At 37.4% G+C, this 115,343-nt stretch carries 88 protein-coding genes, 1 tRNA gene and 7 pseudogenes (2 of these 96 cut by a window edge); 68 read left to right on the top strand and 28 right to left on the bottom strand.

The features are described 5' to 3' along the window. Window positions 1-1,107 carry the 3' portion of an EAL domain-containing protein gene (locus I6E70_RS01830; protein ID WP_231620025.1) on the top strand. Its footprint begins 576 nt before the window's first position, so the window shows 1,107 of its 1,683 coding nt (coding positions 577-1,683); its start codon lies beyond the left edge, outside the window; it ends in the stop codon at window positions 1,105-1,107. On the opposite strand, the gene I6E70_RS01825 is transcribed toward I6E70_RS01830, so the two are convergent. Next, complete coding sequence (locus tag I6E70_RS01825) at window positions 1,104-2,012, bottom strand: 1-aminocyclopropane-1-carboxylate deaminase/D-cysteine desulfhydrase (RefSeq protein ID WP_197187906.1); 909 nt, start codon at window positions 2,010-2,012, stop codon at window positions 1,104-1,106. The two genes, I6E70_RS01830 and I6E70_RS01825, sit on opposite strands and share 4 nt — an antisense overlap. A gap of 77 nt (window positions 2,013-2,089) precedes the next feature. Between I6E70_RS01825 and I6E70_RS01820 the strand changes: the two genes are divergently transcribed. The 25 genes from I6E70_RS01820 (at window position 2,090) to tldD (ending at window position 31,316) form a co-directional block, all read left to right on the top strand. Then, complete coding sequence (locus I6E70_RS01820) at window positions 2,090-3,013, top strand: MSHA biogenesis protein MshI (protein ID WP_197187905.1); 924 nt, start codon at window positions 2,090-2,092, stop codon at window positions 3,011-3,013. Beyond that, on the top strand, window positions 3,010-3,609 hold the full coding sequence (locus tag I6E70_RS01815) for a PilN domain-containing protein (protein ID WP_225913160.1): 600 nt from the start codon (window positions 3,010-3,012) through the stop codon (window positions 3,607-3,609). The genes I6E70_RS01820 and I6E70_RS01815 overlap by 4 nt, the downstream gene beginning before the upstream one ends. Then, a complete protein-coding gene (locus I6E70_RS01810) occupies window positions 3,606-4,283 on the top strand; it encodes an agglutinin biogenesis protein MshJ (protein ID WP_197187904.1) in 678 nt (225 codons plus the stop codon). The genes I6E70_RS01815 and I6E70_RS01810 overlap by 4 nt, the downstream gene beginning before the upstream one ends. Continuing rightward, complete coding sequence (locus tag I6E70_RS01805) at window positions 4,261-4,587, top strand: agglutinin biogenesis protein MshK (RefSeq protein WP_197187903.1); 327 nt, start codon at window positions 4,261-4,263, stop codon at window positions 4,585-4,587. Before I6E70_RS01810 ends, I6E70_RS01805 begins: the two co-directional genes overlap by 23 nt. After that, window positions 4,571-6,229: a pilus (MSHA type) biogenesis protein MshL gene (gene mshL, locus I6E70_RS01800; RefSeq protein WP_197187955.1), complete on the top strand. Its 1,659-nt coding sequence runs from the start codon at window positions 4,571-4,573 to the stop codon at window positions 6,227-6,229. The genes I6E70_RS01805 and mshL overlap by 17 nt, the downstream gene beginning before the upstream one ends. A gap of 2 nt (window positions 6,230-6,231) precedes the next feature. Beyond that, window positions 6,232-7,134, top strand: coding sequence for an ExeA family protein (locus tag I6E70_RS01795; protein ID WP_007586321.1), 903 nt, complete (start codon window positions 6,232-6,234; stop codon window positions 7,132-7,134). Next, window positions 7,131-8,273 (top strand): tetratricopeptide repeat protein, encoded by a 1,143-nt coding sequence (locus I6E70_RS01790; protein WP_197187902.1) that lies wholly within the window; start codon window positions 7,131-7,133, stop codon window positions 8,271-8,273. The genes I6E70_RS01795 and I6E70_RS01790 overlap by 4 nt, the downstream gene beginning before the upstream one ends. Further along, a complete protein-coding gene (locus tag I6E70_RS01785) occupies window positions 8,270-9,997 on the top strand; it encodes a GspE/PulE family protein (RefSeq protein ID WP_197187901.1) in 1,728 nt (575 codons plus the stop codon). The genes I6E70_RS01790 and I6E70_RS01785 overlap by 4 nt, the downstream gene beginning before the upstream one ends. Next, the gene (locus I6E70_RS01780; protein ID WP_101217855.1) at window positions 9,984-11,204 is read left to right on the top strand and encodes a type II secretion system F family protein; all 1,221 of its coding nucleotides are present in this window, start codon (window positions 9,984-9,986) and stop codon (window positions 11,202-11,204) included. Before I6E70_RS01785 ends, I6E70_RS01780 begins: the two co-directional genes overlap by 14 nt. A 1-nt stretch (window position 11,205) precedes the next feature. Further along, entirely contained in the window at window positions 11,206-11,790 is a 585-nt protein-coding gene (locus I6E70_RS01775; protein ID WP_165724851.1) for a pilus assembly FimT family protein, read from the top strand. Window positions 11,791-11,812: 22 nt separating this feature from the next. After that, window positions 11,813-12,385: a prepilin-type N-terminal cleavage/methylation domain-containing protein gene (locus I6E70_RS01770; RefSeq protein WP_197187900.1), complete on the top strand. Its 573-nt coding sequence runs from the start codon at window positions 11,813-11,815 to the stop codon at window positions 12,383-12,385. Between the two features lie 9 nt (window positions 12,386-12,394). After that, window positions 12,395-12,886: a type II secretion system protein gene (locus tag I6E70_RS01765; RefSeq protein ID WP_197187899.1), complete on the top strand. Its 492-nt coding sequence runs from the start codon at window positions 12,395-12,397 to the stop codon at window positions 12,884-12,886. Further along, window positions 12,873-13,424, top strand: coding sequence for a prepilin-type N-terminal cleavage/methylation domain-containing protein (locus I6E70_RS01760; RefSeq protein WP_197187898.1), 552 nt, complete (start codon window positions 12,873-12,875; stop codon window positions 13,422-13,424). The genes I6E70_RS01765 and I6E70_RS01760 overlap by 14 nt, the downstream gene beginning before the upstream one ends. Next, the gene (locus tag I6E70_RS01755) at window positions 13,424-14,263 is read left to right on the top strand and encodes a PulJ/GspJ family protein (RefSeq protein ID WP_197187897.1); all 840 of its coding nucleotides are present in this window, start codon (window positions 13,424-13,426) and stop codon (window positions 14,261-14,263) included. The genes I6E70_RS01760 and I6E70_RS01755 overlap by 1 nt, the downstream gene beginning before the upstream one ends. After that, complete coding sequence (locus I6E70_RS01750) at window positions 14,253-14,744, top strand: agglutinin biogenesis protein MshP (protein ID WP_197187896.1); 492 nt, start codon at window positions 14,253-14,255, stop codon at window positions 14,742-14,744. Before I6E70_RS01755 ends, I6E70_RS01750 begins: the two co-directional genes overlap by 11 nt. Further along, window positions 14,741-18,481: an H-type lectin domain-containing protein gene (locus I6E70_RS01745; RefSeq protein WP_197187895.1), complete on the top strand. Its 3,741-nt coding sequence runs from the start codon at window positions 14,741-14,743 to the stop codon at window positions 18,479-18,481. The genes I6E70_RS01750 and I6E70_RS01745 overlap by 4 nt, the downstream gene beginning before the upstream one ends. 121 nt (window positions 18,482-18,602) lie before the next feature. Next, window positions 18,603-20,651: an SUMF1/EgtB/PvdO family nonheme iron enzyme gene (locus I6E70_RS01740; RefSeq protein ID WP_007586336.1), complete on the top strand. Its 2,049-nt coding sequence runs from the start codon at window positions 18,603-18,605 to the stop codon at window positions 20,649-20,651. A 135-nt stretch (window positions 20,652-20,786) separates the two neighbouring features. Beyond that, complete coding sequence (locus tag I6E70_RS01735) at window positions 20,787-21,830, top strand: rod shape-determining protein (protein ID WP_007586338.1); 1,044 nt, start codon at window positions 20,787-20,789, stop codon at window positions 21,828-21,830. Then, complete coding sequence (gene mreC, locus I6E70_RS01730) at window positions 21,830-22,672, top strand: rod shape-determining protein MreC (RefSeq protein WP_197111979.1); 843 nt, start codon at window positions 21,830-21,832, stop codon at window positions 22,670-22,672. The genes I6E70_RS01735 and mreC overlap by 1 nt, the downstream gene beginning before the upstream one ends. Beyond that, a complete protein-coding gene (gene mreD / locus I6E70_RS01725; RefSeq protein ID WP_007586341.1) occupies window positions 22,665-23,144 on the top strand; it encodes a rod shape-determining protein MreD in 480 nt (159 codons plus the stop codon). Before mreC ends, mreD begins: the two co-directional genes overlap by 8 nt. Next, complete coding sequence (locus I6E70_RS01720) at window positions 23,144-23,713, top strand: Maf family protein (protein ID WP_007586343.1); 570 nt, start codon at window positions 23,144-23,146, stop codon at window positions 23,711-23,713. The genes mreD and I6E70_RS01720 overlap by 1 nt, the downstream gene beginning before the upstream one ends. A 1-nt stretch (window position 23,714) precedes the next feature. Then, on the top strand, window positions 23,715-25,187 hold the full coding sequence (gene rng, locus I6E70_RS01715; protein WP_007586345.1) for a ribonuclease G: 1,473 nt from the start codon (window positions 23,715-23,717) through the stop codon (window positions 25,185-25,187). Further along, on the top strand, window positions 25,187-29,044 hold the full coding sequence (locus I6E70_RS01710) for a YhdP family protein (RefSeq protein WP_197187894.1): 3,858 nt from the start codon (window positions 25,187-25,189) through the stop codon (window positions 29,042-29,044). The genes rng and I6E70_RS01710 overlap by 1 nt, the downstream gene beginning before the upstream one ends. Beyond that, entirely contained in the window at window positions 29,041-29,880 is an 840-nt protein-coding gene (locus tag I6E70_RS01705; protein WP_197187893.1) for a carbon-nitrogen hydrolase family protein, read from the top strand. Before I6E70_RS01710 ends, I6E70_RS01705 begins: the two co-directional genes overlap by 4 nt. Continuing rightward, window positions 29,877-31,316: a metalloprotease TldD gene (gene tldD / locus I6E70_RS01700; protein WP_101163214.1), complete on the top strand. Its 1,440-nt coding sequence runs from the start codon at window positions 29,877-29,879 to the stop codon at window positions 31,314-31,316. The genes I6E70_RS01705 and tldD overlap by 4 nt, the downstream gene beginning before the upstream one ends. A gap of 54 nt (window positions 31,317-31,370) precedes the next feature. On the opposite strand, the gene I6E70_RS01695 is transcribed toward tldD, so the two are convergent. The 3 genes from I6E70_RS01695 to gorA all read right to left on the bottom strand — a co-directional run bounded on the left by I6E70_RS01695 (window position 31,371) and on the right by gorA (window position 34,573). Next, window positions 31,371-32,207, bottom strand: a complete 837-nt coding sequence (locus tag I6E70_RS01695) for a mechanosensitive ion channel family protein (protein ID WP_197173088.1) — start codon at window positions 32,205-32,207, stop codon at window positions 31,371-31,373. Between the two features lie 107 nt (window positions 32,208-32,314). Next, the gene (locus I6E70_RS01690) at window positions 32,315-32,947 is read right to left on the bottom strand and encodes a hypothetical protein (protein ID WP_197187892.1); all 633 of its coding nucleotides are present in this window, start codon (window positions 32,945-32,947) and stop codon (window positions 32,315-32,317) included. Window positions 32,948-33,211: 264 nt separating this feature from the next. Next, window positions 33,212-34,573 carry a glutathione-disulfide reductase gene (gene gorA, locus I6E70_RS01685; protein WP_007586359.1) on the bottom strand — a complete coding sequence of 454 codons (1,362 nt, stop codon included), beginning with the start codon at window positions 34,571-34,573 and terminating at the stop codon, window positions 33,212-33,214. 78 nt (window positions 34,574-34,651) lie between these two features. Here gorA and I6E70_RS01680 point away from each other — a divergent pair, with 78 nt between their 5' ends. From I6E70_RS01680 to I6E70_RS01620, 13 genes are all read left to right on the top strand, one after another. Next, window positions 34,652-35,326 carry a DUF2461 domain-containing protein gene (locus I6E70_RS01680; protein ID WP_007586365.1) on the top strand — a complete coding sequence of 225 codons (675 nt, stop codon included), beginning with the start codon at window positions 34,652-34,654 and terminating at the stop codon, window positions 35,324-35,326. Between the two features lie 86 nt (window positions 35,327-35,412). Then, the gene (gene prlC / locus I6E70_RS01675) at window positions 35,413-37,452 is read left to right on the top strand and encodes an oligopeptidase A (RefSeq protein WP_197187891.1); all 2,040 of its coding nucleotides are present in this window, start codon (window positions 35,413-35,415) and stop codon (window positions 37,450-37,452) included. Window positions 37,453-37,591: 139 nt separating this feature from the next. Beyond that, a complete protein-coding gene (locus tag I6E70_RS01670) occupies window positions 37,592-38,770 on the top strand; it encodes a response regulator transcription factor (protein ID WP_197187890.1) in 1,179 nt (392 codons plus the stop codon). A gap of 57 nt (window positions 38,771-38,827) precedes the next feature. Further along, window positions 38,828-39,583, top strand: coding sequence for a class I SAM-dependent methyltransferase (locus I6E70_RS01665; RefSeq protein ID WP_010554084.1), 756 nt, complete (start codon window positions 38,828-38,830; stop codon window positions 39,581-39,583). A gap of 157 nt (window positions 39,584-39,740) precedes the next feature. After that, window positions 39,741-40,466 carry a tRNA (cytosine(32)/uridine(32)-2'-O)-methyltransferase TrmJ gene (gene trmJ / locus I6E70_RS01660; RefSeq protein WP_024589846.1) on the top strand — a complete coding sequence of 242 codons (726 nt, stop codon included), beginning with the start codon at window positions 39,741-39,743 and terminating at the stop codon, window positions 40,464-40,466. A gap of 236 nt (window positions 40,467-40,702) precedes the next feature. After that, a complete protein-coding gene (gene iscR / locus I6E70_RS01655) occupies window positions 40,703-41,194 on the top strand; it encodes a Fe-S cluster assembly transcriptional regulator IscR (protein WP_007586371.1) in 492 nt (163 codons plus the stop codon). Window positions 41,195-41,218: 24 nt separating this feature from the next. Further along, complete coding sequence (locus I6E70_RS01650) at window positions 41,219-42,436, top strand: IscS subfamily cysteine desulfurase (protein ID WP_197152073.1); 1,218 nt, start codon at window positions 41,219-41,221, stop codon at window positions 42,434-42,436. Between the two features lie 41 nt (window positions 42,437-42,477). Beyond that, a complete protein-coding gene (gene iscU / locus I6E70_RS01645) occupies window positions 42,478-42,861 on the top strand; it encodes a Fe-S cluster assembly scaffold IscU (RefSeq protein WP_007377675.1) in 384 nt (127 codons plus the stop codon). Between the two features lie 12 nt (window positions 42,862-42,873). Continuing rightward, complete coding sequence (iscA, locus tag I6E70_RS01640; protein ID WP_007377674.1) at window positions 42,874-43,197, top strand: iron-sulfur cluster assembly protein IscA; 324 nt, start codon at window positions 42,874-42,876, stop codon at window positions 43,195-43,197. A gap of 82 nt (window positions 43,198-43,279) precedes the next feature. Further along, complete coding sequence (gene hscB / locus I6E70_RS01635) at window positions 43,280-43,807, top strand: co-chaperone HscB (protein ID WP_197187889.1); 528 nt, start codon at window positions 43,280-43,282, stop codon at window positions 43,805-43,807. Window positions 43,808-43,848: 41 nt separating this feature from the next. After that, window positions 43,849-45,711 carry a Fe-S protein assembly chaperone HscA gene (hscA, locus tag I6E70_RS01630; RefSeq protein ID WP_197187888.1) on the top strand — a complete coding sequence of 621 codons (1,863 nt, stop codon included), beginning with the start codon at window positions 43,849-43,851 and terminating at the stop codon, window positions 45,709-45,711. An 11-nt stretch (window positions 45,712-45,722) separates the two neighbouring features. After that, window positions 45,723-46,061, top strand: coding sequence for an ISC system 2Fe-2S type ferredoxin (gene fdx / locus I6E70_RS01625; protein ID WP_165735300.1), 339 nt, complete (start codon window positions 45,723-45,725; stop codon window positions 46,059-46,061). A gap of 248 nt (window positions 46,062-46,309) precedes the next feature. Further along, window positions 46,310-47,737 (top strand): NAD-dependent succinate-semialdehyde dehydrogenase, encoded by a 1,428-nt coding sequence (locus I6E70_RS01620; RefSeq protein WP_197187887.1) that lies wholly within the window; start codon window positions 46,310-46,312, stop codon window positions 47,735-47,737. 290 nt (window positions 47,738-48,027) lie between these two features. On the opposite strand, the gene I6E70_RS01615 is transcribed toward I6E70_RS01620, so the two are convergent. The 7 genes from I6E70_RS01615 to I6E70_RS01585 all read right to left on the bottom strand — a co-directional run bounded on the left by I6E70_RS01615 (window position 48,028) and on the right by I6E70_RS01585 (window position 61,930). Beyond that, a complete protein-coding gene (locus tag I6E70_RS01615; protein WP_197187886.1) occupies window positions 48,028-49,689 on the bottom strand; it encodes an HD-GYP domain-containing protein in 1,662 nt (553 codons plus the stop codon). Next, window positions 49,661-51,880, bottom strand: a complete 2,220-nt coding sequence (locus I6E70_RS20840) for a CHASE2 domain-containing protein (RefSeq protein ID WP_442960291.1) — start codon at window positions 51,878-51,880, stop codon at window positions 49,661-49,663. Before I6E70_RS20840 ends, I6E70_RS01615 begins: the two co-directional genes overlap by 29 nt. 20 nt (window positions 51,881-51,900) lie before the next feature. After that, window positions 51,901-52,734 (bottom strand): MBL fold metallo-hydrolase, encoded by an 834-nt coding sequence (locus I6E70_RS01605; protein ID WP_197187885.1) that lies wholly within the window; start codon window positions 52,732-52,734, stop codon window positions 51,901-51,903. Between the two features lie 9 nt (window positions 52,735-52,743). Then, window positions 52,744-58,872 (bottom strand): Ig-like domain-containing protein, encoded by a 6,129-nt coding sequence (locus tag I6E70_RS01600; RefSeq protein ID WP_197187884.1) that lies wholly within the window; start codon window positions 58,870-58,872, stop codon window positions 52,744-52,746. Between the two features lie 39 nt (window positions 58,873-58,911). Beyond that, entirely contained in the window at window positions 58,912-60,033 is a 1,122-nt protein-coding gene (locus I6E70_RS01595; protein ID WP_007582324.1) for a FecR family protein, read from the bottom strand. Between the two features lie 12 nt (window positions 60,034-60,045). Next, window positions 60,046-61,371, bottom strand: a complete 1,326-nt coding sequence (locus tag I6E70_RS01590) for a surface lipoprotein assembly modifier (RefSeq protein ID WP_197187883.1) — start codon at window positions 61,369-61,371, stop codon at window positions 60,046-60,048. Window positions 61,372-61,854: 483 nt separating this feature from the next. Beyond that, window positions 61,855-61,930 (bottom strand) — tRNA-His (locus tag I6E70_RS01585). A gap of 283 nt (window positions 61,931-62,213) precedes the next feature. On the opposite strand from I6E70_RS01585, the gene I6E70_RS01580 reads away from it, so the two are divergent. The 25 genes and pseudogenes from I6E70_RS01580 (at window position 62,214) to glmM (ending at window position 85,956) form a co-directional block, all read left to right on the top strand. Further along, window positions 62,214-63,032: a mechanosensitive ion channel family protein gene (locus I6E70_RS01580; protein WP_007582322.1), complete on the top strand. Its 819-nt coding sequence runs from the start codon at window positions 62,214-62,216 to the stop codon at window positions 63,030-63,032. 185 nt (window positions 63,033-63,217) lie between these two features. Continuing rightward, window positions 63,218-64,000, top strand: coding sequence for a DUF481 domain-containing protein (locus I6E70_RS01575; RefSeq protein ID WP_007582317.1), 783 nt, complete (start codon window positions 63,218-63,220; stop codon window positions 63,998-64,000). A 122-nt stretch (window positions 64,001-64,122) separates the two neighbouring features. Continuing rightward, window positions 64,123-65,553: pseudogene (locus tag I6E70_RS01570) on the top strand (SLBB domain-containing protein); the annotation flags it as partial. Window positions 65,554-65,597: 44 nt separating this feature from the next. Continuing rightward, window positions 65,598-66,581, top strand: coding sequence for a Wzz/FepE/Etk N-terminal domain-containing protein (locus tag I6E70_RS01565; protein ID WP_231612764.1), 984 nt, complete (start codon window positions 65,598-65,600; stop codon window positions 66,579-66,581). Between the two features lie 10 nt (window positions 66,582-66,591). Next, on the top strand, window positions 66,592-67,521 hold the full coding sequence (locus tag I6E70_RS01560) for an exopolysaccharide biosynthesis polyprenyl glycosylphosphotransferase (RefSeq protein WP_197173096.1): 930 nt from the start codon (window positions 66,592-66,594) through the stop codon (window positions 67,519-67,521). Continuing rightward, a complete protein-coding gene (locus I6E70_RS01555; RefSeq protein WP_197187882.1) occupies window positions 67,522-68,169 on the top strand; it encodes a glycosyltransferase family 2 protein in 648 nt (215 codons plus the stop codon). Continuing rightward, window positions 68,123-69,025: pseudogene (locus I6E70_RS01550) on the top strand (SLBB domain-containing protein); the annotation flags it as partial. The gene I6E70_RS01555 and the pseudogene I6E70_RS01550, both read left to right, overlap by 47 nt. 90 nt (window positions 69,026-69,115) lie before the next feature. Continuing rightward, entirely contained in the window at window positions 69,116-70,099 is a 984-nt protein-coding gene (locus I6E70_RS01545; RefSeq protein WP_231612764.1) for a Wzz/FepE/Etk N-terminal domain-containing protein, read from the top strand. Window positions 70,100-70,109: 10 nt separating this feature from the next. Continuing rightward, window positions 70,110-70,943 (top strand): annotated as a pseudogene (locus tag I6E70_RS01540) (sugar transferase); the annotation flags it as partial. A 143-nt stretch (window positions 70,944-71,086) separates the two neighbouring features. After that, window positions 71,087-71,281, top strand: a pseudogene (locus I6E70_RS20885) (SLBB domain-containing protein); the annotation flags it as partial. Between the two features lie 71 nt (window positions 71,282-71,352). Then, window positions 71,353-71,751, top strand: a pseudogene (locus I6E70_RS01530) (polysaccharide biosynthesis protein); the annotation flags it as partial. 96 nt (window positions 71,752-71,847) lie between these two features. Then, window positions 71,848-72,177 carry a glycosyltransferase family 2 protein gene (locus tag I6E70_RS20595; RefSeq protein ID WP_231620023.1) on the top strand — a complete coding sequence of 110 codons (330 nt, stop codon included), beginning with the start codon at window positions 71,848-71,850 and terminating at the stop codon, window positions 72,175-72,177. A gap of 132 nt (window positions 72,178-72,309) precedes the next feature. Further along, complete coding sequence (locus I6E70_RS01515; RefSeq protein ID WP_197187879.1) at window positions 72,310-72,774, top strand: adenylyltransferase/cytidyltransferase family protein; 465 nt, start codon at window positions 72,310-72,312, stop codon at window positions 72,772-72,774. 159 nt (window positions 72,775-72,933) lie between these two features. Beyond that, complete coding sequence (locus tag I6E70_RS01510; protein WP_197187878.1) at window positions 72,934-74,163, top strand: oligosaccharide flippase family protein; 1,230 nt, start codon at window positions 72,934-72,936, stop codon at window positions 74,161-74,163. A 116-nt stretch (window positions 74,164-74,279) separates the two neighbouring features. Beyond that, complete coding sequence (locus tag I6E70_RS01505; protein WP_197187877.1) at window positions 74,280-75,368, top strand: CDP-glycerol glycerophosphotransferase family protein; 1,089 nt, start codon at window positions 74,280-74,282, stop codon at window positions 75,366-75,368. Between the two features lie 29 nt (window positions 75,369-75,397). Next, window positions 75,398-76,630, top strand: a complete 1,233-nt coding sequence (locus I6E70_RS01500; protein WP_197187876.1) for an O-antigen polymerase — start codon at window positions 75,398-75,400, stop codon at window positions 76,628-76,630. Then, a complete protein-coding gene (locus I6E70_RS01495; protein WP_197187875.1) occupies window positions 76,627-77,472 on the top strand; it encodes a glycosyltransferase in 846 nt (281 codons plus the stop codon). Before I6E70_RS01500 ends, I6E70_RS01495 begins: the two co-directional genes overlap by 4 nt. Further along, window positions 77,469-78,455, top strand: a complete 987-nt coding sequence (locus I6E70_RS01490) for a glycosyltransferase (protein WP_197187874.1) — start codon at window positions 77,469-77,471, stop codon at window positions 78,453-78,455. The genes I6E70_RS01495 and I6E70_RS01490 overlap by 4 nt, the downstream gene beginning before the upstream one ends. Before the next feature lie 11 nt (window positions 78,456-78,466). Beyond that, window positions 78,467-79,504, top strand: coding sequence for a polysaccharide biosynthesis protein (locus tag I6E70_RS01485; RefSeq protein ID WP_197187873.1), 1,038 nt, complete (start codon window positions 78,467-78,469; stop codon window positions 79,502-79,504). A 2-nt stretch (window positions 79,505-79,506) separates the two neighbouring features. Beyond that, window positions 79,507-80,379 carry a dTDP-4-dehydrorhamnose reductase family protein gene (locus I6E70_RS01480; protein ID WP_197187872.1) on the top strand — a complete coding sequence of 291 codons (873 nt, stop codon included), beginning with the start codon at window positions 79,507-79,509 and terminating at the stop codon, window positions 80,377-80,379. Then, window positions 80,376-81,506 (top strand): non-hydrolyzing UDP-N-acetylglucosamine 2-epimerase, encoded by a 1,131-nt coding sequence (gene wecB, locus I6E70_RS01475; protein ID WP_197187871.1) that lies wholly within the window; start codon window positions 80,376-80,378, stop codon window positions 81,504-81,506. The genes I6E70_RS01480 and wecB overlap by 4 nt, the downstream gene beginning before the upstream one ends. Then, window positions 81,506-82,708, top strand: a complete 1,203-nt coding sequence (locus tag I6E70_RS01470; protein ID WP_197187870.1) for a glycosyltransferase family 4 protein — start codon at window positions 81,506-81,508, stop codon at window positions 82,706-82,708. Before wecB ends, I6E70_RS01470 begins: the two co-directional genes overlap by 1 nt. Beyond that, the gene (locus I6E70_RS01465; RefSeq protein ID WP_197187869.1) at window positions 82,708-83,115 is read left to right on the top strand and encodes a WbuC family cupin fold metalloprotein; all 408 of its coding nucleotides are present in this window, start codon (window positions 82,708-82,710) and stop codon (window positions 83,113-83,115) included. Before I6E70_RS01470 ends, I6E70_RS01465 begins: the two co-directional genes overlap by 1 nt. Before the next feature lie 121 nt (window positions 83,116-83,236). Next, entirely contained in the window at window positions 83,237-84,310 is a 1,074-nt protein-coding gene (gene wecA / locus I6E70_RS01460) for a UDP-N-acetylglucosamine--undecaprenyl-phosphate N-acetylglucosaminephosphotransferase (RefSeq protein WP_197187868.1), read from the top strand. 290 nt (window positions 84,311-84,600) lie between these two features. After that, the gene (glmM, locus tag I6E70_RS01455; protein WP_197187867.1) at window positions 84,601-85,956 is read left to right on the top strand and encodes a phosphoglucosamine mutase; all 1,356 of its coding nucleotides are present in this window, start codon (window positions 84,601-84,603) and stop codon (window positions 85,954-85,956) included. Window positions 85,957-86,121: 165 nt separating this feature from the next. Here glmM and I6E70_RS01450 read toward each other — a convergent pair whose 3' ends face one another. From I6E70_RS01450 to I6E70_RS01420, 7 genes are all read right to left on the bottom strand, one after another. After that, window positions 86,122-87,276, bottom strand: coding sequence for an Arm DNA-binding domain-containing protein (locus tag I6E70_RS01450; protein WP_197187866.1), 1,155 nt, complete (start codon window positions 87,274-87,276; stop codon window positions 86,122-86,124). 446 nt (window positions 87,277-87,722) lie between these two features. Then, entirely contained in the window at window positions 87,723-89,021 is a 1,299-nt protein-coding gene (locus tag I6E70_RS01445) for a hypothetical protein (RefSeq protein ID WP_197187865.1), read from the bottom strand. Continuing rightward, window positions 89,018-91,813: a site-specific integrase gene (locus I6E70_RS01440; RefSeq protein ID WP_197187864.1), complete on the bottom strand. Its 2,796-nt coding sequence runs from the start codon at window positions 91,811-91,813 to the stop codon at window positions 89,018-89,020. Before I6E70_RS01440 ends, I6E70_RS01445 begins: the two co-directional genes overlap by 4 nt. Continuing rightward, window positions 91,806-93,383, bottom strand: a complete 1,578-nt coding sequence (locus I6E70_RS01435; protein WP_197187863.1) for a hypothetical protein — start codon at window positions 93,381-93,383, stop codon at window positions 91,806-91,808. The genes I6E70_RS01440 and I6E70_RS01435 overlap by 8 nt, the downstream gene beginning before the upstream one ends. Window positions 93,384-93,396: 13 nt before the next feature. After that, window positions 93,397-93,870 carry a hypothetical protein gene (locus tag I6E70_RS01430; protein WP_182752375.1) on the bottom strand — a complete coding sequence of 158 codons (474 nt, stop codon included), beginning with the start codon at window positions 93,868-93,870 and terminating at the stop codon, window positions 93,397-93,399. Between the two features lie 1,898 nt (window positions 93,871-95,768). Then, window positions 95,769-96,194, bottom strand: a complete 426-nt coding sequence (locus I6E70_RS01425) for a hypothetical protein (protein WP_197187862.1) — start codon at window positions 96,192-96,194, stop codon at window positions 95,769-95,771. Window positions 96,195-96,525: 331 nt separating this feature from the next. Continuing rightward, window positions 96,526-96,744, bottom strand: a complete 219-nt coding sequence (locus I6E70_RS01420) for a hypothetical protein (RefSeq protein ID WP_197187861.1) — start codon at window positions 96,742-96,744, stop codon at window positions 96,526-96,528. A 192-nt stretch (window positions 96,745-96,936) separates the two neighbouring features. Here I6E70_RS01420 and I6E70_RS01415 point away from each other — a divergent pair, with 192 nt between their 5' ends. After that, window positions 96,937-97,434, top strand: a complete 498-nt coding sequence (locus I6E70_RS01415) for a hypothetical protein (RefSeq protein WP_165743724.1) — start codon at window positions 96,937-96,939, stop codon at window positions 97,432-97,434. Between the two features lie 172 nt (window positions 97,435-97,606). Here the strand turns inward: I6E70_RS01415 and I6E70_RS01410 are convergent. Then, window positions 97,607-98,529: pseudogene (locus tag I6E70_RS01410) on the bottom strand (IS256 family transposase). 433 nt (window positions 98,530-98,962) lie between these two features. On the opposite strand from I6E70_RS01410, the gene I6E70_RS01405 reads away from it, so the two are divergent. Beyond that, on the top strand, window positions 98,963-100,285 hold the full coding sequence (locus tag I6E70_RS01405; RefSeq protein ID WP_197187860.1) for a Fic family protein: 1,323 nt from the start codon (window positions 98,963-98,965) through the stop codon (window positions 100,283-100,285). A gap of 180 nt (window positions 100,286-100,465) precedes the next feature. Here the strand turns inward: I6E70_RS01405 and I6E70_RS01400 are convergent, their stop codons facing one another. The 9 genes and pseudogenes from I6E70_RS01400 to I6E70_RS01360 form a co-directional block, all read right to left on the bottom strand. Further along, the gene (locus I6E70_RS01400) at window positions 100,466-100,777 is read right to left on the bottom strand and encodes a helix-turn-helix domain-containing protein (RefSeq protein ID WP_166421682.1); all 312 of its coding nucleotides are present in this window, start codon (window positions 100,775-100,777) and stop codon (window positions 100,466-100,468) included. A gap of 72 nt (window positions 100,778-100,849) precedes the next feature. After that, entirely contained in the window at window positions 100,850-101,185 is a 336-nt protein-coding gene (locus I6E70_RS01395) for a type II toxin-antitoxin system RelE/ParE family toxin (RefSeq protein ID WP_166421681.1), read from the bottom strand. A gap of 441 nt (window positions 101,186-101,626) precedes the next feature. Further along, window positions 101,627-102,070 (bottom strand): antitoxin Xre/MbcA/ParS toxin-binding domain-containing protein, encoded by a 444-nt coding sequence (locus tag I6E70_RS01390; protein ID WP_197187859.1) that lies wholly within the window; start codon window positions 102,068-102,070, stop codon window positions 101,627-101,629. 540 nt (window positions 102,071-102,610) lie between these two features. Next, entirely contained in the window at window positions 102,611-104,761 is a 2,151-nt protein-coding gene (locus tag I6E70_RS01385; protein WP_182752378.1) for a hypothetical protein, read from the bottom strand. Window positions 104,762-105,309: 548 nt separating this feature from the next. Next, on the bottom strand, window positions 105,310-106,923 hold the full coding sequence (locus tag I6E70_RS01380; RefSeq protein ID WP_331459182.1) for a sensor domain-containing diguanylate cyclase: 1,614 nt from the start codon (window positions 106,921-106,923) through the stop codon (window positions 105,310-105,312). 379 nt (window positions 106,924-107,302) lie between these two features. Continuing rightward, window positions 107,303-108,433, bottom strand: a complete 1,131-nt coding sequence (locus tag I6E70_RS01375) for a hypothetical protein (protein ID WP_197187857.1) — start codon at window positions 108,431-108,433, stop codon at window positions 107,303-107,305. A 424-nt stretch (window positions 108,434-108,857) separates the two neighbouring features. Beyond that, window positions 108,858-109,193: pseudogene (locus I6E70_RS01370) on the bottom strand (MFS transporter); the annotation flags it as partial. Between the two features lie 39 nt (window positions 109,194-109,232). Further along, window positions 109,233-109,784 carry a hypothetical protein gene (locus I6E70_RS01365; RefSeq protein ID WP_121955392.1) on the bottom strand — a complete coding sequence of 184 codons (552 nt, stop codon included), beginning with the start codon at window positions 109,782-109,784 and terminating at the stop codon, window positions 109,233-109,235. Then, the gene (locus I6E70_RS01360; protein ID WP_121955393.1) at window positions 109,784-113,614 is read right to left on the bottom strand and encodes an AAA family ATPase; all 3,831 of its coding nucleotides are present in this window, start codon (window positions 113,612-113,614) and stop codon (window positions 109,784-109,786) included. Before I6E70_RS01360 ends, I6E70_RS01365 begins: the two co-directional genes overlap by 1 nt. Before the next feature lie 555 nt (window positions 113,615-114,169). Between I6E70_RS01360 and I6E70_RS01355 the strand changes: the two genes are divergently transcribed. Continuing rightward, on the top strand, window positions 114,170-115,273 hold the full coding sequence (locus tag I6E70_RS01355; protein ID WP_121953644.1) for a hypothetical protein: 1,104 nt from the start codon (window positions 114,170-114,172) through the stop codon (window positions 115,271-115,273). Further along, window positions 115,273-115,343 carry the start of a hypothetical protein gene (locus I6E70_RS01350; RefSeq protein WP_197173129.1) on the top strand. 1,342 nt of this gene lie beyond the right edge of the window, so only the first 71 of its 1,413 coding nucleotides appear in the window; its start codon is at window positions 115,273-115,275; the stop codon falls past the right edge of the window. The genes I6E70_RS01355 and I6E70_RS01350 overlap by 1 nt, the downstream gene beginning before the upstream one ends.

The raw sequence follows: 115,343 nt of genomic DNA, 5'->3' as shown, positions 1-115,343 counted from the left end.
GAATGTGACTTTGGTAAGAAAACCGATAAAGAAGCTATTTTTAAAGTGTTAATCACTAGAAAATTGACTGAATTTAAAGATGTGTCGGTAAAAATATTAAATTCCAGTTACTTAGCCGTCACCTTGCCACATATACCTACTCCCGAGTTAGACAGCTACGTTGAAAAGCTTCATCAGAGCGTGTTTTTACTATGCCAAAATTATCAAAAAAGTATGACTCATAAAAACATTAAAATAGGTGCGTGCGACTATCGATTAGGCGCAGATAAAATTGCGGTTTATCAGTTAGCAAAATCAGCACTTATGCTATCGCAAAACAGCTTAGTGCAGCATTCTCACCGCTTAGCGTTAAATTACTGTCAAGAAAAACCACTTTCTAGTAAGCAAGTTATCGAAAATATTAAAAAGAATAAATTTATATTATTCTTCCAGCCTTTATTTGAGCTCTCTAGCGGGGAAATTTTAGAACATGAAGCGCTTATCAGAGTTAGGCATAGCCAACTTGGATTACTAGCTGCTCGTTATTTTATTAATCAGGTTTATAGTAATCAAGACGCTTTAATATTAGATAAAGCTGTAATAACACAAGTTAAAAAGCTAATGCTGAGTGAATCTTCGGCCTTAACAGTTAGTGTAAATCTACACCCTAAAAATTGGTTTAATAATGTATTTTGGGAATGGTTACCTAGTCAAATAGCAGAGCTTAAATTAAGTGCTAAATTACAATTTGAAATAAGTGAGACCGAATTTTTTACTCATAGAGAATCGATAACTAATGCACTTAATATAATTAAAAAAAGCCGTTCACAAGTTGTGATTGATAATGTAAAAAGTAGTGAGAAAGTAGCGGTATTAGCTGATTATAACCAAGTATGCGGGCTTAAATTATCATACGAACTAATTCATTTATTAAATGAAAAAACTCAAAATCAAAGGCAAATAAAAAAGATAGTCGAAGCCGCAAACCTCTTAAATTTACCTGTGTATGCCGTTGGCGTAGAGACTCAAAAAGAGTTGTTTACGCTTGCCAAATTGGGAGTGGTGGGAGCTCAAGGGTTTTACTTTTCAGAGCCACTTCAAGAGTTTACGCAAGCGGTATTTAATTAAATTAACCCTCTATATTTAAGTCCATTTAGCCCCTGAAGCCCGCCAGTATGAACCGCAATAATTTTACTCCCAGATGGGAAATAATCTTGCTCTATAAGTTGCCACAATGCATACATCATTTTTCCGCTATAAATAGGCTCAAGCGGTAGGTTGTGTTTGCGGCTCATATCTTGGCAAAACTGCCATAACTCAGGTGAAAACTTACCATAGCCACCACCATGAAACTCTGTGAGTAACTGCCAGTTAGTTTGATTATTGGCTTTAGCGCTCAGCTTTTTTATTTCTTCATTTAAATAATTAGCTTGTTTTAATACTGCTACACCAATCACTTGTGTTGTTGAAGCACTGCCCTCTATTAATCCAGCAAGCGTGCCACCACTACCGGTAGGGCACACTAAGTAGTTATGCTCAGGTAAGCTTTGTACTAACTCTTTACATCCTAATAAGGCGTGCTCGTTTGTACCACCTTCAGGAATAATATAAGCATTTGGAAAGCGCTCTTGCAGAGCATTAAGGTAATCGGTGTCGTGGCGTTTTCGATACTCTATATGATTGACTACATGTAGGTTCATACCACAATGTTTTGCAAATTGGATTGTTGGGTTGTTGTTATCAAGTTCTGGTCCGCGAATAATTGCATGTGTTTTAATGCTAAATTCTTTTCCTGCTGCTGCGCAGGCGTGAATATGATTTGAGAACGCGCCACCAAAAGTCAGAAGTTCTATTTTATTTATCTTTTGCATATGCGCTAAATTGTATTTTAATTTACGCCATTTGTTACCACTTATTAGCGGATGTAGTAAATCGTCACGCTTTACACCTAAATAAATATTTCTCTTTTTTAGAAACGTTGTATCTATTTGTTGAATATGGTTATTTTCGTTTATTTTGAATGATTGATGCATTTTTATTAGTTTTCAACTTGGCAAAGTAATTAAAGTGTACGACACTTGGTTAATACACAATTAACAATAGTAGCTATATGAAAGAAAAGCTGTTTTCTTGGTTAAATCGTAGTTTAGATCCTAATACAGCTATTGGTGTTGCAACGTATGCAGATACTGTCAACGCAGTATGTTTAAAAAAACAACGCGACCAATGGATGGTTCACAGTTCACACAGTGTAAATGTGTCTGAGCAAACCGATTATACCGCTGCAATTGTTGCTTGTACAAATGAGGTTTCTACTGATATTTGTGCAGTTAATTTAGTCATACCGCACTACTTTTATCAAATAGTGCAAATGGATAAACCAAACCTTAGTGATGAAGAAATTATTCAGTCACTCCCTTGGACTACAAAAGACTTAGTTGATATAGCACCTGAAAACATAGTTGCTGACTTTATTGATTACCCAATAACTTTACCAATGCAAAGCAGCAAAATGAATGTATTTATTACGAATAAGCTGCAACTACTTCCGTTTATAGATAGTTTTGAGCAAACCAAGCCTGTTTTACGTGCAATGACTTCCGAAGAGATGATTTTAGTTACCTTGTTTGGCACGTATAAAGAAGCGCATATGCTGATTGTGCAACATGTTAATCATGAGCCTCGAATCTTAATTATTCGTAATGGACAATTAGTATTAGCTAGACGATTAAACGGTTTTTTAGGTATTTCTGATAAAGATCAAAATCAAGAGTTAGTAGAAGCGTTAGGATTAGAAATTCAGCGTTCTATGGACTTTTTTGAAAGCCAGCTCAAGCAACCGCCAATTCGCAGCATTCAGCTACAGTGCGACGATTTATCGTCATTGACTCTTAGAGCTGGGCTTGCAGAGTTTTTACAAGTAAAGGTTGTAGATTTTGCGCCCAATATAGAATTAGCGAAGCAATTAGAACCTAACTTTTATTATGCACTTGGTGCTGCCTATCAATTAACTGATCCGGAGTCTGTGCTATGAAAACCCGGATTAATTTTTACCAAAAAATCTTACGCGTTCGGCGAGATCCAGTCCCTTTGTCTGGAATGATTACGTTGTGGTTAGGTGCGCTATTAATTATTGCAATCACGTGGGCTTTTTACAGTTATAAAGCCTATTCAAGTGAACTTGATTTAGAACAAAATAGGCAATACCTCAAACAAGGAAAAGCTCAGTTAGAAGTTGTAAAACAGCAGTTAGCAGAGAAGCAAAATAAAACAATTTTTATTAATGAGCTAAAAACACTTCAGCAAGAGGTTTTGCATAAGCAGCAAATATTTAGTTATTTAGAGCAAAGCTCAGATCAATCCGCAACCGACTATGCGCAGGTTATGCAAGATTTAGCCAAGTATCACGAGCCTAATATCTGGCTTACTCATATTAAATTTGTAGGGCAAAGTGTCACGTTTCAAGGTCAAACATCGCAGTCAAAATTTTTACCTATGTGGTTTAATAATTTAAAGCAGTCACTTTTTTTTATTGATAAAGAATTTTCAGTTTTAGAACTGTCAACAAAAGATGGTCTGAGTGAATTTAATGTGGCGACCGACCTTGCTGATAAAGGCGCTAAACCATGAACAACAAGAAAGACAAAGGTTGGCCTATTTGGGCAAAGTATCGGGCTCAATTTGCATCGCTGCAAAAGCGTGAGAAGTATTCCACTGTATTTGTAGGCTTATTCATGGTGATTTACCTCGGTCTGTGGTTTGTTATTTTTCCACAGCAAGATGAAGTTGCTCATATTCGCTCTGAACAAAATGTAACATTGCAAGAGTTACAGCAGATAAATGCGCAACTCTCCATGTTAAATCAAGCACTAAACTACGACTACACTAAGGTTTTACGCAGTCAAATTGCACAAACCAGAGATGAATTAGCTGAAATAAATAATCAACTTAATAGTTTTAGCCAAGGCTTTGTAGCGGCTAAAAATGTACCTGCCGTTTTAAAAGATTTGCTCGTAGATAGTAGCGACGTAAAAGTGAGTAGCTTTAATGTAAAACCAGCACAGGCTATCGATGTAGAAAAACTAGGTGAACATGATACGCAAACATTATTTTTTGAGCATCAGATGGTCGTTACTTTAGAAGGTAGCTACTTTAGCTTACAAAAATATTTAGCCGCATTAAAAAATAATCAAGATAAGTTATTAATACAGGAGTTTAGTTATCAGGTACTAGAGTACCCTCAAGCTGAATTAACTTTACAAATTGCTACAGTGAGCGCTAATGAAAAATTTATCGCATTATAATTTATGTTTTTTATTATTTTTATTCACTTTCGCACACAGTGCATTAGCGCAATTACGCGATCCTACTCAACCAAATATGTATGTAAATAACAACAAGAGTGTAGCTCAAAGAACAGAACTTAAATTGCAATCTATTATTAAAAACAGTACCGCATTTAAGGCTATTATTTCTGGCCATATTTATCGAGTGGGTGATGCTATAGACGATTTTCGGGTGCTAAGCATAAACTCAAAACAGGTCGTGCTAGCAAATGACGATAAACAAATAAAATTAGAATTATATGACTATGAAATTAAAAAATAATTTATCTTACCCGTGGCTTGTTCTCCTATTATTGCCTACATTTTTAACGGCTTGCCATAGCTTTAAGCCTGGTAAAGAGGTTAAAAATCATATAGAGCAAGAGTTATCTGAAAGACCTACAGAGCCTAAAGTAATTGTGCCTTTACAAATGCCAAGCGAACTTACACAAAGCTTATTGTCATCTATAAATAATGAGCAAACTATAAGTGATGATTTATCTATAAAGCGTTTTGATGTCGCAGCAAATGATGTTGAAATAGGCGCTTTTTTTGCAGGCTTAACAGACGATACCCCTTTTAGTGTTGCTGTGCATCCTGAGGTAAATGGCACAATTAATTTAAATCTTAAAAGCGTTACGTTTAATGAAGTCATTAATGTTATTAAGCGTATGTATCCTTTAGATATTGTTAATGAAGGACGAATTGTACAAGTACTACCAGCCAAAATGCGCACAGAAACAATACCTGTAAATTATTTAATGATGCAACGCCATGGTCAGTCTACAGTGAGTGTTGTTGCTGGTGGGGTGAGTCAATTTGCACAAAGTGGCAGTGGTTCGAGTGGTTCAAGTTCAGGTAGTAGTAACCAGCAAAATAGTGAATTTGGCGGCGATAATCAAAGCTTAGATTTGAATGGTTCTCGAATCCAAACAATTAATAAAAACGATTTTTGGAAGGAATTAGAAGTTGCCCTTAAGTCTTTAATTGGCGCAAGCGATGGGCGCTATGTTGTTGCAAGCCCACAAGCTAGTTTGGTAACCGTAAATGCATTACCAAGCGAAATTAGTCAGCTAAAAGAGTTTTTACGTCAAAGCCAAGAAAACCTGCAACGCCAAGTTATTCTAGAAGCAAAAATAATAGAAGTAACCTTAAAAGATGAATACCAACAAGGGGTCAACTGGGAGCGCATAGCCAGTGGTTTAGAAGGCGGTATTTCGTTTGCTACAACAGCGGGTTCTACAATTAGTAATAGTATTTCGGCTGCCATTGGCGGAGCGTCATCGCTGACAATTCAAAAGGGTGACTTTAACGGGGTTATTAATTTGCTAGAAACCCAAGGTGATGTGCAAATGTTATCTAACCCTCGTGTTACGGCTACAAACAACCAAAAAGCAGTTATAAAAGTAGGACAAGACGAATATTTTGTTACTAATGTATCAAGTACGACGGTAACGGGTACTGCAACAACTACCTCGCCTGAGATTGATTTAACGCCGTTCTTTTCTGGTATTGCGCTTGATGTAACGCCGCAAATTGACAAGTACGGCTCAGTCATTTTGCATGTTCACCCTTCAGTAACTGAAACAGAAGAGCAGCTAAAAGTAATTACTTTAGATGACCAACGTTTTGAGTTACCTCTAGCGCAAAGCAACATTCGAGAATCAGATACCGTTATTCGCGCTCAAAGTGGCGAAATAGTGGTTATTGGTGGTTTGATGCAAACGTCAACACAGGATGAAGAATCAAAAACACCCGTGCTGGGTGATATCCCCATATTTGGCAACTTATTCAAAAGTATTCGTAAACGCCAAGAGAAAAAAGAACTAATTATTTTAATCAAACCAACTGTTGTTATGCCAGATACTTGGAAAAAACAACAAGGTGAAAGCCGTCAGCTTTTAAAAACATGGTATGAAAACTAACCATGTATTTAAGCTTTTTCAATTTAAGTGAAATGCCTTTCACGTTAACCCCTAACACACAATTTTTTTGTGCACTTGAACCGCACCACGAAGCGATGCAAGTGCTAACAACAGCCATTGAAATGGGTGAGGGGTTTATTAAAGTTACCGGTGAAGTTGGCACAGGTAAAACGTTGCTTTGTAGAAAGCTATTAAACCAACTTGAGCCAGATTACATTGTGGCTTATTTGCCTAATTCCTATTTAAGCCCAGAAGAGCTTAGATGGGCGATTGCAATTGAACTGGGTATGGATGTAGATAAAGCATTGGACCAACAAGCATTAGGGCAGCTTATAAATCATCACCTACTCGACTTACAAGAAGATAATGAGCGTGTAGTGCTTTTGATAGATGAGGCGCAATGCTTGAGTTGGGAGACTCTAGAAGCGTTGAGATTATTTACAAACTTAGAAACAGAAAGCGAAAAACTAATTCAAGTTGTGTTATTTGGGCAACCTGAACTTGATGAAAAACTGGCAAATAATAAAGTAAGGCAGTTACGCCAACGTATCAGTTTTTCGTATAAGTTACGGGCGATGACTGGCGCTGAGGTTGTTTATTATATTAATCACCGTTTACAAGTTGCAGGATTTAATAGGCCTCCTTTATTTAATAATAGTATGGGGCTTAAGATTGCCAGAGCAAGCCGTGGAATTCCTAGATTAGTTAATATTTTATGCCACAAAGCACTATTACAAGCTTACGGTGAAGGGTTAAATACAATAACAAATCGCCATATTCAGCTTGCCATAAAAGATACCGAAGACTGCGCAAAATATCGAACCGGTCAATATTGGAGCTACAGCGCGTTAATGTTTAGTGTTTTAGCTATTGCTGCCATATGGGTATGGAGGCAGTGGTTATGAGCGTTATAAATAATATGCTTAAAAATATTGAGCAACGTGAAGCTAAACAAGTGAATATTCAAGAAGGTATAAGCGTAAAGCCAATATATGATGTAAAAAACATTGTATTTAAAGCCGCAATTTTACTTATTATGCTAGGTGTTATTTTTTTAGCATACCTGTATTTACCGACCGCCGACGAAAAAGAAACTCAACATGAGTCTGTTTTACCACAGCAAAAAATGATCGCGGTTTTGAGCTCTAATTTATCTGATTCTCAAGATGAAAAAAGCACTGTAGAGCCTTTAGTTGAGCAAGAAGTTGTGAAGAAGGTTGTGCAAGTTGAGCAAATAAAGCCAGAAGTGAATGATTTAGCTGAATCCAAGTTGAGTGAAGTAACATTACTGGTTTCTCAACCAACGGCTGAGCCAGTTGTAATTGCTGAGGTTAAACAAAGGCCTGCACTAGCTAAAGATAATGTGTTGGTGGCTAGCGAAGTTATTGTCAGCAAGCCAAAAATTACTTCAGTGACTAAAACTAAGCCACAAAATACTATGATCAAAAGTGCAGCAGAAACTAAGTCACCACAGGCTTTATTAGTCGAGCAATTAGCAGCAGCTAAACAGGCAATACAGTTTGGCTTATACAACGAAGCCATTAGTGATTTAAACATTATTTTAGCGCAATCGCCTTTACATGTTGAAGCTCGAAACTTACTGGCTGCAACTTACTTTAAACAACAAGATATAAATTCGGCGCAACAGGTTTTGCAAGCGGGTATTCGCCAAAATCCTACCGTACTTGAATGGCGTGTAATGCTAAGCAAAATACTCATTATGCAACAACAGTATGAAGGAGTATTACTGCTTTTAAGTGATGAATTTGAATCCCAGGCGAATCTTGATTTTTGGGTGCTGCAAGGTACTGCTGCGCAAAGTGCGAGTAAGCACCACAAAGCACTTGAAAGCTTTAAACATCTTACACAGCTCCAGCCTAGTCAAGCTAAGTGGTGGCTTGCACTTGCAACCTCAAAAGATGCACTGGGAGAGTACCTCGATGCTAAACAGCTTTATAAAGTAGCTCTAGATTTAGGTGGGTTAAATACCGCTATGACCCAGCATGCATTACAGCGTTTAGTTGCACTAAAGGAGGCCGTATGAGACCTAGTTTAAAAATGCGCTTAGGCGATTTACTTGTCCACGAACACATGATCACCGAAGCGCAACTAAGTGAAGCATTAAATGTTCAAGCGGCGACTGGTCGTAAATTAGGTTCCACACTTATTACCCTTGAGTTTATTAGTGAACCACAATTATTACGCTTTTTAGCGCAGCAATTACAGGTACCTTTTTTAGATATATCACAGCGAAAAATATCACACGATGTATCTAAGCTTTTATCTGAGGTATATGCGCGTCGTTACAGAGCACTAGTAATTGAAGACAATGGTGACTCTGTTTTGGTCGGGATGAGCGATCCTGCTGATTTAAGGGGGCTTGATCAACTTGCGACTATGCTTGCTCCTAAACGAATAGATTTAGCTGTTGTACAAGAAAGCCAAATCATGGCTGCATTTGATAACGTATATCGTCGTACAGATGAAATTACCAACTTTGCAGCACAACTCCATGAAGAATACCAAGACGTAGAAGAGTTTGATTTAAACTCTTTAGGTGATGAGACATCTGATGCAACCGTCGTAAAGTTACTGCAATCAATATTTGAGGATGCTGTTCAAGTTCGCGCATCTGATATTCATATTGAGCCAGATGAAGGTTTGCTTCGCATTCGTCAACGTGTAGATGGAATATTACAAGAGCACACTCTTAACCAAGTAAAAATAGCATCGGCACTAGTGCTACGTTTAAAGCTTATGTCGGGATTAGATATATCTGAAAAACGCCTCCCTCAAGATGGCCGGTTTAATATAAAAGTGCGCAGTCATAGTATTGATGTACGCCTATCTACCATGCCGGTTCAGCATGGTGAATCAGTTGTAATGCGTTTGCTTGATCAATCTGCAGGATTATTATCGTTAGATGAAACAGGCATGCCGGCACACATATTAAAACGTGTGCGCAGCATTATAAAACGTCCACATGGCATGGTTTTAGTTACTGGGCCAACAGGCTCGGGTAAAACAACCACACTTTATGGTGCATTAAGTGAGTTAAACCAACAAGAAAGTAAAATTATTACCGTAGAGGATCCCGTTGAGTATCGTATTGGCCGTATTAACCAGGTACAAATAAATAATAAAATAGGGCTAAGTTTTGCCAGTATTTTACGGACCGCTCTAAGGCAAGATCCTGACATTATAATGGTTGGCGAAATGCGTGACCAAGAAACCGTAGATATTGGATTAAGGGCCGCTTTAACAGGCCACCTCGTACTATCAACGTTACATACCAATGATGCAATTACCAGCGCTATGCGCTTAATCGACATGGGTGCACCGGCTTACTTAGTCGCAAGTTCACTGCGAGCGATTATTGCTCAACGATTAGTAAGGCGAGTATGTAATGACTGTAGAGTACCGTACTTGCCAGATCGCCAAGAAATAAGTTGGTTAAAATATTTAGGCGAAGAGATTGCAGATGCTCAATTTTCTAAAGGGCAAGGTTGCACAGCATGTAATCACACTGGTTATAAAGGACGTGTAGGTATTTTTGAGTTGCTCGAAATGGATGATGCAATGATGGAGGCTTTACGAGTGAACGACACACAAGGTTTTGCGAAAGCCGCTAAAAATAGCGCAAACTTTTCGCCGCTCTCGGCTATGGCATTAAATTACGCTAAGAAAGGTATTACCTCTTTAGATGAAGTATTTAAAGTGGCTGAATATATCCCAGAAATAGTAGGGGATATTGATGCAACTATATAGCTATAAAGCGAAAGACAGCAAAGGTGTTTTGGTAAAAGGCCAATTAGAAGCGAGTAACCAAGCTGGCGTAGCTGATAGTTTAATGAAGCGTCAATTTATACCCATATCAATTTCTTTAGTTGAAACAAAAAATAATATTAAAATTTTTGATAATTTATTTGTCGAAAAAATAACGCTAGACGACATGATTATGTTTTCTAGACAAATGTATTCGCTACTAAAAGCGGGTATTCCAATTATACGAGCAATGATTGGATTGGCAGATACAACACAAAATAAAGAATTTAAAAATGTATTGATGGAAGTTACCAGGCAACTTGAGCAAGGCCGGGACTTATCCAGTGCAATGGCAATTCATAACGAGGTATTTAGCCGTTTAACCGTGTCAATGGTAATGGTTGGTGAAGGCTCTGGCCGGTTAGAGGATGCTTTTTACCAGCTCGCTATTTACTTTGAAAAAGAACAGGAAACTCGCAAACGGATAAAAGCAGCGATGCGCTACCCTACTTTTGTTATTTTGGCTCTTGTAGCAGCTATGGTTATTTTAAATATTTTTGTAATTCCTACCTTTGCTAGCATGTTTGCCAAATTCGATGCCGAATTGCCGTTAATGACTCAAATATTAATTGGTACTAGCAGCTTTTTTGTTAATTACTGGTGGTTATTGTTGGTAATGGGTATTGGAGCGGTATTTGCGTGGAAGCGTTATTTAAATACAGAACCTGGACGTTTTAAGTGGGATCAATATAAATTAAAAATTCCATTTATTGGAGATATTTTAAAACGCACATTGCTTGCGCGCTACAGCCAAAGTCTAGCTATGGTATTGCGATCTGGCGTACCTATGACCACGGGGTTATCGCTAACAGCGCATGCCGTAGATAATAGCTATATGGAAAAAGCGATTATTACTATGCGCCAAGATATAGAAAAAGGCGATAGCTTACTTAGAGCCTCAAAAAGTTCTGAGCTGTTTTCTCAGCTTGTATTACAGATGGTCGCCGTAGGTGAAGAAACAGGCCGGGTTGATGAGTTACTTCAAGAAGCAGCTGATTATTATGAGCGTGAAGTTGATTACGACCTACGTAGTTTAACCGCCAAAATAGAACCTATTTTAACTGTGTTTGTTGCCATTATGGTGCTGATTTTAGCATTGGGTATTTTTATGCCGATGTGGAACATGATGTCGGCAATTAAAGGGAATTAAGGTGAACACAACAATAGCTTACTCAAAAGGTTTCTCATTATTTGAGTTAGTTATTGTTGTTATTTTACTGGCAGTAATTTTGAGTTTTGCTATACCTCAATATATAGGTATTAAAAATCAAGCGCATAATGCAAGCGTAGATGCTATTGCGGGGAGTTTTTCATCGGCTGTTGGCATGGTTAGAGGTCAATGGGAATTAGAGGGAAGGCCAAATAGTAAGTCAAACAAAACATTTGTTAATTATGGAGGTGTAATAGTTGGTGTCGATGGAGTGTTAGGTACACCAACAAGCGATGAAACAGAAAAAAAAGATACTCGGGTAAAAGCTCTAAATGCTAATAAATGTCGCCAAGTATTAAATGTAATTTTACAAGATGCACCCAGTAGTACGTTAAGTAATGAAATATCAAGAATAAAAAGTGTAAGTTTTTTAGTTAGGTACAATGCAGAAAGTTCGCAATGCGTCTATTATTTAACTCATACCATTGATATTAAAAGTATACCTAGCAATACGGGTAAAATATTAGGGTTAACAGGTTTTTCATATTTTGCTAAAACAGGCAAAGTAAAAATATTTAAAAATTAAGTAATTAAAAAGAGGCTTACTTATGAAAACGCAATCGTTAAAAAGTTTACCAATGAATAAACAAGCAGGTTTTACACTTGTTGAATTGATCATCGTAATTGTTATTTTGGGCATTTTAGCTGTTACTGCAGCACCTCGTTTTTTAAACTTGCAAGGTGATGCAAATGCTTCAACACTTGAAGGCTTACAAGGCTCTATTCGCAGTGGTATGAATATTGTGAATGGTAAGGCTATTATTGCTAGCACGCAAAAGGAAGACACAGAAATTGTTGCAGTTGATACAGGAAATGTTGCTATTGTGTATGGCTATCCAGCTGCAACAGAGGCTGCATTTGAAGCATTTTTGGATGTGGATTTCGATGGTACTGGAGCTGATTTGGCAGACTTTAACCTTGTAGTAACGGCTAATGGTACTAATGGTACTACTGATGCTGGTGCCGTACCAAAAGTTACTATTTACCCAAACAGCTATACTGCAACAGGGGATTCAACTGCAGATGATGAATGCCGTATTGAGTACACTGAAGCAACGGCGACTACTGGACCAGTGAAAATAACACCACCTAAGGTTGAACTTTTCACGGACGGTTGTTAATTTATATAAATGAAAAGCAGTAGTAAGCAACGATTGCGTGGCTTCACACTTATTGAGTTAATTATTACTCTAGTAATATTGGGTATACTGTCGGTAACGGCAGTTCCCAAATTTCTGGGCAGCTCAACAGAAGATGCATACTCATATCGAGACCGTACATTAAATGCACTTAGGACAGTGCAGTTACGTGCAATGCAAAATACAGCGACAACAAGTTGCCATACTCTTTATATAACCTCCACACTTATTGCTCCCCCCACACCTGATACATGTATCGGTGGCGCTGATACCAACAACACCGATCATTTAGTAGTACAAATAAACACACAAAGAAGTGATATAACATTTAGCGCTTTAGATAGTAACTCGAATATATTTACCCAAATTAGTTTTGATCCTTTAGGTAAATCAAATCAAACCTGCACTTCGCAGTGTCGAATAGACGTTGGATTAGCTGGCGTATGCATAAGTGGTGAAGGGCTTATATATGCGTGCCCTTAAAGTAAAAGGTTTCACTTTAATTGAGCTTATTATTGGCATAGTGATGTTTGCTATTGCATTAAGCATTATTACCGCTTTAATTGCCCCGCAAGCAAAAAGAAGTGCAGAGCCAATTGTGGCTTTAAGAGCCTCTGAATTTGGTCAATCACTAATGAACGAAATTCAAAGTAAATCGTTTGATGAGCACAGCGATAGAAGCGCACCTTTTAGACGTTGCGGCGAAACAACCTTGGGTGCTGAACCTTGTACCGCAGAGGGCGATTTAGGCGTCGATAGCTTAGGGGCAGGCCTAGAAACCCGAACCAGTTATAATGATGTAGATGACTATATTGCATTGTCTAACCAGCCTATCACCAATAGCTTAGGTGAGGTGTTAAGCCAATACAGTGACTTTAACTTAGTTGTTACTGTTGAGTACGATAGCGACTTTAACGAATTGACCATCAACGATGGCACAACCTTTAAGCGTATTACTATTGAAGTAACATCACCCTTAGGCGAAGTATACGGCTTTAGTGCATATAAAGGGAATTACTAATGCAAAGAGCTAAATACCAAAATGCATTTACCCTTATAGAGCTATTACTTGTCATGGTTATTATTGGTATTTTAGCCGTAAGTGCATTTTCGTTTATTGGTGCTGGGGTCAGTATTTACTCACAAGGGGTTGAACGCCAAGAAGCAGTAGCCCAGGCCCGTTTTTTAATAACGCGACTTAGTAAAGAATTGCGCCACGCTACGCCAAACTCTTTAAGGCTCTCTTGCGATAACAGTACTAGCGGAGCGTGTAGTGCTCAGCAGTGCTTAGAATATACGCCATTTTTATCGGCAACCCACTATACAAATTACCTACCTACCGCAGCACCTTTTAATGTTAGCGCTGTTGATTTTGAACTTAATAATTTAACGCAGCCGCAAGCTGGAGATTGGGCAACGATATACCCATTAAGCAGTGCTGATATATATGATGAAAATAATAATAAGCGCTTAAAAGTATCTGCATTTAATAGTTCAGTTAGTGCAATTGATGAGTGGCAATTTAGTAAAGCATTTACCCAAGAGTCGCCGAGTAAACGCCTTTATTTACTTTCAGAACCTGTAAGTTTTTGCGTTGAAGGGCAGTATTTATATAGATATACCAATTACGGTTTTACTGTTAATCAATTAGATGCCGTGAGCTTACAAATAAGCAGTGGTGTTAAACGTGATTTATTAGGTATTTACATTGCTAACAATTTAGCGAGCGATTTATTTTTTACTCTTGATTCACTCTCTCTACAAAGAAACGCTGTGCTTAATGTGAATGCGCAAATGCAATTTAACGATACTGAAGTAATGAACTTTAACCATGAGGTACATATTCCTAATGTACCTTAAAAAAAATCCTCACGGAAAAGCCTTACCCAGTAAACAAAAAGGGAACTTACTAATTGTTTCTTTGGTAATTATTGTTGCTTTATTAGCACTAGGATTAGCATTAGTTAAAGTGCTTTCTGGTGCATCTCAACAAAATATAATTGAGTACTATGGGGCTCGCGCTTTTATGGCAGCACAAAGCGGCCTAGAAAGTGGTTTAACGCAACTATTTCCAATAAATAGCTCAGTTCAAAGCTGTACATCAGTTACTACTGATTTAGCCTTCCAAGCTGCATATTTAGCTAACTGTAAAGTAGTGGTGAGTTGCGATGAATATATAGACTTACCTGATAGCAGTACAACCAACGGGCTTGTGAATATATATTACTTACAAAGCAGTGCAACGTGCGCCGCAATTGATTGCCCTGCAGGGAGTAGCTGCAGAAAAGATTATTGGCAAACACAAAGAACGCTCAGTCTGGAGGCTAAAACTTTACCATGATGAAAAATGCGTTGGTCATTATATTTTTTAGCTGCGTGTTACTTTGTAATTACGCAAATGCAGTGCCTCCAAAAATCGAGGGCCGTTATATAGAACTGCAAGATACATATACATCGCCTGTTTGGACAAAAGTTAATTTTCAACAGCAATATATAACGCCTCCTGCTGTTTTTATGCTCTCAACAAACCAAGGCGGAAACCCTGCAATAATAAGAATACGTAATATAACCACAACTAGCTTTGAGGCCTTACCGCTTGAACCTTCAGGAGAGGATGGTGGACATATTAGTATGGGGGCGCACTATTTAGCTGTTGAGTATGGTGTGCATCAATTTCCAGACGGCACAATTATGGAAGTAGGTAATACTGATCTATTGCTCGAATTACAGTATGGCTCTAAGTCTGGCTTTGCTCCACTAACACCTAAAGGCTATAAGCCTTTAACATTTGCTGAACCGTTTACTCAAAGGCCAAACTTTTTCCATTCGTTACAAACACTCAATAGCATAGACAGCAATCCACCAACGCAAGCATTAATACCATTTTTAACAGTTGCAGTAGAAAGTAATTCTCTATCTGCCAGCGGCGTTAATATTGCTTTAGAAGCATCTGAAACAGCACTTGGGCTTATAAAAACCGAAACTGTTGCCTATATGGCTGTGGAGCCCGGAAGTAACCGCACATTTTCTGACGATAATGGCGTTGAGGTATCGTGGGAAACTTTTTTCACAGGCTTTGAAGTTGACGGTTGGAGCAATGGCTGTAATTACTTTAGTTTTACTAATAATTTTAGTGTGGCTCCGTTAGTTGTAGCAAGTAAAAACTCACGCCAAGAAGATGATGGCGGGTGGCTACGCAGCTGTAACCTAAGGACCGACAGGTTAGGGCTTGTTGTTGACGAAGATCGTGATGGCGATAACGAGCGCCGTCACGTAAACGAGGAAGCATCAATACTCGCCATGACCAGTACCTTTGTATTTAATGGTGATATTTTAGATTGTGATACGTTATTCCCGGGCGCTATTTCTACTTATAACAATGGTGAAGTGCAGCTAGTGCAGGGAGTAGAAATAACCGATGGTAATGCGCAGTTTGTCACCACCACAAGTTTAATTTCTACAGCGCTGACAAGCCCTCCTTTGTGTAATGGTCAGGCGTGTGTTGCTGGTGGTTATAATTCTTTAGAACCGAATCAAGCGGCGCAGGTGCCAACGGTTACAAATGATGGTAGCTCAACAGGACCCGTACCTACTTCTTTAGCTGGCGACTATTATTACGATGAGTTGCAGTTAAGTATGCTGGAAACAGAGTACAGAGTAACAGCGCCTACACGTATTTTTTTAAAAGACACAACCTCACTTCTATCAACTTCATTTTTGAATATAGGTAAAACCAATATAGTAGTAGAAACTGGCGCGTACTTGGCTATTTATGTGGATGGTGCGGTTGCTATTGCAGCCGATGCAAATATTGCGGGCTATATTGTTGCAACTGGTGAGGTAAGAATCGCTCAAAATGTAACGTATCAGGGATCAATTACATCGGCTACTCAAATTATTACCGAAGGGAGTTCAACGTTTGACGCTCTACCAGTACCCGAAAGTATCCCTGGTTTTTGTGGTATTTATACACCAGAAACACTGGATCATTATCGTTTAACAATAAGCGATAACAAAGGTCTGACGTGTGAAGCTAAAGAAATGACACTAACAGCCTGCGCTAATGATGCCTGCGACTTATTATTTGCGGAACCCTCTAGTTTAAACCTTTCTCCAGATAATAGTGGTCAGCAAAGTTGGGTTACGGGGGAGAATATTAATTTTACAGGATCAGCGGTTGTCGAATTTGCTAAACGCACCACAGGCAGTGTTACATTTGGATATAACACTGCTGATCCTTCTGCACCTCTTCGTTGTTATATCGGTGGTAATAATGTTGGTTTGAGTGGCTGTAAAGTTACGTTTTCTGATGCTGGATTTATTTTTAATAATGATACAGATGGAAATACTACAATTCCTACTCAGTTATCAGCAAAGCCTTCAAATACTGGATTTAATGCAAAAGTGCTATCTATTCAAGCGGTAAAAACAAATACCACTACGGGCATATGCGAAGCTGCATTTCCCGCTGGTGGCGATGTAAGCTTAGATTTATCGTATACATGCAGTGCTGGTGCAAGTTGCTCTGATACGGTTTCACTTAGTAACAACAATAATACCTTTGCGGTCGAGCAAGCCTCTAAATCATTCATACTTAACTTTGATAGTGAGTCTAAAGCCCCGATTGTTATAAATTACCCCGATGCAGGAAAGTTGAGTTTAAATGTAAATACCAATTTAATTTTAGACCCACTAACTAATTTATCAGTAAATTTAACGGGTAGTTCAAATGAATATGTCGTAAAACCATTTGGATTAGCCATGGAGGTAGCAAGTGATGGTTATGCAGCAGATGCCAATGGGAGCTTATTTAGATTAACGGGCGAAGCATTTGATTTAAAAATGAATGCGGTGCAGTGGCAAACAGGGCAAGACACTAACAACGATGGTTTCCCAGACAACTACAGCAATATTACAAATAACACCATTGCCAAGCATTTTATTACAGAGCAACCACTTGTAGAGGCATTACTTAAAGCGCCTACGCCAGGCATTCAAGGTACGCTTGAAGCGATGAGTACTGTTGCCTTTAATGAGACAGGTAGTTTGAGTGAATCTATATCGCAATATAATTACGACCAAGTTGGCATCATTGATTTAACAGCAGGCCTTCAAGATGCTGATTATTTTGGTGCGGGAGATGTAAAAGGTGAGCTATATAACGTTGGTCGTTTTGCACCTTCGCAGTTTCAGGTAGTGGGGGTTCAAGCTGCCGCGCAATGCACGCAATACGGCAGTAATTTAACTTACCTTGATCAACCTTTTGAACTTGGCTTTACAGTACAAGCACAAAATCAAAATGGTGAGCTAATGGCTAATTATAAAGCGGGCTTTGATAAATCAAGTGTAGACGTTAATGCCGAAAATAATGAAGTAGGTAACTATGTACCTGCAACTAATTTTACTAGCCGCTTAGTAAACCTAGGAAATAACAACTGGGGAGATACAAGCGATGGTCAATGGCAAATGAGCCAACTCAACACGACACTTAAAAGATTAGGTGTAGGGCAAGCAGACGGACCGTTCGCTATGGTGAGCTTAATGGCAACGCTTTCTAACATAGAAGGAGCAACACTCATTGATGCAAATGATAAACCTAATACACAAACAGCATGCTCGGGTGGTTGTAATAGCGTACGACTAAATGCATTGCCAATAGAGTTTAGGTTTGGACGTTTAGTCCTTGGCAATAACGCAGGCTCCGATCTCGACCCTTTACTTATTCCTATGCAGGCTCAGTATTACAACGGCAGTGGATTTGTAAATAACGCTGAAGATAACTGTAGTGTATTTGATCATACCCAAATTACTCAAATATCACCTAGCAGCCCACAATTAACCTACAAATATGGGACTGGTGTATCTGGCCAGCTAGAAGCGGGAGTATATCCGCCAGATAACGGTATTTATGCACAGCCAAATGGTTTGGGTGAATTTACCTTAGAATATAATACTTATGATTGGTTAAAGTGGGATTGGCAGGGCGATGGAACACAGCTTGATCCTCGTACTATTTTACAATTTGGACGCTTTAGAGGAAATGATCGGGTTATTTACTGGCGTGAAACACGCGAATAGTTGTAAACTAATATAATAATTGAACAAAGCTTGTGTTTTGTGCTGCAAGTACATAGCATAAGGCTTTAATTATAAAAAATAATAACGACCAAATAATTGCCGCTTTTTGGGACTGGAATATATGCGAATTACTCCTTTATCTCTGTTAATTTCAGCTAGTTTGTTAGCTAGTAGTGCATTTGCACAAGACACAGCTACAGTGACTGGAATTGACTCAGAGATTAGTGTTAAACAGACAGAATACGATAACTCGACAAGAATACTTGAAAAACATCTTAAAGAAGAAAGTCAGTTACAAAATCAATTAGAGCTACTTCGTTCTCGTTCTACAGAGCTAGATAAAGAAAAAAACCAAGCGCTCGATGCGATGAACGAAATGTACCGTCGTTTAATTGACGATCCCACTATTAATATTAGTGCGGCTCAATCACGCTATCAAAAAGCGGTGATTGATCATAAGCAAAATAAAGATGATATTTCTATGCAGTTGGCGGCAATTGCATCCCACCGTAAAGATATAGAACAAATTCGTGTTGCTAAGCATACGCTTTTAAATACATTAGAAAGTTTAAAAGAACAGTTAACTACAGCCCGCGTAGAGCGTTTACGTAACGAATTTACACGTGAAGGTACGCTTGAGGTTAACCACACTATTAACTGTAAGCGAACAGAAACGCTAGCAGCATGTGAGCAACGCGGTCAGCAAATGGGTCTACAAAAAGCAACTAAACGCTTTGTTGATCAAATTTTTGCAAATCTAACAGAAGAGCGCATTGTTGAGCCAAAACGCAATTTGGCGGGCGCTCAAGTACAAATATTAAGTAGCCATGTAGTTAACAGTGCATTTAGCGGTCAAGGTAATTACAACGTTAACTTAAGTGTAACTATGCGCGGCGAAGTTAATAGCAGCCGTTTATGTAGCTTATTAAGCATAGATAACCGCTATTGTTCTGAGTACGGCACGCCACTTACGGCTGCTTATCAACCAGCGTATAACAATACATTTACCGATAGTCAGTTAACATTCAGTAATAGCGCGGATAATAGCAACACGGTGTCGGTTTCTCGTTTAAATGAGCAGCCAGTACGTGATTATTCAGTTAAACCTGCATCGGTGAAAAAAGATTACCCTTCTATCCTTAATAAGAAGAAGGATCAATCGGTAGAGCTAACATTACGATCAAACGTATACGACGATGAAGTGTTTATCGATGGTGTAAGCTTTGGCTCAACACGCTTGATTACACGTTTACCGCCGGGCATTCATAACATTGAAATACGTAAACTTGGTTATAAACCTTATCAAGCACGTGTTGATTTGAATAAAGCGCAAACAATTAATGCAAATTTAGTAAAAAAGCCTAAGTCGATTGCTGCACCGACCTATACTCGAGAGCAACCAGAAGTAACAACACGCCAGGTTAGTGAAAACGTTAATGTATTAAATGCAAACGTTGAAACGCCGGTTGTCGTTATTCCTGCAGGCAAATTTAAAATGGGCGATATTAACGGCAATGGTTTAGCTAATGAACGTCCAGTAATTGAAAAAGTAATAGCAAATTCTTTCGCTATGCAAAGTAAAGAAGTAACCGTGGGTGCCTACGAAAAGTTTGTAGCAAATACAGGTTATAAAACTCAAGCGGAAAAAAATAAAGGGTGTGCGTATTATTTAAATGGCGAACCAGTATGGGAAGCAAATTTAAATTGGCGTAATCCTGGTTTTGAGCAAGGCAGTGACTTTCCTGCTGTATGTTTAACTTATAACGATGCAAAAGCTTATGCTGAGTGGTTATCTGGTCAAACAGGACAGCAATTTCGTTTACCTAACGAAGTTGAGTGGGAATACGCAGCACGCGCAGGAACTGAAACAGAATACCCTTGGGGTAACGAAATTGGTAAAAACCTAGCTAACTGTGGTTGGTGTGGTAGTGAATGGTCAAACAGACGTGCATCACCAGTAGGTTCTTTTTCTCCAAATGCATTTGGATTATACGATACCGTAGGCAATGTATGGGAATGGACCGATAAAGAATCAGGTGAGTCTGATGTAGCAGTAAGAGGCGGAGCGTGGAACTTTGCACCAAGCCTTGCTCGTGCATCTACGCGTTTAATTTTAGCGCCTGATTTTAGATCTAACTACATTGGTTTTCGCTTAGTTCGCGAACGATAAAAACTCAATTAAGGAAGCTTTGCTTCCTTTTTTCACAAATTCACAAAGGCGCTGCGCTTTATATTGCTCATATAGTTGAGCATGTTAAAGTGAGGCAGCTAATATAAGAACGTATTTCAAAGGTCATCCAGCCTCATGTTTAAAAAACTCCGTGGTATTTTTTCTAACGATCTATCGATCGACTTGGGTACAGCCAATACCCTAATTTATGTAAAAGACGAAGGCATTGTATTAAATGAACCTTCTGTTGTTGCTATCCGCCAAGAGCGTGCTGGTGGACCTAAAAGTGTTGCATCTGTAGGTACAGAAGCAAAGCTTATGTTAGGTCGTACACCGGGTAATATAAAAGCGATTCGTCCAATGAAAGACGGTGTTATTGCTGACTTTTTTGTAACAGAAAAAATGTTACAACACTTCATTAAACAAGTGCATAACAATAACTTTATGCGTCCAAGTCCGCGTGTACTAATTTGTGTACCGTGTGGTGCTACTCAAGTAGAAAAACGTGCAATACGTGAATCTGCAATGGGTGCAGGTGCTCGTGAAGTTTACTTAATTGAAGAACCAATGGCAGCAGCTATTGGCGCAGGCTTACCAGTATCAGAAGCAACAGGTTCTATGGTTGTTGATATTGGTGGTGGTACAACTGAAGTTGCTATTATTTCACTTAACGGCGTTGTTTACTCATCATCTGTTCGTATTGGTGGTGATAAGTTTGACGAAGCTATCATTAATTATGTACGCCGTAACTTTGGTAGCTTAATTGGTGAAGCGACAGCTGAAAATATTAAGCATCAAATTGGTTCTGCGTTTAAAACTGATGAACCAATCGAAATTGAAGTGCGCGGTCGTAACCTTGCTGAAGGTGTTCCGCGTTCATTCACACTTAACTCACACGAAATCCTAGAAGCTCTACAAGAGCCATTAATGGGTATTGTGAGTGCAGTAATGGTTGCGCTTGAGCAATCACCACCAGAGCTGGCATCAGATATTTCTGCACACGGTATGGTACTTACTGGCGGTGGCGCATTGTTAAAAGATTTAGACCGTTTATTAATGGAAGAAACGGGTATTCCGGTTGTTGTAGCTGATGATCCACTTACATGTGTTGCACGTGGTGGTGGTAAAGCACTTGAAATGATCGATGTTCATGGTGGTGACGTTTTTAGTTACGACTAATGAAATTAATGTTTGGACGCACAGTCTCTTTGCAACTGCGACTTTTTGTCGCAGTGCTTTTGAGTATCGCACTCATTGTTGGAGACAGATATACGCAAGGTGGTACCGTTGTTCGTACCAGCCTCAATACCTTAGTTAGCCCACTAATTTATGTTGCTAATTTACCCTACGAATTATTTAGCTTAAGTGCTAAAAGCCTGCATACACGAGAGCAACTTCTTACTGAAAATGAAGCGCTGAAAAAAAAGCAAATGCTACAAAGCGAGCAACTTCAGCAGTATCAATTTCTAGCCAGAGAAAATCAAAAACTACGCGCCTTATTGGGCTCATCTGCAAAGCAATCAAATCGTAAAATTATTGCTCAAGTACTTTCTGTGCATTCAAATCCGTATAGCCATCAAGTTGTTATAAATCGTGGTACCACCGATGGACTTAGTGAAAGCCAAGCCGTCATTGATGAGATGGGTGTAGTAGGGCAATTAACTAAAGTAGGGTCAACTACGTCACGCGTATTACTCATGACCGACACTACGCATGCCACACCTGTGCGTATACTGCGTAACGATGTGCGAACTGTTGTTGAGGGCATAGGTAAAATTAACGTCGTTAAGCTCTCTCACGTTCCGCACAGCTTAGATGTGCGAATTGGCGATGTACTTGTTACATCAGGATTAGGTGGCACATTCCCTGAGGGATACCCGGTGGCTGTAGTAACCGAAATAAATCGTGATGAAGGCCGCCCGTTTGCACAAGTTTTTGCAGAACCTATTGCGCAATTAGATCGCATTCGTTTGCTGGTTATTTTATGGCGTAATCAACAGGAGCAAATCAACGATGATTAACCGTTATTCATTGTTAATTGCGCTAAGCATCTTTTTTGCTTTAATAATGGCATTAATGCCGCTCCCTTTTTCGTTTGAACCATTTAGACCTGACTGGGTTTTACTTGTACTTATGTATTGGTCGTTGGCAGTACCGCATCGTTTAAATATTGGTACTGCTTGGGTTGTTGGTTTATTAATAGATTTAGCATCTGGTTCACCGCTAGGTGTCAACTCGCTTACATTTTCAATATGTATATTTGTAACCGCGAGCAACTTTCAAAAAATTCGTAACTTTTCGCTTTGGCAACAAAGCTTATTAATTGGTTTGTTTTTAACGCTGTATCATTTAATGCAGTTTTGGCTAAATCACTTTTTGTTAGGGGTTTACTTTAATCCACAGTATTTATGGCCAGTAGCAACCGGAATGGTTAGTTGGTTTTGGGTGTTTTTACTACTTCGTAAATATCGCAGACATTTTAGGATCAGGTAATGACTACCGCAGTATATTTGGCATCAGCCTCTCCCCGTCGTAAAGAGTTATTAAGCCAATTAGGTGTCGAATTTACACAATTTAGTGTTGATGCAGATGAAAGCCCACTTCCAAACGAGCAACCTAGAGCACTTGTTGAGCGTTTAGCTCGCTTGAAAGCCCAAAGCGGTGTAGAGCTTGGATATACCGATCGCCCTGTACTTGGTAGTGATACCGTAGTTGTTATCGATAACGAATCACTGGGTAAACCTCGTGATAAAAACGATTTTATACACACATTAAAACGTTTATCAGGTAACACACATCAAGTACTTACCGCAGTTGCATTTGCGACGCAAAATGATGTGCTTAGCTGTGTTGTAAGCACAGATGTCACCTTTAAAACTTTAACTGATGAAGAAATAAATACCTACTGGGATTCTAATGAGCCACAAGATAAAGCTGGTGGCTACGGTATCCAAGGTTTAGGTGGTCGCTTTGTAACTCACATTGCGGGTAGCTATTTTTCTGTTGTAGGCTTACCTTTATATGAAACCGAACAATTATTAAAAACATTCTTAAGAAGGTAACATGAGTACAGAATTACTGATCAATGTCACACCGAGCGAAAGCCGTGTTGCCCTAATAGAAAACGGTGTACTGCAAGAAATACAGCTAGAGCGAATTGGTAATCTAGGTATTGTAGGCAATATTTACCTAGGAAAAATAAGCCGCGTACTTCCGGGTATGCAGGCTGCTTTTGTTGATATCGGCCTTGAAAAAGCGGCATTTTTGCATGCATCCGATATTGTAAATAGTGCCTCTATTGTTGAAGGCGTAGACGACGTACCAATAAAAAAAGTACAAGATATTAGAGAGTTAGTTCGTCAAGGCCAATACATTATGGTGCAAGTGGTAAAAGATCCGCTAGGCACTAAAGGCGCAAGACTCACCACTGATATAACTATTCCTTCTCGCTATTTAGTGTTTATGCCAGATGCGACCCATGTAGGGGTTAGTCAGCGTATTGAAACTGAAGAAGAGCGCTCACGCCTTAAAAAAATAGTCGCAGAATATGGCGACGAAAATGGCAGCTTTATTGTACGTACAGCAGCCGAAGGCGCTAGCGAAGCAGAATTACGACACGATGCCGGTTTTTTAAGAAAACTGTGGGAAAAAATTACAGCTCGTCGCAAAAAAACCAGTAAAGCCAGTATTCTACACGAAGATTTAACGCTTGCCTTTAGAACCCTACGTGATTACGTAGGCGAAGATATGGAGCGCATTCGCGTTGACTCTAAACTTACTCATGAAGAGCTAAAGTTATTTACTGAAGAGTTTGTTCCACAACTGTCTCAAGTACTCGAATACTATCCAGGTGAGCGACCTATATTTGATTTGTTTGACGTTGAAAACGAAATTCAAAAAGCACTACATCGTAAAGTTACACTAAAATCTGGTGGTTATATAATTATTGACCAAACAGAAGCAATGACGACTGTTGATGTTAATACTGGTGCATTTGTAGGACATCGTAATTTAGAAGAAACAATTTTTAATACCAACGTAGAAGCAACCTCTGCAATTGCTCGCCAGCTTAGGCTGCGTAATTTAGGCGGTATTATCATTATCGACTTTATCGATATGGTAAGTGAGGATCATAAGCGCCGAGTATTACATTCACTTGAATCAGCACTTGCAAAAGATCGCACTAAAACGAATATCAATGGGCTTTCAGCACTTGGGCTTGTTGAAATGACGCGTAAACGTACACGCGAAAGCTTAGAGCATATTTTATGTGATGTATGTCCTGCGTGTTCTGGTCGTGGTTCACAAAAAACAGTTGAAACGGTTTGCTACGAAATACTACGTGAAATAGTGCGTGTTAACCGAGCATACGCTGCCGATAAGTTTATGGTGTACGCAGCGCCTGCTGTGAGCGAAGCCTTACTAAACGATGAGTACCATAACCTTGCCGAGCTTGAACTATTTATTGGTAAGCAAGTCAATATTCAAACAGAGAGCTTATACAGCCAAGAACAGTTTGATGTGGTAATGATGTAATGAAAGCAAAAGCGGTCTGTTTTTTTTGTTTTAGAAAGTTATGGCAGACCTGCGCCATAATTTTGGTATTACTGGCCGTTATTGTTTCAATTTTAAAATATACCCTTCCGTATGCAAACGAATACAAAGGTAATATAGAAAGCTATTTACACGAAAAGTTTGAAATAAGCTTATCTATAGGTGAAATATCAGCTAGTTGGCAGGGCAGTGGTCCTGCATTAGTATTAGAGAATTTATCGTTTAAAGATAACGAAACTGCACCAATATCACTCACCATTGCTAAAACCAGCTTAGAGCTAAACTTATGGGAAAGCTTAAAAGCGCTGCAACTTAGATCTAATTATTTTGTTATTAATGGTTTTCATACCAGTGTAAATATCACCAACTTATTTAAAACCGGTGACAACGACGAAGTCTCTTTTGAGCAAAAAGAGCTAATTGAAGAACTGTTTTTGGGTAAAACGGGTCATTTTGCAATAGAAAATTCCAGTATTAACTTTGTTCTAGAAGACGGTAAAGAGCGTAAGTTACTCCTCAAAAATATTGTTTGGCAAAATGAAGATGAGCAGCATCTTGGTAGTGGGAGCTTAGCACTGCCGGGTATTTCGGTCGGTGATTTTGATGCGCGAATAGCACTTACTGGCGATACCCTAGAGCAAGTTGCGGGCGACATTTATGTGCAGGCTAACAAAGTCGATGTATCTAACTGGTTAGCGCAATATATAAATACGCAAAAGCAACAACTGCATAGCGATATTAATTTACAAGCGTGGCTAAAACTAGATAAAGGTTTTGTAAGCGATATAAAAATGCAATGGCTACCAAGCTTTGTGCGTTGGCAGCGAGAAGAGCAAAGCCAACAAGTTAGCTTGAGTGAAGGTGGATTCCATCTATATCCCGAGCAAAATAGCTGGCACTTAAAAAGCACCGGTTTAACATTTAATAGTAACGATAAAGCATGGCCAAGTTTAGAGTTTGAAGCTCAACTAGGGCCAAAAAATGAAGTGTGGCTCCATCAAGTTGATTTTGAATTACTGAGTAACCTAGCAGGGCTAAGTAATTTTAATGCACTTGAACCATTTTTAGAGCGCCAACCTAGCGGGCAAATAGATCACGCTTATTTAAATTTTTCTAATGCGCAGCAATGGCAATTATGGTTTGAGGCTGACAATATTGGTTGGCAAGAATTAAGATCAGTACCTGCAGCACAAGGACTTAGAGTAAATGGTTTACTTAATCAAAGTAGTGGTCGAATAAATTTATTTGGCGAAAATGGCACATTAGTTACAGGCGAAAGCTTTAGTAACGACATAAATTATAATCAGCTAAATGTAGAGCTAGATTTAGCTAAGCGAGATGATGGCTGGCATATAAGTAGTGACAATATATGGTTTGATAATGATGAAGTCACTCTTGCTGCAGAATTACAAATTAGTCTAACAGATGATCCTCGATTAGATCTTTACGCTGAAGTCTTCGCCCCAGATGCCAAAATTGCAGGTCATTACTTCCCATTAAAAGCGATGAGCCCTGAGCTCGTTAGCTATTTAAATGGCGCAATTAAAGGCGGAGAAGTATCTAAAGCACAAGTCTTATTTGCAGGTCCTTTATCGGGCTTTCCATTCACCGATGGTAGTGGCCAGTTTGGTGTATTAGCGCAAATAGACAACGCAACCTATGAGTTTGATCCTGATTGGCCTTTGGTCACCAATGCCGATGTACAGCTACATTTTGATAATGAGCGTATGGACATATATAGCCAGCAAGGTAAGTTGGTTAATTTAGATATTGGTAATAGTGTACAGGTAAGCATTGCAGATTTAATGCATGCTGATGAACTTATTGTGCAAATTGATAAAAAAGCACAAATGGAAAAGTTACATGACTTTTTTGCAGCGACACCTATTGCTAAACCTCTTGCTGAAATTTTTAAAGTTGTACAGGGCAAAGGCGAAGCCGATGCCAGTATTGAGCTTTTAGTAGGCTCTAAGTTTAAAGGTGGAGCCAGTGTTAGCGGCAAAGTTAATTTAAATGATTTGCCAGTATTTATAGCAACGCCAGGTATTGAGCTTAAAAACTTAACTGGCGAGCTTAATTTTAAAAACGACAATATCACACTTAAAAATGCGACTGCGAAGTGGTTGGGTATGCCGCTAAATATTAATTACAGCAGTAAAAGTGATGCTAAAAATTACCAAGCAAACATAGATATAAACGCCAAAATTGACGCTGATACACTAATAGATAGTGGACAAGGTATATTAAAAAATTATTTAAGTGGGCAAAGCGATGTTGATATTGGTTTAGTACTTAATTTTACCGAACAAGGCTTTAATTACCGTGCACAGGTAAGCTCAGAACTACTTGGCTTAACGAGTAACTTACCCGCACCTTATAATAAAAATAGCGAACAAGCGTGGGCACTTGATGCAGTAGTTCAAGGTGATGATATTTCTAATCTCATTACAGCAAACGCTAATCAACAGTTTTACTTTAATGCTATTTTAGAAAATGGTAAATCACAGTTTAGCAATGTTCATTTTGTGCTCGGAAAACAAGATTTAGGATTAAACCAAAAAGATTTAAGCGTAAATATAAATCTTGAACAGAGTGAATTAGTGCCTTGGTTTGATCTGATTGATCAAATAATTAAAGCTGGTAAAGCAAACCCAGATCAAGAATCAAAAGGGATTATGCCACCGCTTAATGAGGTGGTCGCAAATATAGGTTTACTTGATGCGAGTAACATCATTTTTAATGATTTTGAAATGCGTTTAGCACCATCAAAAGACGATTTATACCTAAAGCTAAATGCTAAAGAACTTAGAGCTGGGGTTTTTATCCCTATATCACAGCCTAGCCAGCCCATACGAATTAATGCCGATTACTTAAGGCTTAATTTTGCACCGCACAATGAGCAAGCACTTGAAATAACAGATGTACTTCCTGAGAAAGACTTGAGCTGGCTTACTAAAATACCTGCTATTGAGTTTGAATGTAGTGATTGCAAAATTGACCGCTACCAACTTGATAAAGTGAGTGCGTCATTATTAGGTGATGGAGAGCGTTTATCAATATCAGAACTTGTAGTCGATAAAGGCGATCATGTACTGCGCACTAAAGGGCAGTGGCAAAATGGATTAACAACGCTAAGTGGCGAGCTTAAAAGTGATGACATAGGCGCACTGTTTGGTGAGTTTGATATAACCTCCGCGATTAAAGACTCAAAAGCCGATCTAAATTATGATCTTACTTGGCAAGCAGCACCTTATGATTTTGATGTGAAAAGTTTAAGTGGCGAGATTGCTTGGGATTTAGGAGAAGGTCACTTAACTGAAGTTAGCGATGGCGGGGCACGCGTATTTTCGTTACTGAGCCTTGATTCATTAGTACGCAAGCTGAAACTTGATTTTAGAGATGTATTTTCAAAGGGCTTTTTTTATAACAGCATGCAAGGCACTATGCAGTTAGAAAACGGTATTGCTTACACTAAAGATACCAAAATGGACGGCGTACCCGCCGATTTAACCATTAAAGGTTATGCAAATTTAAACACGCTTGATATAGATTATGATCTTGCTGTAGCGCCGCAGGTAACCTCGAGTATTCCAGTTATAGTTGCATGGATGGTAAACCCAGTAACAGGGCTTGCTGCCTTAGCAATTGATAAAGTTATTCATTCTGCGCGCGTCATCTCAGAGATCAACTTTAAAGTAACGGGTAAAATGAACGATCCCATTGTTCAAGAACTCGACAGAAAAAGTCGTGAAGTTACGCTTCCTCAAGCTGCGCAAAATCAGCCACAAGCATCAGTCGATTTAAAACTTAAAGATGCACAAGTAACAGTAACGCAATGAACAAAACTGAAATACTAAGCACTCCCACAATAGTTGCCCTGCAAATGTGTTCAGGGCTAAGCCCTGATGACAACATAGCAAGCTTAAAGCGTGCACTTAAAACACTCCCCGCAACAAGACCATTACTTGTTTGTTTGCCTGAGGCTTTTTTAGTGTTTAGTAAAAGTGGTAACGATACGTTACGTGTTGCTAAGCAAGTTGAGCGATACAAACTACAACTTAGTGAATTGTGCCAACACCATAATATTTGGTTAAATGCAGGGACAATGCCTGAGCCATTTAACGAACATAAATATTATGCAGCATCGCACTTATATAATAATCAAGGCGAGCTGGTTGCAACGTATAACAAAATACATTTATTTGATGTAAACGTAGATGATCAAACAGGTAGCTATCGAGAGTCAGATTTTACCCAAGCAGGTAGCGATGTGGTTGTTGTTGATTCTCCCTTTGGTAAAATAGGCTTAACAGTATGTTATGATCTGCGCTTTAGTGGCTTATTCAACGAACTAGTACGCCAAGGCGCCGATATTATTTTAGTACCAAGTGCATTTACAGTCGTCACAGGACAAGCGCATTGGCAGCCATTATTAGCAGCTCGCGCAATAGAAACACAATGTTATGTAGTTGCAGCAGCTCAGTACGGTACACATGAAAATGGCCGACAAACATATGGCCACAGTATTATTATTTCACCTTGGGGAAATATCCTGAGTGAATTGCCAACAGGCACCGGTTTTATAAGCTGCAACGCAGATTTAGACCAGTTACAAAAAATTAGACGAGATATGCCCGTGCAGTCTCATCAACGATTTAGAGAGCATTTATTATGAATTCGGTTGAACAGCATTTACTACACGACAGCCAGCTAAATAGAGAAGAGCTCGAAAAAACGCTCGCTTACATACATCAGCATAAAGTGGATTACGCCGATTTATATTTTCAATCAAGCCACCACGAATCATGGGTGCTTGAAGACGGCTTGGTTAAAGAAGGCTCTTATAACGTTGAACGTGGCGTTGGTGTACGTGCTGTAAGCGGCGAAAAAACAGGTTTTTCTTACTCTGATGCAATAAATCTTGAAGCGCTAAATAAAGCGGCTACAGCGGCTCGTAGCATCGCAGATGCTGGCGAAGATAGAGCGATTAAAGTATTTAGTGATGTTAAAGCTAAAGAGCAGTTTGCACCGCATCAGCCAATTTCGAGTATGAGCGATACCGACAAGGTGAGCTTATTACGCGAACTTGAAAACTATATTCGTGAGCTAGCACCCGATGCAGAGCAAGTAATTAGTTCAATGTCGGCGGTATACGAAGAAGTATTAATCGCAGCAAGTGACGGTACGTTTGCCACCGATATTCGCCCGCTTATTCGTTTAAACTGCTCAGTGCTGCTTGAAAAAAATGGTCGCCGTGAACGCGGTGGCGCAGGTGGTGGTGCACGTTTAGATTATGGTTACTTTAAAGAACTTGTTGATGGTAAACCACGTTGGATGGAATTTGCTGAAGAAGCTGTACGCCAAGCTAAAGTGAATCTTGAGGCTATTGATGCACCTGCAGGCACGATGGAAGTTGTACTTGGTAATGGTTGGCCTGGCGTGCTTTTACACGAAGCAGTAGGGCATGGACTTGAAGGCGACTTTAACCGCAAAGGCGCGTCTGCGTTTAGTGGTAAAGTGGGCCAAAAAGTAGCATCTGAGCTGTGTACTGTTGTTGATGATGGCACCATGGCCGATCGCCGTGGGTCACTTAATGTGGATGATGAAGGCACACCAGCCGCTTACAACGTACTCATCGAAAACGGTATTTTAAAAGGCTATATGCAAGATAAGCTAAACGCGCGTTTAATGGGTGTAAGCCCTACAGGTAACGCACGCCGTGAGTCGTATGCGCATTTACCAATGCCTCGCATGACTAACACCTACATGTTAGGTGGTGAGCACAGCCAAGCCGATATTATCAGCTCAGTTAAAAAAGGGGTATTCGCGCCTAACTTTGGCGGCGGACAAGTTGATATAACCTCAGGTAAGTTTGTATTTAGCGCATCAGAAGCGTATTTAATCGAAAATGGTAAAATTACCCAACCAATTAAAGGCGCAACGCTTATTGGTAATGGACCAGAAGTAATGCAGCAAATATCTATGGTTGGTAACGACTTAGCACTTGATAAAGGTGTTGGTGTTTGTGGTAAAGATGGTCAAAGCGTACCGGTAGGCGTAGGCCAACCAAGCCTTAAAATTGATCGGTTAACAGTCGGTGGTACAGCTTAAATATTACTGAAGCGCGAAGTGAATTCGCGCTTTTTGTTTTAATGAAGGCGAGGTTTAGGCGTCTCCTTCATCCTCTTTATTTTTTTCAGCCTCTTTATACCATAATGCAAAAAAGCACTCTGTTAATTTATGCTCTATCTCAAGCGCTTTTTCTGTAGGACAAAACAAGGTAAAGCTTGCTTTAAATTCACCTAAATCGGTTGTACCAAAGTGAATTACTGGCTCCGGGCCAGATATTTTTGCATCAAGTTTGCGCTCAATCATCGAATTATAACGGCTTGCTACTTCTTGAAACTCTTCGCAATACAGCTTAGCTTGCTCAGTTAATGTGTCGTGAATAGGGTACGGATTAAAGCTCTCTCTTCGGACAATAATAAAATGATGTGTAACAAAGCGTTTTACAAAGTTTAAGTTTTTAATAGAGCTGGTAATCAGCTTATTATTAGGTATGTATATGGTTTTTCTAGAAAATTGATAAGTATGTATATCAATTTCATGCATGGTTGTTTTTATCCAATCCGTTTCAGCTACTTCACCAAAATAATCACCAACTTGTATCCAATCACCGACTCTAAACGGGCGGGTTGTTACGAGGTAAAAAAAGCCTATTACACACTGAATAAACTCACGCGTTGCAAGCACAATCGCCACAGCAAAAGCAGCAATAGAAAGTGCAAAGTTTTGAATTTCGGTAGACCACACAAATAGCAGCGATATCATCATTACAAAATTAATAAAATGCTTAATATTGTGTGCGATGTAACGAATGTCTTTTTCTTTTTTTTCTGCGCGGTTTTTAGCCAGCTTATCAACAAGTACTTTTAGTACAAATGCAATTGTGATCATTACAATTGAAAGAAGAAACGGATGCAGCAATATATCTTTAGTCATAATATCCAATTAAACGCGAGTTGATAAAAACAGGCTCAGTATATTGATTTATTAAACCAATTAGCAAATTTAGTGCAAAAAAAGTAACCAATAAAAATGGAGAAACGCTATTGAGTTACTTCATCAGTGCAATGTTTGTGATTTTTAGCCATTCTTGTTCGGCATATGAGTACAAGCTCAATGGCTGAAATAAAGATTAGAGTATAGCCAAGCGTTTCTATACCCTCTTCAACAATGTTTTTTACTGCACGTACGTAGTCATCGCCCATTACTGAATGCCAAAATGCGCCTTTGCCCATCATTCGCGAAAATGCGAGTAAAGTAACCATGCCTGATAAGCAAATTCCATAACTAGGAGTGTGGCTATAGGCTTTTAAAGAGTTAAAAATACTTCCTCTGTTTGTTATTAAATAAACAAACACGCCAGCTAAAATTGAATAGACGATACTTTGCCAAGCGCCATCAAAAAAGTATAAGTCGAGGTAGGTATCAAACTCTCTTACAAACATCATTGCCGATAACGCAGCAAGTAATACTGCCGGTATTTTGAGTTGAAAGTTAATTCGCGAAGCATAGAAAAACAAAATACAGCTTAAAAAAGTTAAAACATCTTGCATATGTTCAGTAAGAGTTTCTTCACTGTAAAGTGCATACTGTTTTAATTCAAAGCCTTCAAGTTGAATTAAATGAGCAACACCCGCTAGGCATAATAAATAAATAAAAGATCGCAGTAAAAACATAAATAACCAAGAGAAACTATAAATGCGCGAGATTCTAATTGTAAAAATGCCTTAAAGCCAAAACAAAATTTAAACTTTTAATATTTTTATTGGTCTAAAATTTTTTCTGTTAAAATAATGGCTTAGATATTTATTTAATGTTGAATGGATGTTTTTAATGTGACGTTTTAAGTAGTTTATTGTGCAAAATATAACAAGCATTAAAAAGCCCTTACTATTTACTTAGCAAGGGCTTTTTATAATTGAGAACTTAGAGTTTAGCGCCTAGCGCATCGTTACAAATTCTTCCGAGCCTGTCGGGTGAATCGCAACAACGGCATCAAAATCAGCTTTAGTTGCGCCCATTTTCATGGCAACGGCAAAACCTTGAATCATTTCATCAACCGCAAAACCAATACCATGTAGGCCAACTACTTTTTCGTCAGGGCCGGCACATACAAGTTTCATTTTACAAGGCTGGCGATGTTTAGTTACCGCTGTGTACATAGCCGTAAAACCAGATTGGTAAATTTTAACGTTTTCTTCGCCGTACTGAGAAATAGCTTCTTGCTCAGTCAAACCAATAGTACCAATAGGTGGATGACTAAATACAACAGTAGGGACTAAGCTGTAATCCATTTTTAAATCATCTGGTAGTTCTTTATTAAATAAACGCTCAGATAAAGTACGGCCTGCTTTTACTGCTACCGGTGTAAGTTCAATACCATTTTCGATGATATCGCCAACCGCGTATACATTTTTAGCTGTGGTATTTTGATACTCATCAACTTTTACAAAACCACTGCTGTTTACTTCTACGCCGGCTGCTGCAACGTTAATAGCATTGGTTGTTGGCTCGCGGCCAATGGCCCAAATAACTTGATCAACGTTATGAGTTTTGCCGTTATCTAAATGCAGTGTTACAGAGCCATCATCTTCTTTTACCAATTTATTTGGTACAGATTCTGTATGAAGAGTAGGGCCTTCGGCAGCCATTACTTCAACAAGCGTATCTACAATATATGGGTCAAAACTACGAAGTGGGGCATGCTTACGTACAAATAAATGTGTTTCAGTACCTAAACCATGTAATACACCAGCAAGCTCAACGGCTATGTAGCCTGCGCCAATAACTGCAACGCGCTTAGGTTGCTCTTTTAGCTCAAAGAAGCCATTTGAATCGATACCGTGTTCAGCACCTTCAATATGCGGAATGCTTGGGCGGCCGCCTACTGCAATTAATATATGATCGGCTGTGTAGTGCTCGCCGTTTACTTCAACTGTTTTATTATCTACAAATTTAGCAAAGCCTTTAATTACAGTAACGCCATTGCTAGCAAGGCCACTGTCATAACCTTTATGAATTCGGCCAATGTAGGCTTCACGGCTTTCTACTAGTTTGCTCCAATCAAAGCCTTTAACTTCAACATTAAAGCCGTAATCTGGGGCATATAAATTAATTGCTTCGGCAACCTGAGCACCGTGCCACATTACTTTTTTAGGTACACAGCCCACGTTTACACACGTGCCGCCCATGTGTTTTGCTTCTATAAGTGCTACTTTAGCGCCACGCATTGCCGCTCTATTTGCAGAGGCAATACCACCACTGCCACCACCGATTGCAATATAATCAAAGTGTTGTGTCATTTTATGTCCTTAGGCGTTGAGTTTTATGCGCATTAGCATAACATTAAGTTTTAAAAATAAAGAGTGTTTAGGTGACCTATGTTTAGTAAAAAAACATTCGAATTTCTTGCTCAGCTTGATAAAAACAATAATAGAGACTGGTTTAACGACCATAAATCACAGTATGAGGAATACGTAAGAGAGCCCGCTTTAGATTTCATTAGGCAAATGCAAGCACCACTTGCTGAGGTTTCTAGCCATTTTGTCGCATCAGATAAAAAAGTGGGCGGTAGTTTAATGAGAATCCATAAAGACGCGCGTTTTAGTAAAGATAAAACCCCGTATAAAATTAATGTAGGGATTCAATTTCGCCATTTTATGGGAAAAGACGTACATGCCCCGGGTTTTTACTTTCACTTAGCAAATGACGAATGTTTTGTAGGTGCTGGTATTTGGCGACCAGAATCAAAGGCGCTTAACGCAATTAGAACCTGCATAGATGAAAACCCAAATAGCTATAAAAAAGCAATTTATGATGAGCAATTTAAATCTATATTTGAAATGTCAGGAGAATCGCTAAAACGCCCGCCAAGAGGTTTTGAAAAAGAGCATCCCTTAATAGATGAGCTCAAACGAAAAGACTTTATAGCCATTAGCTCGCTTACTCAAAAACAAGTATGTAGCAATAATTTAGTTGATACGGTACTAGAACGTTATAAAGTGGCCGACTCATTAATGGGTTATTTGTGTTTTGCTCTGGAGCAACCTTATTAAAATTAAACAACTTAAAACCGGCTGAGTTGTTTTTTTACTTTTAGACCCAATTTAAAACGTAATGCATTAACGCAAAGAGAGTATTTATGAGCAACCCATTAATTGGCCTTGAAGGCTTACCACCATTTTCAAAAATAAAGCCTGAGTACGTAGTACCAGCACTAAAAGACGGTATCGAGCTTTGTCGTAAAGCCATTGATGACGTGTTAGCTAAAGGCTCGTATACGTGGGATGACTTAGTATTACCCCTTGAAGAAGCTGACGATAAATTATCGCGCATGTTCTCCCCTGTATCGCATTTAAATTCAGTAATGAATAACGACGAATTACGTGAAGCTTACGAGCAGTGCTTACCGTTAATATCTGAATATTCAACATTTGTAGGTCAGCACCAAGGTTTATACAACGCGTATAATACGCTTTATAACAGTGACGAATTTAAAACGCTGACTACAGCACAACAAAAAACAATTACTAATGCGCTACGCGATTTTAAATTATCGGGTATTGCTCTGGCGGCAGAGCAGCAAACACGCTACGGCGAAATTAGCGCGCGTTTATCAGAGCTTGCCTCAAAATTTGGTAACAACGTAATGGATGCCACACTTGCTTGGCACAAGCATATTACTGATGAAAGCGATTTAGCAGGCTTGCCAGAATCTGCTTTAGCACTTGCAGCTGATACAGCAAAAAGTAAAGAATTAGAGGGTTGGTTATTTACACTCGATTTTCCATCATATTTACCAATAATGGCTTACGCAGATAACCGCGAATTACGCAAAGAAACTTACACCGCGTTTTCTACGCGCGCATCAGATCAAGGCCCTAACGCCGGTGAGTTTGATAACTCTGACATTATGAGTGAGGAGCTTGCGCTTCGCCATGAACTTGCACAGTTACTAGGGTTTAACAGCTACGCTGAAAAGTCACTGGCAACTAAAATGGCCGAAACACCAGAACAAGTATTCTCATTTTTAGAAGACCTAGCAGCTAAATCAAAACCACAAGCAGAGCAAGAAGTGGCCGAGCTAAAAGCGTATGCTGAGCAAAAACACGGTATTTCTGAATTACAGGCATGGGATTTTGGTTACTACAGCGAAAAGCTTAAGCAAGAAAAGTATGCAATTTCAGACGAAGTACTACGTCCTTACTTCCCAGCAAATAAAGTGCTTAGCGGCTTATTCGAAACCGTTAATCGCCTATTTGGTATTAGCGTAAAAGAAGTTACTGACTTTGATACTTATCACAAAGATGTACGTTTTTTTGAAATTGTAGATAGTAGCAATACTCTACGCGGACGTTTTTATCTCGATTTATATGCACGCGACCACAAACGTGGCGGCGCGTGGATGGATGACTGTATGGGTCGTAAAGTACGCGCTAACGGCGAACTACAAACTCCAGTGGCTTATTTAGTGTGTAACTTTAATAAGGCGGTTGGCGATAAACCTGCGCTGTTTACTCATGACGAAGTAACAACCTTGTTCCACGAGTTTGGTCATGGTATTCATCACATGCTTACACAGGTTGATGCTGCTCCTGTTGCGGGTATTAATGGCGTGGCGTGGGATGCGGTAGAGCTTCCTAGTCAGTTTTTAGAAAATTGGTGTTATGACGAAGAAGCCCTGAGCTTTATTTCAGGTCATTATGAAACGGACGAGCCGTTACCTAAAGAGCTACTTGATAAGTTACTTGCTGCTAAAAACTATAACTCAGGCGTACAAATGCTACGTCAAATTGAGTTTTCGTTATTTGATTTTAAAATCCATAACGATTACAAAGTGGGTGAGCAATGCCAAATTCAAGCAGTACTAAACGATGTACGTAGCCGCACATCAATCGTTAAACCGCCTGAGTTTAACCGTTTTCAAAATGGTTTTAGCCATATTTTTGCCGGTGGTTATAGTGCAGGTTACTACTCGTATAAATGGGCTGAAGTACTTTCTGCTGATGCATTTTCTAAATTTGAAGAAGAAGGTATTTTTAACGCTGAAACAGGGCAAGCCTTCATGCAAAATATTTTAGAAAAAGGCGGCAGTGAAGAGCCAATGGAATTATTTAAAAAGTTCCGTGGTCGTGAGCCAAATGTCGACGCGTTACTACGCCATAGCGGTATTGCTGTTTAAAAATTAATATTTAGCACAAACCAAATTAAAGCGCCTTAATGGCGCTTTTTTATTATTTTAAAATTATTATCTAATAATTTTTAGTAATTTCATCCTACCGTACTATGCTTTTAGCACACCTAATAAAATGGACTAAGGCATGGCAAAGTTGGTATTGGCAATTGATGACGACAAGTATGTTCATCATATAATTGAAGAGTCTTTAGCAGGGTTTTGTAAAATACTTCATGCAAAAGATGGCGATGAAGGATTAAGGCTAACCAATAAATACAACCCAGATATTATTTTACTCGATATTGAAATGCCAGGTATGTCAGGTTATGACGTATGTAAAACAATAAAGCAAAGTCAAAATACTCAGGATATTCCCGTTATGTTTCTCTCATCTAAAATAGAGCTAAGCGATCGGGTAAAAGGTTATAGCGTCGGCGCATCTGATTACATTACAAAACCTTTTAATGCAGAAGAGTTAATAGCGCGAATAAAGGTACTTTACGAATATAGGCAAAAATGCGCAAAACTAAAATTGGATATAGTAAAAGCGAATAAAACAGCTGAAATAGCAATGACAGAGTCAGGCGATATGGGGCGTATAATGCGCTACGTTGGACAAAGTTATCACGCTAATAACTTTCAATCGTTGAGTGAATACTTTTTTACCTTTTTTGCTCCTTTAAATTTAGATGTTGTGGTGGTGTTTTGGTATCAAGGAAAAGGTATTTTTTACAGCCAGCAAAGTGGTGTTTGCCCGTTAGAGCAAGAGCTGCTTGAGCAACATCGAAATGCTCAACGATTTGTTGATATTGGTAGCAGCACTATCATTAATTACCCCAAAGTGTCCCTTTTGATAAAAAATATGCCAGTTGATAATGATGCTTTGTATGGGCGCTACAAAGATCTGTTCCCGCATATATTAGAAGTAACCAACGAGAAGGTTGTTACCATGGAAAGAAGCGAAAGCAGTTATGAGCAGGCAGCTCAAATAAGTACAGCCCTTCAAGATATTGTTAAGCAGTTAACTACTCAAAATGTAGAGCAAAACAAAAGTACTAAAGAGTTTATAGAGCAGCTACATGAACTTGACTGCGCTATTAAGCTACAACAAACACAAGCAAATCCTGCGGATCTCACTTTATATATATCTCAATTGGATCAAACAATGCAGTTATTTGTATCGGCTAATAGTGATTTAGCCTTTATCAAATATCAGCTTAAACAAGTTGCCGAAAGCCGCAATGAACTTATATCTAATTTACGTACTAAAGCGGAAGCCGCAAAGGTCAATACGAATCATCATAGTGATATAGAGCTATTTTAGTGCTTTAAAGTAAAGCGGTTGATATACTACAGGCGTATTTTATCGTCGGAGTTTATTGTGGTTATTCAGTGTGCTTTTAAAGAGTTACGCCCTTATTTAAATGAATTAGAAACACGCTTTGGTTTAGCCCAATGGGCGCAAAATTGCAGTGGCTTTAGCTTACATTACGATGATAAAGGGTTAAGTCTATTTAAAACCGACGAGCCTAAACTAGGTGCAATTAACGTTGATTTTGTAACCGGTGCTGCCGCCCATAGGCGTAAGTTTGGCGGTGGTAAAGGGCAAGCAATTGCCAAAGCAGTGGGTTTAAATAAAGGCGCAACGCCTGTTGTACTTGATGCTACCGCTGGTTTAGGGCGAGATGGTTTTGTACTTGCCTCGCTAGGGTGCAAAGTTATATTACATGAACGTCACCCGGTTGTAGCTGCACTTTTATACGATGGTTTAAAGCGAGCCTATAGCGATATTGAAATTGGTTTGTGGATGAAAGAAAACATGAGCCTAATATTTGGCTCAAGCCATACTTTGCTCTCTCAATGCGAAAGCATGCCTGATGTTGTTTATTTAGATCCCATGTTCCCGCATCGCGAAAAATCAGCATTAGTTAAAAAAGAAATGCGCGTATTCCAAGAGCTTGTTGGTGCAGACAACGACGCTGACGACCTACTTGATTTTGCCTATCCACTTGCCAGTAAGCGTGTTGTTGTAAAGCGCCCCGATTACGCTCCATTCTTAAACGAAAAAACTCCAAGTATGCAGATCAAAACCAAAAAGAACCGTTTTGATGTCTATGTAAAAGCGGCAATGGTTTAAGCATCAAAACAAATCGGCGTTATATCCCTAGAACTTATCCATGTAAGAATCGTTATATTGGGTTTGATCATAGGATCTAGCCTTTTGAATCTAGGATCTTATTACATTTTCATGTTAGAATTTGCGCAATTTTTTGGCATAGCAAAGTAGCACAGTAATGATCTTAGATGATATTCGCATTGTTTTAGTTAACACGTCACATTCGGGCAATATTGGTTCGGCGGCTCGCGCCATGAAAACCATGGGTTTATCAAAACTTTATTTAGTTGATCCTGCTTGCGAAATAGACAGCCAAGCAAGTGCATTAGCTGCAGGCGCAACTGATGTTTTAGGCAATGCAGTTATTGTAGGTACCGTTGAAGAAGCTATCGCTGACTGTACATTAACGATTGGCACAAGTGCGCGTTCTCGTACGCTTTCGTGGCCAATGGTTGAACCACGTGAATGTGGTGAAAAGCTCGTTGCTGAAGCCGTAAATGGTCCTGTAGCGCTAGTATTTGGTCGTGAAAACAGTGGTTTAACTAATGAAGAATTACAGCTTTGTAATTACCATGTGTGTATTCCTGCTAATCCAGAGTACAGCTCGCTTAATTTAGCTATGGCCGTACAAACACTTAGCTACGAAACTCGCATGGCATTTTTAAATCAACAACCTAAAAAGGTTGAAGAAGACGATGCAGTTTACCCAAGCTCAAAGCAAACAGAGCTGTTTTATGATCACCTTGAAGACACGTTGTTTAAAACAGGTTTTATCATCAAGCAACACCCTGGTTTAGTTATGACTAAATTGCGCCGTTTGTTTAACCGAGCTCACCCTGAAGATGCTGAAATGAATATTTTACGCGGTATTCTCACCTCAATTAATAAGGCTATCCCTAAGTAACTTAGGTATAGCTATTAGTTATAAAAGACCTAGACTAATTAACGTGCTAATACTTGACTAAATTACTCAGGTAATTACAATGGCTGTAATACTTGACCAAAGAGGTCAAGTATTGAAAATTTGTTAACTCTACAATTTAAAAGTAAGAGTTTCTAAATCAAATTTTTATCAAGTGATAATACTTGACTAATTTACTCTGGTAATTAAAATTTGCACTCTTTTGTGCAGGGGGCGTTATGAAGTTAACATCAAAAGGCAGATATGCCGTTACAGCTATGCTGGATGTTGCACTACACACAGGTGTAGGTCCTGTAGCCCTTGCTGATATTTCACAAAGACAAGAAATTTCTTTGTCTTACCTTGAACAATTATTTGCTCGTTTACGTAAAAATGGCCTAGTAAGTTCTGTTCGTGGACCTGGTGGTGGTTATTTACTAGGGCGTGAAGCGAGCGTTATCTCTGTTGGCGATATTATTAGCGCCGTAGACGAATCGGTCGATGCAACACGTTGCCAAGGTGCCGATACCGGCTGTCAGAGTGGTATGCGTTGTTTAACACATAATTTGTGGTCAGACCTAAGCGCACGCATAGAAGAATTTTTGAATAATATTACCCTTGCTGAATTGGTGGAAAAATCAGATGTGAAAGAAATAGCATCGCGCCAAGATAACAGTATTAATAATGCAATTAAGCAGTTGGAAAACATTCAAGTAAGCTGTCAACTTTAAGGTTGACCTGCAGCGGAGAGAGAAATGAAGTTACCGATTTATTTAGATTACGCAGCGACCACGCCTGTTGACGAACGTGTTGCTAAAGAAATGATGCAATGCCTGACAATGGACGGTAAGTTTGGTAATCCTGCGTCACGCTCACACCGTTTTGGTTGGCAAGCAGAAGAAGCTGTTGACCAAGCACGTACAGATATTGCTGATTTAATTAATGCAGACCCACGTGAAATTGTTTTCACATCGGGTGCAACAGAATCAAATAACCTTGCTATTAAAGGTGCAGCACAGTTTTACAAGAAAAAAGGTAAGCACGTTATTACCGCTAAAACTGAGCATAAAGCAGTAATCGACACATGTCGTGAGCTTGAGCGCCAAGGTTTTGAAGTAACTTACATGGACGTTGAAGAAAACGGCCTACTTGATTTAAAAAAACTTGCCGACACAATGCGTGACGACACAGTACTTGTAAGCATTATGCACGTTAATAACGAGCTAGGTGTAATTCAAGATATCGCGACTATTGGCGAAATGTGTCGCGAACGTAAAATTATGTTCCACGTAGATGCAGCGCAAAGCGCGGGTAAAGTACTAATCGACGTGCAACAGCTTAAAGTTGATTTTATGTCGTTCTCTGCACATAAAGTGTATGGCCCTAAAGGTGTTGGTGCACTTTACGTTCGTCGTAAACCACGTGCTCGCCTTGAAGCGCAAATGCACGGTGGCGGACATGAACGCGGTATGCGCTCTGGTACACTAGCTACTCACCAATTAGTGGGTATGGGTACAGCGTTTAAAATTGCTAAGCAAGATTTCGAAAAAGATCACGCACACATCAGCGCCTTACGTAATCGTTTAATCGACGGCATTATGGCTGATATGGACGAAGTATACTTTAACGGCACGCAAGACCAATCAGTACCTGGCATTGTAAACATCAGCTTTAACTTTGTTGAAGGTGAGTCGTTACTTATGGCAGTAAAAGACATTGCAGTATCGTCAGGTTCAGCCTGTACATCTGCAAGCTTAGAGCCTTCTTATGTATTACGTGCACTTGGCCGTAACGACGAATTAGCACATAGCTCAATTCGTTTTAGTATTGGTCGCTTTACTACCGAAGAAGAGATTGATTACACCGTCGAATTAATGAAAAACTCTATCGGTCGCCTACGTGAGATGTCTCCACTTTGGGAGATGCATCAAGAAGGTATTGATTTAGATTCAGTTGAATGGGCTCACCACTAATAGTGTGAGCACATACCCTAGCAGGTAATGAGGATAGAATAATGGCTTATAGTGATAAAGTAATCGACCACGTAGAAAACCCACGTAACGTAGGTACTCTAGATAAGAATGATCCGTCAGTGGCAACGGGTATGGTAGGCGCACCAGCATGTGGTGACGTAATGAAATTGCAAATTAAAGTATCTGCCGAAGGCGTTATTGAAGATGCAAAATTCAAAACCTACGGTTGTGGTAGCGCAATTGCTTCATCTTCACTTGTAACAGAGTGGGTTAAAGGCAAAACGCTAGACGAAGCAGCGACAATTAAAAACACTGATATCAGTGCAGAGCTTGAATTACCACCAGTGAAAATTCACTGTTCAATTTTAGCCGAAGACGCAATTCAAGCAGCAATTGCAGACTACAAAAGCAAACAAGCGAAGTAAGAAGAGAAACTCATGGCAGTGACATTGACAGATGCGGCAGCAAACCGCGTACAATCATTTTTAGCAAACCGCGGTAAAGGTTTAGGCCTGCGCGTTGGCATTAAAACGACGGGCTGTTCAGGTCTTGCTTATGTACTTGAGTTTGTTGACGATTTAAACGAAGACGATGAAACTTTTGCGGCTAAAGGTGTAACATTAATTGTTGACGCTAAAAGCTTAGTTTACATCGATGGCACAGAGCTCGACTACACTAAAGAAGGCTTAAATGAAGGGTTTAAATTTAGAAACCCTAATCAAGCAGATGAGTGTGGTTGTGGCGAAAGCTTTACCGTTTAAGCTTAAAATATCTTTGTAGTATAAATAAGCCCTGCCAGTTAATGTAGGGCTTTGTTATTTCTGAATATTATTGGTTGAAGTTATGCGTTACTTTGAATTATTTGCAGTCCCCGTTGATTACAATATTGATTTAGCAACGGTTAACAAGCACTACTTGGAATTACAGCGTACTGTACATCCAGATCGCCACGCGAATGCGAGCAGCCGCGATAAGTTAATGGCAGTGCAAAGCGCCGCCGAAATTAACGATGCGCTACAAACATTAAAGCACCCAGTAAAACGTGCTGAATATATGCTGAGCGAGCTAGGCGTTGATATTCGTGCAGAGCAGCAAACCTTGCAAGATCCAATGTTTTTAATGCAGCAAATGGAACTTCGCGAAGAGCTTGAAGAGCTAACATCGTCGCGCGATCCTGATACTGCGATTGTAAATTTTGAAAAACAAATTAAGCAACTAAACACGCAGTACAGTGCACAGCTTGCCGAGCAACTAGCAAGTAACGATGAGCAGCAATATCAACTTGCCGCAGATAATATTCGTAAACTGAAGTTTGTTTATAAGTTACGTGACGAACTAGAGCGTATTGAAGACAGTTTATTTGACGATTAATTACTTGCTGCAAAGCGAGCAACACGAGTTTAAAGAGCATTATGGCATTATTGCAAATTGCTGAGCCGGGGCAGAGCGCGGCACCACACGAACATAAACTAGCTATTGGTATTGATCTTGGTACAACTAACTCATTAGTTGCAACAGTACAAAGTGGCGAAGCCCGCACGTTAACTGATGATCTTGGCGCGGCTATGTTACCGTCGGTTGTTCGTTATCAAGCAGGCGGTATTACTGTTGGCGCAGAAGCTGCACAAGCAGCAACGCAAGACCCTGCTAATACACTTATTTCGGTTAAGCGTTTTTTAGGTAAAACTCAGGCTGAAATAGAGCAAAGTTATGGGCAACTACCGTATGAGTTCTGTGAGCACAATGGTGCGCTAGCAATAGAAACTGCGGCAGGTAAAATCAGTCCAATTAAAGCATCAAGCCATATTTTAGCTGCATTAAAAGCACGAGCTGAGCAAAGTTTTGGCAACCAAGACATTTTAGGGGCTGTAATCACAGTACCAGCGTACTTTGATGACGCACAGCGCCAAAGTACTAAAGATGCCGCAGAACTTGCTGGTATTAACGTACTACGTTTATTAAATGAGCCAACAGCAGCAGCGGTTGCTTATGGTTTAGATTCTGGCCAAGAAGGTATTATTGCTGTTTACGATTTAGGCGGTGGTACATTTGATATATCAGTACTTAGATTACACCAAGGTGTGTTTGAAGTAATGGCAACTGGTGGCGACTCAAGTCTCGGTGGTGATGACTTTGACTCACTACTTGTCGATTACTTTAAGCAGCAAACTGGTGTGTCAGCGTTGTCACCTTCAGTTTTACGTTTATTCATTAATAAAGCAAAAGCGTGTAAAGAAGCATTAAGCCAATACGCTAAAGTAAACGTGGGTCTTGAGTTTGACGATCAAAAATACACAGTAGAAGTAACACGCGAAACGTTTGACGAAATGGCTATGCCTCTCGTTAAAAAAACACTGCGTTCGTGTCGTCGTGCTGTAAAAGATGCTGGCATAGAAAACGACGAAGTACTGCAAGTTATTATGGTTGGCGGTTCAACCCGTATGCCACTGGTACGTAGCCAAGTACAAAGCTTTTTTGATAAAGAGCCGCTAACTTCAATCGACCCTGATCGTGTTGTCGCTTTAGGTGCTGCGCTTCAAGCCGACGTGTTAATTGGCAATAAGCCCGATTCTGACATGTTATTGCTTGATGTATTACCGTTATCGCTAGGTCTTGAAACTATGGGTGGTTTGGTTGAAAAAATCATTCCGCGCAATACGACGATTCCGGTAGCACGCGCGCAAGAATTTACGACGTTTAAAGACGGCCAAACAGCCATGTCATTACATGTGCTGCAAGGCGAGCGTGAGCTTGTTGATGATTGTCGTTCGCTTGCTAAGTTTAGCTTAAAAGGTATTCCACCAATGGCGGCAGGCGCTGCGCATATTCGTGTAACCTTTAAAGTTGATGCTGATGGCCTATTAAGTGTTTCAGCTATGGAAAAATCAACAGGTGTACAAGCTGAGATTCAGGTTAAGCCTTCGTTTGGTTTATCTGACGACCAAGTAGCTAACATGCTAAAAGAGTCAATGAGCAACGCTAAAGGCGACATGCAAGCACGTATGCTTAAAGAGCAACAAGTAGAAGCGTTACGCGTAATAGAAGCGCTTAATGCATCACTTGCAGCCGATGCTGCATTACTTGACGATATGCAACTTGCTAACTTACGCGCTGAAATTGCAGAACTGGTAAAAGTGCGCGAAAATGCACAAGAGCCTGGCGAAATTAAAGCAGCTATCGAAAAAGTCGATAATGCGAGTAGCGACTTTGCATCGCGTAGAATGGATGCATCAATTAAAAAGGCCCTTACAGGGCAGTCAGTAGACAACATTTAAGAGAGATTAGAATGCCACAAATTGTTTTTCTTCCACATCCTGAATTATGTCCTGACGGCGCTGCAATTGAAGCTCCTGCAGGCCAAACAGTACTCGACGCTGCACTTAAAAATGGCATTAGTATTGCACATGCCTGCGAAAAGTCGTGTGCATGTACTACGTGTCATTTAGTGATTCGTGAAGGATTTGATTCACTACAAGAAAGTGATGAGCTAGAAGATGACATGCTAGATAAAGCATGGGGTTTAGAACCTGAGTCACGCCTTGGTTGCCAAGCAATTATAAGAGATGAAGACTTGGTGGTTGAAATACCTAAGTACAATCTCAATATCGTTAATGAAGAGCACTAGTTTTTAACGATGTATATATTAAAAGCCGCTGTTTGATACAGCGGCTTTTTTGTTTCAAAAAAGCATTTATAAACACGTAGCAGCGACTTTATGTCGCGTTTTTAAATCTCAAACGTTTTAAGTTAAATTTTTCTAATCTCAAACTTGAACATCAAAATGATCACGTATTTTTCAGATTATATAAACGCGGGGTAAACCCGCTGCTACGAGTTCAACCCAATCCCTAAAATCTATTTCGGAGGTTTATTTTGAGTAATCTTATTTTCTCAGACTCATTTATTAACGGCGAATTTTATAAAACTGATACGCACTTTAGCGTTAACGATCCCGCGACCGAAAAAAGTATTGTTGATGTAAGCGATATTGACGAGCAGGGTGTAAATAGCGCAATAACCGCAGCTCAAGGGGCTTTTGTTAAGTTAAAAGCGACGAATGCCACCGAGCGAAGCGAAACCTTGATGCGCTGGTATGAGCTAGTAATAAAGCACAAGCAAACACTTGCAGAGCTAATGACCAAAGAGCAAGGCAAGCCGCTCAAAGAATCTCTTGGTGAGATTAATTACGGTGCAGGTTTTATCAAATGGTTTGCAGAAGAAGCCAAACGTAGTTACGGAGATGTAATTCCGCCAACAGATGACTCGCATCGTTTAACCAGCTTTAAGCAGCCTGTCGGTGTTGTAGCTGGTATAACGCCGTGGAACTTCCCTATTGCTATGGTTACTCGTAAAGTAGCTCCAGCTTACGCTGCGGGCTGTAGCTTTATACTTAAACCTTCTGAACATACGCCACTATGCGCTATCGCACTTGCTTATTTGGCCGATCAAGCTGGTTTTGTTAAAGGTGCATTTAATGTACTGGTTTCTCAAGATGCCAAAACAGTAGGTAAAATGCTGACTGACTCAGAAGTCGTGCGTAAGTTTACATTTACCGGTTCTACCGGTGTAGGTAAGCAGTTGCTATCGCAATGTGCTGACACAATTAAACGCACCTCGATGGAGCTTGGCGGTAATGCACCTTTTATTATTTTTGATAATGCCGACTTAGATGAAGCTGTTGAAGGGCTAATGGCGGCTAAATTTAGAAACAGTGGACAGGCATGTGTTGCTGCAAACCGTATCTTTATACAGCGTAATATTCTCGACAAAGTACTGTCAAAAATCACGCCAAAGGTTGCAGCGCTAAAAGTGGCAAATGGTTTTGAAGACGATGTTGATATTGGCCCACTCATTTACCCTAAAGCCAAAGAGAAAGTACAGCAGTTAGTACAAGACGCACTCGATAAAGGTGCGACGTTGATTGGCGATAATAGCGACTTAGGTGGCAGCTTTCAAAACCCATTAATAGTAAACAACGTAACTACTGACATGGATATTTACCACGAAGAAGTATTTGGTCCGGTATTGACGGTTATTCCTTTTGATGAAGAAAGTGAAGTGCTTGCACTTGCTAACGATGTACCATTTGGCCTAGCAGCATATTTTTACAGCCAAAACATTAAGCAAGTCTACCGAGTTAGTGAAGGGCTTGAATTTGGTATGGTAGGTGTAAACGAAGGTGTAATATCAAACCCAGTAGCGCCATTTGGTGGTGTTAAGCAATCTGGTTTAGGCCGAGAAGGCGGTCATCAAGGGCTTGATGAGTACTTAGAAGAAAAGTACGTGTGTATTAAAATATAACGCCCGTTAAGTTTATGAGCGCGAATTTACTTCGCGCTTTTTTTATGACGTTAATATGGCAGATATATGAACTTTATCTTTTACTGTTGCTACACAAAGCACTAAATGCTACCTTTGGGCACATATTTTTTGTTAATAAAACAATACAAAAAAACAAATAAAAAGTAAAAGTATTTCTATAAGTAGAAATAACCCCGTGTGTAAATGCCACCGTCAGGTGGCATTTTTTTGTTTGAATAGTCATAGACTGTAATAAGCACATTTTGAATAAAGATATTACTTTATAAGTGCTAACTTATAGGTGTATAACCAGGTAAGTTATCAAAATCTACCTCATCTAGCTGCTCTGGGTTAGCATATTCGTTGATATAATTTTTATAGACTTCTGACTCAATAAAAATAGCAAAAATATCAGGATCAAGGTGATTATTACTAACCATGTTCCCTAGAATATTCAAACATTCACTTACCGGTTTTGCTTTTTTATAGGGCCTGTCTACGGCAGAGAGTGCTTCAAAAATATCCGTAATAGCCATTAACCTTGCAGGCACCGACATTTGTTCTTTGGTTAAACCTCTTGGGTAACCAGTACCGTCAAGTTTTTCATGATGACCTAATGCATATTCAGCTACATTACTAAGATGTTTAGGGAACGGCAAAATATCTAATATATTTTTAGTTATATCCATATGGCGTTTCATGATTTCGCGCTCACCTTGGGTAAGTGTGCCGCGTCGTATCATGAGGTTTTCTACTTCATCATCAGTCAGTAGAGATGTTTCTTCGCCGTTTATTTTAAGCGAATACTGTTTTGATATTCTCAGTATATGGGCTTGTTCTTCTTCGCCCAAAAACTCACCGCCAATATTTACCCGCTGTAATAATGCACGGTCGAGTGCTAGTTGTTTAAGCTCAGTTTCAAGCAATCGTTCAAATTGTAAAACCTCAACCGACTTGTTCTGTTTTATTGCTGCAATAATTTGCTGCTGATAAGAGAGTTCTAAATCTCGACTAATTATTTCAAACTTAGCATCAATAAACTCTATGCGATCGAAAATAGTCTCTAACTTGGTCGACTTTTCCATAATATGATCAGGAGTAGCAATTTTCCCACAGTCATGTAGCCATCCTGCAACACTTAGTTCATGGCGATCCTCTGGGCTCATTATAAAATCTGCTAGTGGACCTTTATCTATTTTATGCACTGCATCAGCAAGCATTAACGTCAGTGCTGGTACCCGCTTACAGTGGCCGCCCGTGTGAGGAGACTTTTCATCTATTGCCATTGCGATAGCTTCGGCAAACGTTGAAAAAAGCACTTCCATATCTTTAACTAAAGTAGAGTTAGTTAGTGAAATAGCGCCTAAAGAGGCAAAAGATCGAATTAGAGTGACGAGCTCTTCACTAAAAGGAATGTTTTTATTTTGCGCATCTTTTACATTTATAAGCTGGATTACACCAATAATGTCATCTTCATGATCTTTTAAAGGAATTGTTAGCATGGACTCAGAACGATAACCCGTGCGAGCATCCATTTTGCGTGCAGCGCTCATATCAAAAGGCAAGGCATCATACACGTCAGGAATATTTATTACTTCCCCTGTATTAACAGAATGCGCAACAATAGCGGTGTCATTTGGTTTGCCATCAATAAAAAGATCTATATTAGGAAAATCAACAGGACCACCTAATGTGCCGCCTAAATAAAGGTTCAATGATTTGTTTATTACTGTTTCAAACTTGAGTTGTTTGTTTGATGTAATAGAGTAAATGCTGCCAGCATCAGAATTTGCTATCGACATTACAACTTGCAGTATTTCATCAAGTAACTTAGACGAGTTTTTTTCGGTTGTTAGTCTAATGCTAATATCGATAAAGTGTTGAAGATTTGTTTTGTCTTTAATGTGCTGTCGCATATGTTTACTACTTTTGAGTATGTTTGAAGGCACCATTCCAATCCTTAGCTAGTGTTTGCAAATCAGAGCCCTTAATACGTTCAATAAAAATGGCATAAATGTTGGGGCTAAATACGGTTGTACTGTGTAGTTCTTTAAATAAGCTAAGTGCTTGTGGCCAGTTTTTATTATAAAAAAGCGTCATGGCCTGCTGCGACTTTTTAACTTCATTTAACTGCTCTTCATTGAGCTTATCTGTAAAGTTTATAGGTTCAAACAACTGTACAGCAGCTGTTTTACCAACAACTTGCACTTTATCTATTAAACGAAATGAAATATTAGGGCATTCCTTCATCGTTTCTTCTGTAACAAGAATAGCTACGCCATAAAATTTGGTCAAGCTTTCTACTCTAGCACCTAAATTAACAGCATCACCAAGAACTGTATAGGCTTTACGGTAAACCGAACCCATATCACCTACATTCATGTCGCCAGTACTTAAACCGATACCTATTTTTATGGCAGGCTGGTTGTTTTCTGCAAATAACTGATTTATTTGCGTTAACCCGTTGATCATAGACATTGCGGCTTCAACACCATGACGAGCGTGGTTTTCATCTTTTAGTGGAGCATTCCAAAATGCCATCACCATATCGCCTACGTACTTATCAATAGTTCCGTGATGATCAAATATGATTTTGGTAATAGCCGTAAGATATTCGTTTAAATATTCACTTAACTGATGAGGCGACATACTTTCTGATAGTGAAGTGAAACTACGAATGTCGGCAAACAACACCGTCATATTTTTTCGCTCACTTTTTTGAGATAAACTTTTACCTTGCAGTATCATTTGGTTTATACGCTCAGGAGGAACATATTGGTCAAACATAGATTTTATTTTTCGGCTGTGTTTCATTTCAGCGATAGAGCCTACAATGATGTAATAACCGGCTAATATAATGATAAGTAAAAGAGGCATTAATAAAGGTAAACTAATTTTTTGTACTGACCATAAATAAACGTTTAAAAATATAACGACACTTGTGACTGTAAGAGACAAAACAATAATAAAACGTGCGCTCTTAGCGTGGCTAAAAAACGACAGTACGCAACCGGTCAATGCAATGATGAGTAAGCTTGCTCCCTGTGACCAATTAGGTTTAGAGGGAAGTAGCTCTGGGTGCATTAACCCTTCAAATATATTGGCATGAACCTCCACACCGGGGTACTGCAAACCAACAGGTGTTGACCTTAAATCAGCAAGCCCTACGGCGGAAGTACCAATAAAGGCTACTGTGCCTTCTAATTCCTCTAAACCAATTTTTTTTGTCAAAATATCGGTAGCCGAATAATAGGGAAAGCTATGCGCACGCCCTTTGTAAGGAATTAATATTTGCCCATACTCATCAGTTTGAATCCACTTATCTTGAAACTTTATACCTTCGAATAAGGTTATACCATCTAACCTATTGGAACGGGTTTCTATGTTTTCAGCAAGGGTATAAAGTCGAGCAACTTCAAGTGCTAAAGAAGGATAAAGCTTATCGCCAACTCGATTTATAAGAGCTGCTTTACGTATAAAACCATCTTCGTCAATATGTGCATTAATAAAGCCGGTGCCCGTTGCAGCATTTTGTAACTGTGGAATATTTACAATAGCACCAGGAAACTGGTTTATTTGTGAATTAGTGTGCTCTTCGCTTGCCCATACAACACTGTTTTTAGCTGGCAAGTTTTGATTAGTCAGTTGTTCATCAATTAATAAAAAACCAAGAACAGTATCATTTTTAGATAATGCGCTTGCTAGTTTTGTGTCTGCATCGACTTGTTTAGTAATTTCAGCAAAGGGGATGGTGTACTTTTTTGATAAACCAGGAATTTCAGACATAATTTTTGTAACAGGGTTTTCTTCCTGTTCAGAAAAAAATATATCGAATGCAATAACAATAACACCTGCATCGCTAAGCTTTGTAACAAGGTCTGCTACTTTTGAGCGACTCCAAGGAAAGCGTCCTTGTTCTTGCATGCTCCTTTCGTCGATATCAATTATTACAACGGTTTCATCAATACGCCTAGGCGTCTCTGAAAGTGTTAGTAACAACCGAGAGTCGTATATTATACCTTCTACGCGGTTCACTAACTTTGCGAGCGACCCAGTTGAAAATAGCTCTATTGATGCAATTAATAATGTAATAACAGCGCCAATGAAAAAGTGCTTTGAAGTAATTGGTTTTAAGGAGCTAATGAGTAACGCTCCTTGATAGACTAAAAATCAAAAACTCGTCCTTCTCGGCCGCATTCTATTTTTACCTGTTGAGCGTACTGCGTGTGTAAATATTTTTCTATAGCTAATAACTGTTCATCGGTTCTTGATGGATCGTGGCTAATAATAACCACATTTTTAATACTCGCTTTTATCGCAAGCTCAGCCACCTGATCTATGGTGCTATGCCCCCAACCATGTTTAAGAGGCAAGTCTGCATCTATAAATTGAGCATCATGAATTAGTAAATCAGCGCCTTCAATAAAATTGACCCATTCGCTAATACTTGTGTTTGCTTTTTCTGGCGGATTTAGCTCATTGTCGGTAACGTAAGCCACCTTTTTATCATCCGCTTTAATACAATAAGCAGTACCACCGCCAGGGTGATTTAGTGGAGCAGTCGAAACCAAAAAACCATTAAGTGTAAATTGCTTTTGAGACGATAAATCAGTATTAAGCGTAATATTGGCAGGTAAATCCTGATAACACACAGGAAAGTACGAACCACTCATTTGCTTTAATATGGCATCTTGGCTTTTTTTATCATCAACGTTGCCAGCTACAATGGTTATATTGCGGTTGGGCTGGTAGATAGGTTTAAAAAAAGGAAACCCTTGAATATGATCCCAATGATTGTGCGTTAGCAAAATATTGATAGGACTTTGTGTTTCTAGTAAACGTGCACCGAGTTCTACAATACCGGTACCAGAGTCTAAAATAAGATCTCTACCGTTGTTTTGTTCAATGTACACACATGAGGTATTTCCCCCAAAAATGTGTGTATTACTTCCAGCTGAAGGCATCGAGCCTCTAACACCAAAAAATTCAACTTTCATAATTTAAGACTAAGCTCCATCTGCTTCAAAATTGAATTTAGAAATACTAACATTGTTAGAGTTAGTGTCATTACAGGTGCTGCTTACAACAACTTGGGTATCATTTTGTAAGATGATTGAAGTAAATACATGTGTACTGGCACATTGGCTTGCTTCATAAAATCCGGCACCACTGGCTCCAAACGTATTATCTAAAGTACCGTCAGTTAAAATACGCGCTAACATTCCTTTATTATTGCCCATACCAACTAAAACAATATTGTTGTTGCTATCAAAAACGGCACTTTTTACTTCGGTATCCCCCGTTGAAGCTAACGCGTATTGGCCTAACGGATAGCTGTCATCAATTACTCCGGATGCAAGTAATCGGGTAATACTGGCTTTATTAGGCGTATCTACAATGTTTGCAATTAAATATAATTTATTTGATTCGTCGACTAAAACTTTTACCATTTTATTCTCGGTATCAGTGGTTGTTTCACCTGTGTATTTGTAGGTTTGCTCGCCGTCGGAGTCGAGCTTTAATGCTACTAATTTTGAACTGGCACCTGATACAGATTTACCACCAATAAAAATATTATCATCATTAATAAAAACACTTTCATAATATTCAAAAGGTATTCCTATAATTGTTCCATTACTACCAAAGTTATCGTCAAGTGTACCGTCAGAATCTAGCATCATGATAAACGAGCTAGGGGTATCAGCTATAACTACAGAGCCAACTGCAACAATGTCGCCATCATGAAGTGCTAAATCAGTTAAGTTAAGCTTTTCAGCACCTGAAATAGTAGTATAGTAAATACCATCACTGGCGAATGAGGTATCTAAATCACCATTTTGATCAATTTTAGCTATAAAGCCCTCTTCACCGTCAGTTTTGCTTTTAGATCCCGCAATAAATAAGCTTCCGCTATTGTGTTCAACCAACGCTATATTAGATGCGCTTAAATCTATGGCAATTTCTTTATGGCCACTTTCGCTAAAGCTAGTATCGATAGCACCCGCACTCGTAAAGCGTGTTAATACTAACTTAGTAATTGAGTCCGATTTAGCCGTTGATGCAAGAATATACTTACCGGCATGAGGGTCATTGCTAAGTTGTAAAACGTGCATTGATTGATCGTCAGATTCTGCGCTTATAGTATCAAAAGCAAGATAACCAACGTCTGCAAAGTTGGTAAATAATGTGGCTTGCTCGTCAACTGCAGCAACAAATGGTTTGGTGGTTGAGTCGTCAACAACACCCGATATCCATACAGTATCATTAGCATCTATAGTTGCTGATTTGGCAAATTGTTTTCCATTGATATCTGAAATGATATTAATACCTGATGCACCATAAGTACTATCAAGTGAGCCGTCTGAAGTTAAAATACGGGCAGAAAATAACTTTTCGTTAGCTGAAACACCGGTAGTGCCAGATAAAGTAATTCCATTTTTAATTGGCTCGTATTTTACGCCTGTTACGTTCGCGCCACCATTACCTGCACCACCGTTACCATCAATATCGTAAATAGCAGTACCTGCATCACCAAAACTTGTTATAAGAGTACCCGTTTTATCAATAGCCAAAACCACGGCTTCTTTTTCACCACTGTTATGAGTTATGTAACCACCTGCAAAAGCTGTAAATTCGGTGTTTTTAGCGCCGCCAATTGCAAATAATTCGTCATCTTTATTATTCTCAGACAAGTCGAACGATAATGCTGCGCTACCATTAAAACTTCCGTTGTTTTCACCATCAGAAATTAAATAACGAATAAGTACGTCTTTATCGCCAGTTGCACTTGTTACACTGCCTGCAACCATAAGATCAGAGCTATTGAAGTTTTTAATAGCAAACGCTTCGTCATCTCTATTAGCACCGCTCACATCGACAATTTTAGGGCTTCCGGCTTCATAAGCGAGTGTAGATATATCGTATTTTATCCATAAGCTATCGTCGTCGTTACCATTAAATGACTTACCAACAGCTTGAATTTTATTGTCGCTAAACTCAAGGTCATTAATAACGAGAGTGCTTGCTAATGCGGTACAGTGAATACCTGAATTATTATCTCCAGAGTTATTACTTAATACGCCAGCGGTATTCATTTTCAACAAACATGCTTCGGTATTTGTGCCATCAAAGCTAGTGTAAGCAACAAAGAGGCTTGTACCATCAGAAATAATAGCAGTTGCTTCTTCATCATTTTCTAAATCTAATACTTTAACGCCATCACTGTTAAATGCTGTATTTATTACACCACTCGTTGTATAGGAAGCAATAACAATATCTTTGTCGCTGTTATTACTAAAACCTACAAAGTAAAGGTTATTATTTAGCTCAATACTGTCATTAAATTCACCACTTGAAAAAACACCCGAAAGCTCAAGTTCACCTGTTATAGGACGACCAAATGTTTCATCTTCAACAGGAACTAGAGGCTCCGCATCATCAGTGACATCAATTATTATATTAATAGTCGTTGTTTCGTTAGGCGTACCATCGTCAGTAATAGCTAGGCTCAATATGTACTGAGGAGTTGTTTCAAAATTAAACGGGCTTTCACCTTTTACAGTTAATAAGCCAGAATCATTATTTATTTCGAATATGGGGGCACCACTGAGCAGGGTGTAACTTAAATTTTGGTTCTCAATGTCTGAGGCACTAACAGTCCCAATAGTGTCACCATCGGTTGCGTTTTCGCTAATATTAAAACCTTGGTTTGACGCAACTGGAGCATCGTTAATAGGAGTAATCGTAATTGATAAACTACCAGTATCTGTAGCGTTATTCCCATCATTTACAGTATAACTGACAACAACAATACCGTTGGTATTTGCAGCCGGTGTGTACTGTAGTTTGTTATTGACAACGGATACTGAACCGCTATCGGCTGACGCTGCTGTTATGCTTAGGCTATCACTATCAGCGTCTGTATCATTAATCAGCACATCAATGAGTAGCGGCGCAGCATCTTCATCCATAGTCGCCGTGTCGGCATTTGCAATGGGTTCATCGTTTACGGGAGTAATAGTAATAGATAGTGTTGCTGTACTGGCACCACCGTTGCTATCAATTGCCGTATAAACAACAGTTGTGAGTCCATTTGAGTTAGCCTCCGGTGTATATTGAATTTGATTGCCAACTACTGAGACCGAACCAATATCAGCTGAGGTTGTACTGATAGTGAGGCTATCGCCATCCACGTCTGAGTCATTTGCCAATACGTTTATTAGTATCGGCGCTGCATCTTCAGCCATGGTAGCCGAATCGGCGTTTGCTATTGGATCATCGTTTACGGGGGTAATAGTGATAGTTAACGTTGTTGTACTGTCACCACCGCTGCTATCGCTTACAGTATAAGTAACTGTTGCTACGCCATTGTCGTCGGCTGCCGGTGTATATTGAATTTGATTGCCAACTACTAAGACCGAACCCGTATCTGCCGAGGCTGCACTGATAGTGAGGCTATCACCATCCACGTCAGAGTCATTTGCCAATACGTTTATTAGTATTGGCGCTGCATCTTCATCTACTGTCGCTGAGTCTGCGTTTGCAATAGGAGTATCGTTTACAGGAGTAATAATTATTGATAAGTTTGTAGTTGCAGTACCACCATTACCATCACTTATTGTGTAGCTAATAATTGCTGTTCCATTTGTATTAGCGGCAGGCGTGTATTGGATTTTATTATCAACAACAGATGCAGAACCTATATCTGCAGTAGCAGCTGTTATTGTAAGAGTATCGCCATCAATGTCGGAGTCGTTAGCTAGTACGTTAACTAATAACGCAAGAGCATCTTCGTTCATCGTTGCTGAATCAGTATTTGCAGTAGGGGCATCATTGACGGGTGTCACGGTAATCGTCACACTTGCTGTTCTGTCGTTTATACCTTCATTATCAGTGCTATAGCCATCCGTAATGGTGTAAGTTAGTACTATCTCACCTGAAAAGTTTGCTGGTGGAGTAAACTGTATTTTCCCGGCGACAATAGTCGCTTCTCCAGCAATATTTTCTATGTTCGAAATACTAATCGTATCGCCATCTGCATCAGTGTCGTTAGCTAGCACGTCTAATAAAGATGCAGAGCTGTCTTCGTCTAACGTAAATTGATCGTTATTGGCTTCTGGAAAAGTATTAACGCCGCTTTCACTTAATGTTACTTGAGCTGTTGCAGTTAAGCCTTGCTCATTTGAAATTGAATAAGTAAAGCTATCTACACCAATAAAACCTAAGTCTGGTTGGTAGGTAAATGAACCATCAACTTTTAATGTAAGCTCGCCATTTTGAGTTGCATTGATTGCCGTGGTGTTAACTGATAAATCGCCAGCCTCAATATTAAAATCGTTAATTAATAAGCCATTTAGTACTGTTACTTCAAATAGTTTATTTTTACTAAATTGATAGGTATCATTTTGTGCGACAGGGCTATCGGGTTCGCTGTTTATTACTAAAGTTACTGTGGCTGTAGAGGTTGCACCTAATGAGTCGATAGCTTGATATTGAAATTGATCAACACCATTAAAATTAGCATCCGGCACATAACTAAAGCTGCCATCAATTGCTAATAATAGTTGGCCATGTGTTGGTGCCACAATAAATTTTTCATCGACTGAAAAACTGTCATTATTTGGGTCAGTATCGTTACTAAGCACACCATTGGCTGCTGTAACCACAAGTGTTTCATCTTCGCTTAAACTATAGCTATCATTTTTTGTTACAGGGGCTACGTTAGTGTTTGAGCTTACAATAGTTACATTTGCAATAGCCTGAGCACCTTGTGCATCAACAACTCTATACTGAAAGCTGTCTTGGCCTTGCATGTTCTGCTCGCCTTGGTATTCAAAGCTACCATTATCAAAAAGGGTTAATTGTCCTCTTGTCGGTTCGCTAACAGGCGTTGTATCAACAGTTAAGTTATCTAAATCAATATCGCTATCGTTAATAAGTAAGCCAGGCGATAGGACAACTAAGGTTCCATTGTTTGTAATGTTATAAGTATTATCAAGCGCAATAGGGGCGTCGTTAACAGCTAAAATAGTTATCTCTACAACTGCGGTATCTGTCATACCTAACTCGTTAGCAACTTGATAGCTAAAGGCATCTTCACCATTAAAGTTTGCAATAGGGATATAAGTAAAATCCCCATTTTCATTTATATTAATGGTGCCATGCTGCGGTAGAATTAATGCATCTGCATTTACACGTAAATCGCCACTGTATTGATTCGTATCATTTGTTAGAACGTTGCCTTGCAGAGTTTGATCTTCATTTATCTGAAACTGATCGGCATTAGCTTCTGGTGCAAATGCAAGCTCTCCACCCACTGGTGCTATGTTTATTATATTAGCAAAGCCACTTTCACCACTGCCATCAATACCGGTAATAAGTACTTGATAACTTTTATCTGTAAGTGACTCGGTAATGCTTAATGCAGTATCTTGAATACTTAAAAATTGTTGCCCGTTTTCTAATTCATTAATATTAGTAGATGAAACTCCAGCTTGAGTTGCAATATAAACGTTATAACGATTAAGTTCGGGGTTAGCTTGCCACGAAAGATTAATATTATCTTCGTCTCGCTGAGCTGTAACACCTTCAATTTGATATGGTTGCCAGTTAAAAGTAATTGCATCAGCAAGGACTTGATTATTTAAAGTGTCAGTTATCCATATTTCTAGGCGTATCTCTCCTGGAATTACGCCATAAAGCACAGGGCTGAGGCCTATAATTGATTTTTCGTAGTCAAAACCACAATCAGAAGAACACAGTGATATGCTTTTATTGACGCTAGGGAGCACTAAACTAACTTCAGCAATGCCATCAGTATCCGAAGCTTCAAGTAAAAAAGAAACGTTGCCTTGCACAGTTTCGTTTGTTTGTGAAAAAACAATATTAGCGCGTGTATTAGCTATGCTTGATCCAACAACACCTCTACTTGAAGTGACAGCACCTAAAACTTTTGTATTTTTGGTTTGATTGCTCGCTATAACACCAGCCAAATTTATATAGCTAGTCACCGTTGGCGTTACTACTTCAGCCGTAGGTGATTGTATTGTCTCTTGAGCAGGGCTTTCTTCTGAGCCTCCACAGGCACTTAACAAAAACACCATAGAACCAAGCAAAAATATATTTTTTGCTGTCATTTTAAATACTCCATAATAAAAGCTTTGTATCCAATGTGTTTATGGTTCTAATTTAAAAGAACCGCTAGCATTTACATCAGGATTATTTATTTCGTTAAGATTAAAGTTGCCAGTAATATTGTCTAAGTCATTCAAAAATATAGCATCAACATCGCCCTCGGCTTTATTGTTGCCATGGGATGCAAATGTAACGGCTAAGTCAAGTTCGCTTAAATTTATTAAACCGCTGTAAGCCGCATACCAATTTCCGCCCGCGTCATTAAAACTAATTTCGCCATCAGGCACTGTGCCATTATCAAAATCAACAGCCATAGTCATAGCAAAGTCAGTAACAGCACCCACACTCGAATTTACATTAAAGCTTGATGCTTCATAGTTAAATACACCTTGGCGCTGAGCTATTTGATCGACTAAAGATGCGCTGCTAACTGTTTGAAATTGTTGTTCAGAATATATATCCATAGTATCTGTATCTGCTTCAAAAGCATTTACTTCAACTTCAGTTACAGATGCTTGTTCAGTCTCTTCTTCGTTGTCATCTTTAGGGTCGATCGTTACTATATTTTGATCAAACACACGTGCGGCACGCGTCGTTTTTAATACTTCACCAGAGGCTGTAATTTGTGCAAACGAAAATGCCTCGTTATCACCCAAAGAAACCACGCTATTATTTTCTAACGTTAAATCTATTGCGCCATCCCATACAGCTAAAAACACATTGCCTTCAACGAGCTGAACTTCAAAATGTGTTCCACGTATACCAATAGAGCCAACAGGGGTTTTTACATTATAAGAGCCGCCATTTTTTTTAATCACACCCGAAATAGAGCGTAAACCACCTTTAAGTAACTCAATAGAAGCAGAACCTTGTTGGGTATTATCATCAAATTCATAGTTAGCAATATTTAGTTCTGAATTTTCTTTTAAAGCGATTAAACCACCATCCGACATTGAAAATTGCGCTTTGCTTTTCTCTCCAGTCGTAATGCGATCTACACCAAAAACGGTATCTCTGCGCTGCAACTGCCGTTGTTGTTCAGAGCTTCCATCAACCGCTAGTACAGAGCCTCGCGCTAAAATAGTTTTACCAGCAGGATCATTTGCTTGTGTATAAAAACTTACACAAAGTAAAGTGGTAATTACAGGGAGTAAATGTTTCATAAATACCTTAAATTAAAATGAGTAAGAAGCGCTTAAATTGATATCTAAACGGTCATATTCGAATAAAGAAATATTACTGGATTTATCTTGATAGTTGGCAGCCAACTGTATTGCTAAATCACGATTAACTAAGTAGCGAACAGAAGTTGAGAACATAAAGAGGTTATCGGCACGTTCTTGTAAAAATAAAGGGTGATCATCTTTATAATTAATCCATTGGTATCCAGCAAGAGATAACAACTGCCAATGTTGAGCTAGTTGAGTGTTTACTTGGTAGTACAAACTCGTAATATTACGGCTATTAAATTCACCTTCAGTAATATCGGCTTCTTCATTTTTAGCGTTAATGCTTAAGCTTTGAAACCAATTTCGAGTTGCGTAGCTAGCACCCGCATTTATCGCATAAAATGAGTTATCGAGCTTTTCATCAAATTTATTGTTTAAAACACCCGCAGTCGCAGAGCTAAATAAATTAACTTGTGTATTCAGCTTATAACTAGCACCTGCTGTTAAAGCTGATTCAGTACGATAAAGATCGCCATCAAGCATTAATGGAGTCGTCGATACTTGTGCAAACAAACTTATGTCATTTTGTTTATATTGATAGGCAGCACTAATATGCGCATTTATACGATCGTATTGGCTGAGTTCTGCAAACTTGTACCACCCGGTATTAACGCTCAAAGTGATTAAACTTTTTTGATCTATGGGGTGAGAGTACTTTCCTCTGTAATTTAGTCGCGCATAGTTGTCTTGCGTACTTTTACTTTCTGGCGATAATGAAAATTCACCAATATTAGGAATTATAATCGTATTTTCTGCCGTACCAGCATTTACGTTGCCATCAACGCCAAGTGCAAGCTCAATATTTTGCTTATAAGAACGCCCAGCTTCTTGCTTTTTAAATGTGGTTGTATCAAGTAACGACTGTGCCGAAGACTTTATGTTATTAGGTGTGTTAGGTGAGTTAATCAGTATTAAAGCTTGAGTATCGGCAGCAGGTAAATTATTAACGGTTAAATAAGCACGAACTAAGTACAAGCGAGCTTCATACCATCTAGGGTTGTTTTCAACCACGCGTTCAAAAGCAAATACAGCAGGTGCCGCATTTCCTGTTTTAAGCGCAGAGACCCCAAGTAAAAAATCATAAACAGGCTCACCTAAGTATTGAAATTCACTGTTACTTTTTTCGTAAGCCTGAGTATATTTCTTTTCAGAAACTAATTTTTGCAGTTCAATCAATAGATTATCATATTCATCATTGCTTTGAGCCAATGAGCTAAAACTTATTAAGGCCAAATAACTACATAGTAAATTTCTTAAAAGCTGTTTAATCATGCTTAATTTTATATCCCATAGGAAGTTTGATGTTTTGTAATAAAGTGATGTTATACCAATCTGCTTATATGTGAGGTCTATTTAACGTTAAGAAAATCACGCTAGAACTAGGCGAAAATTTTTGTATCTAGTTGTTCTAAATAAAAATTTTTAACAACGTTTTAGTGAAATTTAATTCGTTAAGTTGCTCAAATATTTATGCAGGTTTGGTATTAGTACTAGAAATCTAGCACTTTTTGTACTTAAGTACAGCCAATGTAATCACATTGGTTAAATAAATGTTATTTAATTGCAGGCTAAATACTTGCTTAATAAATCTTCAAGTTAAACTAATTAAAAAGGGAGAGGTTGCTGATAAACTAATTTTGCTTAAAATATTAATTAATTTGGGTAACAAAGCTTAGGTATGCTGTATAGAATATTAAAAAATATAATTTAGGGGAATTATTAAAATATAAATAAGGGTATTACTAGGAGAAAAAGTGGGGCGATTGACGGGGCTTGAACCCGCGACAACCGGAATCACAATCCGGGGCTCTACCAACTGAGCTACAACCGCCACTACACACACCTTGTTTGGTGTGGCGCGCATAATACATAAAATAATAAATGTTGTGAAGTCTAAAAGTGAAATAAATTAAAATAATTTAAATAAACAAATTTAATCAGTGTTGGACAGCTAATATTTACGGGGATCAGGTAACATATTTGTCGCATAACCTTCGCGAAAAATCGAATATAGGCGACTTTAATAGTATTAATTCATTATTCTATGAGAATAAATTGTAAATTAATGTATAATAATGCTCGGAAAACGCTTAATAAAAACATTTGGAGTAAATATGGATTCAGTACTTAATTGGCTTAACGATAACTCAGGCCTAATCTTACACTACGGTATACAAGCTGTTGTTGCGCTTGTTATCTTTTTACTTGGTAGTCGTATCGCTAAGTTTTGTTCTAACTTAACTGAAAAAGGTTTTGCTAAAAAGAAAGTAGATAAAGCTGTAGGGTCGTTTGTTTCAAGCATTGTGTACACACTTGTATTTGCTGTTACTATTTTAATGGCACTTTCGCAAATTGGTATTGAAACAACTTCGTTCATTGCTATTTTAGGTGCTGCAGGCTTAGCTGTTGGCTTAGCATTACAAGGTTCATTATCTAACTTCGCATCAGGCGTACTTATTATTTTACTTCGCCCATTCAAGTCTGGTGACTTTGTTGAAGCAGGTAATAAAATGGGTACTGTTAAGAAAATCGAAATATTCTCAACTGAACTTCGTACTCCAGATAATAAAGTAATCATCGTACCAAACTCTCAAATAATGTCAGGCGCTATTACTAACTTCTCGCGTGAGTCTACTCGCCGTATCGATTTAGTTATTGGTGTTAGTTACGATGCTGATTTACGTCAAGCAAAAGAAGTATTAAAATCTGTATTAGATGCAGAAACACGCATACTTAAAGACCCAGCTTATACAGTAGCTGTATCTGAGCTAGGTGATTCTAGCGTAAACTTTGTTGTTCGCCCTTGGGTTAACGCTGCTGATTACTGGCCTACTTACTGGTCATTAATGGAAAATATTAAAATTGCATTAGATGATGCAAATATTGCAATCCCATTTCCACAAATGGATGTTCATTTACACAAGCAAGACTAATTTTAAATAGTTATTTAATTAAAGTTATCTTTAATTGTTTTAGTGATAAAACGGCTATTAGACATAAAATTTCATGCAGTATTTGCTGCATGAAATTTTTTACATTATTACTTAGCTGTTTAGCTTGCTCTAACAAGTAATGCTTTAATAAAATAGATATACATTTATACAAAGGTTATTTTTTAATGAAATTAAAGCTTTTATCAGTTTTAGTTGCAGCATCTGCTGCAACAAATGCATTCGCTGCAGACGCAGATCAAAAAACGTGGGAAGTTACCAGTGAACTTGGTGCTATTATCACAAGTGGTAATACAGAAACGACCACACTCAAAGGTGGTATTAAAGTACAGCACAACCTTGAACACTGGAACAACGAATACAAGCTAGATGGTATCTACAAAGAAGATGAAGTTGAAGATGCGAATGGCGACAAAAATAAGCAGCGCACAAATGAAAAGTACTCGATTTCAGCGCAAGGTAATTACAAATTAAATGAAGATCATTCTCATCTATTCATTTATGGTTCACACGTTTCAGATTATTTTGGAGCATATAGAAGTGAGTCAGTAATTTCTGCAGGTTACGGTCTACGTTTATTAAACGAAAAAACAATGTGGTTAAGTGCCGAAGTTGGTCCTGGTTATAAATATTTTGAATACCCAGATGACAGCACTGAAATAGATGATAACGGTAACTCTCTTGCTGGCGAGTTTGAAGGCGAAGTAATTGCCTTAGGTAAATTAGATTACAACTGGCAAATTTCTGAGAGTGCACGTTTTACTCAATTAGTTGCTGTAGAGTATGGTGATACAAACACTAAAACTCGTTCAGAAACTGCATTGCTTGCAAAAATAAACGGCTCATTACAAATGAAAGTCGCTTTTAATGTCACTAACAACTCAGATGTTGCTGACGACAAAGAAAGCACTGACACAGAAACATCATTTACTCTGGTTTACAGTTTTTAACCAATGTAACTAAGTTAATGACACTAAAGTGACAAAAGGGACGAAAGTCCCTTTTTTATTTGCTCAAAATTAATGTATTATAGCCACCAATTTTGGTTGTAGACCTAGGGATATACCTACTCGTGAAAGTTTTTACACAATTTATTAGTGCTTTTATTCTACTTTGTAGTTTTAGTACTTTGGCTTTTACGCCAACAGCATCTCAAATTGAGCAATTTAAAAAGCTGCCCAAAGCTCAACAAGAAGCTCTCGCAAAACAGTATGGTGTTGATATATCAACGATCACCGGTACAAACCAATCTAATAATCAAAATAATACAGAGCAACAAAATAGTATTGGCGAGCGCGCAGAGCCAGGAAAAGAAAAGCTAACAGATGAAGAGCGCTTCAAACCAAAAGCAGACGAACTAAAACCATATGGTTATGAGTTATTTGCAGGTGAACCCACCACATTTATGCCAAGCGAAAATGCCGCCGTGGCTGACACCTATATAGTAGGGCCTGGCGATCAGCTTAAAATCAACTTATATGGGAAAGAAAGCGAAAGTTTTGAAGTCCTAGTTGATCGTGAAGGGCGTATTAGTATTCCAGATCTAAGCCCGGTAGAGGTCGCGGGTTTAACATTCGCTGAAATTAAAGAACTAATAAAAGTAAAAGTAGAACAAGAGGTTATAGGCGTAAAAGCTTTTGTATCGCTTGGTCAACTTCGTAGCATGCGTATTTTAGTGCTAGGAGAGGCTTACAAGCCGGGTAGTTATAGCGTGTCTTCATTAACAACTGTTTCGCACGCACTATTCGTAAGCGGTGGTGTGTCAGACATTGCTTCTCTTCGTAACATACAGGTTAAACGAGCTGGTAAGGTAGTTGCAAATTTTGACCTTTACGACTTACTTATTAATGGCGATAGTAGCAACGATATAGTACTAAAGCCTGGTGATGCTGTATTTATACCATCAGTTGGCGCTCAAGTAAGAGTTGAAGGTGCGGTTAAACGCCCTGCTATATTTGAACTTAAAAAAGGTGAGTCAGCTAAGCAATTGTTAGCTATGGCAGGAGGTCTTAAACCAAAGGCATACGCCAAAAGCGTAATTGTAGAGCGCTTCAACTTCGATCGTAAAGAAGTATTGTCAGTAGACTTTTCAAAATCTCAAATTAATTATATTCCACAAGATGGCGACAGTATTCGCTTCAATTCAGTTAGTTCTCAATATCAAAATTCAATAAGCTTAATCGGTGCAGTTGCGCGTCCTGGTAATTATCAATGGCACCAAGGTAAACATATTTCAGATGTACTTAAATCAGTGCGTGGTGACTTACTACCACAAGCAGATTTAAGCTACGGACTCGTAATTCGTGAAATCAATATAAATGGTGACATAGAAGCTCATCAGTTCGATGTAGCCCAAGCTATTATCAAAAATTCAGAGAATGACTTACAGCTTCAAAGCAATGACAAAATTGTTGTATTTAGCCGTTTTGAAGAAAAAGAAGCCGAGCTTTCTGCATTAGCAAATATGGCTCTTAGCCAGGATCAGCAAGAGCAGCAACAAAAAGCNTTGTGTATGAGTAAGATAAAAGTATTTATAAAGAGATTTAAATGCGTAACAAAATGGCTTTAGATGAGCAAAGCACTTTGGTAGAGACAAAAGCATCACTTGATGATGAGATTGACTTGAGGGAGTTATTCATAACATTGTGGAAAGAGAAATTTAAAATTATTTTTATTTCTATAATATTTACCACTTTTTCAGTTGTGTACTCCTTAAGCCTACCTAATATTTACAAGTCGGAGGTTTTATTAACTTCTGCAGAGCAAGATAGTGGTGGTGGCTTATCTTCAATTGTTGGCCAACTAGGCGGTATAGCTAGCTTACCAGGCGTTAAGTTAGGAGATAACGCTGGCTCTAATAGTAAGTTACTAGCTATTGAAATTCTTAAATCTAGGCAGTTTAGTGCTGAATTTATTCAAAACCATAATATATTAGCAGATCTGATGGCTGCTAAATCATGGAACTTAGCGAGTAATAAAATTACTTATGATTCTGATATTTATGATCATGACACAGACACTTGGATTCGAGAGGTAAGCTTACCTTTCAAGGCAAGACCTTCTCCATTAGAAGCTCATGAAATATTTAAAGATATAGTAAATATTAGTGAAAATGAAGTGACTGGAATGCTTATATTATCAGTAAAGCATATATCCCCTTATATAGCTAAACAATGGGCAGACTGGCTGGTTGAAGACATCAATAAAGTCATGAAAGTACGTGATGTATCTGAGGCTGAAAAAAGTACTGCATTTTTAGTTGAGCAGTTAAAAGAAACTAACATCTCAGATATGAAATCAGTTTTGTACAGACTTATCGAAGAGCAGGCAAAAACTATAATGTTCGCTAATGTTAGAGACGAATATGTATTTAAAACAGTCGATGCTGCCATAGTTCCTGAAAAAAAAGCCGAGCCTAGTCGTGCTCTTATATGTATCTTAGGTGCTTTATTAGGTGGAATAATTGGAGTGTTTATTGTTTCTCTTAGGTATTTAGTCAAAGGCTCTGAAAAGAGAAGTTCAAATTCATAGGTAATTTTTCGTGAAAAGATTCAAATCCAATAAACAAGTTTTAAAACAGCAGCGCATTTATGTTTATTGTCCTCAATATAGAGAGGGCGAAATCAAAAGCATTATTAATAAATATGGCTTTGAAGCAATATTAAATGATTATTCTGTTAAAAATTTTAGTCTAAAAGTTATTTGTCATTTTGAAAGTGCTAGCTTTGAAAAGTGGGAAAAAGATTACCTTGTTAAAGCAACCGAATTAGGTGCCTGGGTTGAGCCTTTAGTTAGTTATTTAGATAGAAGAATGGGCTTTACCGAAGTTCAATTACTTCAAAGCAGTTATTTTTTGCATCAAAAAGCATTTACTATTTTATCTACGAAAAGAACACAAATAGCTAAAAGAGTAATTGATATAATCAGTGCAATTTTTTTACTGATTATTACCCTACCTATAATTTTAATAACAGCTATCTTAATAAAAATAGAAAGCAAAGGACCTGTTGTTTATAAACAAAAAAGAACAGGTCAATACAACGAAGAGTTCAAAGTAATAAAATTTCGCTCGATGTACTCTGATGCAGAAGCAAGCGGGGCTCAATGGGCTAAAAAGAATGATAATAGAATAACTAAAATTGGAAGGTTCATCAGAAAAACAAGAATAGATGAACTGCCTCAGTTTATTAATGTACTGAGAGGTGAAATGTCGATGGTGGGACCTAGACCTGAGCGTGAAGTCTTTATAAGTGATTTAGAAAAAGTTATAAAATATTATCGCTTTAGACATGCTGTAAAACCAGGTATTACTGGTCTAGCACAAATAAGCTACCCTTACGGGGCTTCAGTTGAGGATGCTGTTTGGAAACACAAATATGACATTCACTACATTAAGCACCATAGTACTTTTGTTGATTTAAAAATTATGATTAAGACTATCAAAGTGGTCATTTTTGGTATGGGGCGTTAAATGCAAGAATTAGTTTCTATAATAATGCCTTCATATAACGCAGAGAGGTTTATAGAGGAAAGCATTAATTCAGTACTATCACAAACATACCAAAACTGGGAGTTGTTAATTACTGATGATGTCTCTAAAGATAATACGGTTGCTATTGTTAAACAATACGCTATAAATGAACCGCGTATTCGACTAGTTGAAAAAAGTAATAATGGTGGTGCAGGCGTAGCTAGAAATGATTCAATATTAAGAGCTAAAGGTCGGTATATTGCTTTTCTGGATTCAGATGACTTATGGGTGCACGAAAAGCTAAGCAAGCAAATAAGCTTTATGCAGAATAACAACGTGCCTTTTTCGTACACGGGCTACCAAAAATTTACTGGTGATAAAAAGCTACTAGGCGAGATTATTCCTCCAGCTGAAATAACATATAACGAGCTACTCAATAGTAATGTAATTGGTTGCCTAACAGCTATTTATGATTGCCAAGCGATAGGTAAGCAATACATGCCTACAATTCGAAAGCGACAAGATATGGCCCTGTGGCTACATATTCTTAAATTAACTCCTAAAGCTGTTGGTCTACAAGAGTCACTAGCTCACTACCGAGTTGNAATCGGCTTATACCAAACAAGCCGAAATTACTCGCATGATTGATGGTGATTCTTCAAAGGTTGAACATTTAAAAATAAACTTTGCCCAAGCAATGAGCGGTAATACAAAAAACCGTATTAAACTACAAAGTAAAGACAGCCTGAATGTATTTACAATTCCAAATTGGCAAGAAAACGTAAAAGTAACCTTAAAGGGAGAGTTTAAGTTCCCAGGTACTTATACCATTCGCCGAGGCGAAACTTTGAGTAACTTATTAGAGCGTGCAGGTGGTTTTAGCAACTTTGCTGAGCAAAAGGCTGCAGTGTTTATTCGCCAGTCAGTAAAACAACAAGAGCAAAAGCAATTAGCACGTTTAGCTAACGAGCTGCGCCGTGATGTAGCTGCAAAAAGTTTTCAGGATTCTGTAGGTAGTAGTGCACTTTCATACGACGAAATGAATAAGCTACTTAGCGATCTCGCCAGTGCAGAAGCAGTAGGGCGTTTAGTTATCGATCTACCATTAATTGTTAAAAACCACCAAAACTTAGTACTGCAAGATGGCGATGCACTTTATGTCCCAAGCAAGCGCGACTCAATTAGCGTAGTAGGCGAAGTTAATTACGCAACAACACATTTATTTAAAGCAGGGGTAAATGTAAATGACTACCTTGAGCTCAGCGGTGGCTTAAAAGAGCGAGCTGACGAAGACCGAATTTACATCATAAAAGCAAATGGCTCGGTTACAATTCCTAATAAGGGTGGGTGGTTTGCAGCAAATAATACAGACCAATTAGAACCAGGCGACACAATAGTAATACCAATGGATACAGGTCATATGGATAAGCTAACGCTTTGGAGTACTGCAACGCAGATACTTTACCAGCTAGGCGTAGCAGTCGCAGCGATTGGTAGTCTTTAGTTGTACTAATTTTAACTAAAAAGTTAATACAGATTGTTTTATAAGGACATTGTGTATGAGTAAGATAAAAGTATTTATAAAGAGATTTAAATGCGTAACAAAATGGCTTTAGATGAGCAAAGCACTTTGGTAGAGACAAAAGCATCACTTGATGATGAGATTGACTTGAGGGAGTTATTCATAACATTGTGGAAAGAGAAATTTAAAATTATTTTTATTTCTATAATATTTACCACTTTTTCAGTTGTGTACTCCTTAAGCCTACCTAATATTTACAAGTCGGAGGTTTTATTAACTTCTGCAGAGCAAGATAGTGGTGGTGGCTTATCTTCAATTGTTGGCCAACTAGGCGGTATAGCTAGCTTACCAGGCGTTAAGTTAGGAGATAACGCTGGCTCTAATAGTAAGTTACTAGCTATTGAAATTCTTAAATCTAGGCAGTTTAGTGCTGAATTTATTCAAAACCATAATATATTAGCAGATCTGATGGCTGCTAAATCATGGAACTTAGCGAGTAATAAAATTACTTATGATTCTGATATTTATGATCATGACACAGACACTTGGATTCGAGAGGTAAGCTTACCTTTCAAGGCAAGACCTTCTCCATTAGAAGCTCATGAAATATTTAAAGATATAGTAAATATTAGTGAAAATGAAGTGACTGGAATGCTTATATTATCAGTAAAGCATATATCCCCTTATATAGCTAAACAATGGGCAGACTGGCTGGTTGAAGACATCAATAAAGTCATGAAAGTACGTGATGTATCTGAGGCTGAAAAAAGTACTGCATTTTTAGTTGAGCAGTTAAAAGAAACTAACATCTCAGATATGAAATCAGTTTTGTACAGACTTATCGAAGAGCAGGCAAAAACTATAATGTTCGCTAATGTTAGAGACGAATATGTATTTAAAACAGTCGATGCTGCCATAGTTCCTGAAAAAAAAGCCGAGCCTAGTCGTGCTCTTATATGTATCTTAGGTGCTTTATTAGGTGGAATAATTGGAGTGTTTATTGTTTCTCTTAGGTATTTAGTCAAAGGCTCTGAAAAGAGAAGTTCAAATTCATAGGTAATTTTTCGTGAAAAGATTCAAATCCAATAAACAAGTTTTAAAACAGCAGCGCATTTATGTTTATTGTCCTCAATATAGAGAGGGCGAAATCAAAAGCATTATTAATAAATATGGCTTTGAAGCAATATTAAATGATTATTCTGTTAAAAATTTTAGTCTAAAAGTTATTTGTCATTTTGAAAGTGCTAGCTTTGAAAAGTGGGAAAAAGATTACCTTGTTAAAGCAACCGAATTAGGTGCCTGGGTTGAGCCTTTAGTTAGTTATTTAGATAGAAGAATGGGCTTTACCGAAGTTCAATTACTTCAAAGCAGTTATTTTTTGCATCAAAAAGCATTTACTATTTTATCTACGAAAAGAACACAAATAGCTAAAAGAGTAATTGATATAATCAGTGCAATTTTTTTACTGATTATTACCCTACCTATAATTTTAATAACAGCTATCTTAATAAAAATAGAAAGCAAAGGACCTGTTGTTTATAAACAAAAAAGAACAGGTCAATACAACGAAGAGTTCAAAGTAATAAAATTTCGCTCGATGTACTCTGATGCAGAAGCAAGCGGGGCTCAATGGGCTAAAAAGAATGATAATAGAATAACTAAAATTGGAAGGTTCATCAGAAAAACAAGAATAGATGAACTGCCTCAGTTTATTAATGTACTGAGAGGTGAAATGTCGATGGTGGGACCTAGACCTGAGCGTGAAGTCTTTATAAGTGATTTAGAAAAAGTTATAAAATATTATCGCTTTAGACATGCTGTAAAACCAGGTATTACTGGTCTAGCACAAATAAGCTACCCTTACGGGGCTTCAGTTGAGGATGCTGTTTGGAAACACAAATANCAGAACAGTGGCATAAGTTTGAGCAAAAAGAATTTGAAAAATACGTTGGTGTAGTGAATAACTCCAAGCTCAAAAGCGGCCAAGGCAACTCCATTGAACAGATAACCGAAGGTAAAATTAATAAGCTAGATCTTAAACGTTATACATTTTTTAGTCGTCACAACATACTAACACCTATAATTGAAAAACTTAAACGCCAAGCTTCTACTGAACAAGCCATCCAGCTAGTAGAAGTTAACGGTAGTGTTACTTACCCAGGTGTTTACCCACTAACCATTGGTGGGGATGTGGCAGACCTTGTGACCGCCGCGGGCGGCCTACTTGANAAGCGTTATCAAGTCTTTAAAACATTTTGTGATCTATGCCTTAAAGGGCTACCTAAAATACAAGAAATAAGCGAACCATGATGGAAAACATACTTAAGCTAATTGGACGAACAGAACTTTTATTTAAAAGTGACATAGCAATTAACGAGCTGAAATTATCTGAAATAGTCTCAAATTCAAAATTTCTTGTACTAGGTGGAGCAGGCTCAATAGGCCAAGCCGTAACAAAAGAAATTTTCAAACGTAATCCAAAAAAGCTTCATGTTATTGATATTAGTGAAAATAACATGGTTGAGTTGGTTCGCGATGTTCGTAGCTCGTTTGGTTATATAGAGGGTGACTTTCAAACATTCGCACTTGATATTGGCTCAGTTGAGTATGATGCATTTATAAAAGCAGATGGCCAATATGATTATGTATTAAACTTGTCTGCACTTAAACATGTTCGTAGTGAAAAAGACCCATTTACATTAATGCGTNATGACATTCACTACATTAAGCACCATAGTACTTTTGTTGATTTAAAAATTATGATTAAGACTATCAAAGTGGTCATTTTTGGTATGGGGCGTTAAATGCAAGAATTAGTTTCTATAATAATGCCTTCATATAACGCAGAGAGGTTTATAGAGGAAAGCATTAATTCAGTACTATCACAAACATACCAAAACTGGGAGTTGTTAATTACTGATGATGTCTCTAAAGATAATACGGTTGCTATTGTTAAACAATACGCTATAAATGAACCGCGTATTCGACTAGTTGAAAAAAGTAATGGGGCCTATTGGGCACTTTTTATAAAAAGTACAAAAACAAGCAATTACAATGAGATAGTTAAAAACGACTGTCTCATTTTAGAAAAAAGTGTCTCAGGCTGTAGCTCAATAACTGAGCTCTGTAATTGAAATTAATCTCAGCTGTAACTTTAAATAAAAAATTGAAGTTTAAATTTTTGAGAAATACCAAAAACTAAATCCTATTCAAGGTGTGATCCAATATCTTTATTTGTAAGATTAGAGTGATAAAAAGAGGTTTAAGTGAAAACAGTAATTACATATGGAACATTTGATTTATTCCATGTAGGTCACATTCGGCTTTTAAAGCGTCTAAAAGAGCTAGGCGGTAGGCTTATAGTTGGTATTTCATCAGATGAATTTAATAAGGTTAAAGGTAAGATATCCTTTTATTCATACGAGGAAAGAGCTGAAATAGTATCTAGTTGTAAATATGTAGATGAGGTTTTCCCTGAAAACGACTGGGATCAAAAAAGGGGGGATATAATTAGATATGATGCCGATATTTTCTCTATAGGTGATGACTGGCAAGGCAAGTTTGATAATCTGAAGGATATTTGTGAGGTGATTTACTTGTCAAGAACGGCAGATATTTCTACAACAGAAATAAAATGTGCATTATCAAAAATAGATTACAAAGAACTTGATCGGGTTGAAAAATCATTGCATGAGGTTATATCTATTGTTAGAAGTTTATCTGATAGATAAAGATTAATTTTTGCTACTAGGTATAGTTATTCTTTTCACCCGAAATATTTACTTTACTCATTTTTGAAAATGGGGAGGGTCATCGGTAGCCTTTAATGTTAAGTTATAGTGCTAAAGTAGCTGTAAACATTTACCAATCTATAAAGCTAGGACGAACAAGTGGGTTTGAGACTTAGGCGTTTGCTAGAACACAGTGTTACAAAAAATTCGTTTGCACTTATTTTTCTTCAGCTCTTTGCTGTAGTGGCCCCTTTATTAGTTTTTCCGTATCTTACACGCATGCTAAGTCTAGAAAATTTTGGTTTAGTTATGCTTGCAATTTCCGCATGCTCGATGGCTTTAGTATTTACAGACTTTGGTTTTAATTTATCTGCCACTTATCATGTTTCTAAGAAAAGAAAATATAGAAAATACATATCGCAATATATAGGAGCTATTTTTATATTAAAAATACTATTAGTATTAGCTTTATGTATACTAATTTTTTTCTATAATATATTTTTCGGCTCGATAGACGGAATGTTTGTTTTATCAATTATATTTAATATTGCAGCCCAAACATTTTTTCCGACGTGGTTTTTTCAAGGTATTGAAAAAATGAAGAATATAACTATTTATATGCTCTTTTCAAAAATTTTATTCGTAGTGTTGATATTCCTTTTAATTGACAAAGAGTCATTACCAGAAGAAATAATGTTTATCTATGCTATAAGTAATTTTTTTGCTTTATCAATAGCCTTTCGTTGTATCTACTTATCAGGTTATAGGGTTTGTTGGCCGAAAAAAATCAGCTTGGTTAGAGTTTTTTCTAATAGCGTTCCATTTTTTATATCTAGGGCTTCAGTTGCGCTTTATACATCAGCGAGCACATTTTTAGTTGGTGTTTTTTCTGGAACGCAACAAGCTGCTATTTACGGCGCTAGTGAAAAGTTATTTCTAGCATCTCAAAGCGTTACAGGTCCGATAGCCCAGGCTCTATTTCCATATATGGCTAAAAATGGAGACCGAAGATTAATATTTCTAATTCTCGGACTGGTCGGAATACCGCTTTCATTAATTGCTGTTATTACGGGAGTTTGGGCTTCAGAAATTATGTCTTTTATTTTTGGGCCTAAATTTTACGACGCAGGGCAGTTATTACAGATATTTCTAATTGTAACGATTGTTAATTTTATTTCAGTAATTTTGGGTTATCCAGCATTTGCTAGTATCGGAAAGGTCAGTATTGCGAATAAAACTGTCGTGTTTGGGGCTGCAATCCAATCTGTATTCTTATTTTTACTTTATATTTCCGATTTATTTTCCGCTCTCTCTATTGTGCTTACAGTACTTTTTACTGAAACTTTAGTTATGTTTTCTAGAGTAATTTTGTATTTAAAGCATCGCTAATACAGGTAGTCAGGATCATATAAAAGTTAATATAATTAACTCAATTCTGTTAGCTATTTTAAAATTGTAGGTTACGTTTGTTTATAATGATTATAAAGTCGATATTTAAGTGGTTTTTGTTAGGACCTATTTATATTTTTTCATTCCTAATACCAAAATGCGACAAGGTTTGGTGTTTCGGTGGGTTTGGCGATAAATATAGTGATAGTAGTCAAATACTTTTTGAGTTTGCTTCAAAAAAAAATAATTTCATTTGTGTATGGATTACTGGTTCTAAAGATTTGAGGCGAAAGCTAATCTCAGATGGGTATAAGTGTGAATTACGATATTCAATAAAGGGGATTTTATACCAGTTGATATCTAAAAAGTATATTTACTCTTGTTATATAAGTGATATTAACTTTTGGACATCAGGAGGGGCTATTAAAATTAATTTATGGCATGGTATCCCTTTAAAGAAAATAGAACACGATATAGTGAAGGGGCCGTTATCAAAAGTATTTAACCCAACGAGTAAATTTTCTTATTTATGTTCGCACTTAATATATCCAGCAACAAATGTCATATCTGATGTGGTTTTTTATTCATCTGAATACGAAAGAAAAATTTATGAAACAGCCTTTAAGCCTAAAAAAATGATAAAAGCGTTCTCCCCAAGAAATATTAGCATATTAGATAAGTATAAAACGGAATCTTCCACTAAGGCTTATAAGGTTTTATTCGCTCCGACTTGGAGAAGTTGTGGGGTTGAGTTAAATTATGAATTTAATGATGCGATCATAACTGAAGTATATAATTTTTGTAAAATTAAAAAGTTAAAATTAGATATTTCAATCCACCCAGCGTCAAATTACATGGTGAAAGATAATATACAATACACTAGTGTTTCGGGTGGTAATTTGAAACTAGATGAATATGAATTGCTTATCACAGACTTTTCATCGATATGCTTTGATTTTTTTCTAGTCGGGAAGTCTGTATTGTTTACGGCAAATGATTTGGATTTATATAATAATTCGGACAGAGGTTTTTATCGAGATGCATATGAGTTCTTAGAAAAAAATATTATAACTGAGCTTGAAGCTCTAAGAGTGAATTTGGATACTTACAGCTCTGGTGAGAGATACTCTGAAAGCTTTGTAGCATTTGATAAAGATGCTATTTCTAATGTTGAGGCTTTCTTTGGGGCAATAGAGTGCCTTTGATTTGTGTAAAAGTTAGTTTAGGAATTTAAATGATTATTTTGGGATTAATTTTTACAGTTATCATATTTGCTTTCGTCAAGAGAAATGTAGCTGTTTGGCTAAATCCATTTTTTTATTTTATCGTATTATTTATTATTTATTGTTTATTGCCGTCTTTGATCTTTTATTATTTTGAATATAATCCTTCAAATGCAAATGATATAACAATTTTAAAAAACTTAAACTATGTAATATATAATGGGTATGTTTTCTTTTTTTTCTCACTCTTTATTTTGTTCAAAAAAGAGAATGTTAAAACGATAAGGCTCTTAAATGTTAATACAAAATTTATAATTAAAGTTTGGCTTCTTTTTGTTTTTATTTATTTATTACTTTTTCTTATAACTTCTCCCTCTATTATTTCTTTATGGCAAAGTCGGAGAGTCTCAGCAGATTATTGGGCTGATTTTAATAGTCAGTATAAGTTTGTTACTTTTTCGTATATGGTCATTTCGGCGGTCACCTATTCAGTAATTAAAGAAGGTAAGCCTCATTTATTGTTTTTACTTATCCCATTTGTTTTTTTTGATATTTTAACAACTAGTCGTAGTTTATTGCTCTTTTGTTTATTAGGCTTTGTTTTTAATTGGGTCGCTGTCGGAAGAAAACCCCCAAATCTAACCGTATTTATTTGTTCTATATTGCTTATCTCGATTGAGTTTGTACGAGGCCTTTTTGCTTGGGGTGAGTTAGCCGCGTACGATTCTATTTTAATAACATTGATGCCTAAAGAGGCTTTAAACACAACAATGTCATCTTTTATAGTAATGGAGAGTAATGTTAAAGTTGAGTCGCTCCCTTTCTTATTTGAAGTTATATCTAATTTTTTTAGACCAGGTGTTTTCAGTGGGCTTTATGCAGATAGTATAAGCTCATTCAGAGATATTTTAGATGCGGAAAGTCAATTTGAATTTGGTTTGGGTGGTTCGATGCTATCTGAAATTTATGCATTAGACTCAACTCTAATCTATTATTTATTTCCTTTTATAGTATGTGCTTTTTTTTGGGGGATTCATAAAGTTTCAGAAAAATTAAATTTTCTAGGTATTATTTTGAATCTGTATTTGATTACTCAAATTTACAGTATGTATAGAATAGGCTTCTTTGTTAGTGTTCCTAACATTATTTATTACATTATTTATTCATTTTCATGGTACTGGATATTGTCGATTTTACTTAGAAATAAAAATCAAGTTATATTTAGGGAGGTGCGTACTTTATGAAACAAGAGCCAAGGATAAGTGTTATCCTGCCAGTCTATAATGGGCAGGATTATATACATGAAGCTATTTCTAGTATATTAAATCAAACGTTTTTAAACTTCGAGTTAATTATAATTAATGATGGTTCAACCGATCAGACAGACTCTATTATAAAATCCTTTACTGATTTAAGGTTACGCTATTTGTCTCGCGAAAATAAAGGCTTAGCATATACTTTAAGAGAATTAGTTTTTTTAGCTAAATCAAATTTGATTGCAAGAATGGATGCAGATGATATTAGTGAGAAAAATAGACTTGAATTACAATATAATAGATTCAAAAATGATCAAGAACTTGTATTGGTAGGGGGAAATGTTCGATATATAGATGATGAAAATAATTTGTTAGGTGTCAGTACATCACCCACTATAAATAAAGCTATAAGAAATAAACTTAGAAGTGGAAATATAATTTACCACCCAACAGTAATGTTTAAGAAAGATATTTATTTAAAAACAGTTGGTTATAGTCAGGTGATAGACAAATATATTGAAGATTACTTACTGTGGGTTGAAATTATACAGTATGGTAAAGTTGAGGTTATAAAAGACATAGTTCTTTCTTATAGAGTGCATGCGAATGCGATTAGTAGTACAGCTCCTAGTGGATTGAGCGTATTAATATCCAAAATAAATACTAATGGTGGCGCGTACCCTGGATTGAAAGAAGACTACGCAAGGGTGTTGCGTAACAAAACTGAAATACAAGAGCGGTTTTCAGGAAGAAAGTTGAATAATTTAGTTCGTAATATTATTATTTTTCTTAAAAATATATACTTTTCATTTAACAAAGGTAGTTTATGAATAGGGTTTTCATTAATGCGACCTCAGCTAAAAAAGGTGGAGCCTTGACTATTCTTAATAGTTATTGTTCAGCTAAGAAAAATGATAATGATAATTTTTATATAATATTCTCTCCATTAAAGCCGAACGAACCTCCTTTAAATTGCCGTTGGATTAAATATGAAACAAAGGGTTTTTTCAGTTTAATGTTTAACATTTTTCTTAGTTGGTTTTATTGTCAATGGCATCGCTGTGATAAAATTATTAGCTTTTCAAATGTAAACACTATTTTTCATGTAAATAAAAAAGTTACTTACTTTCATAATGTATTAATTTTAAATCCAAAATCTTTTAAATATAAAGTTTTGAATTTTATTTTGCATTACTTTAGAAATGACAGTGAGCTTTTTATTTTTCAAACTCCATATGTAAAAAAAATGTTCGCTAAAACCTTTGGGAATTTATATTCATACGAGATATGCTGGCCAGGTTTTTGTCCTGTTCTCCCCAGTCAGTTTGACGCTTTAAAAGTTTCAAGGTTGAAGTTGTCAGGAAATAATAAAGTACTTGTACCAATCTGTAATATTGAGGAAAAGCATAAAAATTTTGACTTAGTGGTAAGTTTGGCATCTGCCAACCCCGACATTCAGTTTAATGTAACATGCGCAGAACTAGTTTTAGATATTTATCCAAATATCATTTTTATCGGAGAGCTTACTAGGCATGATTTTATTGAAGCAATCCGGCAGTCAGACTGTGTGTTGATTACATCAACCTTAGAAACCGTCTGTCTCCCTATATTCGAAGCTATTCAGTTAAATATACCAGCTCTAGTCTTTAAAAGTGACTATTTACTAGGTATATATGAAGTTTTTGGTGAATTAAATGGAGTATTCCAATTTGATTCTGTTGATAATTTTTTTGATCGGTTTGTTTCTGCTACAAAATATGAGTTTGATCATAAAAAATGTAAAAAATACTTGATAGGAAATTGGGATTTTTAATAGGTAAAATTATGTTTAAAGGAAAAGTTTTATTAATAACGGGCGGTACAGGTTCTTTTGGTAATGCTGTATTGCGTCGCTTTTTAAACACCGATATTAAAGAAGTTCGTGTTTTTTCACGTGATGAAAAAAAGCAAGATGATATGCGTAAGCACTATAATTCAGGCAAATTAAAGTTTTACATTGGTGACGTACGCGATAGCCAAAGCATTAATACTGCAATGCGTGGCGTTGATTATGTATACCATGCAGCAGCTTTAAAGCAAGTTCCTTCATGTGAATTTTATCCATTAGAAGCTGTAAAAACTAACGTATTAGGTACAGAAAACGTGCTTGAAGCCGCCATTGCTAATAATGTTGAACGCGTAGTGTGTTTGAGCACCGATAAAGCGGTATACCCAATTAATGCAATGGGCATTTCAAAAGCAATGATGGAAAAAGTGATCGTTGCTAAAAGCCGTAACTTAGAACACACCAACACCACAATATGTTGTACGCGTTATGGTAATGTAATGGCATCGCGTGGCTCGGTTATTCCTTTATTTATTCGCCAAGTAGTTAATAACGAGCCAATCACTATCACTGATCCTACGATGACCCGTTTTATGATGACTTTAGACGACGCGGTTGACTTAGTATTGCATGCTTTCGAAAATGGGAAAAATGGCGACATTTTTGTACAAAAAGCACCAGCGGCAACCATTGAGGTGTTAGTTAGTGCTTTACTTGAAATGCTTGCAAAGCCAGAACATGTTGTAAACGTAATAGGTACTCGCCACGGTGAAAAGCTGTTTGAAGCCTTATGTAGTCGCGAAGAAATGTTTGTTGCTCAAGAGCAGGGGGAGTATTTTAGAGTGCCGGCAGATAATAGAGATTTAAACTATTCAAAGTTCTTTGAGGAAGGTGATGCAGACTTATCTAAAGTGGAAGATTACAACTCGCACAATACTGAACGTTTAGATGTTGAAGGAATGAAGCAATTGCTTCGTAAGCTTGATTTTATGCGTGAAATTGAATCTGGCAACATCTTTGTTCCAGAGGGCGTTTAAGTATGAAAGTATTAATTTTAGGCGCTACAGGCATGCTAGGTTACAGTCTGTTTAGCAACTTAAATGAACACGCTAATTTGTCAGTATTTGGCACTGTGCGAAGTATTGCAGGTAAAGAGTCGTTTTTTACCAATGTACAGCAGCAATTAATTACCGGGGTTGACGCCTACGATATTAGCTCATTAAAGGGCGCAATCGAAACCGTAGCGCCTGATGTAGTAATTAACTGTGTAGGTTTAATTAAGCAGCATGGTATTTCAAAGCAACATATCGATGCTGTTAAAATTAATGCATTGCTCCCGCATGAGTTAGCTAATATTTGTGATCAAATGAATGCCAAATTGATTCACTTTTCAACCGATTGTGTATTTACCGGCGATGCAGGTTTATATAACGAAGATTCGTTACCCGATGCGCGCGATTTATACGGTAAATCTAAATGTTTAGGTGAAGTGAGCTATGGTAAGCACTTAACCTTAAGGACCTCTATTATAGGACACGAGCTCACTTCTGCAGTAAGTTTGGTTGATTGGTTTTTATCACAAAGTGAAAGCACTAAAGGCTTTTCTAAAGCTGTGTTCTCTGGCTTGCCTACATGTTATGTAGCCAAGCTATTGATGGAATATATTTTACCCAACCCAGAGGTTGCAGGGTTATTGCACTTATCGGTAGACCCCATTGATAAATATACGCTCTTAAAGTTGATTGCAGAGCAATACCAAAGGAAAATCACTATTGAAGAGTCGCAAGAACTGGTTATAGATCGCTCTCTAAAATCAGATGAATTTAGGCAGTTAACTAAGTTTAAACCACCGGCGTGGAGCGAACTTGTTGAATATATGCATACGGATTACGTTAATAGGTATAAAGCATGAAAAGGTTAAAGGTTGTTACAGTTGTAGGTACTCGTCCAGAGATTATTAGGTTGTCATGCACCATTGCAAAGCTAGATGAGTTTTGTGAGCACGTATTAGTGCATACTGGGCAAAACTATGATTACGAACTAAATCAAATATTTTTTGAAGACCTAGGTATTCGTGCACCTGATATATTTTTAGAATGTGCTGGTGCTACAGCCGCCGAAACTATGGCGCAAGTTATTAGCAAAGCCGACGCAATGTTTGCCGATGTTCAGCCTGATGCAATTTTAATACTAGGTGACACTAACAGTGCAATGGCGGCTATTCCGGCTAAACGTAAAAAAATTCCAATATTTCATATGGAAGCAGGAAACCGTTGTTTTGACATGCGCGTACCAGAAGAGATCAACCGTAAAATAGTTGATCATATTTCTGACGTTAACATGCCTTACACCGATATAGCGCGCGAGTACTTATTAGCCGAAGGTTTAAAACCCGATCTAATTGTTAAAACAGGCAGTCCAATGGACGAAGTGCTTAATCGCTACGCAGATAAAATTGCCAATGCCGAAATATTAAGCACACTGGGGTTAACATCGGGTGAATACTTTGTAGTCAGCGTTCACAGAGAAGAAAATGTAGACTCTGAGACAAACATTTACAGCTATGTAAAAGCCTTGAATGCCATTGCAGAAAAATACCAGCACCCTATTATTGTATCGACACACCCACGTACTAGAAAGAAAATTGACCTACTTAATCTTGAGTTTCATCCCTTGGTTAAGTTGTTAAAACCACTTGGGTTTAGTGATTATGTGAAACTTCAAATGGAAGCGAAGGTTGTGTTAAGTGATAGCGGTACTATTACTGAAGAGTCGTCTATTTTAAACTTTCCGGCCATTAATATTAGAGATGCACAAGAGCGGCCTGAAGGCTTTGAAGAGGGTGCGGTTATGTTTACTGGAATGAATGTAGAGAGGGTTCTACAAGCTCTAGAAATCCTAGATAAACAACCTCGTGGCGAGAACAGGCTTATTAATAAAGTGCAAAACTACATTGCCCCTAATGTGTCAGACAAGGTGTTGCGTACTATTATTAGTTATACCGACTATGTAAATAGAGTGGTGTGGAAAAAATATTAATGAAACTTGCTTTAATCATTGATGACTACTTGCCAGACAGCACCCGAGTGGGTGCTAAAATGTTTCATGAGCTGGCACTGGAGCTCATGGCAAGTGGGCATACTGTAACAGTAATTACCCCAGCAGTAGGGCAGTCACAAAAATTTACTGAGCAAATTATAGACGGTGTAAACGTTTGGCGTTTTAGTTCTGGCCCTATCAAAGATGTAAGCAAAGTAACGCGAGCGCTAAACGAAACCTTACTCTCGTTTAGAGCTTGGTCGGCTATTAAACAACATGTAAACGAGCACACCTTTGATGGCGTAATTTATTACTCTCCTTCAATATTTTTTGGTGGGTTAGTTAATAAAATTAAGCAGCGCTGTAACTGCTCCTCTTACTTAGTGTTACGTGACCTATTTCCACAATGGGTAATCGATGCTGGCATGTTAAATAAAAACTCTTTAATAGCGTGCTATTTTAAGTTTTTTGAACAGTATTCATATCAGGCTGCAAACACCATTGGCTTAATGTCAGAAAAAAATAGAGAAGTATTTAGTCAAAGTAACCGTACTGATTATCCTACCGAAATTTTGCGTAACTGGGCCGATACAACACCCGTAAATATTGATGTCAGCGTTAATTCTATTCGTACTGACCTACAATTAGAAAATAAAGTTATTTACTTTTATGGTGGCAACATTGGCCATGCGCAAGATATGGCAAATTTAATGCGCTTAGCTAAAAACATGCAGCATTGTACCCAGGCACATTTTTTGTTTATTGGACAAGGCGACGAAGTTGAGTTAATTAACAGTCTATCGCAACAGTGGCAGTTAACAAATTATACTTATTTGTCTTCGGTTAACCAAAATGAGTTTAAACGCATATTAGCCGACATTGACATTGGGCTATTTTCTTTATCAGCCAAGCATACTGCGCATAATTTTCCAGGAAAGTTATTAGGCTATATGGTGCAGTCGTTGCCTATTTTAGGCAGTGTAAATAGCGGCAATGACCTGCAAACGCTAGTTAATTCTAAAGGGGCTGGATTTATCAGCGAAAATGGCGACGATGAACAGCTATTGAAAAATGCTATAGCTCTTTACGAAAACCCCTGCTTACGTAAACAGCTAGGCGATGGAGCATATGAGTTGTTGAAAAATGAATTTTCAGTTACTTCTATTGCTGCTAAGATTGTTAAAAAATTAAAAGAGAGATAATGAGGAAAATAACTCAATCAGATATCGAACTTTTATTTGAGCAGGCTAGTTACTCCCCTAGAAAAAGAGCTCACCTTAATTTATATGCTAGCTTTGATGATAAAGTGCAAAGGCTATATATAGCACTGCTTGAAGGTAGTTATGTAGAGCCGCACTACCATGCTTTAGGGCACCAATGGGAAATGTTTATAGTGCAAAGCGGGATATTAAAAGTAATGCTGCACCATAAAGATGGCTCAGTAATAAGCTCTTTTTTGGTTGGCGATGAACAAGATTCTCAAGCCATTGAATTTAAATCGGGCGATGTGCATAGCGTAGAATGTGTATCGGAGCAGGCACTAATGCTAGAAATAAAAGAAGGGCCATATAATGAAGATCAAGCAAAAGTGTTACTCAACAACTGCTAAATAGATATATTTAACGCAAGTGTTTTCTTTTTAAATAGCAATTTACATAAAATTTATAGTCTGGTTAACACTAACTAATAATTCATTTGAACGGATTATTTTATTATTTTCAGGAAGAATTATGTTTTTAGATCTACTTTTAACTTTCTTTATGGCCTTTGCAGTATTGTTTTTTATGCGCAAGGTAGCTCGTAAAATTGGTTTAGTTGATAAGCCTACAGGTAGAAAGTTACACACTGGAAATATCCCATTAGTTGGGGGAGTAGCTATTTGTATTTCAATTGTGCATTACATTTACTCACACCCTGATATGATTACCCATGATAATTTATTTATGCTTTGTATATGTGGTTTAACTGCGGTCGGTGCGTTAGATGACCGCTTCGATTTAAGCGTTCGGATACGTATGTCGGTACAAGCGCTCATTTCTATCGCAATGATATACTTTGCTAATGCAGAGCTACTAACCTTAGGTAACTTATTGGGATTTGGTATTATAAAACTAGGGCTGTTTGGCAGCTTAGTAACGGTGCTAGCAGTGCTTGGCTGTATAAATGCTTTTAATATGGTGGATGGGATTGATGGTTTATTAGGTGGTCTGTCAATGGTGACTTTTGCTTGTATAGGTATGCTGCTATTTCTTTCCGGCGAGCAAAGTTTAAGTTATCTGTGCTTATTACTCGTAGTGTGTGTGTTGCCTTACATTATTATGAACTTAGGGCTTATAGGGCGCGAACGTAAAGTATTTATGGGTGATGCAGGAAGTATGATGATCGGTTTCATTGTTATATGGTTACTCATAGGTGCTAGCCAAACGGAGGGTAATCCTCTAATACGCCCTGTGACAGCTTTATGGTTAATTGCAGTGCCATTAATGGATATGGCTGCAATAATGATCCGCCGAGTTAAGCAGGGTAAATCACCGTTTAAGCCTGATCGTGAACACTTACACCATATATGTCAACGCTTGGGCTGCAGCCCTGTACAAACATTATTGCTAATATGTTTTATTGCTTCTTTATTTGCAGGAATCGGTATGTTGGGTGAGCTCTTATTAATACCTGAGTATATTATGTTTTATGGTTTTGTTATTTTATTCTCATGTTATTTGTTAGTGCTTACTAACTATTGTGTAATTATAAATTTTTTCCGTAGGAAGTTAGGATTACCTGAAAAAGTGTATGCCTCTAAGTAGTTTTTAAATTTATTTTTGGTCTATAGCTGGTTTTTGTGTATTTATTCGCTGCAAGCTAATGTTCAGAATAATAAATAATGATTAAGCTGAGTAAGATTTTTTGATAAAAGATTAACTCTGTACTCAAGTAAGTTCAAGCTACGTGTTTAGCTTTTTATCAAATAAAACTTAAAGCGTGAGTTTAACTCGCGCTTTTTGCTTTTTGTAATATCGCTTTATTTTTTAAAAAATAAATCTAACAAATTTGAATTGCGTATATTTTCGCACGTAATATCTATAAAGGAATAATTATGCCACGTAAGTATTTTGGTACAGATGGAGTAAGAGGTAAAGTAGGTACTTTTCCTATTACGCCTGATTTTGCAATGAAGTTAGGCTGGGCCGCGGGTACAGTCTTAGCCTCGAGTGGTACAAAAGAGATATTAATAGGTAAAGATACACGTAATAGCGGTTATATGTTTGAGTCAGCTATTGAAGCAGGGCTTTCTGCTGCGGGTGTTAATGTAGCATTTGTTGGCCCAATGCCAACGCCTGCTGTTGCTTATTTAGCATCAACTTTTAGAGCGGATGCCGGAGTTGTTATTAGCGCATCACATAATCCATATTACGATAATGGTATTAAATTTTTTAATAATTTTGGTACGAAGTTAAACGATGAGCAAGAGCTAGAAATTGAAGCTTTACTTGAGCAAGCATTAAATAATAACGCTATGCAGTGTGTTAGCTCAGAACGCTTGGGTAAAGCAAGACGCATTAACGATGCTGCTGGACGATACATTGAGTTTTGCAAAGGCATATTTGCTAAAGATTTAACACTTGAAGGTTTAAAAATTGTTGTTGATAGTGCAAATGGGGCTGCGTATCACATAGCACCAAATGTTTATGCAGAGCTGGGTGCTGAGGTTATTAGCATTAACGATAAACCAAACGGTTTAAACATAAATGAGCAATGTGGTGCTACACATCTAGATAGCCTTCAAGCAGCTGTGCTTGAACATAAAGCAGACTTAGGTATTGCGCTTGATGGTGATGCTGATAGATTAATGCTTGTTGATGATAGTGGCGCTGTGATTGACGGTGACCAAATCCTTTATATTTTAGCTAAATCAGCAAAGCTGCAAGGAAAAATGCAAGGTGGTGTCGTTGGCACACTGATGTCTAACCTGGGATTAGAGCTAGCGCTTAAGGAAATGGATATACCGTTCAAGCGCGCAAAAGTAGGCGATCGCTATGTTGTAGAGCAGCTTAAAAATACGGGTTGGAAACTTGGTGGTGAAGGTTCAGGCCATATTCTACACTTAGATTATGCAACCACAGGTGATGGTATTGTCGCTTCTTTATTGGTATTAACAGCGCTTATTCAGCAAAAGCAATCATTGAAAGACTACGCAGCAGGTATGCAAAAATTACCTCAGGTACTTCTCAATGTGCTTTTATCACAAAATAATGCGAATGAGATTTTAAACACTGATTCAGTTAAGCAAGCAGTAGTAGAAGCTGAAACACTATTGGCTGATACAGGCCGTGTTTTACTACGAAAATCAGGCACTGAACCATTGATCCGTGTTATGGTCGAGTCAACTGATTCTGTCGCATCTCAAGCGCAAGCTGAGCATATTGCTACGGCAATAAAAGCGTTATTGTAGAAATATATATAGGTTATAGAAGGTGAGGTTTCTATCTCACCTTCAAATATATCTATGGGTTACGTATATAATTGGGGTTTAAATTACTGGCTATATGGCACTATTAATTCCCGAGTTTGCAAGCTCAAATGTAGCTAATTTTATTTAGCATTTTAATCAAACGCTTCATGCAATCCCACGCTCAACCATCATTTCATTAAACGCAAATCCATCCTGCCTTGACGCATTAGCAACATAAGGCGCATATACTTCAAACAGTAAACGTGTATCGCTATGTCCTAACATATGTGAAATATAAAGCGGGTTTTCGTGCGCAGCAATATGCAGCACAGCAGCCGTATGACGGGTTTCATAAGGACGTCTACGTATCAGCCCTGCTTTATTTAATGTTGGATACCAAAGCTTTTTACTCACAAAGTGAGTATCGAGTGGGTTGCCATTGTGGGTAAATACAAATTCAGTATCAGCTAGGTCTTTTAAGCGGTTAAATAGTGCGTACAGTGTATCGCACATTTTTAATTCACGGCGTGATTTAGGGGTTTTTACATCACACAATTCACCATTAACCCAGTTATGGCGAATACGAATAAGACGATGATTAAAATCTATATCTCCCCAGCGCAGGCCGTGAACCTCACAGCTACGCATCCCAGTCCAAAAGCGTACTTTAAAGTAATCTTTCCATTCAATAGGTGCTGTCTCTAAAAAGCATTGTACTTCATTAGCCGTTAGCGGGTTTGAGTCAGCACGTTCTTCTTTTAATGTTTTGTATCGACGCATTGGGTAGGGGAAGTCATGCTCTTCAGCCGCTAAACTTAAAATCGCGATGAGTGGCCACAAAATGCCATTAATACGTTTATTCGTAAGCTTTCGACGGCCATTCTTTTTTATCATCGTCAGGCTTTCACGAAAATAATCAACATTAGCCAGTGTAATTTCGCTGACGAGTATATTACCAAACTCAGGGATTAAATACGTATCGAGAGTATTGCGCATCACGCTTTGGTAGCTGTTTTTCCATTTTGCTTTTTGGCGATCAAACCACTCATTCGCATAATCATTAAAAAATGGATGTAAGCGATCGGGATGCTTGGTGCGTTGTAGCACTTCAAATTTGGGCACCTTTTTACTCTCAGGAAAATAATCACGGTATTGAAACGTTTCTAAGTCAATTTCCGCGTTCATTTTTTTGAGTAGGGTATTAGCTTTTTTTAAATTGGCCGGTGTAGCCATGAGCTTAGTGCCTTCACGAAAGCGTTGCCCGTAAAGGTGTAAATCAAATTGAATACGTCCATTCGGACGAATACGAATGTGAGCCATAATGGCCTCCATTAGTTAGTCGATCTATAAATAGATCTATCCCTCACCAATGGAATTCGTTAGAATTAAGCCATCGGCTGGGTCGGTTCAAAGTCGGAGCAGCCGGTACGGGGTAGGGAGGTTGTCGCCTCTTTACCCCAACTGCTTATAAGATACCAACCCGCAATAATACGTAATCAATTTGAAGTATTAAACCTGACGCTAACAGCGTTAAAAATTTCTGATTTAGAACCACTAAATAACAAAATTTTTGCCTTGTTTTCGACACGGTTTTCTTGCTTCACAATAGCTTACTAAATTAAGCGAATTGGTATTTTTTCTAATTGTGCTAACACCATACACTAAGTACAAAATCGCGCTACTGATTAGAATTTCACACTTAAAATATAGTAAGCACTGTACATTTGTCCAGTTTTTATACTCATTACCTTTTACTCACATCGGAATCAAACATCAAGCTCCCCCTGCCCTTTTTGCTGTAAATATTGCGTTTTATCCAAGTTTTCAAGCATAGCTACCACTTCCGAGAGTTGGCTATTATCTTTTTCAATAGAAATAGTGTGGTAGGGTAATCCATTATTTTCTGAACAAAATACGCCTAGTTTAAGTTCACCATTTAAATGTTGTATCACTTGTAATTGAGTTGCGTAATCGTTGACGGAATTCTTGATTTTTACTTTGAGTAAATCTTTTGGTGAAAAACGGAACAGTGAGGAGATTGCACCTTCTTTTTTATTGTCAATTTCTTTTAGATGCAGCGGTTTAGCGAATTTATATGGACTTGTCAGAATAGCAATTACAGCCCTGTTATTGTCCAGATATAAATAGGCTTGATCCGCTTTCTTAATGGTGACATAGTTATTAACACAGTGGTTAACTTCATCTTTAAATATTTTTAAATTAAGTATCATACTTATTAAAGAAAGTGTCTCTTCTGGTTCTTTTGCATGAAACTCATCGGCACCAGCCAATGAACAGGTTATAACTCCTTCTGCTGTTTGCAGTATAAGCAACTCGCCCTGTTGAACTACACCAATCTCATCATCCTTTATAGATTTGCACAAGCTATCAAATTGATTAAAGCTTTCTTGTGTCATAACGATAGAAATAGGTAAGTTAATCTCTTTTGGTAAAAAGATTTCGCTTACTCTGCCTGCTATTTGTACTTTTATAACCTGCTTCTCTACATCTATCTCAATATACTCAAATACTTCAGATAAATTATCACCATGGTGAAGTTTTTTTATCTCATATACCATACGTTCGATGGCTGCCTTACGGATTTTTTTAGTTGGCAGTTGTTTAATATCCTCAAAGTGGGTTAAATGTTTCTCAGATGCCTCTTGGCAATCACATATACGAATGGTTATTTTATTACTTTGATTATCTTGGTTCGACTTCGCTTTATTTTTATCTGAATCAACGTGAATTAATTCTATAATCGACGTGCCTGATGACAGCGTTTTAAAGTGAAATACAATGTCTTTTTCTAATGGAAAGTAGTGTGGAAGCCGTTTAGCGAAAGCACTATCAATTGAAAATTGTGCATTTTTTAAGTGAGTAGAACGCGTACTCAGTTTAATTGTACAACCTGAAATTAAAGAGTTTTGACCTACGATTAACGTAAAGGAAAAACCTTCTTTATCTATTAATATAGTTACTAGGCTACCGACGTGGCGACGATCAATTCCATCCGTAATATCTTTAATTAAGCTGCTTTTATTGTGAGGTAGAACAATTATCATGGTTGGGCCTCATTAGATTGCAATAAATGAAAAAAATTTTGGGTATATTCGAGCACATCGGCTGAAAGGGCTACTTTGGGTGTCAAATAAATAGTTAATAGCGTTTCTCCTTTAGGTATTTTTTTTACTTCAATAGTATCGTTTTTATGAGCAAACAGTGTTTTGATTAATACTAGTTGCCGCTTAGGCTTAACTTTTCGATTAATACACAGTACAAACTTGCTGCTGAGCCATCCCCAATCTTCATGTTTAAATACGGCGTTGTACACACTGGCATTTTTAGTGTTGCAGGCAAGCGTGATCTGCAATGATTGTTTATCGTTAGAAAGTATGACGGGAGGTAAGTTTTTCAAAGCTGTGCGCTGTTTTTTACTCATCGGATTAATGTGGTGTTTACTACCGTTGGCCCAAATAAAACTGAGTGCATAGAGATCAAGCGTTTTATTATTGAACATGGCTTTAAATATGAAACCGTGTATAGAGTGTTCACTGTCATGAAGTTTTTCCCACGCTAAATTGTGATCAATTGTTAAAGGCCCTTGCTTCGTTTTAATAGCTTTACCAAATACAGCTTCTCTAAGCTCACAATCACTCAGCGTTATTGGCTTACTACGCTTTTGCATTAGAGTTTTGTTGGCGTATTCAGGACTAAGCTTAAGTAATATGCGAGAAAGATCATTAGAGTCCGGCTTTAGTCCAAGTAAATAACGCAGCTCGTTGTGTGTGTATTCGCGCTGTGTATACGGTGAATGAGTAGGGCTAATGATAGGCAGTAGCCAATCTATGTCATGCAAGTATGACCAGCGTGTAGTGCCATAATGAATATGACCAATTTGTTTACCCATTTCATCTAAAAAGGCGGCATCATTCACTTCGTTAACCTTTCGCCCCTCAAACCAATAATCATAGCGAGTAGCCACTGATTTTCTCGATAGCGCCTCTTGAGCAAGGGGGAGGTTTCCTCGTTGCTCATCAGGTGTATCATTTAAGCAGTGCAGTGTTTGCAGCATAAATAGATGTACGCCACTGTGGCGAAGGTGATGAAAATTAAGATGATTACCAAATAAACACCGTAAAGCACGTGACACAGGTAATAAATAATAAAGCTGTCGTGAATAGTACTGCTCACCTTCAAACCCCAACAAGGGCTGCTCGCAGGAGGCGCTCTCTTTTACTTCGAGTAGATGTTTAAATAACAGGTGATACCGCTTAGGAAGTGTAGTGTATACCTTACGAGTGGTATCGCTTTTAGCGTTGCCTTCAGGGGTCTTTGTTACGGTAATTGTTATAAGGCCAGTACTTGATTTAAAACGAATATCCTTAAAGCGTAATCTAAGAATTTCACCGCGGCGCAGCATAGCGTAAAAGCCGAGTAAAGTAGCTATTACACAGAATAGACTACGAAGAGGGTGATGGGTGCCATTGTCGATAAGTGTTTTTATCAAGTGGTCACATTCCTCAACGCTTAAACGTGCAGGGCTCACAGAAGGCGGTATTAGCGGGCTACTAAACAGGGATAAATCGAGCGTATCTGTTTGCTCTTGGTGCTTTAAAAATCGCAAGAAATTATAAAATGTTACCTTTACTATATCGGAATCTATTGATTCATAAACACACTTAGCCCATACATTAACCGCCTCTTCGTCAATTGCATCAACATAAGATAAAGGGAAGAGCTCAAGCCTACTTTTGAGTGAGGTATAGTTTTTAATTGATCCTAAGGCAAGATTTGCTTTTTTAACGCCCCCGTACACAATAAAATGTTTGGTATAATCAAATAACATGCGTGGTAAAATATTAGCTACATCCCATGAAGGGGGCTCTATAGCATCTAGGTTTTTTGAATCTTTGAGTAACATTTCATGAGGCCAACGCAGTTTGCTTTTTGAGCTTTTTATTGAATCAAACGACTTGGCATACCAGTCAATAGCATAAATATCATCCGCCATTATTGTGAATGAGGTAACGTCGCGGGATATACCGACGTGGCGCTCAGGACAGGCTAAATCTTTTATAAAAATAAACGGGAGTTTAAAGCGAGTGTACCAACTTATTTGAAAACGTCTTGGCCACTCACCTTGTTTAACACCTGATAATCCTTCTTCTTCTAACCATAGAGTTAAATGGTTATGTAACTTCGCCACCGTTATTTGCTCAAGGGGTTGTGCATAATAATCACGTAATAGTCGGTAGCATATTATTGGAATATGGTAATGTGTTACTTGCGGTTGATCACTACCACATCCAAAATGCGTTACAGCAAGGCGCGGATTGTGTATTTCATCTGTGATTGAATCTGTGTTATTTAAGATTGCACACACATGGGCTAATGATAAAGGCGCGATTTCAAACCCTATCATTAATGCAACAAAACAGGGTGTTAATTTCGCTCTTGTCGTAAAAAAATGCGTTTTATGTTGTTGGTAACGAGTAAATATTTGCTGTGCATGCGCAGTACCTTTTGTAAGCTCCTCAAAATATAGATGATTCGTATCCGCTATATTTAGTTTTATTTTTTCAGGCAGTTGCCATTGGCGTTCATTTCCTAAATAAAAAAGAACGCCCTCAAGTGCCTTTCGATAGACTCGTTGCTCCCCCGTTGGAATAGTATTAATTTTTTTATTTATTATATTTAGTTCGGTATCATCTAAACGAGGTGTTTGTATGCTCATCACCATTAGTAAGTTATTCAAAACCCATAAAATAGCTTTTAGAGATGTACTATGTGGCCAGGTATTTACTAAATAATCATTTATTTTATTGGTCTGCTTTTCTATAAGCTGTTTAGACATGAATAAACGCCTCCAAACCAATGCGCTGCGGTAGCATGTTTAAATAGTCCTTCATCACAGCAAAACGTCTTGGCGATAATGTGTCACTGCCGACTTGCTCCCCCAAATTTTCATGACCCATGAGACGATCAATATCGTTATCAAACAGCTTGCCTGAAAACATGTGACTATCAGCACAATGACTAAAAAAATGACGTAGTTGGTAGGGGATAACATTTGGCCATAGTTGATCCATGAACAAAGTCAGCTTATAACTCGTTAGCGCTATTGGCTTATTTTTTTCATCACATGTATACCAAAGTTCATCTAGTTCACTATGTATATTGAGTTGCGAACGAATAACTGTTTGAAGTGATAAGTAGTGCTTAATTTCTTGCTGCAAATAATCACAGAGGATGAGTTGTCTAAGGCGGCCTTTATCCTTAATGAACGCAATATCAGCTCCTGAATAATAACCTGATAAAATACTAATACCATGCGTAGGTCTTGCGCCAGTAAGGAAAATATAGAGAAATGCAATACGATAGGTTGCTTTATTATAGTAATCGCGAAGTGCTGCTTGATTGGCTAATGATGATTTTTGCCTTGGATCTTTGACATAAATACTCTCTTTGGCATCTTTAACCATTTTTTGAAGTGATTTAAAAAAACGACTCACATCTTTATCATGCAACGAACGACTGCTTCCTAACATAATTGCAGGAGTATACACTTTGCTTATTCCGTACTGCGAGGTGTCGAGTTCAGTGTGCTTTATAGTGCCTTTTTCTAATAAATACTTAGCCTTATCAGGCTCCTTTTTAATTAGGTTAAATGAAAATTCTTTCAGATAAACCACAAAGTACGAATGAATATTAGCGTTTCTTGCAGCAGTTATAAGCCTTGATAAGTAGCGGTTATGCGCCTTAAATATTTTACTGCGTATATTATCACTACTTTGTTGTTGATAATATTCCGAACTTCTATGATGAGCTTGTTGGGCCCCGATAAGCTGTGTTCTAACAATTGCACCCAATGTGTTATCTGCTTTGGCGCATTTTACAAAGTAACTTTGCAGGGTATCTTTACGTACACGGCGTAGGTGTTGTAATTTGTGAGGTGTTTTCCAAGCCGTAGACATTAACTTGAATAAGATTGTTTTGGACTTTTGAGTTAAAAAAGAACTGTCGTAGGCTTTTTTGCTAATAAACGTTTGAAAAAGCTGATTTAGATATGTGGGGATCGGCTGCCATAAGTAGACAGCTGTATTTTTGTCTATATATGGACACGCATACTCTGCCCACGATACGGTGCCGTCATGGTAGTTACGAAACGTATATTGACGACATAGGCTAGCGCCGGAAACTCGCATAAAATCAGGAATGTCACTGGGTTTATTAATGTCACGCCAGTGTCCTGTTAACCACATAAAGAGCGCGACAACCGTTATTGCAGAACGTGTTTTAACATCTACCTTTGCTAGTTTATCTAATAAAATAGCAAGCGTTGTAGTATAAGCCATTGCATCGGGATAACAGCCCCCGGAATTGCTTAAACGATTACTTCTCGCTATGTGTGTAAATATACTCATATCGACTTTTCCATTACCGAAAAATAGAAGGAGAGGTATTAGCTAAGTTTGCCAATATCGTTTTTTTAGGGGCGTGTATACCGTGTGCTTTAAAACAACCAAGTCGATGTTTAATATTTGTACTTAAATTGGTTTTTGAAAAAAGCGTTAATGCACCATCATAAAGTAAGTTTGTCAGAAGAACCTGTTCAGTAACTTCTTGCGGGTAAATATGTAACCTTAAACTTAATTTCGCTTTCAACGGATGTGCTTTAAAGCGTTCGAGTATGCCGCTAGATGTAAGCGTTAAATAGCTATTATCGCCAGTATCAATAGTGACGGCTAATGGGTGCAAGTCTAATAATGACTGTACTATTTCTATGGGTAAGTCACAGATACTTTGGTTAGCTTTTAGCTGTATCACATCATTTTTTGTCAGTTCAATTAATAGCGGGTGAGTTTTTAACTCAGCCTTTAAAAGTGGGATCGATTTCTGTCTGTATTTCATAAATTCGTTTTTCCATACGTTTTAATTATTAAAGGATCACAAAGCATTCATTTCGATACCGTGGTCAATTAGTCGTGCTAATAAGACCTACATTAGTACAAGCAACAAAAGTTACTTTCTTATGAATACGGCAAGTGAACTAGCTCCATAGGTACAAGTCGAATCGTAAACATTATTTTTGATATATAAAAAAATTAGAGAACCCCAAAAAGCACGTTGTAATTTTCACTTTTTAAATGTTGTTTAATTTCAATGGGTTAAAGTTTAATTTTTTTTCAAAAAAAAAGGTTATTTTATGTTTTTTAATTTATTTTTATTTTTTAAGTGGATTTTGAGGTGATAAGTAAGGCTATTTGTGCGTTTTAATGTGGACGTTGGAAGGGAGAGTGACTGAACAAGTATTTATTTAAGGAAGACGTAGTTCGTATAACTAAAGCATATAACGATGAACGTTAGTATTGATATTCTGATTTTTAAAATACTTGCTTAACGAAAAAATATGAAGCAGAGAATGAACGCCTGTTCAGCTAATAAACTTTCAATTTTCCGCTATTTCCGCGACTTTAAGTTCTGAGTTTTATTCATAAATTTAAGATAATCTCAAAAATGAATATCTCCCCATCTAAACGAATTCAAATTATAGGTTTTTCGCAAATTAATAGATTTTTGATGAGTTCCAGAAATAGAGCACCCTATTTAACACTCTCTAAAATTTGACTTTTAAAAATGACTTTTAATTCAACTGGTTACTTTTTGTGAGGTTTTTATTGTTTTATTAATTATAAGTTTTAGATTAGGTACAAGTCGAATCGTAAACATAATTTTTTGACATATAAAAAAATTAGAGCACCCTAAAAAGCATGCTGTAATTTCAATTGGTTAAATTTTAACTTTTTTAAACAAAGATTATTTTTACGTTTTTTAATTGATTTTGTGTTTTAAGTGGGTTCTGAGGTGATAAATAAGGCTATTTATGCGTTTTAATGTTGATGCAGGAAGGGAGCGTGACTGAATAAGTATTTATTCAAGGAAGACGTAGTTCATATATATAAAACATATACCGATGTACGCTAGCATTGATGTTCTGTTCTGATTTTTAAAATAGTTGTTTAACGAAAAAATATGAAGCAGAGAATGAACGCCTGTTCAGCTAAAATAGCTCCAATCGGTACGCTTTTTCACAAGTTTTTTTTGCGAAAATTTCGCACCTTTAAGTTTCGTTATTTTTTCGCCCTTCGAGTGTGGCTGTAAGTATGTAAGTATGTAAGTATGTAAGTAGTACTAATAACGTATAAAAATAGCTCTCGTAAACCCCTATTTACGATAGCTATTATTATGTTTAATAAGGGTTGAGTTAACTTCTGTGCTCAATGGACTTCTAAGGTTTCACCGTTGACAGAAATTCAAAGACGCGAGAAACATTTAACAAGGTAGCTTGGGCCGTAGTCATAACAACGAATATTGCGTTCGTTGCGATTTAAATTAAGAATATATTTAGTTAATAATCTTGAAGTGGTAATGCATTTGCATTACCACTGATTGTAAGCTTAGTTTTGGGAGAGCATATGACACAAGTAGCTTTAGTTACAGAATCAACATTAACCGATCGTTTTCAAGCAACCGTACCTAATGTTGAACGCTAAGCATTGCACTTAGGTAAAAAAATAAAATTCAGTTTGAAATTCAGCCTAACGGTAATGTCATGTTTGCACGCGTGAAGTCACCTGAAAGTGAGCCTATTGTTGAATCCTTTTTAGCTTTTTATTACTAATGATATGCAAAAGCACCCTGAAAATTTCAGCTACTTACGGAGGCTATGCGAGAGTATGAAACATCGTTTAAGCGCTTACAGCAATTAATAGCAAGCGCGTTTATATGGGGTGTTGTCGTCACATAGCTTAGAACGGGAAGCTCATGGCCCACTTGCCATTTTCGTAGACAAAATCAATCGTTTTTACTGAGCCGTCATTCAATGTATATTCATACATGCATGCGCCTCCCCACTCCTTAGGCAGTCCTTCTGCTTCTATTGTTTCAGCATCGAGATAACAAGTCTTTTCATTTAAAGTCATATTCCCCGTTTTTTGTTCATGTATTTTTTGAAGCATTTTGCCAGCATTCTGTAGCTTACTCTCTGACCAGTTAGCCACTTTTCTTGTTTTTCGTCCTTTAGGATCATAAACAACCGAAAAAGCGGTTTTAACATCACCGGCTTTAGCCGCTGAATTAAAGGTATCAATGACTTGTTCAGGAGAACCATTAAATGGTGAGCAGGCTGTGAGAAGTAGTGATGAAAGCGCGAGCAGGGGGATCGTGTTTTTCATAATTCAATGTCCTTATTTGTATGTTGTTTGTATGTTAATTGTACATATTTAAGTTAGCAGCTATATAGGTTATTTACAATTTACAGACTTAACTTTATGAAAAGTAGCCTGCTATGGGCGATGGAAGATAAATTATCGGAATATATTTTCACTATTTTAACTTCCGATCTTAGCTATGACAGATCGTTTCAAATTATCAAGTTTAGGCATTCTTGTGCTCCATCACAAAAGTGAAGTCGGCAAAAAGTCTTTTTAAGGGGTTACAGTTGAGCAGGGAAAACGATTTTTACTCTTACCTTCTATTTCCCTGTAAAGTTCATAAGTTTAAAATTTACATTTCTATGATGTGTTGAATGACTTTGTCATGAAAACTACTGTAGCCTGATGTTGCGCGAGGATGAGTAATTCTGGAGCATGTGGCATTTGCGGCGGTGAATCTCCAATATTTCCTTGGTATAATATCCCGATTATCATAGCCGCCAAAGTTTTCTTCAAACAGTTCCCTTATAATTGGCTCTATCCCTGTTAAGCCTGCTGAAAATGTTCTCATTTAACCTAAACCTATTTCACCAGTGTCATAAAATGGTATCAATAATGTGCTTTATGATACTAGTTTGGTAGTGTCATTCAAGGAGCATTTTTTGTATCCATAACAAGCTATCATTCATCGAATCAATTGTTTACGAGAGGCGTTAGGTGTAAAATAGCATTAAATACAAGTTTCTTAAAAATGGATTTAAAAATGGATTTAAAAATGGCTAGTAAAATTATAGGGCTTACTCTAATTTGTATTTCAGGAGTTGCAGAGTCAGCAAGTTGGTCTGTGAATGAATCAATCGATGAATGGACTGATGAAGTAGTTGTTAGTGGTTATTATAGTGATAGAGAGCTTGGAGTTTGGTCAATTTATTGCAATGGCACTGTTAATATGTATCACAAACCTAAGCACGGAAGGATAATTGGAACAGCATATGCAATCATTAGAATAGACAAAAATAAAGTACACGAAGGAATTAGATTAGGAGAAAGCCTGAACCATTGGGTTTATCCTTTAAAACAAGAATTATCCTATAAAAGTATTAATATATTAGATGAAATGCTTATTGGAAAATCAATGATGGTTAGATACAAGGATTTAGAGTATGAAAAAGGTAAAATTTCATTGAAAGGATTTAGTGATACATATAAAAAAGTTAGCGACGCATGTAATGCTAAAAATGGGGAAGTTAGCGGCGGTTAATTAGATTTCAATCGTGTGTACTAACACTCACCTTTTCAAGTTGAATTATCAGATATTGTGAGCCTGTAACGGATTCTGTGTAACTGCCCGTTGTTAGATTTTAAATATGCTTACTACTGAGGCGCTCCTCAAATTCAATGATAAAACGACTCATGTCTCGAGTTGGCATCGTCTATTTTTTCGATGCCTCTTTTATTGCCAAATAAATCATTTTTCTTGCAGAATCGTTATTTGGAAAGAGCTTACGTTTTTTAATCGCTCGACGAATAACGCTGTTAAGTGATTCAATAGCATTAGTTGTATAAATGGCTTTGCGTATTGCCTCAGGGTAATTAAATAGCGTATTTAGATTATCCGAATTCGCACGCCATGACTTGGCTATTTGAGGGTACTGACTGTCCCATTTCTCTGCAAATCGCTCCAACTCTAGCAACGCCTCTTCTTTTGTCGACGAACAGTAAATCAACTTTAAATCTGCCGTCACGGCTTTATAATATTTCCATGAAACATATTTCAATGAGTTACGAACCATATGCACAACTGAACATGTGTTTGCGGGTAAGCTGTATTTACCGCATCAGGAAAACCTTTCAGGCCGTCTACGCACGCGATTAAGATATCTTCAGCGCCCCGTTGACTTAATTCAGTGAGCACAGCTAGCTAGAATTTAGCACCTTCATTTTCAGAAATCCACATGCCAAGCAGTTCTTTATGACCATCAATATTAATACCTAAGGCAAGGTAAATAGACTTTTTGATAACGCGCTTATCTTGGCGTGTTTTTACAACCAAGCAGTCCAAATAAACAATAGGATAAATGGCATCCAATGGCCGGGATTGCCATTCTTTAACCAGCTCCATCACTGCACTGGTTACACGTGACACCAATGTAGGAGAAATATCAGCGCCATACCACTCATCAAATGCATTAACGATATCACTGGTGCTCATACCTTGTGCATATAGCCACAGAATCTTATCATCCATTGAAGTAAATCGAGCTTGATGCTTTTTAACTAGCTGTGGCTCAAAAGAGCCTTCACGGTCACGGGGCGTATTAAGCTCAAACTCACCATCTTCCGTTTTTAAGTATATTAGCTATTTTTAATAGATTTTTTGATGAGTTCCAAAAATAGATCACCCTATTTAGCAATCTCTAAAACTTTTTTAAAAGTTATTTTAATTAAATGGTTTATTTTTTTGTGGTTTTTTACTGATTATATGTTTTATATAGGGTTTAAAGGTGGTTAAAAAGATTATTTATGTATTTTTTATATGGACGCATCAAGAGAAAACTCTACGTTTGGCTGCTATTATTTTTCGGAGGGGTTACCATATCATTCACAATGATTTGAACATTTTTACAAAGCGGACGTTTAAATAACCCAACCCTGTCCAAAAGGATTAATTTGATTTATACATCTTAACTTTATAAATCAAAATCCCTTTCTATATGATTCATAAAACGTAGATTTTTAAATCATAATTCGATATAAGTTGATTTATAAAATACAAGAGTTTAAATGACATGTATCATTGGCAACAAAAAAATTGGCCTCAATTCGAATATGATGTGACACGCTTTGAGGCAAGTGTCAGCGAGTATTCGAAAAAAGCCTACAGCATTGAAGGGGCATTATCGCAAATACCGTCAAAGGACCATAATGATGCATTTATCCACTTACTGGTTGAAGAAGCATTAAGCACCAGTGCCATTGAGGGTGAAAAACTTAACCGTGAAGAGGTGCGTTCATCGGTTGCTCGTTTTCTAGGGTTAAAAGAGCCAGAACGTGGTGGTTACTTCCCTAAAGAAAAAGGTATTGCGGCGATGCTTGTTGATGTGCGCAAAAGCATTAAAAGCGCTATGTCTAAAACCTTACTTTGTCATTGGCACACGCAGCTATTACACGGTAGTGAAGATTATTATCTAAACCCTATTACTAAAGGCGATTATCGAGACTCGCCCATTGATATAATAAGAGAAGACTTATACTGTGATAGTGAAATCATCTACAAAGCACCCGGTAATAATCGCACTGAGGTTGAACATGAAATGGATGCTTTCATACAGTGGTATAACAACGCCAATTGTTCAGGCCCGATAAAAGCAGCCGTTGCTCATTTATGGTTTGTCGCTATTCATCCGTTTCAAGATGGTAATGGCCGTGTTGGTAGAGCCATAACCGAGCATGCGCTATTTCAAGACTTTTCGAGGCCTCCGCTTTTTAGTATGTCGAGCATGATTAATACTAATCGAATGGAATATTATCAACAGCTTAGAAATACCAATGCCAGCTTACAAATTAATGAGTGGATAGCATGGTTTGTTGAGTTAGTCAGAACTTCGCAAGATAAGTCACTTGAATCCGTTGAATTTGTATTGCAAAAATCAAAGTTTTGGGCTGAATATGGAGAGATCAAACTCAACCAACGCCAAGAGAAGGTGATGAAAAAAATCTTCACTGTAGGCGCTGATGGCTTTGTGCGTGATGGTTTAACTAATGAGAAATATCGAGCGATTACAGGAGCGCCACCGGCAACCGCAACAAGGGATTTAAAATCATTGGTTGATAATGGCTTGCTTTACCCGTCAGGTGAAGGTAAACGTGGTTTACGTTATTTTGTGAACTTCCCGCAAGAGAAAAACCTATTTGCTGACAAAGAAGATGTTTCACTCGTTAATGATGTTAGCCTAATTAATATTTTAAAGAAAATAGAGCGTAATATTGAATATTTTCGTGGTGAAAAAAATTCAGGCTTAACAAAGCTTATTGATGAATATAAGGCTCTATCATTAGATGATGAAGTAGCGGAACAAAAGTTAGAAACGCTTTTAGGGCGAAACAGGTAAATTAGTTACACCCTCGCATGGTGATGGTGGTATCGATGTTGCAATTCCGCTTCACTGAATGGTATACAGTTTAAAAAAGAAAGCTCTTAATTTCTAAACACTACCCATCTAAACGTTATGCACTTTAGATTTGAATCCGCGATGTCAATTCCATGTGTATTCCCTGATTAATTATTCCAATTAGTGTGTTTTAACGGCTTCAACAGCCATTGTTAACTGATCATCTGTAAAGGATGGTTTGAAACGAAAACCAATTCTATATAAACAAGTCATTAACTTATCAATGCTGAATTTATCAATTCGGCCATTTACCAAATCGCTTACACGAGGTTGAGTTAGCCCTAATTGAACTCCTGCATCGGCTTGTGACCAATTTTTAGCATTGATAATGTCACGAATAACAATCATCAGATCTGAGCGCGTCTGTAGTTCAGAGGCTTCTGCTTTATCTTCTGTGATTGCATCAAAGATATTTGAGTATTCAAGAGTCATCTTAACAACCTTATTGTTCAAATTATAACCACTATATATTAGTGTTGATATATATTCAAGTAGTGATATGTGTCACTTAACTTCTTTTTCCATTAATTTGTATCGTTTCTTCGCAGTGTCCATTGCCTGCCTATCTACCCCGATAGTAGTTTTGGTAAGTGAGTGCAAAATAAAAACATTGTCAGCAAATTTAGCAACATAAATCGTTTTATATGCTGGTCTGCCGTTTTCTATTAGTTCAACCGCGCCAATACCTACACTGTCCTTTAAGTGCTTGAACTTGCTAAATGGCTCTTTATTTTGACAGATAGCGTTTAAATCACTTGCAAAGCGCTTTTGAATTTTATCGGGCAACGCTAGAAACTCTTTTTTTGATTGATTGTTTATGAACTTAAACTTTTTCAACATTCCTAATGTCCTGTCACTTTAATTCTTGAATACACGCTATTGATAGCGTCCGATAATTGCAGCAAGTTACCGTTGTAGTTATCTGTTAATACTTGCCTCGATGAGTAACTAAATAGACCAGCTACTTCCCCATGTTCCACATTTTTCGCAAGATGAATGACTAGCGAATCTTCAAAAATTTTCGCTGTAGCCCAATCAAGTCCAGCTTTTTTGAGCAGTGCTATTTTTTATGCCCCACATAAAGCAGTTACGTGATTAAAAACAGATGAGAAGATAGCTTTAGATATGAAAATATGCGGCTTAAAAATGACAAATTGAGGCCTTTTCAAGCATACCCGATTGTTGTGTAGAGACGTTATAATCAGTTAGGCAACGGGTTTAATACTGAAAGACAATTACAGGGATTGTTATATTGCTTAGGGCCTATCCGATAAACGACTATTACGCTGTAAATCCATGCTGTAGCCCGCTAATAACTCTGTGTATTAATTCACGGCCACGGATACTGTTCATTATGGCTCTCGCAGGTTGATTATCAAATTGAACATTGGGTGTGTCTAACCATATATTCCAATTATCGATACTGCTGAAATATGCAATCCCAAAGTTTGATAATCGTGCCACTTCAATCGCATTCTCACTGATCTGTTTATTTAAGGGCTTATCTTTGTTACGTAACAAAGTACGCTCAGTTGTGCCCAGCGCTTTTGCTAAAGTACTCAATTCCCATTGTATTGAAGTAGAAAAAGTACGTAAACCGGCTGTTGTTAAGCCTACTTTAACTATCGCAATTTCAGCCATAGGACTTGAGTGTGTATTTAATTCTCCAAGCGTAACGGTATTGATAAAGTCATGCTTTGTACTTATGTGCTGTACCTTATTCATTAGTAGCTCACTATGATTGACAACAATTACCTTTAGCGTTCATAGCTAACTCGTAAAACCCTGAGTAAAAGAATATAGCAAGGTAATGAATAATATCCTAAATCGCATACGATTTTTGGGACACGAAATGCGTATGTCGACTTATACGCTATCAAAGCTGAAAAACATTGCTAATTAGATAAAAGAACACTATCTGTTTCTATTTTTAAGGGCGTATAAACCAGTGGCGAGAGTCACTACAGACATAGCTAAAACTAATAAAGTGGCTATTTGTATTGCGTTCATAAATTATCTCCTGACGAGCCTATTTTAACTATCATATTAAACGATAATTTTGGAAAGTTTTAGTTTTCGTAAAAACTTCATGTATCTTGTCTATTTTTTTGTGTGCAAAACGAGAGTTTTTAATCGCAAGCTAGATCACTTGCTCTTCGAGCGGGCATTTAAGGCAAAGCTGGCGCGAATTTAATGTAAAACGGTCGCTAATAGTTTTTAGCTGGATTCAAATACCGTTTGAAAGATGTTATTTAAACTAAGCAATTACACAAAATATGTGACAGGTTCTGTATTAGTTAACTCCTCAAGTAATTTTAAATTTGATAAAAACCACTCACCTATAGGTGTTCTATTATCTGACTTTTTTTTCAGTATACTTTTAACTTTACTCCATGAGACCTCTTCACCTGAGATCACATGCCTCCCTAGTTTTGATGGGAACAGACGATATGCAATATTTATTTCTCTTTGTTTTCGCCACTCATTTTCAGTTACATAAGCGTTTTCAGGGATATAATTCACAAGTATATTCAGATCCTTAATGTGATTATTTGTTTTACCAAATAAAATTAATTCGATGAATGCGGTATTTTTCAAATGGGCTAAAGCATCACTCGCTTTTTTACCTAATATTTTTCGTAATTCAGTAGGGGATAAAAAAACAAGCGTATTAAGCTTATTGGTTATTGCTATCAAATCGCCTCCTTGAATTATTTCGGCATATTGCTTAAGCTCTATTTTTCTGCTCTTTTGCTTAATTGCATCTGTATCGCCGGTAAAGTCATCCCATGTTGTAAATTCGCCATACCCTCCAGATATATGATTACCAGGATTAGCACGTACTTTTAATAATTCAAAATCAGGATCGTTTTTGTTTAAACTTTTTTTAACCTTAGCGCGTCTGCGTGTGAAATCTGTTTTCCCCTTTACATCTAAATTGTTGACTATCTGTTTTGCTTCAAAGTAACTTACTAGTAGTGGTTCGCCCCATAGTTGTTTCCAGCATTTAAGTTCAGGGTAACTATTGATAGGGCTTGCCATAAAACCATCAGGCAACAACCCATTAGTATGAGCTGCCGTATAAGCTTCTTTATTATGAAGTTCTTTTCTTGCACTAACGTATTCAATAATATTATCAAGAGGAGGGGTTTCAAAAAACCGAGAGTTCGGGACTCGTTTAAATTCAATAGCCAATGCCTTTTCTAGCTTGGTTTGGAGTTGAGGTTTTTTTCGTATCGCTTTGGCTAGATGATTGTCAAATTGCGTAAAATAACGATAGTTATTTAATTTGGCATAACTTATCAACTCTTCAACGTCTAATATCTTTAATTTGAAGAGTAACTTTTCAACATCAGTAAATAAACTAGGGGAGATACATTCAATATTTTTAATGTTTAATGATTTTAATATCTTCTTAATTTCTATTAAATAAGCTTCTAAACCATCATTTCTGAGTATTCTAGCTTCAACATTTATAAAAATATCATATGCGGACTCAGCGCACGCCTTAATCTTTAATTCTTTTTTAGCTCTTCTACGAAGGTACTTTTGAACAAACTTATCTGACAACTCAGCAACGGATAAAAGATCTTTTCGTAACATCCATAGTTCAACCATAACAACTTTACCATTAAGCATAATGGTAAAATCAGCTTTGCTCTTATAGGATTCATTTTTGAACCAAAATGGCCATTCTGGGTGAACTTTATAATCCAGCCGTAATTCATCAAGCACCTTCGCGAAGACAAGTTCAGCATAGCTTTCACATTGAATTACAGCATGTGTATGCGATTCAAAAATGAGACGTGTTGAAAAAAACTCTTTTGTTAACTGAGGCATGTAGCCTTGTTTATAGCAAAGCATCTGAGTGTACGGGTCCAACCTTTTCCATTCTGATTTGTTGAAAAAATTCTTCTTTTTAAGGTATGCGCGCCAATCATCTAAAGTATACTGCTGTAATTCTGGACGCAATCGCCGTGCACCAAGGTGTTCATTAATGAGATCTATAAGTGTTAAACCGTCCTCATTTTTTCTTCGTAACATTTCTAGGTAATGAACATTGTCGTTAGCGTGCTTGCAAACCTTTCCTTTACCTTTGTTTTTTAGCGCTAATTTTAAAAGACCAAAACGACTCATGTTTTCATAATAGGTATGCTTTGTTCTGCTTTTAGCAAAGGCTTTACGGTGAGTTGGGCACATCACTCCATATAAATCATGGCCTACTAATTTTTTTCTCCATCGATTGAAAATAACTGTCATATGAGAGTACGAATTTTCGAAAATACAGCCGCACTCAATACCATCAAGCATAGCTTCGCATTTAAACCTTTGCTTTTTAGTCGCGCCTTTCCAACTTGATATCGGTTTAGCTTTATACTTTTCGTAGAATTGATAAGCTTCAGTTCTTTTATCCATAACAATCGACGCCTCTCACAACAGTGATGTAGCACTATTTACGATATGTACAGCTTAACGCTGCAGTACTAATAATTTAGTTGCTCTTTCTCATTTTTAGCAAGAATAAAATTAAATTATCTTTTAAGGGGCGGTTTTAACTGATTTCGCCGATGAATAGGGGGAGGCCTAATATTGAATTAAAAAGTGGTCTTATGTATTTAACGAAATGCCACAAGATCACTCACAGTTCGAGCTTTTAACCCGGCCTAACATGCCCTTACTCAGCAACTATAGATACCTTTTCAGGTATACTCTTTTTAGTATTCAGGCAGATGAAATGTGTATTTTTACACATTTTTATCTCAGACTTTTGCGAGGTGGAAGTGTCTCAAAGAGCCAAATTCAGACATTTTTATGTCTCATGAAAAAAGCTAAATAGGGCGTAAAGTCTTGCTGTATAAGGGCTGTCGGGGAGGGGAGTGTTTTCTTCTAATAGAGGGAACTATCGGGTTTGAATACGAAGTATTATCACTAAAGTGAGCTGCCATACCAGATAGCTACCATGATTAAAAAGTAGATAGCTGGGTTTGGTTCCTGCCATTATTTTTTGCTATATACAGCGCTTTATCTGCCTGATTAATCACCTCATCTAAGTTTATATTGTCAGGTTTAACTTCTGTGATCCCAATGCTCATTGTTAAACGAATAGATAAGTTCTTATTTATACTTACTTCAGTGTGCTCTAATGTTTGTCTCATTTTCTCTGCTAGCGCATAGGCTTTACTTGAGCGTGTGTCCGGCATGAGAATAACAAACTCCTCGCCTCCATAGCGGGCTAATAAATCGTGTTTACGACAATGTTGTCTAATAATATCCGCGACACACCTCAACGACTTATCGCCAGCGACGTGCCCATAAGTATCATTAACACGTTTAAAATGATCTATATCAATAATAATAGCAGAGATAGGGCTAGGCATTTGCTTTGCTTTGTTTAATAACTCCGTTGCAGCAAGGCTAAAATGACGGCGATTAAATAACTGTGTTAAAGGGTCTGTTGATGCTAATAATTGAAGATCCGCTTGTTTTATTTTTAGGTTCTCTAATATTCGAATTCTATAGGCGATAATCAGCGATAGAACGAGGGCTTCTAACATAATACCAATGCCTACACCGTGACTGTTGATGTAGTTAAATTCCGCTTTTCCTTTGTAAAAGAAGACAGCCAAAATACTAAAGATGACAAATAACCCATGACCTATTAAAAAGAATAGTGCGATGGGGTGTTTTCGACATAACATAGAAAAACTGACAGAGAGACTAACAGCCATCATTACAGCAGCGAGTGAACTTGAGTACTTAAGGGCTGTTACAATATCAAATAAACCATAAATAAAGTTTATAGTTAATAAAACTATAATTGATATAAGTGCCCAATGTTCAATTGGGTATTTACTTTTAGTCTCGAAAATATTGATCATAAACAATATTAAAAATATTGGCATTGCGACTAAAGATAGATGCCATTTCAAAGTAATGGAGCCAAAGATATTGAAGAAATCGGCAAACATCCCATAGGAAAGTGCAATCCAAAAACCACCACAAACGAGATAGCATGAATAATAGAAGTGCTCTTTTAAACGAGATGAGATAAAAAGTAAAAAATTATAAATAATAAGTGCAAGTATCATCCCTACAAGCAGCGCGATATCGGTATATTGGCCCAACAAGGCTCTTTTAGACTGGTCTTCATTGTAAAGGTTAAGGCTAAACCATTGGTGAGAGAAGGAAATACTTTTTATATATAACGTTTTTTTATTTTGTAATTCTATATCAAAAACGGCGCTACCACGGTACATCCATTGTAATGTTGCAGGGTTATCCATATCAAGAATGCGTTCACGGACTAATGTGTTATCGATAACTTCATAAAGCTCTACTTTATGATTATGGTATGCATAAGGGTGATGGAGATAGATTTTTTGTATTTTTTTATCTAAATTTTCCAGTTCTATTTTTGCCCACGTGACTTTAGCGGCTGTGCCGAGTGAAATACTATTTGAAGAAATGCGAAACGGTTGTTTTTGTATTTCATTTAACTGCATTTTTTCTGTTACATCAGTAAAGTAACCCATTTTAAACTGTTCAATAATTACGTCGTTTCCTTGGATTTTTTGCACAGGTATCGAGGTCGTAGCCAGTGCTGTTGAGTGAAATAAACAACAGCATAAAAGGGCGAAGGTATACAGAAGAAAGCTAGAACCGTCGTTATTCATTATATTTAGGCAAGATTACTTTTTTTCAATGAAAGAAGTAACTGCTTGCGCTCTCCATTTTTATAATTTATGAAACTACTCGAGCTGCTCAACCAACAGTGTGTGTTGGCGGTTAGGCGATTGAAATTTTGACCCGTACTTATTTATAGTATGAGAAAGTTCGTTCTGCCTTTATTAAAAGTTAGAAGTGACAACTATCCTGACACAGGGGTGAAAACCCCCTTTCTATATTAAAAATGACCTAATATTATTAAAACTTAGGTCATATATTTTTAAGGAATTATCATATCATTTTTATATAAATGATATTACCACCTTCTTTTACTTCGTATATTTCCTTATGTTTTCTATATTTTTCATGCTCTAATGTTATTTTATACTTCCCTACTGGCACTTCCATACCATAAGTATAATTTTCGAAACCTTCAACACTAACCTTAACTCTGAATTTATAACTAGGCAGTATAAGTAAACTACCTTTCCCTGTGCCAGTTAATCTTTTATCATCTTCTTCTTTCTTTTTTGTTGGCTCATAACGAGCTGAAATTATTTCTGGAGAATAATAAGTAAAACCTTTTTCGTTCATACTCATCTCTTTATACCGTTCTTCTCTTAATTTATTTCTTTTTTTATTTTGTATAATTTTTTCTTTTTCTTTTCTAATTTCCTCTTTTTTATTTTCAATGTTTTTTTGAACTTCTTGATATTGCATATAAGGAGGAATAGAACCTAATAAAAAAGCAAAAATAACAGCAAATATAGAATAACTATTTTTATCTTTTAATGTTAACAAAATAGATATTAAAGAAACCATTATAGGTAATATGTAACCAGAAAATATAAATAAAGGAACAAAAAACAATGAAAAAATACCATCTTTAATATTTTTACTATCTCCCATTTCTAAGAAATCAATTTTGTATAAATATACCGTTATAGCTATAGAAATGGCTAAACCAACAAATGATACAATAATAAATGGCAGTGATGATTTGTCGTTGTTTAAATGTTTTTTAAAGCTTTCACTAAATAATAATGATGCTGTGCCAGCAATACAAAGTGGTAGAAGAAAAATAACACCTGTTTCTAAACTAGCATGAAATACTTTAATACAGGCTTCTATACCTTTATATGTAAAATATATACCCGCTCCTACTATAAGAATACGTATCAAATTACCTGATTTATATGTACTTGAAAGTCCTGTTTTATGTATGCCATTTTCAGAATACCTAACATATGTTTTATCTCTTCTATCTTCCTCCCCAAGAGAAAAAATAAAAGACATTAAAAGTTTCATAACAAACCAAAAAAAATACAAAGAAGAAAGTATAGGTATCGTAAAAAATATATACCATTTGGAATAGGTGTCTTCTGAAAAATCCTGTTCTTCAGTGATTTTTTCTTCTTTCATTATAGCTCCTAGTAAAGATTGATTTTGAATGTGTTTTTATTTTAAAAAGGTTTAATTGATAATTGTTTTTCTTAAAAAATAAAGATCCTCAAGGAAAAGTACCATTTATTTATATGGTTTTTCATCGCTTTTAGACATAATGCTATTTTTTGTTTTTTTACTTGTTTAATGTGTTATTGAAAATATAGTGTTCTTTAATTAATTAAGGAAATATTTAGAATTTAAAATTAAAGTATATTAACGGTTTGCCTAATATGCACCTTTTAAATTCTTCTGATAATGATTCTTTAGAACTCAGGGCAAGAGCATTAAAAAGCTATGCATAGTACAGCCTACCTTGAAAAGGTATTGAACTAATAGACTTTTTTCATGTTCTTGCCTTGTATTTTAAGGTAGGTACGCAGTAAATAATTAATCTATCCTTTTAAGCGCGTCCTCGCAGCGCAGAAATACAACTGGCAAGAATTACAAACCCTAGTGACACTGTAAACGCCAATGAAATCGTACTCATTAATGCGTGGCCATTTTGTGCTGAAAAGGTGCTGTCACCAAGGTAATAATGTACAATTAAGTTGATTAAGCTCATACCAAATAAATTACCAATAGTGCGCGAGAAGTTCATTGAGGAAGATGCGACGCCTAGCTCACTTTTATCTACAGCACCCATAATGGCATTATTGTTTGGGGTCGAAAATAAGCCAAACCCAACCCCTAATAATAACAACGAGCCGCTAATGTAAACTGTGCTTGAACTAATTGCTTTATACCTAATTTTATAAATATACTGCCTACAACGCCTTTATTCTAGATCGCCGATGAGATAATCAAGCATATCGTGTGTCTCTTGAGAATATTGTTTTTGTGCCTTTTTTGCACTAGCCAAAAAACTTTTAGTATCACCAACTTTGCCGTTATCAGGGTTAAGTAATAGCCACATTTTATGAAGCTTGTCACGCTGCTCTTCACTGGATATAACGGCTATCATGTCTATAATTGGCGTAATACTCGTTAGTTTAGTGTCACCTAAATATAAAGTTTGACGAAATTGGATGCGCGAATGCTCTTTAGTTAAACACCAATACCCTGAAGAATAGGCCTCATTTTCTTGTAACATATACTTTAATAGGGTGACGATGTTGAGCTCTTGATAAGTAACACCCGTATATTCAAAAAAGTCACATTTATAATCCGCGACGACATGTAAAATTGTGCCGCCTTTCTCTCGGTATATACTGATCGTATAGACGTTGCTTTTTTCAGGACTTATGAATACATCGTCTTCCTCAGAGTATATGTAAGATAAGTAATTCATTTTGAGATATTGAGTAAGCTCATCGTGCGTCATTGCCATTACGCATCCCCTAATAGTGTTAAAATTTGGTGGCCCATCAATGACTCTTCATCAATCAACTTTTCAGCAACGACTTCTAGTAATGAATAGTGTTCAATAAGTAACTCTTCAACTTCTTTTTCTGCCGTTTCAATCCATCTTTTTACTGCGTTTTGCGCATTCGCAAGTAAGTCACTCTCTTCAAAACGTGTGAGTAGGCCAACATTTAATGGCCCTACGGATGGCTCAATTCCCCCTTGATAAACTGCATGCATCGCCAACTGTGTGGCTTTTTCAATATCGTTACTTGCACCAGTGCTTATTTCATCAGCAGAGCCTGTGCACAGTTTTTCTGCAACTCTTCCGGCAAGGAGCATTTGTAGTTTGCGCATTATAGTAATTTTTGAGTAGCTCTCATATTCATCTGGCTGTCGTGTGGCGACAAATCCAAGGGCTTGATTACGAGGCTCTATAGTAATGAAGTCAATATGTTGTTTAGGGAATAAAAGGTGGTGCGCGACTAAATGACCGGCTTCGTGATAGGCTGTTTTACGCTTTTCGTCTCCGCTTAAAAACAAATGTTCAGAAGGAGAGCCATACCTCACTCTGATCATTGTTTTTTCAATAATCTCTTTAGATAGTTGAACATCATTTGATACCGCAAACTGTATCGCTTCTTTTAGTACCTGCTGAATTTCAGCAGGAGACATCCTTTGAGAAAGTGCAACCAGGTTAAGTAGTTCAGCATCAGTCCAGTACAAATTATGTTGTGAGGCGTATTGAGTGAAAAAGAGAGTACGTGCTTCTTTATTGGGTAAATCACAATAGATAGTCTCGTCAAACCGCCCAGGGCGGGTAATTGCACGGTCGAGTTTTTCAGGGTGATTTGTTGCAGCTAATACAAAAATCTGGCATTTATCATCAAAACCATCCATTTCGGTTAATAATGCATTGACTGTTTGGTTTGCATCTTGAGCGGCTCCTGAAGTGCCTGCGGTTCTCGCTGCAGCAATAGCATCTATCTCATCAATAAAAACAATAGCGGGTGCATATTTCCTTGCGGTGGAGAATAATTTTTTAATATTTTGTGTTGTTCCACCATGGTGTGAAGCTGAAAGTTCAGCGGCTGATACACTGAAAAAAGGTAAATCACATTCACCGGCAACAGCCCTTGCTAGAAGTGTTTTACCTGTTCCAGGAGGGCCTGCAAATAAGTAACCTGCGGGTACTGATATACCAAAGTTATTCAATTTGGATGGTTGTTTTAACCATCCAATAACATCATTAAGGCGATTTTTAGCACGCTCGAGTCCAATGACGTCGGATAGTTTGTCAGTGGGAGCTGATTGAGAGAAAAAATCACTTTCACGTAGATCATTGGAATAAATAAGTTGTTGGGTATTCAAGTCATGAAAGGTTACTTCAATATCACCTGACGACTTCTCAACAGAGATGTTATATTTGAGCATTTGATTTTGATTACACATGCGAGTGAGCGAATATTCAGTATCAATGTAGAAATTAATCCGTTTAAACATACCTACCAACGCGTGTGTGACAGATACCGCATCTAAACTAAAGTGCTCTCTGACTTCTTCGTGATTAGCACTGTATCTTTTTTTCGAATCACTTATTAATTGATAAGAAAATAAAATTAGTTCAGGGTTTTTACTAGACATCTCATCAACTAGTTCAGCAAATCTATTTACATCCAGTGAATCAACATCAATTAATAGGCTCTGAGGTCTTAGCTTTTCAAGAAGGGGGGGGATGTCGCTTTTATTAGCGCACAGGGTAATGCTTTCATTGCTTAATGATTGGTTTATAGCGTCACAAACACGCTTATCATCATCTAATACTAAAAATACATTTTGACGCGCGTGGGCTAAATTATCACTGACATTCACATTAATAAAAATATTACTTTGTTCTTCGTCTAAGTGTGAAATTGATTTTTGTAATATGTTTGCTTGTATTTCAGGGAGTGAGTGCTCTATTTGTCGCATGGTAATTTCAGGCGCTAAACTTTTAAGTAAGAAACGTGAAAAACTCTCTGGCCATTTAAATGTTATGCCACCCATACCGAGGGTGTCGTGAATCAATACTTTTTCGACAGCCTTAATAAAGTGATTTACTTTTAAACCAGAAAATAAAGCCGAATAACCTTTTGATAGCCGGTTTACAAATTCAGGAGCAAGGCTTTGTCCTGTCTGACCATTCTTAGATGTACGAAGTACATCAAATACGTTTACTTGATGATGTTGGTTGTTTTTATTGAATAACTCTTGCCCTAAATTTGTCGTAAAAATAATAATGGATTGCGTAAAGTCAATTTCTTCTAAGCTGGTTGCATCTTCTGTATATCCAGAGTCTAGAATGGTTAACAGCGATTGAATTACATTCGGGTGTGCTTTTTCAACTTCATCAAAAAGTAATACTTGGCGAGGATTTATCCTTACTAAGTTGGTAAGTAAACCAAGCGAGGCATCAGTATATTGGTTACCCGAGCCAACTAATTTCTTTGTATCGTGCTCATGGGTAAAATGTTCCATATTAAACACATTGAATCCATAACCTGAACTCTCAACATCATTGAGTAATTCAGCAAAACGAGTGGCAGAATATGTTTTACCAACGCCAGAGGGACCAGCGAATGTATAAATCATTCGAGGGCCTTCACTACGATGTAAGCATGATGATAAATACCCCTGTGCGATACCTTCCATTGCCTTTTTTTGACCAATGATGCGATTACTCAACGCTTCTTGTATTATTTGTGATGTTTTTAATGATTTTACTGAGCGATTTTTACTGTTATTAATTGCTTTAAGCTCGTTAATAAACTCATTGTCTATTTCAAGTATCGATTTAATTAACAGGTTAGTATCGAGGACATTACCATCAAACGCTTTATTTAAAGATGATTCAATCAAAGGATTGAATCTAAGGTTAAATACAGGGCGTTTAGCTTCGCCATACCAGTTTGTCGTATTGCCCTTTTCAGAATCGAAAGTACGCACATCGACTACGTCCTCGATGTTCTCACGGTAATCATAGACTGGCTGTGGAAAAATAACTTGATAATGAAAACAATTGAGCTCAGCCGCTAAGGTTTCGAGCATGAAAGGGACGCTTAATATGGCTGAAAAAAAGATATCTGGCGAGACGCTATCTAGCTTTAATCGGGCATATTCATTATTTGAAATGCTCATATCTGAGTTTTTTAAGAGGTAGTTCGCCGTTGAAACAATGGTTATTTCATCAAATAATTCCCTAGTCTGTTTTGATAGCGAAGAGTAATGCTTTTTTATATCAAAAGGTGGCGGGGGAGTGTGCTTGATTGTGTCAACAGAGCTCGAAATGTGTGTCTCTTTGTCAAATAACCGAATTGTTTTATAAAGAGCGGGAAGAGGGGCTTTTCCATCGTAATCCTCAGAGAACAAGTAGCTCACCACCTGTTCAACAGATATAGTGTCTCCCTCTTCAGCGGCGTGTTTGCTTTCATATCGATGAGTAGTAACAAACTTAGTTATACATAAACTATCATTTGGTAGTAGTGACCCCATAACTTCATACATAGGAAAGCTAGTTAGTAGTAAGTTGACACAATTAGGATGGTGGAAAGTGATGTTTTTAGCTTCGAATCCAAATAATGAATCTTCCTGTAAAGTGAGCTCAAACGTTACAAGTTTATTGTCGAGAACGGTGTCTTTCAATGACCAGTTCAATATGGTTAGAATAAAAGGTATTAAACTGTCTGCGCCAGACAAATGAGCATAGTCTAAAACCTGTTCGTTATACGTTACTTTTTTACCGTGAAAGAAATCGCCTACTACATTATTAAAAGACATAACCACATTCCATTTTAGTTAATTTGAAGTAAGTAAAAGGTAACTTACTTCCACTGTATATTTATAACGGAATGAAAAATATAATGAAACCATTAATTTCAGTGTTTTTATAAATTAGATTCAAGCTGAAAAATATAATCATCTGAACGAGGAATAAAAATATGAGAAGCTCAATTTTCATTTAATTTCTAAACAGTTTAGTGGTAACAATCCTTTAAAAAAACATTGTCTTTAAAAAATGATGATGGGATTAAATCAGGTCTGCTTGTCTGATGGTTCAATTTTCGTTGAGGGCGATATACTTTGAAAAGGCAGCTGCGTTCTCAAAATTGACAACCTCTGTTAAATGCCTATTTGATCAAAAATACATTACAAAATTAGTTTTATCATTATATTCATTTTAAGTTAATGCTTTGATTGTAATGCGTATCTGATATATTAATATTTGTAATCGTTTATCAAATAATGCGCAACATCAAATATTGTATTGCGATTTATAAATATTAATTTTTTGTCATTAGTCGACATTTCTTATTTCTTTGAAGGGAATCATTTATGAGTTTAATCGAAATCTATTCAAGCCTATTAGTTCATATCGCAGAGCAACATGATACGTGGAGTGTGACGTCTGAAGAAGCACCTTGCACTATTACTCGAGTTGAAAGTGAAGGGACCCTTCCTTTATCAATCGCTGTACATGGCAATGAGGAAAAAGCGCACTTACTTTTTCATGTATATGATGATGAAATATTAAAAAATTTAGCTCACAGGTATTTAGAACTTAAAAATGAAAGCGATATTCGTAATAAAGAGAGCGATTCTGACTTTATTCTTATGATCGATTCTGATGGTTTCGCTGCTGTGTATAGTGCGGTTGAAACACCTCATGAGGATTTTACTTCTCAGTTTGAAGTACTTATTCAAAAAGCAGAAAAAACCCTCATCAATGCAATAAAATTAGCCCACAAAGAACTTGAGGAGTTCGGGAATTCAAGCTCTTCTTCAGCGAATAGTATTATAGGGCCTGTGACAGGAAAGCTAACCGTGGTGGAGGTTCTTGACAAGTATTTTGAACACCATGGTTATGCGAACAAACATGATAAAGAAAATAAACGATATATATTTGGTTTTGAAACAAGCGTTTATATGAATGAAGAAAGTTATCCTAATTTTCGCATTATTATCAGCTATTCTGATGACAGTTTATTGCGTTTTAGCACACCTTGGCTATATAAGATTGACTTTAGTAAAGCATCATATCATTTTATTGCTTCGATTATAGCGTGGTATCAGTTTGAATATAAATTTTTAGCAATGTCACTTGACCCTAGCGATGGCGAATTAAGAATATCTATTGATATTCCTATTGAAAAAGGGGAAATACACATCACTCAAATTCATCGTATAGTCACTTTTATTCAGTCGTTTGTAGAAGAAACTTACAAAGAGCTCTTTTCTTTAGTGTTGACGGATAGCGAGGCTGCAGAAGAAAAACTGAATAAACTCATTACAAATTATAATAAAAAGAGAGAGAGTGCTGCCTGGATAAGCAAGACCAAGGAAAAAATGATTGGATTAAGTGAGGAACAAAGAAGAGCAATTGAAGCGATTCTAGAAGAAAATCAGGATAAAGCGGCCACTGAAATGGGTGGAATATAATGAGCGCTAAAGCTGAAAATAGTATGTCGTATCAATTTAAGCGAGCTATTTATAGCCCTGTTGGTGAGTT

It is taken from the genome of Pseudoalteromonas sp. NGC95 (genome assembly GCF_015864705.1).
Lineage (GTDB): Bacteria > Pseudomonadota > Gammaproteobacteria > Enterobacterales > Alteromonadaceae > Pseudoalteromonas > Pseudoalteromonas arctica.
Note: the sequence above shows the minus strand (reverse complement) of the source record. Positions and strands in the feature narration are given on the sequence as shown.

Bases quoted from the DNA above. Each gene is read 5' to 3' on its own strand.
- I6E70_RS01825 (WP_197187906.1), bottom strand. From the start codon at position 2,012: ATGCATCAATCATTCAAAATAAACGAAAATAACCATATTCAACAAATA.
- I6E70_RS01820 (WP_197187905.1), top strand. From the start codon at position 2,090: ATGAAAGAAAAGCTGTTTTCTTGGTTAAATCGTAGTTTAGATCCTAAT.
- I6E70_RS01815 (WP_225913160.1), top strand. From the start codon at position 3,010: ATGAAAACCCGGATTAATTTTTACCAAAAAATCTTACGCGTTCGGCGA.
- I6E70_RS01810 (WP_197187904.1), top strand. From the start codon at position 3,606: ATGAACAACAAGAAAGACAAAGGTTGGCCTATTTGGGCAAAGTATCGG.
- I6E70_RS01805 (WP_197187903.1), top strand. From the start codon at position 4,261: ATGAAAAATTTATCGCATTATAATTTATGTTTTTTATTATTTTTATTC.
- mshL (WP_197187955.1), top strand. From the start codon at position 4,571: ATGAAATTAAAAAATAATTTATCTTACCCGTGGCTTGTTCTCCTATTA.
- I6E70_RS01795 (WP_007586321.1), top strand. From the start codon at position 6,232: ATGTATTTAAGCTTTTTCAATTTAAGTGAAATGCCTTTCACGTTAACC.
- I6E70_RS01790 (WP_197187902.1), top strand. From the start codon at position 7,131: ATGAGCGTTATAAATAATATGCTTAAAAATATTGAGCAACGTGAAGCT.
- I6E70_RS01785 (WP_197187901.1), top strand. From the start codon at position 8,270: ATGAGACCTAGTTTAAAAATGCGCTTAGGCGATTTACTTGTCCACGAA.
- I6E70_RS01780 (WP_101217855.1), top strand. From the start codon at position 9,984: ATGCAACTATATAGCTATAAAGCGAAAGACAGCAAAGGTGTTTTGGTA.
- I6E70_RS01770 (WP_197187900.1), top strand. From the start codon at position 11,813: ATGAAAACGCAATCGTTAAAAAGTTTACCAATGAATAAACAAGCAGGT.
- I6E70_RS01765 (WP_197187899.1), top strand. From the start codon at position 12,395: ATGAAAAGCAGTAGTAAGCAACGATTGCGTGGCTTCACACTTATTGAG.
- I6E70_RS01760 (WP_197187898.1), top strand. From the start codon at position 12,873: ATGCGTGCCCTTAAAGTAAAAGGTTTCACTTTAATTGAGCTTATTATT.
- I6E70_RS01755 (WP_197187897.1), top strand. From the start codon at position 13,424: ATGCAAAGAGCTAAATACCAAAATGCATTTACCCTTATAGAGCTATTA.
- I6E70_RS01750 (WP_197187896.1), top strand. From the start codon at position 14,253: ATGTACCTTAAAAAAAATCCTCACGGAAAAGCCTTACCCAGTAAACAA.
- I6E70_RS01745 (WP_197187895.1), top strand. From the start codon at position 14,741: ATGATGAAAAATGCGTTGGTCATTATATTTTTTAGCTGCGTGTTACTT.
- I6E70_RS01740 (WP_007586336.1), top strand. From the start codon at position 18,603: ATGCGAATTACTCCTTTATCTCTGTTAATTTCAGCTAGTTTGTTAGCT.
- I6E70_RS01735 (WP_007586338.1), top strand. From the start codon at position 20,787: ATGTTTAAAAAACTCCGTGGTATTTTTTCTAACGATCTATCGATCGAC.
- mreC (WP_197111979.1), top strand. From the start codon at position 21,830: ATGAAATTAATGTTTGGACGCACAGTCTCTTTGCAACTGCGACTTTTT.
- mreD (WP_007586341.1), top strand. From the start codon at position 22,665: ATGATTAACCGTTATTCATTGTTAATTGCGCTAAGCATCTTTTTTGCT.
- I6E70_RS01720 (WP_007586343.1), top strand. From the start codon at position 23,144: ATGACTACCGCAGTATATTTGGCATCAGCCTCTCCCCGTCGTAAAGAG.
- rng (WP_007586345.1), top strand. From the start codon at position 23,715: ATGAGTACAGAATTACTGATCAATGTCACACCGAGCGAAAGCCGTGTT.
- I6E70_RS01710 (WP_197187894.1), top strand. From the start codon at position 25,187: ATGAAAGCAAAAGCGGTCTGTTTTTTTTGTTTTAGAAAGTTATGGCAG.
- I6E70_RS01705 (WP_197187893.1), top strand. From the start codon at position 29,041: ATGAACAAAACTGAAATACTAAGCACTCCCACAATAGTTGCCCTGCAA.
- tldD (WP_101163214.1), top strand. From the start codon at position 29,877: ATGAATTCGGTTGAACAGCATTTACTACACGACAGCCAGCTAAATAGA.
- I6E70_RS01695 (WP_197173088.1), bottom strand. From the start codon at position 32,207: ATGACTAAAGATATATTGCTGCATCCGTTTCTTCTTTCAATTGTAATG.
- I6E70_RS01690 (WP_197187892.1), bottom strand. From the start codon at position 32,947: ATGTTTTTACTGCGATCTTTTATTTATTTATTATGCCTAGCGGGTGTT.
- gorA (WP_007586359.1), bottom strand. From the start codon at position 34,573: ATGACACAACACTTTGATTATATTGCAATCGGTGGTGGCAGTGGTGGT.
- I6E70_RS01680 (WP_007586365.1), top strand. From the start codon at position 34,652: ATGTTTAGTAAAAAAACATTCGAATTTCTTGCTCAGCTTGATAAAAAC.
- prlC (WP_197187891.1), top strand. From the start codon at position 35,413: ATGAGCAACCCATTAATTGGCCTTGAAGGCTTACCACCATTTTCAAAA.
- I6E70_RS01670 (WP_197187890.1), top strand. From the start codon at position 37,592: ATGGCAAAGTTGGTATTGGCAATTGATGACGACAAGTATGTTCATCAT.
- trmJ (WP_024589846.1), top strand. From the start codon at position 39,741: ATGATCTTAGATGATATTCGCATTGTTTTAGTTAACACGTCACATTCG.
- iscR (WP_007586371.1), top strand. From the start codon at position 40,703: ATGAAGTTAACATCAAAAGGCAGATATGCCGTTACAGCTATGCTGGAT.
- I6E70_RS01650 (WP_197152073.1), top strand. From the start codon at position 41,219: ATGAAGTTACCGATTTATTTAGATTACGCAGCGACCACGCCTGTTGAC.
- iscU (WP_007377675.1), top strand. From the start codon at position 42,478: ATGGCTTATAGTGATAAAGTAATCGACCACGTAGAAAACCCACGTAAC.
- iscA (WP_007377674.1), top strand. From the start codon at position 42,874: ATGGCAGTGACATTGACAGATGCGGCAGCAAACCGCGTACAATCATTT.
- hscB (WP_197187889.1), top strand. From the start codon at position 43,280: ATGCGTTACTTTGAATTATTTGCAGTCCCCGTTGATTACAATATTGAT.
- hscA (WP_197187888.1), top strand. From the start codon at position 43,849: ATGGCATTATTGCAAATTGCTGAGCCGGGGCAGAGCGCGGCACCACAC.
- fdx (WP_165735300.1), top strand. From the start codon at position 45,723: ATGCCACAAATTGTTTTTCTTCCACATCCTGAATTATGTCCTGACGGC.
- I6E70_RS01615 (WP_197187886.1), bottom strand. From the start codon at position 49,689: ATGGTGCCTTCAAACATACTCAAAAGTAGTAAACATATGCGACAGCAC.
- I6E70_RS01605 (WP_197187885.1), bottom strand. From the start codon at position 52,734: ATGAAAGTTGAATTTTTTGGTGTTAGAGGCTCGATGCCTTCAGCTGGA.
- I6E70_RS01600 (WP_197187884.1), bottom strand. From the start codon at position 58,872: ATGACAGCAAAAAATATATTTTTGCTTGGTTCTATGGTGTTTTTGTTA.
- I6E70_RS01595 (WP_007582324.1), bottom strand. From the start codon at position 60,033: ATGAAACATTTACTCCCTGTAATTACCACTTTACTTTGTGTAAGTTTT.
- I6E70_RS01590 (WP_197187883.1), bottom strand. From the start codon at position 61,371: ATGATTAAACAGCTTTTAAGAAATTTACTATGTAGTTATTTGGCCTTA.
- I6E70_RS01580 (WP_007582322.1), top strand. From the start codon at position 62,214: ATGGATTCAGTACTTAATTGGCTTAACGATAACTCAGGCCTAATCTTA.
- I6E70_RS01575 (WP_007582317.1), top strand. From the start codon at position 63,218: ATGAAATTAAAGCTTTTATCAGTTTTAGTTGCAGCATCTGCTGCAACA.
- I6E70_RS01565 (WP_231612764.1), top strand. From the start codon at position 65,598: ATGCGTAACAAAATGGCTTTAGATGAGCAAAGCACTTTGGTAGAGACA.
- I6E70_RS01545 (WP_231612764.1), top strand. From the start codon at position 69,116: ATGCGTAACAAAATGGCTTTAGATGAGCAAAGCACTTTGGTAGAGACA.
- I6E70_RS20595 (WP_231620023.1), top strand. From the start codon at position 71,848: ATGCAAGAATTAGTTTCTATAATAATGCCTTCATATAACGCAGAGAGG.
- I6E70_RS01500 (WP_197187876.1), top strand. From the start codon at position 75,398: ATGATTATTTTGGGATTAATTTTTACAGTTATCATATTTGCTTTCGTC.
- I6E70_RS01495 (WP_197187875.1), top strand. From the start codon at position 76,627: ATGAAACAAGAGCCAAGGATAAGTGTTATCCTGCCAGTCTATAATGGG.
- I6E70_RS01490 (WP_197187874.1), top strand. From the start codon at position 77,469: ATGAATAGGGTTTTCATTAATGCGACCTCAGCTAAAAAAGGTGGAGCC.
- I6E70_RS01485 (WP_197187873.1), top strand. From the start codon at position 78,467: ATGTTTAAAGGAAAAGTTTTATTAATAACGGGCGGTACAGGTTCTTTT.
- I6E70_RS01480 (WP_197187872.1), top strand. From the start codon at position 79,507: ATGAAAGTATTAATTTTAGGCGCTACAGGCATGCTAGGTTACAGTCTG.
- wecB (WP_197187871.1), top strand. From the start codon at position 80,376: ATGAAAAGGTTAAAGGTTGTTACAGTTGTAGGTACTCGTCCAGAGATT.
- I6E70_RS01470 (WP_197187870.1), top strand. From the start codon at position 81,506: ATGAAACTTGCTTTAATCATTGATGACTACTTGCCAGACAGCACCCGA.
- I6E70_RS01465 (WP_197187869.1), top strand. From the start codon at position 82,708: ATGAGGAAAATAACTCAATCAGATATCGAACTTTTATTTGAGCAGGCT.
- wecA (WP_197187868.1), top strand. From the start codon at position 83,237: ATGTTTTTAGATCTACTTTTAACTTTCTTTATGGCCTTTGCAGTATTG.
- glmM (WP_197187867.1), top strand. From the start codon at position 84,601: ATGCCACGTAAGTATTTTGGTACAGATGGAGTAAGAGGTAAAGTAGGT.
- I6E70_RS01450 (WP_197187866.1), bottom strand. From the start codon at position 87,276: ATGGCTCACATTCGTATTCGTCCGAATGGACGTATTCAATTTGATTTA.
- I6E70_RS01445 (WP_197187865.1), bottom strand. From the start codon at position 89,021: ATGATAATTGTTCTACCTCACAATAAAAGCAGCTTAATTAAAGATATT.
- I6E70_RS01440 (WP_197187864.1), bottom strand. From the start codon at position 91,813: ATGTCTAAACAGCTTATAGAAAAGCAGACCAATAAAATAAATGATTAT.
- I6E70_RS01435 (WP_197187863.1), bottom strand. From the start codon at position 93,383: ATGAGTATATTTACACACATAGCGAGAAGTAATCGTTTAAGCAATTCC.
- I6E70_RS01430 (WP_182752375.1), bottom strand. From the start codon at position 93,870: ATGAAATACAGACAGAAATCGATCCCACTTTTAAAGGCTGAGTTAAAA.
- I6E70_RS01425 (WP_197187862.1), bottom strand. From the start codon at position 96,194: ATGAAAAACACGATCCCCCTGCTCGCGCTTTCATCACTACTTCTCACA.
- I6E70_RS01420 (WP_197187861.1), bottom strand. From the start codon at position 96,744: ATGAGAACATTTTCAGCAGGCTTAACAGGGATAGAGCCAATTATAAGG.
- I6E70_RS01415 (WP_165743724.1), top strand. From the start codon at position 96,937: ATGGATTTAAAAATGGCTAGTAAAATTATAGGGCTTACTCTAATTTGT.
- I6E70_RS01405 (WP_197187860.1), top strand. From the start codon at position 98,963: ATGTATCATTGGCAACAAAAAAATTGGCCTCAATTCGAATATGATGTG.
- I6E70_RS01400 (WP_166421682.1), bottom strand. From the start codon at position 100,777: ATGACTCTTGAATACTCAAATATCTTTGATGCAATCACAGAAGATAAA.
- I6E70_RS01395 (WP_166421681.1), bottom strand. From the start codon at position 101,185: ATGTTGAAAAAGTTTAAGTTCATAAACAATCAATCAAAAAAAGAGTTT.
- I6E70_RS01390 (WP_197187859.1), bottom strand. From the start codon at position 102,070: ATGAATAAGGTACAGCACATAAGTACAAAGCATGACTTTATCAATACC.
- I6E70_RS01385 (WP_182752378.1), bottom strand. From the start codon at position 104,761: ATGGATAAAAGAACTGAAGCTTATCAATTCTACGAAAAGTATAAAGCT.
- I6E70_RS01375 (WP_197187857.1), bottom strand. From the start codon at position 108,433: ATGAAAGAAGAAAAAATCACTGAAGAACAGGATTTTTCAGAAGACACC.
- I6E70_RS01365 (WP_121955392.1), bottom strand. From the start codon at position 109,784: ATGGCAATGACGCACGATGAGCTTACTCAATATCTCAAAATGAATTAC.
- I6E70_RS01360 (WP_121955393.1), bottom strand. From the start codon at position 113,614: ATGTCTTTTAATAATGTAGTAGGCGATTTCTTTCACGGTAAAAAAGTA.
- I6E70_RS01355 (WP_121953644.1), top strand. From the start codon at position 114,170: ATGAGTTTAATCGAAATCTATTCAAGCCTATTAGTTCATATCGCAGAG.